The organism is Kitasatospora herbaricolor, from assembly GCF_030813695.1.
In the GTDB taxonomy this organism is placed as follows: Bacteria; Actinomycetota; Actinomycetes; order Streptomycetales; family Streptomycetaceae; genus Kitasatospora; species Kitasatospora herbaricolor.
The window spans coordinates 4,849,749-4,965,091 of sequence record NZ_JAUSVA010000002.1 but is presented as its reverse complement, the minus strand read 5'-3'; the positions used below and the strand labels follow the sequence as shown (position 1 = coordinate 4,965,091).

Below are 115,343 nucleotides of genomic sequence, written 5' to 3'. Positions count from 1 at the left end.
CGTTCGCGGTGCTGCTGCTGACCGCCTCCGCGGTGGCCGACCGGTTCGGCCGGCGCCGGCTGTTCGGCATCGGTATGGCGATCTTCACGCTGGCCTCGGCCGCCGCCGCCCTGGCACCCGGCATCGGCACCCTGATCGCGGCCCGGGCCGCCCAGGGGCTGGGCGCGGCGATCGTGATGCCGCTGACCCTGACCATGCTCTCGGCGGCCTTCCCGCCCGAGAAGCGCGGTGCGGCGCTCGGCATCTGGGGCACCATCGGCGGCCTCGCGGTCGCGCTCGGCCCGGTGGCCGGCGGCATCGTGATCGACTCGGTGTCCTGGCAGTGGATCTTCTGGATCAACGTGCCGATCGGCGTGCTGCTGCTGATCCTGCTGCCGGGCTGGCTGGCCGAGAGCAAGGGCGCCTCGACCCGGCTGGACATCACCGGCACGGTCCTGGCCAGCGCCGGCCTGTTCGGCCTGGTGCTCGGCCTGATCCGGGGCAACACGGTGGGCTGGACCAGCGCCGAGGTGGTGCTCAGCCTGATCGCCGGCGCCGGCCTGCTGGCGCTCTTCCTGGTCTGGGAGTCCCGGACGCCGACGCCGATGCTGCCGCTGCGGCTGTTCCGCTCGGTGAGCTTCTCGGCGGTCAACGCGGTCGCGATGCTGATGTACTTCGGGATGTTCGGCGCGATCTTCCTGCTGACCCAGTTCATCCAGAACGTCCAGGGCGTCTCGCCGCTGGGCGCCGGTGTCCGGCTGCTCGCCTGGACCGCGCTGACCCTGGTCGGCGCGCCGATCGGCGGCATCCTCTCCGACAAGATCGGCGGAAAGCCGATCGTCTTCGTCGGGATGGTGCTGCAGGCGCTCGGCCTGGCCTGGATCGCGATGGTGCTCTCCGAGACCACCACCTTCCCCGACCTGCTGCCGGCCTTCCTGGTCAGCGGCCTGGGCATGGGCCTCTACTTCGGCCCGGCGGCGAACCTGGCGCTCGGCTCGGTGAGCCGCTCCGAGGAGGGCATCGCCTCCGGTGCCAACAACGCGATCCGCGAGATCGGCGGGGTCTTCGGCGTCGCGGTGCTGAGCGCGATGTTCTCGGCGAGCGGCGGCTACTCCTCCAAGCACGACATGGTGACCGGCATGGAGCCGGCCATGTGGGTCGGCGCGGCGGTGGTCGGGCTCGGCGCGCTGGCGGCGCTGCTGATCCGTGGCGGGAACCCGCAGGAGGCGGCCGCCTCCGGGGCCGGGTCCCAGGCCCCCGCCCAGAAGGTCTCCCAGGCCGCGCCGCAGGCCGTCCTGGCCCGTGAGACGTCCGGCCCGGTGAAGTCGGCCGACCAGGCGGCGGCGGTGCTCTGAAGCCCGCTCCCACCCGGAGGCCGGCTCACGGCCGGACCGGTCCGCCCCCGCCAGGACGCCTGGCGGGGGCGGACCGCTGCCGTGCCGGGGTCAGCGCATCCAGTCGGTGCTGGTGTGCAGCAGGGCGCCGTCGGCGCCGTACAGCCGGATCGAGTCGGCGTCGGCGCCGGCCCGGCGGGGCACCGCGAACCAGTGCGGGGCGCTGCCGGCCACCGCCACCGGGACGACCTCGGTGGTGGTCCCGTCCGACCAGGCCACCCGTACCGAGGCGACGTCCGGGCCGACCGAGGCGATCAGTACCGGGGTGTGTCCCAGCTCGCCGCCCTTGAAGCCGAGCAGGGCGCCGTCCAGGCCGCGGGCCCGGTCGGTGGCGGGCAGGGGCCCGGCGGCGGGCGGCGGGACGTCGTGGAAGGTGTCGTCGACGGCCCGCCGGCCGTCCACGGTGAGGTAGAGGTTGGCCCGGTCCTTGCCCGACCGCAGCCGCTGCTGCGCGTAGCCGTCGTCCTCCCGGGGCAGCCCGGGGATGACGGCCTGCCGCTCCTCCCGGATCCGGTCCAGCTGCCCGCGGGCCTGCTCCTGGGTGGCCACGGCCGGCCAGATCGCCACCCAGGCCTGCCACTCCTGGCCGCTCGACGTCCGCCCCTGTCCGACCACCGCCCGGACGGGGGTCAGCGGATCGCGGCCGGCCGGGGCGGCCGTGGTCGGGGCCACCGCGGCGGGGGCCGCCGGCGGGGTGCCGCTACCGGCGGGCGCCGCGGCCACCGCCGGGGCGCCCGCCCCGGGCCCGGTGCCGGCCAGCACCGCGCCGGCGCCGATCACGACCGCCGTGGCGAGCGCCGTGGCCACCGCCGCGGCCAGGCCCCGGCGCCGGCGCCGCGCCCGGCCGCCGGCCAGCACCCGCTCGTACGGGACGGGGCCGATCTCCAGCCCCTCCGCGAGCCCGGCCAGCTCCCTGGCCACCAGCGGCTCCCCGCCGTCGGGGCCGTCCGGATCCTCGGAGCCCGCCGGACGCCGTCCGTCCGTACCCCTGCTGCCGTTCATACCGCTCCTCCGACCCTCGTCAGTCCGGCCTGCGCCGCGGCGGCCCGCAGTTTCGCGATGCCCTTGGACGCCTGGCTCTTCACGGTGCCCACCGAGCAGTTCATGGCGGCCGCGGCCTGGCTCTCGCTCAGGTCCTCCCAGTACCGCAGGACGACCGCCTGCCGCTGCCGGGGCGGCAGCGCGGCGAGCGCCCGCAGCAGCCCGGCCCGGTCGTCGGCGCGGTCGTAGGCGTCGCGGGCCGGCCGGTCCGGGACGGCCGGCACCAGGAACTCCGGCAGCCGCCGGCGGAACCGGCCGGCCTGCTCGTTCAGCAGGATCCGGCGCACGTACGCGTACGGGTCGTCGGTCCGCCGCACCCGCGCCCAGGCCGCGTAGGTCTTCTCCAGCGTCGTCTGGACCAGGTCCTCGGCCGTGTGCCGGTCGCCCGCCAGCAGGAACGCCGTCCTGGACAGACGTGGCCAGGCCGTGGTGACGAACAGCTGGAACTCGGCGTCCCGCTCGGCCTTCCGCTCTCCCATGAGCACCTCCTGCCGTACCTGAGTGCGTACGGGCACCGGACCGTTGCCCGGCCGCCCGGCCCCTGCCCGCCGGCCCGGAGCCCGAGCGTTGCCCGCCGGTGGCCCGCCCGCCCGGAGCGACCGCCCGGGGTTCGCGAGTCGCGCCCGGGGGCTGTGACACTGGAGGGGCTCGAAAACCGAGGTGCGCGCAGCCGCACCTCCTTGCGAACCTAGAGGGATGCCCGCAGTGAGTTCTCCCGTAGCCCAGCCCGCCGACGCCCCCGCCGACGCCCCCGAGGGCGGTCTCAGCAAGGGGCCCGGCCGGGGTACCGGCATCGGCGAGCTGGCCGCCCGCCTGCCCGAGCTGACCCTGCGCGACCAGCAGCGGATCGGCCGCCGGTTGGAGGGCGCCCGCCGGATCCGGGGGCCCGAGGCCCGGCAGAAGGCCGCCGCCGAGATCGCCGCCGAGATCGACCGCGCCGAGCTGCGGGTCGAGCAGCGCCGGGCCGCCGTCCCCGGCATCACGTACCCCGCCGAGCTGCCGGTCAGCCAGAAGAAGGACGACATCCTCGCCGCGATCCGCGACCACCAGGTAGTGATCGTGGCCGGTGAGACGGGCTCGGGGAAGACCACCCAGATCCCGAAGATCTGCCTGGAGCTGGGCCGCGGCGTCAAGGGCCTGATCGCCCACACCCAGCCACGCCGGATCGCCGCCCGCACGGTCGCCGAGCGGGTCGCCGAGGAGCTGCGCACCCCGCTCGGCGAGGCGGTCGGCTGGAAGGTCCGCTTCACCGACCAGGTCGGCCCGGACACCCTGGTCAAGCTGATGACGGACGGCATCCTGCTCGCCGAGATCCAGACCGACCGCGAGCTGCGCCAGTACGACACCCTGATCATCGACGAGGCGCACGAGCGCAGCCTCAACATCGACTTCATCCTCGGGTACGTCAAACAGCTGCTCCCCCGCCGCCCCGACCTCAAGGTCGTCATCACCTCGGCGACCATCGACCCGGAGCGCTTCGCCAACCACTTCGGCGACGCCCCGATCATCGAGGTCTCCGGCCGCACCTACCCCGTCGAGGTCCGCTACCGCCCGATCCTGGACGAGGCCGACGAGGACGGCGAGGACGAGCGCGGCGACGTGGACCGCGACCGCGACCAGATCCAGGCGATCTGCGAGGCCGCCCAGGAGCTGCAGGCCGAGGGGCCGGGCGACATCCTGGTCTTCCTCTCCGGCGAACGGGAGATCCGCGACACCGCGGACGCCCTCAACAAGCTCGACCTGAAGTTCACCGAGGTCCTGCCGCTCTACGCCCGGCTCTCCTCGGCCGAGCAGCACCGGGTGTTCCAGCGCTCCGGCAGCCGCCGGATCGTGCTGGCCACCAACGTCGCCGAGACCTCGCTGACCGTCCCCGGCATCAAGTACGTGATCGACCCGGGCACCGCGAGGATCTCCCGCTACAGCCACCGCACCAAGGTCCAGCGGCTGCCGATCGAGGCGGTCAGCCAGGCCAGTGCCAACCAGCGCAAGGGCCGCTGCGGCCGTACCTCCGACGGCATCTGCATCCGCCTGTACTCGGAGGAGGACTTCCTCTCCCGACCCGAGTTCACCGACGCCGAGATCCTGCGCACCAACCTGGCCTCGGTCATCCTGCAGATGACGGCGGCCGGCCTCGGCGACATCGCGGCCTTCCCGTTCCTGGACCCGCCGGACTCGCGCAACATCAAGGACGGCGTCAACCTGCTCCACGAGCTGGGCGCCCTCGACCCCGCCGAGAAGGACCCGCGCAAGCGCCTCACCCCGCTCGGCCGCCGGCTCGCGCAGCTGCCGGTCGACCCGCGGATGGCCCGGATGGTGCTGGAGGCGGACAAGAACGGCTGCGTCCGCGACGTGATGGTGATCGCCGCCGCGCTCTCCATCCAGGACCCGCGCGAGCGCCCCACCGAGAAGCGCCAGGCCGCCGACGAACGGCACCGCCGCTTCAACTCCGAGACGTCCGACTTCCTGGCGTTCCTGGCGATGTGGCGCTACGTCAGGGAGCAGCAGAAGGAGCTCTCCTCCTCGGCCTTCCGCCGGATGTGCAAGGCCGAGTTCCTGAACTACCTCCGGATACGGGAGTGGCAGGACATCTACTCCCAGCTGCGCACGGTCGCCAAGCAGCTCGGGGTGACCATCGAGGAGCCCCATCCGGACGCCGAGCCGGACGCGGACCGGATCCACCAGTCGCTGCTGGCCGGCCTGCTTTCGCACATCGGCCTGTACGACGTGGAGAAGCGCGAGTACGGCGGCGCCCGCGGTGCCCGGTTCGCGGTCTTCCCCGGGTCCGGCCTGTTCAAGAAGCCGCCGCGCTGGGTGATGTCGGCCGAGCTGGTGGAGACCTCCCGGCTGTGGGCCCGGATCAACGCCAAGATCGAACCGGAGTGGGTGGAGCCGCTGGCGGGCCACCTGATCAAGCGCAGCTACAGCGAACCGCACTGGGAGAAGAAGGCCGGCGCGGTGCTGGCCTTCGAGAAGGTGACCCTCTACGGGATGCCTGTGGTGGCCCAGCGCAAGGTCAACTACGGCCGGATCGACCCGGAGCTCTGCCGCGAGCTGTTCATCCGCAACGCGCTGGTCGAGGGCGACTGGGAGACCCACCACGGCTTCTTCGCGGCCAACCGCAAGATGCTCGGCGAGGTCGAGGAGCTGGAGAACCGGGCCCGCCGCCGCGACATCATGGTCGACGACCAGACCCTGTTCGACTTCTACGACGCCCGGCTGCCCGAGGACGTCGTCTCCACCCGGCACTTCGACTCCTGGTGGAAGAAGACCCGGCACGACCAGCCCGACCTGCTCAACTTCGAGAAGTCGATGCTGATCAACGACTCGGCGGGCGGGATCACCGAGGAGGACTACCCGGACTACTGGCAGCAGGGCAAGCTGCGCTTCAAGCTGACCTACCAGTTCGAGCCGGGCAGCGACGCCGACGGCGTGACGGTGCACATTCCGCTGCCGGTGCTCAACCAGGTCACCTCCGAGGGCTTCGACTGGCAGATCCCCGGCCTGCGCGAGGAGTTGGTCACCGCCTACATCCGGGCGCTGCCCAAGGCGCTGCGCCGCAACTTCGTGCCGGCCCCGGACTTCGCCCGGGCCGCGCTGCGCCAGGTGAGGGAGCGCCAGGCGGCCGGGACCTTCGGGTCCGCCGAGCCGCTGCTGCCCTCGCTGGAGCACATCCTGCGCCGTCTGACGGCCGTCACCATCCCGCCTGAGGCCTGGGACGACGAGCGGGTGCCCGAGCACCTCAAGGTCACCTTCCGGGTGGTGGACGGCAAGCGGAAGCTGGCGGAGTCCAAGGACCTGGAGGAGCTGCGGCTGAAGCTGAAGCCCAAGCTGAAGGAGACGCTCTCCTCGGCCGCCTCCGGGCAGGGCATCGAGCAGAGCGGGCTGACCGCCTGGCCGGCCTCGCTCCCGGTGCTGCAGCGGACCTTCGAGCAGCGCTCGCGCGGCCATTCGCTGCGGGCCTACCCGGCGCTGGTGGACGAGGGCGCCTCGGCCGGGGTGAAGCTCTTCGACACCGCCGAGGCACAGGAGACGGCCATGTGGGCCGGTACCCGGCGGCTGCTGATGCTCACCACCAACTCCCCCGCCAAGTCGATCCAGGGCCGCCTCGGCAACCAGGCCAAGCTGGCGCTCTCGCACAACCCGCACGGGTCGGTCCCGGCGCTGTTCGAGGACATCGTGGCCTGCGCCACCGACCGCCTGATGGAGGCGGCCGGCGGCCCGGCCTGGGACGAGGCGGCCTTCGGCAAGCTCTTCGACAAGGTGCGGGCCGACCTCTACGAGGTCTCGGCGGACACCACGCTGAAGACCGCGACGGCGCTGATCGCCTTCCACAAGGCCTCGACCCGGCTGAAGACGGTGAGCAGCCCGGTGCTGCTGACGGCGGTGAACGACATCAGGCTGCACCTGGCCTCGCTGGTGCACCCCGGCTTCGTCACCGACACCGGCTGGCGCCGGCTGGGCGACCTGAAGCGCTACCTGCTGGCGGTGGACCGCCGGCTGGAGGCGCTGCCCAACCACCCGCAGCGGGACGCCCAGCAGCTGCTGAAGGTGCAGCAGGTGCAGCGGGCCTACGGCGAGCTGCTGGCGGCGGTGCCGGCCGGGCGCCGGCCCACCCCGGAGGTCCGGCAGATCCGCTGGATGATCGAGGAGCTGCGGGTCAGTTTCTTCGCCCAGTCGCTGGGCACGCCGACGCCGGTGTCGGAGAAGCGGATCATGAAGGCGATGGAGGCGGCGCACGCGGCGCTGTGAGCTGGGAGGGGCCCCCGGGAGCCGGTTCGACCTGGGGGCCCACCATGCAGTACGATCTGTCTTGTTCGCAGCGCAAGCGGGCGGACGACAGAGTGAAAATCTGGTCCTGTGGAGCAGTTGGTTAGCTCGCCACCCTGTCAAGGTGGAGGTCGCGGGTTCAAGTCCCGTCAGGATCGCAGCAGGCAAGAGGCCCGGAACCGCGAGGTTCCGGGCCTCTTGCGTTTGACGTGCGGTCAGCGCGGGTCGCCGTCGGGCCGCCCGGGCGACTGCCGGACCGGCCCTTGGCCCCCGGGGCGCGGTCGGCCGGCCGCGGGTGCGGGCGGGCCCACGGGAGCCGTTCCGGCCCGCCGGACGGGCCCGGCCGCCCGGGAAGCGGTCTACCCCAGTCCAGGTCTAGACCACAAGCCGGGCAAGTGTGACGGTCGTCACTCGGGTTTTCCTGAGACCGGACACCGATGACCCCCCTCGGGACGCCACTAATTTAATATGTAAAATTGCACACCCATTGACCGGGAATCCCCCCCGTCCCACGGATATCCGATCGTTACCCGGAAGAAAGCATTCCGGGTGGCCGATTCCATCTTCGGCCAACGCCGAAGGGACCGTCTCCCAGACCCGGCGGAGTCTGGTGAACGGTCCCTTCGGACTAAAAGTGCGTCTGGCGCTGTCAGGCCTCGGTGCGCTGAGCCGGAATACCGGCCAGCAGGGCGCGCACCTCCGCCTCACGGTACCGGCGGTGACCGCCGAGCGTGCGAATGGACGTGAGCTTGCCTGCCTTGGCCCAACGCGTCACCGTCTTCGGGTCCACGCGGAACATGGTGGCTACCTCTGCCGGCGTCAGCAGAGGCTCAGCATCAGGGGTACGAGCGGTCATGAGCGGCCTCCTCGGAGAACCGAACCAGGGCGGTTCTATCCTTCAAATTCTGCACCTTGGCCCGCGATGCCCGAAATGACATACACAGGCCGAGTCGGTTATAGGACGAACGGCTTGTCCTGGTGTCTACAACTACACCATCCGTCCAGCCCCATCGGCCATACCGGCAAAATTGACCCCTACAGGGGCCAAGAGCGACGGATGGCGATGGACTATCCCATAACGGACAGTCACAATTTCGTGACAATCGGTGATGATGGGGCCAGACCCGCTTATTCCCTACAAAGCACGCATCAACTCCAGAACCACCCAAAAGTGGGCATGCTCGTGTGGAGGTGGGCTGGTTGTCCCATTTTTACACATAGGGGTAAGTTCACGTCAACGGTGAGTAGTGTCACGTTCGACAGGTATTGACCCGAACCGGGACCTAGGTCACGACCGCCGGGCCCAAGGCCCCCACCAGGTCCGACCGCCGCCACCGGCACTCGCCCCCACCTGCCCTGACGTCGGCTCAACCGCCCCCGGGCCTGCCATGCCGCCCCCTTCCCCGCCCCTCGGTCCGGCCCCCTGGGTCCGGCTCCATCGGTCCGCCCTGCGCCGCCGTGCCCCCGCCCGGCGCCCGCCCGCCCTCCGCCAGGCCCCTCAGTTGGACTGGCGCAGCGCCAGCACCCGCCGCCACCGCAGCGTCACCGTCTCGTAGGCCCGCACCGCCGCCGCCGTGTCACCGGCCCGCAGCGCCGTGAGGCCCTCCTCCAGCTCCCCCGCCGAGCGGTCCTCGGCCAGCCGCTCCGGGCCGAGCAGGTGCACCAGGCCGCCGTAGTCCAGCTCCACCAGCGAGCGCGGATGGAACTCCTCCAGCCACCGCCCGATCTGCTCCGCCCCCAGGGCGGGCTCCCCCTCCGCCACCCCCGTCCGCAGCGCCCGGTAGGCCCTGGCCACCCTACGGCGGGCCTGTGCCATCGGCGTCAGGTAGAACAGCGCGGCCGGCACCGGTTCTTCCCCCTCGCCCGGCCCGGCCGGGGCCGGCGGCACGAAGCAGCGGTCCTCCTCCCCGAACGGCAGGAACCAGCGCACCGGCACCTCCCACCGGCTGGTCATGATCCACGGCCGGGCGTCCGGATGCCCGGCCCGCCAGCGCTCCCGGTCCGCCTCCGCCGCGGCCCGGGTGGCCGGCGGCAGCGCGGTGTCCAGCAGCGCCACCGGGGCGCTCTCCCGGAGCTCGTCCAGGGCCTGCCAGCTGCGCAGCCGGGTGGCCCACGGGCAGACGTAGGTGACGCCGTCCACGGCCCGCACGAAGGCCCGCCCGCTCTCCCGCTCGGGCAGCGCGCGCGGCGTACGCCCCACCAGGTCGGCGAGCGCCGTCCGCTGCTCCTCCAGCGCCGCCCGCGCGACCGGTTGCTCCACCGCGCCGGCGTCCGGGCCGTGCGCCGAGGCGTACGCCTGCCAGTGCGCCCGGTCGGGCTCGGGGAAGGCGGCCAGCGGCTCGTAGACCCGCAGGTGGGCGGCGTAGGGCGGGAGCACGGAGGTGCGCACGGCGGTCACGCTCTGCATCGTCGCACGCACCACCCACAGGCCGGGAGGGTGCGCACGGGGACGGCGTGGCCCGGCCCGCCCCGCGCCGCCCGCCGCCGGCGGCCCCACCCGCTCTGGACAACCCGGGCCGGGTCCCGCCGAGGGGGAGATCGGCGGGCCCCCTCGGACTACGCTTCGCCCTAGGCGCCCGCACCACAGCAGCGGGCCTCGGATACTGGAGTCACCACAGTGACCGACGTACAGACCGCATCCGCGACGCACCCCGCACCCGGCGTGCTCAGCAGGATCTTCCGCACCGAGCAGGACGGCGCCCCCGGCGACGGCCACGAGCAGGTCGTGCTCTGCCACGACCGCAGCTCCGGACTCAAGGCGATCATCGCCATCCACTCCACCGCCCTGGGCCCGGCCCTCGGCGGCACCCGCTTCTTCCCGTACCCGACGGAGGAGGAGGCGCTGGAGGACGCGCTGCGCCTCTCCCGCGGCATGAGCTACAAGAACGCCCTGGCCGGGCTCGACCTGGGCGGCGGCAAGGCCGTCATCATCGGCGACCCGGGCAAGGACAAGAACGAGGCGATGCTCCGCGCCTACGGCCGGTTCGTGGAGTCCCTGCGCGGGCGCTACGTCACCGCGTGCGACGTGGGCACCTACGTCCAGGACATGGACGTGATCGCCCGCGAGACCACCTTCGTGACGGGCCGCTCGCCCGAGCAGGGCGGCGCCGGCGACTCCTCCATCCTGACCGCCTTCGGCGTCTTCCAGGGCATGCGCGCCTCCGCCCAGGCCCGCTGGGGCCAGCCGACGCTGCGCGGCCGCCGGGTCGGCGTCTCCGGCGTCGGCAAGGTCGGCCACTACCTGGTCGGCCACCTGGTCGCGGACGGCGCCCACGTGGTCGTCACCGACGTCTCCGAGGCGGCCGTGAACCGCGTCCGGGCCGCCCACCCGGACGTCGAGGTGGTCGCCGACACCGCGGCGCTGCTGGCGGCCGCGCTGGACGTCTACGCCCCCTGCGCGCTGGGCGGCGCCCTGGACGACCACACGGTGGGCGCGCTCGGCGCCGCCGGCACCTCGCTGGTCTGCGGCGCGGCCAACAACCAGCTGGCCCACCCGGGCGTCGAGAAGGACCTCGCCGACCGCGGCATCCTCTACGCGCCCGACTACCTGGTGAACTCCGGCGGCGTGATCCAGGTCGCCGACGAGATCCAGGGCTTCAACTTCGAGCGGGCCAAGAACAAGGCCACGAAGATCTTCGACACCACCCTGGAGATCTTCACCCGGGCCACCGCCGACGGCGTCCCGCCGGCCGTCGCCGCGGACCGCCTCGCGGAGAAGCGGATGCGGGAGATCAGCTCGCTGCGCACGATCCTGCTGCCGGGCGCGCGGGACAACTGACCGGGGCGTGGGGGGCGCGGCCGCCCCGCGGGGTCATCACCCGCCCCCCACGCATCACGATGTGGAACCGGATTCTCACTTCCGCACCCGATCGGGCGATCCCGGACCCCCCTTGGGGGGATAATCGAGCCTGGAACGACGGACCTGAATCACCTCCGGACAGCTTGCTGAACCCCGGAAAACCGCCTGTGACCTGGAAAGACCGGGTCTTGGGTGCGAGCGGTGCGCGCCACGTCACACTGACGACGTACCGCCCGGCGGCAGAAACAGGTACCGTTAATGCTCCAAGGGACGGTTCTCCCCATTCGGGCAGGCCGCTCCTGATCATGAACACGTGTCAGACTCGGGGCCGTGAGCCCCATCGTTGAGGGGGTCGACCCATGGGGCGCGGCCGGGCCAAGGCCAAGCAGACGAAGGTCGCCCGCGAGCTGAAGTACAACAGCGGCGGGTTCGACGCCAACCGTCTGTCCAGCGAGCTGGGCGTTTCGCCCTCCATCCCGATCAGCCCTGAGCCGGTCGAGGAAGAGGACGAGGACGACCCCTACGCGGCGTATGCGAATCTCTACGCCGACGAGGACGACGAGGATGACACCGAGGCGGAAAGCGGCCACACCCAGGCCCGCCGCCGCGCGTAGTCACAGCCTGGCCTGACCGGCCCTGGCGCCCAGTGCGCCGGGCCGGTTTTCGCCGTTCCCGGCCACCGGCCGCCCGTCGGCGGATCCACCACGGAGGCCAGGGCCCCGGCGGCGCCGGCCGGGCCCCGTTCGCCGGCCCGTCCCTCGGCCGGGGCAACCCCCGCCGGGCAACCCCGGGCCGCGGGCAGCCGAAAGCCCTCCACCGGTCACCGGCGGAGGGCTCCCGTCCGAACGGTCAGCCCGCGGTGAAGCCCTCGTACGCGTTGTAGAGGGCCGCGCCGTCGGCGTGCTCCGCGGTGCGGTCGACGACGTCGCCGAGCAGCCAGGCCTCCACGCCGCGGTCCTCCAGGATCGCGAGCACGGTGTCCACCGACTCCGGCGGGACGACGGCGACCATGCCGACGCCCATGTTCAGGGTCTTCTCGATCTCCAGGGTGGCCACCTTGCCGACCTGGGCGACGGTCTGGAAGACCGGCAGCGGCGTCCAGGTGCCGCGGTCCAGACGGGCGTGCAGGCCCGCCGGGATGACCCGGGCCAGGTTGGCGGCCAGGCCGCCGCCGGTGACGTGCGAGAAGGCGTGGATCTCGGTGGCGCGGGTGAGCGCCAGGCAGTCCAGGGAGTAGATCCTGGTCGGCTCCAGCAGCTCCTCGCCCAGCGTCCGGCCGAACTCCTCGACCTTGCGGTCGAGCTTCCAGCCGGCCTCGTTCAGCAGCACGTGGCGCACCAGCGAGTAGCCGTTGGAGTGCAGGCCGGAGGCGGCCATCGCGATCACCACGTCGCCCGCGCGGACCCGCTCCGCGCCCAGCAGCGCGTCGGCCTCCACCACGCCGGTGCCGGCGCCCGCGACGTCGTAGTCGTCCGGCCCGAGCAGGCCGGGGTGCTCGGCGGTCTCGCCGCCGACCAGCGCGCAGCCGGCCAGCGCGCAGCCCTCGGCGATGCCCTTGACGATCTGGGCGACCCGCTCGGGGACGACCTTGCCGACGCAGATGTAGTCGGTCATGAAGAGCGGCTCGGCCCCGCAGACCACCAGGTCGTCGACGACCATGCCGACCAGGTCGTGGCCGATGGTGTCGTGCTTGTCCATCGCCCGGGAGATGGCGACCTTCGTCCCCACGCCGTCGGTGGCCGAGGCCAGCAGCGGCCGCTCGTAGCGCTTGAAGGCGGAGGCGTCGAACAGCCCGGCGAAGCCGCCGAGACCGCCGACCACCTCGGGGCGGTTGGCCTTGCGGACCCACTGCTTCATGAGTTCGACGGCGCGGTCGCCCGCCTCGATGTCGACACCTGCGGCGGCGTAGGTGGCACCGCTCTCGTTGCTGGTCACTGCGTGCGGCCCTCTCGGGTCAGGGGGGTGAACGACCGCGGGGCCCGGTGACGGGCCCCGCAGCGGGAAAACTACGGGCGTCGCAGCGCGTCGGCCGCGCCGCCACCGCCGAGCAGCGACTGGACACCGTCCAGGTCCGCTCCGGAGTGCGGCTTGCCACGGACGGCGGGCGGCTGCTGGCTGCCCTTGATCTCGGCCTCCAGGAGCAGCTTGCCCAGCAGGGCCGGGTCCGGCAGCTCCATCGGGTAGACCCCGTCGAAGCAGGCCCGGCAGAGCTTGTCCTTGGGCTGCGTGGTCGCCTCGATCATGCCGTCGATCGAGATGTAGGCCAGGGAGTCCGCGCCGAGCGTGCGGCCGATCTCCTCGACGGTCATCCCGTTGGCGATCAGCTCCGCGCGGGTCGCGAAGTCGATGCCGAAGAAGCAGGGCCACTTCACCGGCGGCGAGGAGATCCGGATGTGCACCTCGGCGGCGCCCGCCTCGCGCAGCATCCGCACCAGCGCGCGCTGGGTGTTGCCGCGCACGATGGAGTCGTCGACGACGACCAGGCGCTTGCCCGCGATGACTTCCTTGAGCGGGTTCAGCTTGAGCCGGATGCCGAGCTGGCGGATGGTCTGGCTGGGCTGGATGAAGGTGCGGCCGACGTAGGCGTTCTTCACCAGGCCGGAGCCGTACGGGATCCCGCTGGCCTCGGCGTAGCCGATGGCGGCCGGGGTGCCGGACTCCGGGGTCGCTATCACCAGGTCGGCCTCGACGGGCGCCTCCTTGGCCAGCTTGCGCCCCATCTCCACGCGGGAGAGGTGCACGTTGCGGCCGGCGATGGAGGTGTCGGGGCGGGCCAGGTAGACGTACTCGAAGACGCAGCCCTTGGGCTTGGCCTCGGCGAAGCGGCTGCTGCGCATGCCGTTCTCGTCGATGGCGATCAGCTCGCCGGGCTCCACCTCACGGATGTAGGAGGCGCCGCAGATGTCGAGCGCCGCCGTCTCGGAGGCGACCACCCAGCCGCGCTCCAGCCGGCCGAGGACCAGCGGGCGGATGCCCTGCGGGTCACGGGCGGCGTAGAGCGTGTGCTCGTCCATGAAGACCAGCGAGAAGGCGCCCTTGACCTTGGGCAGCACCTGCCGGGCGGTCTCCTCGATGGTGAGCTCGGGGTGGCCCGCGAGCAGGGCCGTCACCAGATCGGTGTCGTTGGTCGCGGCGCTGCGGCCGGACCGGGAGACGTGCTCCTCACCGGGCAGTCGGGCGACCATCTCCGCCAGTTCGGCGGTGTTCACCAGGTTTCCGTTGTGCCCGAGGGCCAGCGAACCGTTGACGGTCGCGCGGAAGGTCGGCTGGGCGTTCTCCCAGACCGAGGAACCGGTGGTCGAGTAGCGGGCGTGTCCGACGGCGATATGCCCGTGCAAGGACCCCAGGGAGGCCTCGTCGAAGACCTGGGAGACAAGTCCCATGTCCTTGAAGACGAGAATCTGGGAGCCGTTGCTCACTGCGATGCCCGCGGATTCCTGTCCACGGTGCTGCAGGGCATAAAGGCCGAAGAACGTGAGCTTGGCGACCTCCTCGCCGGGAGCCCAGACACCGAAGACGCCGCAAGCGTCCTGGGGGCCTTTCTCGCCGGGAAGAAGATCGTGGTTGAGTCTTCCGTCACCACGTGGCACGTCTTCGAGTCTAGGGCAGTTGGCACAGCCTTCCCGAACGGGGGAGGGGGCCGCGGTCGGACGATCAACCGGCGACGCGCGTAGACAAAACCCCTTACCGTCAGCGCGTTTCGAATCCGGGAATCGGCCCGACCACCCCCCCTGCCTTGCGACGCGCGCCCGTTGGCCCCGGCCGGGCCGGTCCGCCCGGGCCGCCGCGGGGGGCCGAAACGTGACCCTGCTCACCCAGGCCGCCCGGCGGGGGCGGCCCGGCGGCCCGGCGGCCCGGCTCAGCCCGGCAGCAGCAGCCGCCAGGAGGCCGGGTGCACCGTCCAGGTCCGGGAGCGCACCGGGCCGACCGGGTGCCCGTCCGCCTCGTAGCCGAAGCCGCGGCCGGCCACCGTGACCGAGGACGCCCGGGCCCGGACCAGCGCGCCCGGGGCGCGCACCACGATCTCCATCACGCCCTCGCCCAGCGGCAGGCTCACCTGGACCACCCGCACCGGCCGGTGGACGTCAGCCAGCAGCCGGCCGTCCGCCTCCACCCGCAGCCGCGCCTCGGGGTGCTCGCCTGCGCCCTCCGGGGGCTTGCCGGTCGCCTGCTCGGCCGCAGCCAGTTTCGCCCATAGCGAACGCCAACCGCCCGTTCGGCCCAGTCCGCGCCGGACCCCGGTCCCCGCGATCCGGACCGCGCCCAGCACCACCCCGCCGCCGTCGTCCACCAGCAGGTCCAGCGCGCGCGGCACCCCCGTGAGGATCGCCCGGGCCGCCCGGACCGGCTCCGCCGGCACCCCCAGCGCCCGGGCCGCGTTCAGCTCCGCGGGCCGGCCCACCGGGATCAGCCCGACCGGGTCGCTGCCCAGTTCACGCTGCCGGTACAGGGCCTGGAGCACCCGCTGCAGCGCCAGATCGGATCCGATCACCACCGGTCGCCGGCGGCCCCGGTGCGAAAGCACCCGGTCCAGTTCGGACGGACTCTCCGGGTGCGCCACCTTGACGTCCGCGCCTCCGCAGAGCACATCCTTCGCGATCCGGACCGACTCTCCGTCGGTCTGCTTGGCGGCCGGGTCGAGCAGGACGAGCAGTGGCTCGCCGTTGCCGGGGGTGGCAGCGTGGGATGCGGGCGTGGACAGGGACGACACGACCGGTCCTTCCTCAGGTAATCTCTCGGTGCAAGAGCCCCTTGCGCTATTGCGCCAGGGGCTTCGTCTATCTCGGGGCAGACTGCGGCCTACGCAGGATGCCCCAACCGGAAGGGGTGTACGCCTGTGCCGGCACTCGTGCTCGTTGGCGCTCAGTGGGGGGACGAGGGCAAGGGGAAGGCGACCGACCTCCTCGGTGGCTCCGTCGACTATGTCGTCCGCTACCAGGGCGGCAACAACGCCGGTCACACGGTGGTCATCGGCGACCAGAAGTATGCCCTGCACCTGCTCCCTTCCGGCATCCTCAGCCCGAATGTGGTGCCGGTCATCGGCAACGGCGTCGTGATCGACCCGGGCGTGCTGCTCTCCGAGCTGAACGGCCTGAACGAGCGCGGCATCGACACCTCCAAGCTGCTGATCTCGGGCAACGCCCACCTGATCACGCCGTACCACCGCACCCTGGACAAGGTCACCGAGCGCTTCCTCGGCAAGCGCCGGATCGGTACCACCGGCCGCGGCATCGGCCCGACCTACGCCGACAAGATCAACCGCGTCGGCATCCGGGTCCAGGACCTCTTCGACGAGTCGATCCTGCAGCAGAAGGTCGAAGCGGCCCTGCACGACAAGAACCAGCTGCTGGTCAAGCTCTACAACCGCCGCGCCATCCCGGCCGACCTGGTCGTCCAGGAGTACCTCGGCTACGCCGACAAGCTGCGCCCCTTCCTCGCCGACACCACCCTCGTCCTGGACGAGGCCCTGAAGGCGAACAAGGTCGTCCTGCTGGAGGGCGGCCAGGGCACCCTGCTGGACGTCGACCACGGCACGTACCCCTTCGTGACCTCGTCGAACCCGACCGCCGGCGGCGCCTGCACCGGCGCCGGCATCGGCCCCACCAAGATCGACCGGGTCATCGGCATCCTGAAGGCCTACACCACCCGGGTCGGCTCGGGCCCGTTCCCGACCGAGCTGCTGGACGCCGACGGCGACGCGCTGCGCCGGATCGGCGGCGAGCGCGGTGTCACCACCGGCCGTGACCGCCGCTGCGGCTGGTTCGACGCGGTGATCGCCCGCTACGCCACCCGGGTCAACGGCCTGACCGACTTCTTCCTCACCAAGCTGGACGTGCTCACCGGCTGGGAGCAGATCCCGGTCTGCGTCGCGTACGAGATCGACGGCAAGCGCGTCGAGGAGCTCCCGTACAACCAGTCGGACTTCCACCACGCGAAGCCGATCTACGAGAACCTCCCCGGCTGGACCGAGGACATCAGCAAGGCGCAGACCTTCGGCGACCTGCCGAAGAACGCCCAGGCGTACGTGAAGGCGCTGGAGGAGATGTCGGGCGCCCCGATCTCCGCCATCGGCGTCGGCCCGGGCCGGACCGAGACGATCCAGATCAACTCGTTCGTCTAGCCCGCCCGCTCCACCCCGAAGGGCCCCGCGGTTCGCCGCGGGGCCCTTTCGCCTGCCCGGCGCCACCGCGGGACACCCATCGAGGGCAATTGAACTAGTGCAAAAAGCTGTTGCATCTAGTGCAAACTCCGGCTACTTTGCCGGGCATGACCGCCAAGCTGCCCGCACCCGTCACCCTGACCGGCCGCACCATCCGCCTGGAGCCCCTCGGCCGGCACCACCTGCCCGACCTGTTCGCCGCCGGCGGCGGGGACGAGGAGGTCTGGCGCTGGATCCCGTCCGGCACCCCGCACACCGCGGAGGAGCTCGGCGACGTCATCGACGGACGGCTGGCCGAGATCGAGGCCGGCACCGCCGTGGTCTTCGCCGTCGTCGACGCGCCGAGCGGCCGGGCCATCGGCATGACCGGCTACTACGACTTCGACGCCGGGAACGAACTCGTCGAGATCGGCGGCACATGGTACGCCCGCTCCGCCTGGCGGACGGCCGTGAACACCGAGGCCAAGCTGCTGCTGCTCACCCACGCCTACGAGGACCTGGGCATGGGGCGGGTGTTCTGGAAGACCGACCACCTGAACGAGCGCTCGCGCAACGCCATCCTCCGCCTGGGCGCCACCTTCGAGGGCGTCCACCGGCGGGAGCGCCGCCGCGCGGACGGCAGCTGGCGCGACAGCGTGTACTTCTCGATGCTCGCGGACGAGTGGCCCGCCGCCAAGCAGCGGCTGACGGAGCGACTGGCCCGCGGCTGACGGCACCGGACAGGGGCGGGCCCGCTCACGGACGGCGGGCCGGGCCGCGGGCGGGCGCAGGTGCGCTGGTGCGCGGGTCGGGCCGCGGCGGACCGGACCCGAGCGGGCCGGACGGGGCCGGCGGTGAGCGGCCGACCCTGAGGAATCCGGCGGCGAGGATTGCGGCGGCGAGGGATCCGGCGGCGAGCGATCCGGGTTATGCGATCGCGGCGGCGACGATCGCGGCCACCGCCAGGTTGCAACTGGCCGACACCCACACCGCGGGGTGCGGCTCGGGATCCACCAGGATCGCGCCGAGCTTGCCGGGGGTCAGCAGGTCCACCGCCCAGAACGCCACGGCCATCAGGACCAGGCCGAGCAGCCCGAACAGCGCGGTGGAGGCCAGCCCCTTGCCGAACTCCTCGTAGGTGTACAGGATCGCCGTGAAGACGATCCCGCCGATCCCGAGCAGCGCGGAACTGAGCAGCACCGCCGCGTTCCGGTTGCGCTCGACCCAGATCTGCCGGCCCAGCTTGCCGGGGGTCAGCAGGTCGACCAGCCCGACCCCGAGCAGCAGCAGCACCACGCCCACCCCGCCGAAGGCCGCGGCGGCGCCCAGACCGTGCACGATGTCGTTCATGGGCGCTCCCCCAGGTCCGCCGGTGCCCGCGCCGGGGCTCCCGGGCACGGGTCAAGGATCGGCAAAACATATCCCATGACCCCGGGGCCCCGGCAGGCCCGGGCGCCACCCGCCCCGGGCCGTCCGCCCGCGCCCGTACCCGGGCCGCCGGCCGCCGGCTCAGTCCTCCTCGTCGACCAGGTGGTCCACGCAGGCCGCGACGGCGAGCAGCAGACCGGCGTCGGCGCCGTCGACGATGTCCACGCCGTAGGTGTCCCGGATCCGGAACCACTTCCGGGAGATCCGGGCGACCTCGTCGCCGTTGTCGTCCTCGATCCGGTAGTCCTTGTCGATCAGGTTCCCGTGGATCGTCAGCTCGCCCCCGGCCGCCAGCTCGACCCGGTACTTGTCGCGGAACGGCGTGAAGAGCTTCTCCCGGACGGTCGCGACCACGTCGCCCTCGGTGTTCTCGATCTTCATCGCGTCGCGGACGGTGAACGCCTTCTCCTTGATCACGGCGACCACCCGGCCCTGCGCGTCCTTCAGCTCGAAGGTGTCCCGCAGCCGGAGCACCTTGCCGTCCACCAGGTACGCCTTGCGGCCGTCCTCGTCCTCGATCCAGTAGTCGTCGCCGATCGCGAACAGCCGCTCCCTGATCAGGTACTTCATGCCGTCTCCTGAGTGCTCCGTGTCGGGCCTCCATTCGACCCGATGCCGGGCCGCATGCCCAGCACCCGCGCGGGCCGGGTTGAATCCCGGTATGCGAACCCCCCAAGCCGCCGCCCTCCGCACCGACCGCCTCGACCTGCTCCCGCTGCGGCCCGCGGACGCCGAGGAGATGGCCCTGGTGCTGGGCGACCCGGCCCTGCACGCCTTCACCGGCGGCGAGCCCGACACCCTCGACGCCCTGCGGGCCCGCTACCGCCGGCTGAGCGCGGGCTCCCCCGACCCCGGCGTCACCTGGTGCAACTGGGTCCTGCGGCTGCGCGCCGACGGCCGCGCCACCGGCTACGTCCAGGCCACCGTCACCGCGGACACCGCCGAGATCGCCTGGGTGGTCGGCGTCCCCTGGCAGGGCCGCGGCCTGGCCGGCGAGGCCGCCCGCGCCCTGGTCGCCTGGCTCCGCACCCAGGACGTCCGCACCGTCGTGGCCCACATCCACCCCGGGCACCAGGCCTCCGCCGCCGTCGCCCGCGCCGCCGGCCTCAGCCCCACCGGGGAGCTCCAGGACGGGGAGCTCCGCTGGGAGGCCCCGGCAGCGGATTCCTGATCGCCGGCCCCTGCCCCCGAGGGCACCCTCCACGTCGGGGTGAACCCGCGCGGGATCGGCACTTAGGGGCCTTCGGGGTTGCTAGGTTCCATCGGCTGGATTTCCGGCACGACATAGGGATCTCCACAGGAGACGTACATGCACCGCCACGCACTCTGTGACCTGTACCTACGGCTGTCCTTGGACCGGGACGGCAAGACGGCGATCGAGCGGCAGGAAGCCGACTGCCGGGCATGGGCCGAAGGCAACGGCCTGACGGTCCGCAAGGTCCACATCGACCGGGGGCGCTCCGGTTTCAAGGACGTCGAGCGCAAGGGCTTCGACTCCGCTCTTGCCGCTGTGACAGCCGGCGTCGTCGGAAGCCTCATCGTCTGGAAGCTGGACCGGCTCTCCCGGAAGGGCATCGGGCAGGTCGGCAAGGTCCTCGACGACATCGAGAAGGCAGGCGGCCGTCTGGTCTCGGTGCTCGACGGTCTCGACACCTCGGACGACTCTGCCCGGCTGGCTGTCACCATGCTGGCGGAACTGGCCCGCTCGGAGTCGAAGAACCTGGGCACCCGGGTCGCCAGCGCGAAACGACACCTCCGGCGCCAGGGGCGGTGGATCGGTGGACAGCCCCCGTACGGACTGCTGGTGGACCCGACGTCGAGGAAGCTGATCCACGATCCGGAGACTGCCGTCTACGCCCGGCTGATCGCTGACGACGCGCTGGCCGGCCAGTCGCTGGTGAGGATCGCACGGTTGCTGAACGAGTACGACATACCCGCCGCCCGAGGTGGGCAGTGGAACGCCGCAAGCATCATGTGCCTGCTCAAGTCCCCGGCCTTCGCCGGCCTGACGCCGGAGACCCGGTCTGTCGAGACCGACGACGGCGGACGGAGGTTCATCGGCCGTGTTTTCCCCTACCGAGACCCCGAAACGCTGCAAACCGTGAGCATCGGCGAAGGCATCATCACGGTCGGCGAGCGCGAGCGCATCATCCAGCAGCTCAAATCCCGCACCCATGCCCATGCGGGCAAACGGCGTCCGAAGCCGGACGGCAGCGCGCTGCTGACGGGTCTGGTGTTCTGCGACGTCCCGGGCTGCGGCCGCCGGATGCACCGTGTGGGCGGCAGCTACCAGTGCATGGCTCGCCGCGCAGGGAACCAGTGCCCCGGCGCGAACGCGATGGCCGATCTGGTGGACGAATACGTCGCCGAGCGCTTTCTTCACCTGCTTCCGACGCTTGAGCCGGGGGCTCCTCTCCTGCTGGCCGTCACCGACCGGTGGGCGAAGCGCAGCGACCCCGAGACCTTCGCCAAACGCGCTGCCGTCAGCGACGAAATCGCGGACCAGGAAGCCCGACGGGCTGACTTGGAAGACGCACGGTACGTCCGGGGCGAGTTCGACGGGCCTGACGCCGTCGAACGCTACGACCGGCTCGCCAACCGCCTGCAGAGCCGCATCGACGGACTGCGCGCCGACTTGGCCGCGCTGCCGCTTCCCGCGGTGGACATCACGCCGCTGCTTGACTCCGCACTGCTGAGGTCCGCCTGGGCAGCGTCCACGCAGGGACAGAGGCGGGACCGACTGTCGCTCGCCATCGACGGGGTGTTCATCAACAAGGGAGAGCGCGGAAAGCGCTTCGTCCCGGGGCAGCGGGTGCGCATCGAGTGGGCTGCGATCAAGGAATAGCAGAATTGCGATCACAGCCCGGCCGCCGCCCGCGCGGCAGCAATCGGACCGCCGTCACAGCGAGGGGCCACTGGACATCTCGACGGCTCGCCCGGCCGAATCCCCGCACCGCTCCCGAAGGGGTCTCGTGCCCGCTCTCAGCCCTCGCGCTTCTCCGTGGCAGGCCCCGAACCACAGCATGTCCGACGACGCAGGAATGGGTCCACAGCTCTATAGGGTTGGATACAGACATGGCTTCTCGTGCACGCGTTCGCGCCCCTGAACTGGTCGGATCCGGTGGTTGGCTCAACACAGGCGGTAAGGATCTGACCCTTGCCGACCTGCGAGGTAAGTGTGTCGTACTAGATTTCTGGACCTTTTGCTGTGTGAACTGTCTGCACGTCCTGGACGAGCTCCGCGAGCTGGAGGAGAAGCACCGCGACACCGTGGTGATCGTCGGCGTGCACTCCCCCAAGTTCGTGCACGAGGCCGACCACCAGGCCGTGGTGGACGCGGTGTCGCGCTACGAGGTGCACCACCCGGTGCTGGACGATCCGGAGCTGGTCACCTGGAAGCAGTACGCGGTGCGGGCCTGGCCGACGCTGGTGGTGATCGACCCCGAGGGGTACGTGGTCGCGCAGCACGCCGGCGAGGGGCACGCGCACGCGATCGCCCGGCTGGTCGAGGAGCTGGAGGCCGAGCACGAGGCGAAGGGCACCCTGCGGCGCGGCGACAGCCCGTACGTGGCTCCCGAGCCGGTGGCGGGCGACCTGAAGTTCCCCGGCAAGGCCGTCCGGCTCCCGAACGGGAACTTCCTGGTCGCGGACTCGGGCCACCACTCGCTGGTGGAGCTGGCCGAGGACGGCGAGCGGGTGGTGCGGCGGATCGGCGACGGCGAGCGCGGGCTGGTGGACGGGACGTCCCCCCGCTTCAGCGAGCCGCAGGGGCTGGCGCTGGTCCCGGCGGGCCTGGACCTCGGGTACGACGTGGTGGTCGCCGACACGGTGAACCACGCGCTGCGCGCAGTGCGGCTCTCGGACGGCGAGGTCCGGACGCTGGCCGGCACCGGCCGGCAGTGGTGGCAGGGCTCGGCGACCGGGGGCCCGGCCCGCGAGGTGGACCTCTCCTCGCCCTGGGACGTCGCCTTCTTCGACGACCGGGTCTGGATCGCGATGGCCGGGGTGCACCAGCTCTGGGCGTTCGACCCGGCCGACGGCACCGTCGCGGTGGCGGCCGGCACGACCAACGAGGGCCTGGTGGACGGGCCGGTGGCCGAGGCGTGGTTCGCCCAGCCCTCGGGCCTGGCGGTCTCGGCGGACGGCGGGAAGCTCTGGGTCGCGGACTCGGAGACCTCCGCGGTCCGCTGGGTTTCACGTGAAACGAAGACGGTGCACACCGCCGTCGGCACCGGCCTGTTCGACTTCGGGCACCGCGACGGCGCCGCCGGTCAGGCCCTGCTCCAGCACCCGCTCGGGGTGACGGTGCTGCCGGACGGCTCGGTGGCGATCTCCGACACCTACAACCACGCGCTGCGCCGGTACGTCCCGGCGGCCGAGGAGGGCGGCGAGGGCGAGCTGACCACGCTCGCCACCGACCTGCGCGAGCCCTCCGGCGCCGTCCTGGTGGACGGGGACATTGTCGTGGTGGAGTCCGCCCGGCACCGGCTGACCCGGCTGCGGCTGCCCGAGGAGGCCGTCCAGGTCGAGTCGGTGGCGCACCGCACCCAGCGCGCGGCCACCGAGGTCGCGCCCGGCGTGTTCCAGCTGGACGTGGTCTTCTCCGCGCCGAGCGGCCAGAAGCTGGACGAGCGCTACGGCCCCTCCACCCGGCTGCTGGTCAGCTCCACCCCGCCGGAGCTGCTGCTCTCCGGCGCGGGCGCGGACTCCGCGCTCGACCGGGAGCTGGTGCTCTCCGAGGAGATCACCGAGGGCGTCCTGCACGTCTCGGCGATGGCCGCCTCCTGCGACGACGACCCGGAGATCGAGTACCCGGCCTGCCACGTGCACCAGCAGGACTGGGGCGTGCCGGTGAAGCTCACCCCGGGCGGGGTCCGCCGCCTGCCGCTGGTGCTGGCCGGCATGGAGTAGCCGCCGCCCCGCACACACCGAGGGCCCCCGGACACCGCCGTCAGCGGCTTTCCGGGGGCCCTTCGCACGCCGGTCAGCCCTCCAGGAAGGCCTTGATCGCGCCGGCCAGCAGGAACGGGTCGTCGGCGCCGCAGAGCTCGCGGGCCGAGTGCATGGACAGGGCGGCGATCCCGCAGTCCACCGTGGTGATGCCGAGCCGGGCCGCGGTGATCGGGCCGATCGTGGTGCCGCAGGGCATCGCGTTGTTGGAGACGAAGGTCTGCCACGGCACGCCGGCCCGCTCGCAGGCGGCGGCGAAGACCGCCCGGCCGACGGCGTCCGTCGCGTACCGGTTGTTGACGTTGACCTTGAGGATCGGCCCGCCGTTGGGCATCGGGTGGTGGCCCGGCTCGTGCCGCTCGCTGTAGTTGGGGTGCACGGCGTGGCCCATGTCGGAGGACAGGCAGACCGTGCCGGCCAGCGCGCGGGCGCGGTCCTCCGGGCTGCCGCCGCGCGCGTGCACGCTGCGCTCCAGCACGTTGCCGAGCAGCGGGCCCTGGGCGCCGGTGTCCGACTCGCTGCCGGTCTCCTCGTGGTCGAAGGCGGCCAGCACCGGGATGTACGGCAGCTCGGCGCCCTCGGCCGCGGCCGCGGCGGTGGCGGCCAGCGCGGCGGTGGCCGCGTGCACCGACAGCAGGTTGTCCAGCCGGGGGCCGGCCAGCAGCTCGCGGTCCCGGCCCAGGTAGGACGGCGGCTGGACGTCATGGGTCATCAGGTCCCAGCCGACGATGTCGTCCGCCGGAACGCCGGCCCGCTCGGCGACGTACTCGATCAGCGATCCCTCGTCGGTCGGGCCGAGGCCCCAGATCGGGGTCAGGTGGCGCTGCTTGTCCAGCTTGAGACCGTCGTTGACCTGGCGGTCGAGGTGGATCGCCAGCTGCGGCACCCGCAGCAGCGGCTCGTCGATCTGGACCAGCCGCACGCTGCCGTCCCGCAGGGCCAGCCGGCCGGAGAGGCCGAGGTCCCGGTCGAGCCAGGTGTTCAGCGGGACCCCGCCGTAGATCTCCACCGCCACCTGCCGCCACCCCGCCGAGCCGGTGTCGGGCACCGGCTTGACCCGCAGGTTGGGCGAGTCGGTGTGGGTGCCGACCACCCGGAACGGGGTCTGCGGGCCGGCCCCCTGCGGCACGTACCAGGCGATCAGCGCACCGCCTCTGACGACGTACCGGCCGCCGGTCGTCCCGTCCCAGGCGTCGGTCTCGGAGACCTGGCGGAAGCCGACCTTCTCCAGTCGCTGCGCCGCACTCGCCACCGCGTGGTAGGGCGACGGTGAGGAACCGAGGAAGGCGATCAGGTCATCGGTGTGCGTCCGGTCGAAGAAGGCCTGGCGGGCGGCGGTCGACATGCTGCTCCTGGGTCGAGGGAGGGCCGAAACCGGATGGGGGGTCGGCTTGGCATCATTGAGCATATGCCCGTACACGGACATGACAGCCGGAACCCGTGAACGGGTACAGAACACGGACAGCACGGTGAAAGTAACGGGGCGAACGCGCTCCGTCAGACCTGTCAGCGGCCGCCGGCAAGTGCCCTGGCACCGGGGGCGGCTGACCTTCCGTCGGGACCGGCGGGGCGGCTCGTCCGGGCGGCCGGCCCGGCGATTCGGGACGTTTGCGGCGACCGGCCCGGGGTCTTCGCGATTTCCCGCCCGAACTTCCTCCTCTTGTTGCAGAGTTGCCCGGGGCGACCGGCGGTTGGGGACCTGGCCCGGCCGGCCGCAGCGAGAACGTGAACCGGGGATCAGGGGTCTTGGGGGAGAGCGGATTGTTCGGGCGCGCGCAGCAGAGCACCGGCGGCACCGTGGACGGAGTGCCGGACCGGCGGCCCGTTGCGGACCCCCTCGCGGCACCCGACGCGGACCCCCTCGCGGAGGCCGACGCGGAACCCGACGCCGTGGACGCCGGCCCGACGGGCGCCGACCGGGCTGGCTCCGAGCCGGCCGGCGGGCTGTCCCGGTCGGCCCGCCGGCGGCGGATCCTGCTGGCGGTGGCCGCCGCCGCGGCACTCGTCTCGGTCGGCGGGCTGGCGGCCTCCTCGCTGATCAAGTCCCCCGCCGAGCGGGCCGCCCGCACGGCCCCGCCGCCCGCCACGGTGCTGACGGCGGCCGCGACCATGCAGGTGCTCAACCCCTCGGTGGTGCTCCGCGGCACGGTGTACCCGCCGACCCAGTACGACGTCACCCCGGTCTCGGCCTCCGCCGAGATCACCCGGCTGTACGTGTCCGGGCTGGACGTGAAGGCCGGCGACCAGGTGGTGGCCGGCCGGCTGCTGGCCGAGGTGTCGGGGCAGCCGCTGTTCGCCCTGGCCGGGGCGGTGCCTGCGTACCGCGACCTCAAGCCGGGCGGCACCGGCCCCGACATCGCGGAGCTGCAGGACGCGCTGGCGGCGCTCGGCCTGCCCGCGCGCGGCGACGACAGGGGTGAGTTCGGCGCGGGCACCGCGCGGGCGGTGACCGACTTCTACGCCCGGCTGGGCCACCCGGTACCGACCACCGGGGCGGTCACCCAGCAGGCGGTGGACACGGCGCGGAAGGCGGCGGACACCGCCCAGCAGAGCGTGGACACGCTGGCCGCCGGGCGGAAGGCGGCCGCCGGCGCCACCGCCGACCCGTCCGCCGCACCCGCCGGGCCGGGGGCCGGCGCCACCGGGCCCGGCCTCGACCAGCAGCTGGCCACCGCGAAGAAGGAGCTGACCGCCGCCAGGGCAGCCCTGGCCAAGGCGGAGTCCCTGAACGGCCCGATGGTGCCGGCGGCCCACGTGGTCTTCCTGCCGGCCTTCCCCGCGACCGTCACGGCCGTCAACGGCTCGGTCGGCTCGCCGGTCTCGGGCCCGCTGCTCTCCCTCACCAGCGGCGGCCTGTCGCTGACCGGGCAGCTCACCCAGGCGCAGGCCGCGGCGGTACGGCCCGGCATGCCGGTGGAGGTGCTCTCGGAGGCCGGCAACACCACGGTCACCGGCACGGTCGGGGGGCTGGGCGCGCCGACCACGGTGGCGCCGGCGGGCAAGGTGATCCCGATCGGGGGCGCGGGCGGCGGGGCGGGCGACCCGGGCAGCACCGCCGGCGGCGCGGCGGCCGGCCAGGGTGCCGGCGGGGGCGGCGGGAAGGCCGGCCCGGCGGGCGGCCCCCTGTACGTGCCGCTGACCGTCACGCCGAACGCCCCGCTGCCGGCCGGGCTGAACGGCCAGAACGTCCGGATCACCGTCCTCAAGGGCACCTCCGAGGTGCCGGTGCTGACCGTGCCGGTGGCCGCGGTCTTCACCACCTCGGCGGGCCGGACGTCGGTGACCCGGGTCGACACGGCGGGCCTGCGCAGCACGCTGGCCGTCACCCTGGGCGCCACCGACAAGGGTTTCGTGGGGGTGACCCCGGCCGACGGCGGCGAGCTCAAGGCCGGTGACCTGGTGGTGGTCGGGCAGTGACCGCCGCCGGCCCCGTCCCCTGCGCCGGCACGACCGGCACCAACGCCGGCCCCGGCAGCAGCACCACCGCCGACCCCGGCAGCAGCACCGGCAGCGGCCCCGGCACCCCGGTGATCAGGCTGGCCGGCGTCGGCCGGAGCTTCCCCGGACCGCCGCCGGTCACCGCGCTGCACCCGTCCGACCTGGAGATCCGCCGGGGGGAGTACGTGGCGGTGACCGGCCCGTCCGGCTCCGGCAAGTCCACCCTGCTGCACCTGCTGGGCCTGCTCGACACCCCCAGCACCGGCCGCTACGAACTCGACGGGATCGACACCGCCCGGCTCGGCGACCGGGACCGTTCGACCCTGCGCGGGCAACGGATCGGCTTCGTCTTCCAGTCCTTCCACCTGCTGGCCCACCGCACGGCGGAGGAGAACGTCCTGCTCGCCCAGCTCTACAACCGCACCCCGCGCGCCCGCCGCCGGACCGCCGCCCGCGAGGCCCTGGCCCGGGTCGGCCTGGCGCACCGCACCCAGGCACTGCCGAGCACGCTCTCCGGCGGCGAGCGGCAGCGGGTGGCGATCGCCCGCGCGCTGGTGAACCGTCCGAGCCTGCTGCTCTGCGACGAGCCGACCGGCAATCTGGACTCGGCCAACGCGCAGGCCGTGCTGACCCGGTTCGACGACCTGCACGCGCAGGGCTACACCCTCGTGGTGATCACCCACGACCCCGTCGTGGCGGCCCGCGCGCAGCGTTCGGTGCGGATCGGCGACGGCCGGCTCAGCGAGCCGACCGCGCCGGCCGTGGAGGGCTGATGGCCAGGAGCCTCCTGCCGGGGCCCGGCTCCCGGCTCGGCCTGCGCGACCTGTTCGCCGAGGCCCTGTCGGGCACCCTGCAACGACCCGGACGGACGGCGCTGACCATGCTCGGCACGGTGCTCGGCATCGGCGCCTTCGTGGCGGTGCTCGGGCTGACGGCCACCGCCTCGGGGCAGATCGGCGAGCAGTTCAACCTGACCAGGGCGACCACGGTGACGGCCGGCGACCACCCCTCGGGGGAGGGCCTGCCGGCCGGCGTCAACCCGCCGACCAGCTTTCCGGCGGACACCGATGCCCGGCTGGCCCGGATCGACGGGGTGCGGGCGGGCGGGGTCTGGTGGCCCGTCCCCGCCGTCCCGCCGATGGCCGCCACCCCCACCGGGCCGGACGCCGGGCAGGGGCTGGCCCTGCTGGCCGCCACCCCGGGGGCGGTGGCGGCGATGGAGCCGACGATGGTCGCCGGGGTCCCCTTCGACCCGTACGTGCAGGACTCCCGTCAGCCGGTGGTGCTGCTCAGTTCGGCCGCCGCCCAGCGGCTCGGGGTGAGCCGGCTGGACGCCCAGCCGGCGGTCTTCATCGGCGGGATCCCGTACACCGTGATCGGGGTCTACTCGGACGTGCGGCGCCGGCCTGAGGCGCTGCTCGGGGTGATCGTCCCGGCGTCCACCGCGCTGGAGCGCTTCGGCAGTCCCCCGTCCGGGGGCGATCAGGGCACCCGGGCGCTGGTGTCGACCCGGGTGGGGGCGGCCGGGGTGGTGGCCGGGCAGCTGCCGCTCGCGCTGCGCCCGGACGCGCCGGAGGCGTTCACGGTGGTGCCGCCGCCGGACCCGCACAGCCTGCAGGACCGGGTGACCTCGGACCTGACCGGCCTCTTCCTGGCGCTGGCGGCGATCTGCCTGCTGGTCGGCGCGGTCGGGATCGCCAACACCACGCTGGTGGCGGTGCTGGAGCGCACCGAGGAGATCGGGCTGCGCCGCTCGCTGGGGGCCAGGACCCGGCACATCGCCGGGCAGTTCCTGACCGAGTCGACGGCGCTGGGCACGCTCGGCGGGCTGGTCGGCACGGGATTGGGAGTGGTGACGGTGCTCGCGGTGGCCGCGGCGCGGGAGTGGACGGCGGTGCTGCAGCCGGCGGCCACCCTGCCGGCCCCGCTGATCGGCAGCGTGGTCGGGCTGCTGGCCGGCCTGTACCCGGCCCTGCGGGCTGCCCGGACGGATCCGCTGAAGGCGCTGCGCAGCGGCTGAGCGCCCCGGCCAGGTGCCGTCCGGGCAGTGGCCGGGTGGCGGCCGGGCAGCACGAAGGGGGCCCGCCGGGTGGCGGGCCCCCTTCGTGCTGAGGGTGGGTCAGGCGGTCGTTCGGGAGGTGTCAGGCGCGGCGCGCCCCGGTCCGGGGCGGTCGCGGTGACCGGTGGGCGTCCTTAGAACGCCTCCTCCGCGAGGTCCATGATCTCGTTGTCGACGCCCTCGGCGATCACCCGCTGCGGGGTGATGGTCGGCAGGATGTTGCGGGCGAAGAAGCGGGCGGCGGCGACCTTGCCCTGGTAGAAGGCGACGTCCTTCTCCGAGGCGCCGGCCTCCAGCTTGGCGAGCGCGACGGCGGCCTGGCGCAGCAGCAGCCAGCCGATGACGACGTCGCCCGAGACCATGAGCAGGCGGGTGCTGTTGAGGCCCACCTTGTACATGTTCTTGACGTCCTGCTCGACCGAGGACAGGTCGGCGAGCATCTTGCCGACGATCGCCTCCAGGTCGCCGGCGGCCTTGGCGAGCAGCTCGCGCTCGGTGGCGAGGGCGTCGCCGCCCTCGGCCGCGCCGAGGAACTTCTGGATCTGCTCGGAGACGGCGGTGAGGGCCTGGCCGCCGTCCTTGACGATCTTGCGGAAGAAGAAGTCCAGGCCCTGGATCGCGGTGGTGCCCTCGTAGAGGGTGTCGATCTTGGCGTCCCGGATGTACTGCTCGATCGGGTACTCCTGCAGGTAGCCGGAGCCGCCGAAGGTCTGCAGGGACTGGGCGAGCTGCTCGTACGACTTCTCCGAGCCGTAGCCCTTGACGATCGGCAGCAGCAGGTCGTTGAGGCGCTCGGCGGCCTCGTCGTGCTCGCCGCGCAGGCGGGCGGCGAGGACGTCGTCCTGGGTGGAGGCGGTGAGCAGGACGAGCGCGCGCATGCCCTCGGCGTAGGCCTTCTGGGTCATCAGCGAGCGGCGGACGTCCGGGTGGTTGGTGATGGTGACCCGGGGGGCGGCCTTGTCCAGGAAGTTGGAGATGTCGGCGCCCTGCACGCGCTCCTTGGCGTACTCCAGCGCGTTCAGGTAGCCGGTGGAGAGGGTGGCGATGGCCTTCGTGCCGACCATCATCCGGGCGAACTCGATGATCTTGAACATCTGGCGGATGCCGTCGACGGTCTCGCCGAGCAGCCAGCCCTTGGCCGGGTGCTTGGCGCCGAAGGTCATCTCGCACGTGTTGGAGGCCTTCAGGCCCATCTTGTGCTCGACGTTGGTGGCGTAGACGCCGTTGCGCTCGCCGAGCTCGCCGGTCTCCCAGTCGAAGTCGTACTTGGGCACGATGTAGAGGCCCAGGCCCTTGGTGCCGAGCTTGCCGCCCTCGGGGCGGGCCAGCACCAGGTGGATGATGTTCTCGGACATGTCGTGCTCGCCCGAGGTGATGAAGCGCTTGACGCCCTCGATGTGCCAGGAGCCGTCCTCCTGCTTGATCGCCTTGGTGCGGCCGGCGCCGACGTCGGAGCCCGCGTCGGGCTCGGTCAGCACCATGGTGGCGCCCCACTGGCGGTCGACCATGCGCTGGGCGACCTTGGCCTGCTCCTCGGTGCCCTCCTCGTGGACGACGCCGGCGAAGGCCGGGCCGGAGGAGTACATCCAGATGGCCGGGTTCGAGCCGAGGATCTGCTCGGCGAAGGCCCAGATCAGCGAGGACGGGGTGACCTGGCCGCCGATGGCCTCCGGGATGCCCAGGCGCCACCACTCGGCGTCCATGAAGGTCTGGTAGCTCTTCTTGAAGGAGGCCGGAACCGGCGCGGTGTTGGTCTCCGGGTCGAAGACCGGCGGGTTGCGGTCGGCGTCGACGAAGGACGCGGCGAGGTCGTTCTCGGCGAGGCGTGCGATCTCGCTGAGGATGTTCTTCGCGGTCTCGACGTCCATGTCGGCGAACGGACCGGTGCCGTACACCTGGTCGCGGCCGAACACCTCGAAGAGGTTGAACTCCACATCCCGCAGGTTGGACTTGTAGTGACCCATGGCCGTTTTCTCCGGTTCGTCGCTTCCGGGGGTTCGCCGCGCCGGGCACCCCACTTACCCACCAGTAGACATCATGATGCTACCCGGCGGTAACTTGTTCAAGCCCCTCGCGGCGAATCAGTGGCGAATCAGCTATGAACGTTGTCACGTCGACGGGCCGCCGGCCCGTGGCAACCTTCCACAACGCCGGACGGGTAGTCCTTGTCAGGATCGACCGCCCCACAGGGGAGCGCGCTCCCGATAGCCTGTCCGTGTGTACGGCTATGACCAGACCGCATACCCGAGCGACCCCTACCAGCAGGCGGGGCCGCAGCCGGGGATGAACGGCATGCCCGGCGCCGGCCCGTACGGCGAGCAGCCGCAGGCCGCGCCGCAGCAGTCCCTGTACCCGGAGCCCTCCCCGCCCTCGCTGGCGGACGCGGTCCGGGCCTTCACCACCGGCTCGATGGCGGTGGAGGACTTCCAGGCCATCTTCATCACCTCCAAGGTGCACTGCCCGCGCGGCGACCGGCCGGGCTTCCTCGCCCTGCACAACACCCCCACGCCGGTGATCCCGATGTTCAGCTCGCTGAAGGAGCTGCGCCGCTACGCCGGCAAGGAGTCCAAGCACTTCAGCGTCTCCGGCGCCGAGGTGCTGGACCTGCTGCCGACCGGGTACGGCTTCGCCCTGGACATGGAGGGCGAGCACCGGATGGTGTTCGACGCCAAGGCCGTGGAGCAGATGGTGGACTTCACCATGCGGCGGATGTACGGCTGATCCGGCGGGCGGTGCCCGGCGGGCATCGGTTCACCCATTTAGTTCAATCTTCAACTTGCCTGTGGTTGAGAATTGAACTAATCTGTTGGGCGTAGGCCAGACACCCCGAAGGAGGCCGACATGCCCGCCGTGACCGTCGACAACCCGCTGACCCTCCCGCGCGTCGCCACCCCCGACCCCGCAGCCAACACGCCGCGGCCGGTCCTCACGGTGGTCACCGCCCCCGAGGGCTTCGAAGGCGAGGGCTTCCCCGTCCGCCGCGCCTTCGCGAAGATCAACACCAAGTACCTCGACCCGTTCATCATGATGGACCAGATGGGCGAGGTGGAGTACGGCGTCGGGGAGCCCAAGGGCACGCCCTGGCACCCGCACCGCGGCTTCGAGACGGTCACCTACCTGATCGACGGCGAGTTCATCCACAAGGACTCGCACGGCGGCGGCGGCCACCTCGGCGGCGGCGACACCCAGTGGATGACGGCCGGCTCCGGCATCCTGCACATCGAGACCCCGCCGGAGTCGCTGGTCGCCACCGGCGGCCTCTTCCACGGCATCCAGCTCTGGGTCAACCTGCCGGCCTCCGACAAGATGACCGCCCCGCGCTACCAGGACATCCACGGCGGGCACGTCAAGCTGCTCTCCACCCCCGACGGCGGCGCGATCCTGCGCCTGATCGCCGGCGAGCTGGACGGCCACCAGGGCCCCGGGGCCACCCACACCCCGATCACCCTGCTGCACGCCTCGATCACCCCCGGCGCGCAGGTCACCATCCCCTGGCGGCGGGACTTCAACGCCCTCGCGTACGTCCTGAACGGCGACGGCAAGGTGGGCGCCGAGGGCCGCCCGGTGCACACCGGACAGGCGACGGTCTTCGGCGAGGGCGACACCCTCACCATCTCCGCCGACCTCAAGCAGGACTCCCGGCACCCCAACCTGGACGTGATCGTCCTGGGCGGGCAGCCGATCCGGGAGCCGGTGGCCTGGTACGGGCCGTTCGTGATGAACAGCCACCGCGAGCTGGAGCAGGCCATGAAGGACTTCCAGTCCGGCTCCTTCGGCCACCCGATCGACTGAGCGCCCCCGGTCCACGCCCGACGATGCCCGGCCCCCGGCCGGGCATCGGCCGTGACCGGCCGGGAAGCGCCCGGGCGGTGGCCGCGCTCAGATCCTGGCGTACAGGGCCGAGGCGTCGTCGTGCGCCTTGCCGCGCGGCCAGCGCTCGCACCCGGCATCGGCCCGCTCCACCGCCCTGACCTGCGCGATCAGCTCGGCCGGGCCCGACTCGGCGAGCAGTTGCAGGGCGTCCGACCAGCTGCCGAGGCCGAACCGCTCGGTGAACCGGGAGGCGCCGTCCGAGACGGCGGCGACCGCCCGCAGGTCCTCCAGCGGGACGAAGCCGGTCTCCGCGTGGCCGGCCGCCTTCGGCGAGGCCGCCGCGATCCACGGCCCGTTCCCGCTGTTGCGGGCCGCCCGGACGGCCAGCGCGTACCGCAGGTGCAGCTCCTCGCGCTCCTCGGAGCCGGGCACCGTCGTCCAGATCCGCCGGCGCAGTTCCTCCCCGTCCGGGAAGCGCTGGTTGTCGCCGATCACCCTCGGCGGGCCGTCCTTGTACTGGAGGACCAGCAGCGAGTCGCCGAGCACCAGGTACTCCAGCGAGGCTCCGTGCCGGCGGGCGGCCACCACCATGGCGGCCGGCGTGTTGTGGTGCCCCAGGTCGCAGCGCCCGCCGTGCAGTGCGGCCGTCTCCGCGATGGCGTCGGCCAGGCACTCCGCGATCGAGCGGTCGGCGCGGTCGGTCAGCCGGGCCAGCAGGTGCACCCCGAGTCTGCGCACGAACCACGGGGTGCCGTGCCGGCACCCCGACTCCATCGCCTCCGGCGAGCTCGACCCGTCGAGCAGCACCAGCGCCTCCGAGGAGGCCACGGCGAAGTCCTCGCTCTCCCGGCCCGGCTCCTGCGGTTCCCCTGCGAGCTGTACGTGCATCCCGTCAGTGTGGCCGCCGGGTGGGCGCGGTGCCCAGACCCCTGCACGCGATCCCTCGGACGTGTCCGGTGGCCACCGGACGGATGCCGACATACCGTCGTATATCACCGCCGTCCGGCCGGTCCGGGCCGACGGTGACCGCACCGCCCCCCGTCGCACCGAGCCGTCCGAGGAGCTCCGATGGTCTGGCAGTTCATCGTCCTGGTGGTCGCCTCCATCGGCTTCCCCACCGCCGCGCTGCTGTACCTGATCGGCGGGCCGCGCTTCCCCGACGAGGCCGAGCACTCGCGCTGACCCCGGCGCGTGACCCGGTCCGTGAGCCCGGCGCCCGCCCCGGACGGCGGGCCGCCGGCCCGGCCGGTGCGCCGCACGGGCGGCAATCGGGCCGCCGCCCCCTGCTGGACGTGGCATCGTGTCCGTGAACGCATGATCCGGCGCCACCCCCGTCCAGGAGGTCCTGAATGACCAGCGACACGAGCGAAGCAGCGGAGACCGAACAGGCCGCGACGGCGCAGACGCCCGAGACCGAGGCGCCCGCCCAGGACGACGTCAAGGCGAAGTTCCTCGCCGCGCTTGAGCGCAAGCACGGCAACCGGTCGGACGCGGCCGGCGGCGGCCCGGGCGCCGACGGGAAGATCCACGGCACCCACGGCGCGGCCGGCGGCAAGCGCAACTTCCGTCGCAAGAGCGGCGGCTGAGCCTCCCCCGGGTGGCTGACGGAGCGGGCGGTCCCCCCGGGGGCCGCCCGCTCCGTCGTGCGGCGGGGCGGGCGCGGCGGGCCCGCCGGCCGTGCTCAGCCGGTGGCGGCCCCCGCGGCGGCCTCGGCGCCGTCCCTGGCTCCCGCGCCGGCTCCCGCACGGCCGTCGGCCGGGCCCCCGGTACGGGCCTCGGTACGGGCCTCGTCCAGGAAGCCGACGATGTTGTCGATCACCGCCGGGGCGGTGAGGATCCGGCTGTGGCCGAGTCCGGTGGTGGTCAGCAGCTGCAGGCGGTCCCCGTACGCCGCCTTGAGCCGGTGCGCCTGGCCGATCCGGGCGACGGCGTCCCCCTCGTCGTGCACGGCGAGGATCGGCAGCGGGACGGCGCCCGGGTCGTGGGCGGCGTCGAAGTGCTCCCAGACGTCGTCCGTCCCGGCGAACAGCACCTGCTCGATCCGGCGCCGCAGCTCCCGCTCGACCCTGGCGTGCAGGCCGAGCCCGGCGGCGAAGCGGGCCGGGAGGTAACCGAACTCGCCGACGCCGGCCACCGCGACCAGCCGCCCGGCCCGGACGCCCCCGCGCAGCGCCAGGAAGGCGCAGGTGACCCCGAAGGAGTGCGCGACGACGGCGTCGAAGTCCCCGTGGCGGTCCTGCAGCTGCCGGATCGCCTCGCGGTACTCCAGGATCGTGGTGGTCCGGCCGCCGGAGTCGCCGTGGCCGGGCGCGTCGAAGGAGACCGGGGTGAGGCCGAGCGTGCGCAGCCGGGGTATCAGGGCCGCGTAGCGGGAGGCCCGGGACTGCCAGCCGTGCAGCAGCAGGACGGGCCGGGCGCCGTCGCCCCAGCGGTAGGTCACCACCCGCTTGCCGTGGACGATCAGCTCCTCGGTGACCGCACGTTCGTGCACCTCGCGTTCGGCGGGACGCACCCGGCCCCGCCGGCCGGGGCGCAGGAAGATCTCGAAGGCGCCGCGCCCCGCCGCGCGGGGCGAGAGCAGCGACGTGGCGTTGAGGGTGCTGCCGATGAGTGCGACGGCCGGATCCATCTGTTCTCCCTGTCGGGGTTGGCTGAGGGGGCCGAACTGTGTGGAGATATTAGCACGATCGTTCGTGCAGTTTTTGGGTCGGACATCGCCGCCGCCAAGGGGCCCAGCCCCGGACCGCTCCCGCCCGGACCGCTCCCGCCCGGACCGCTCCCGCCCGGACCGCTCCCGCCCGGACCGCTCTCAGCCGGGCAGCAGCGCCGGATCGGTCGCCTCGGCCCGCAGCAGGCTCCGCACCGCCTTCTCGGCCCGGTCGTACGGCAGCGGCCCGCCGTACAGCAGCCCGTGCGAGTTGGCCGTCTCCATCACGCCGATCAGGACGAACGCCAGCTGTTCGAGGTCCGCGTCCGGGCGCAGCTCGCCGGCCGCGCGGGCGTTCGCCAGCGCCCCGAGGACGAACGCGTCCCAGTCCCGGGCCGCCTCGGCCAGCAGGTCGCGGACCGGCCCCGGCTGGGCGTCGAACTCCGCGCCCACCCCGTAGAAGAAGCACCCGCCGGGGAAGACCCTGGAGCGGGAGTACGCGAGCCACCCCGCGCACAGCGCCCGGACGTGCGCGAGCCCGGGGGGAGCCGACCGGGCCGGCTCGACCACCGCGTCGAAGAAGATCCGCCGGGCCGCCCGGACGGTCGCCAGCTGCAGCTCCTCCTTGGACCCGAAGGTGGCGAAGACCCCGCTCTTGCTCAGCCCCAGGTCGGTGGCCAGCCGGCCGATCGACAGCGCGCCGAGGCCCTCCACCGAGGCGATCTCGACCGCGCGCCGCAGGACCGCCCGGCGGGTCTCCTCGCCGCGCAGGACACGTCCGTCCGTGGAAGAGCCGGCCACTGCCCACCTCACCTGTCGCGACGGGAACGGCGCCGGCCGCCGTCCGCACCCGCGAACCGCCCCTACGCCTTGGTCCGGCCAGCGTATAACCCGGTGACCCGGCGGCGGCCCGGTCGGCCGGTGCGGCCCGGGGGCGGCGGCCCGCTACCGGGCGGCGGCCGCCAGCAGCCGCTCCAGCATCGCCGCCCGGGCCAGCAGCCGCTCGTCGGCGCCGGCCGCCCCCACGCACTGCAGCCCGAGCGGCAGCCCCTCGGTGCTCCGGCCGGCCGGCAGCGTCACGGCCGGCAGTCCCGCGTAGCTCCACGGCACCGACATCACCGCGTCGCCGGTGCTGTCCAGCCCGAGCGGCGCCGGCCCGGTCGCGGCCGGCGCCAGCCAGAGCCCGACGCCCTCCCGGGCGGCGACCTCGGCGACCCGCGCGGCGAAGTGGGCCCGGGCGCGCAGCGCCGCCAGGTAGTCGTCCGGGTCGATCTCCTGGCCGTGCCGGACAGCGGCCGCCGTCTCGTGCCGGTAGAGGCCCCCGAAGCGGGCGAACCAGTCGATGTGCGTCTGCGCCGCCTCGTACCGGCTGACGGTCCGCAGATGCCGGGCGACCTCGTCGAAGTCGGGGATCAGGTCGACCCGGCGGAGCGTCAGCCCGGCCGCCGCCAGGGTCTCCAGCTGGGCCGCGAAGGCCGCGGCGGCGACCGGGCCCGCCTGGTCGAGGTAGGGGCCCGCCGGGACGCCCAGCACGCACGGCGCGTCGTCGCCGCCGTCCGGCCGCCAGCCGTCGCAGAGCACGGCGGCGGCCAGCGCGGCACCCTCGACGTCGGCGGTGAAGAACCCCGCCGTGTCCAGGCTCGGCGCGTTCGGGATCACGCCGTCGAACGGGATCCGTCCGAACGTGGGCCGGAACCCGACCACTCCGCAGTAGGCCGCCGGGCGGATCACCGAGCCGACGGTCTGGGTGCCGATCGCCAGCGGCACCAGTCCGGCCGCGACGGCGGCGGCCGATCCGCTGCTGGAGCCGCCCGGGGTGTGTGCCGGGCGGTGCGGGTTGCGGGTGGCGCCGGGCGCGTTCATCGCGAACTCGGCGGTCACGGTCTTGCCCGCGACCAGGGCGCCGGCCGCCCGCAGCCGGTCCACCAGCTCCGCCTGCCGCCCGCCCAGCACCCCGGGCGGCAGGGCCGAGCCGGCGTGGGTGGCCAGGCCGTCCACCCGGACGACGTCCTTGACCCCGACCGCCACGCCGTACAGGACGGGCCGGTCCTCCGGCCGGGGGTACCGGGCGGCCAGCGCGCGGGCCTCGCCGGCCAGCCGGTGATGGCGCCCCGGCTCGGGGACGAAGGCGTGCAGCAGCGGGTCGACCCGCTCGATGCGGGCGCAGAGCCGGTCGGCGTGTTCGGCGAGCGGCGGCCGGCCGGCCCGCAGCGCGGCGGCCTCGCGGGCCAGCGAAAGCGGGGCGGCCGGCGGCTGCACGGCGGCGCCGTCCCTCTGCGCCCGCCGGCTACTCGTGCTCGGCGGGCAGGTAGGGCGCCTCGCGCAGGAAGACCGCCCCGCAGGTGTGGCAGCACAGCTCGGCCGTGCTGCCCCAGTCCGCCGGCTCCTTGGCCGCCGCCCCGGGGTCGATCTCCCGGCCGCACATCGCCGCCTGCTCGCCCTCCCGGACCATGTGCCAGATCTTCACCCCGGCGGAGGGGCCGCCGGACCCGTACTCGGCACGCATCTGATGCAACATGTCCCCATCGTCCGGCGGCCGTTCGGGCCCGGCAACCCGGGCCGGACCGACCGCCGCCGGCGGGCCGGGCCGGCCCTGCGACAGGCGGCGGCGCGACGCGGGCGGCGCCGGAACGCGGGCGGCGGGGACGGGCGCCGGCGGCGGGCTCAGTCGCCCAGCAGGCTGCCGTGCAGGCGCAGCCGGGCGATCCCGCCGTCCGGGAAGACGTCCAGCCGGACGTGGGTGACCGGCCGGGCGCCGGGGAGCAGCAGGCGGTGGACGGCGTCCGGCTGGAGCCGGGTGCGCGGCACCAGCTCGAACCAGTCGTCCGGGGCGCTGTGCTCGTCCCGGCCGTGCAGGGCGGCCCAGCCGGCCGCGTTGCCGACGTAGTAGCCGGTGTCGATCTCGACCGCCCGGATCACGCCGCGGCCGGCGAGCCGCAGCCGGACCCAGTCGTGGCCCTCGTCGCGGCGGCGGCGGTTCTCCCAGCCGTCGCCCATCGACCGCGACCGGCCGGGCATGATCATGTTGGCGGGTGGCGAGAAGAACCGGTCGGAGGCGTCCTCGACGGCGCCGCCGTACTCCAGGGCCGCCAGGTCGAAGGTGCCCAGCGCGGCCAGCCAGGCCGGGTCGGGCCGGGCCTCGCCGTGCACCCGCAGCCGGGCGATGCCGCCGTCGGGGTACTGGCTGAGGCGCAGATGGGTGACGCGGCGGCGGCTCGCCACGGCGAAGCCGTTGGCGGCGTGGCCGCGCACCGGCGAGCGGGGCACCAGCGGCTCCCAGTCGGCGGCCAGCAGTTCCTCGGGGCCGGGGGTGCCGGGCAGTTCGGTGGCCTCGACGGCGATCTGCCGCGGGTAGTTGCCGCGGAAGTGCGCGGTGTCGACGACCACGCCGTGCACGACCCCGGGCACGCCCAGCCTGATCAGCGCCCAGTCGTGGTCCTCGGCGGTGGGATGCGGGCGGGCGGTGCCGGCGCCGCGCCGGCGGCGGGTCTCCCAGCCGTCCATGATCTGGCCCTTGTTGCCGAAGGTGTGCGGGCGGAACTCGGCCGGCTCCGGCCGCAGGAGGTTCTCCCGCTCGGCGAAGAGTTCGTCGTTGGCGGCCAGGACGGCGCCGCCGAGCCGGCGGTCGGCCAGGTCGGTCAGCGCGGTGAAGGCGAACTCGCCGTGCCGGTAGTCGGCGTAGGGGTTGCCCCCGGCGTAAGGGAGCGCGTCGGTGCCGGTGCTGTCGTCGGCGGCGGCATCGGCCGCGATCGTGGCGGCGGCGATCGCGGCGGCGGTACCGGCGGTGCTGTCGGCACCGGTGGGGCTGACGGGATCGGTGGGGCTGACGGGCATGCGGGTCACCTCTCGGACGGAGCGGACGGTGCGGTCGGCCGGTCCCTCCACTCTGGCGCCGGGCGAACCATCAGGTCCATCGCAAAGATCTGACCGGAACGTTCAGTCCGGCTTCACGGTGCCGGCCGCCGCCTCCAGCGCCGCCAGCACCCGCCGAAGCGGCGGGGCCTGGTCGGTGCCGGTCCGCACGGCGGCGACCACCCGGCGGGCCGGCAGGTCGGCGGGCAGCGGGCGGATCACCGCCGCCCCGCCACGCCCCGCCGAGGCCAGCCGGGGCACGAGCGCCACGCCGATCCCGGCCGCCACCATGGCCAGGATCGCCGACCAGTCGGAGGCCGTGTGCGCCCGCTCCGGCACGAAGCCGGCGTCCGCGCAGGCCCCCAAGGTGATGTCCCGCCAGGGCCCGGCCGCCCCGTAGATCCACGGCTCGGCCGCGAGGTCGGCCAGCCGCAGCCCCGCCGTCCCGGCGAGCGGATGGCCCGGCGGCAGCGCCACGTCCAGCGGGTCGCTGAGCAGCGGGTACCGCACGAAGCGCGGGTCACCGGCCGCGGGCGAAGGGACGGCCAGCGAGAGCGCCAGGTCGGCCTCCCCCGCCGCGAGCAGCCCGTACGCCTCGGCGGCCTCGGCCTCCACCACCCGGACGCAAAGGCCCGGGGCCCGCGTCCGCAGCCGGGCGACGGCCGGGACCAGCAGGCCGCCGATCGCGGTCGCGAAGGCAGCCACCCGCACCTCGCCCGCCTCGCCGTGCAGGTACCCGGCCAGCTCCGCCTCGGCCCGCTCCAACTGCCCGAACACCCGCTCGGCGTGGCCCAGCACCAGCCGCGCGGCACTCGTCAGCCGCACCCGCCGGCCGTACGGCTCCAGCATCGGCGCGCCCAGCTGCTTCGCCAGTGCCGACAGCTGCTGGGACACGGCCGAGGGCGACATCCGCAGCCGCTCCGCGGCGGCGGTGACCGTCCCGCACTCGTCCAGCGCCTGCAGCACGCGCAGTTTCCTGAGGTCCCAGTCGGTCATCGGCCCAGGGTAGGCGGCGCGCGACGGGCCGCCCGGCAGGCGGCCGCACAGCGCTCAGGGGGACCGGGGCCCGGGACGCAGGGGCACCGGAGCACCGGAGCACCGGAGCACCGGGGCCTCAGGACGCCACCCGCAGCCGGGCGCCGTCCCGCCAGGTGAGGATCTTGTCGAAGCTGACGATCGCACCGCGCAGCGGGTGGTTGCGCAGCTGGACGTGATCGGTGAGGGCGTGGATGAGGAAGAGCCCGCGGCCGCTCTCCGCCCCGAGGTCGGGGAGGGTGTCCGGGTCGACCGTCCGCAGCACCGGGGCGGGGCGGCCGGACGGGAAGGCCCCGGACGGGAGGACGTGCGTGTCGTACGGGGCCGGGGCGCCGGCCGGCCGGGTGCGGTGGGCGGTCAGGGCCGCGGCCGGCAGCGAGGCACGGCCCCGGCGGGTGCGGCAGCGGACGGCGGGCCTGGTGGTGGCGCCGGCCGGCCGGCCGGGCCGCCGGGGCGGGGCGGGCGGCGGCGCCGCGGGCAGCCCGGGCCCCGAGTCGGTGACCTCGATCCGCAGGCGGTCGCCGCTGATCGAGGCGGTGACCTGGAACTTCTCGTCCGGGCAGCCGGCCGCCGCGTGTTCGACGGCGTTGGCGCAGGCCTCGGTGAGGGCGACGCCGAGGTCGTAGGAGACCTGCGGGTCCACCCCGGCGCTGTCCATGGCGCCGAGCAGGAGGCGCCGGGCCAGCGGAACGCTGGCCGGGTCGCGCTTGAGGTGCAGAGTCCACCAGATGTCCACGGGAGGTCCCTCCTGGCTGCGGCTCCACATGGTGCAGTTATCTCCTGGCCGTCCGGCGGCGAACCGTCCCGACGGCAAGCCATCACTCTTTCGGGGGATGGACGGGGGCCCGGGTGTATGCCGAGCGGCGCACGGAAGCGCCCGCGCGCCGGGGCCGAACGGGCTATTCGTCAGCCAATCCCTCCGCGCCGACCGCCCCGCCGACCGGCGGGATCCGGCCGCCACCCCACGGATTTCCGGCCGCCGGAAGGCCGAATTCCCACCCTCCCCCTTGGCGCCGGGGGCTCGGTGAGATGATGTCCCGGCCATGACTGACCACCCCGCCACCGCGCACCCGGGTGCCGCCGTACCGGATGCCCCGGTCCGGGCGGCCGCCTGGGATCTGCGGTTGGCACGGGCCCTGCCGTTCGCCCTGGTCTGCACGCTGGCGGCGGCCGTCGGGCACGCCGCGTCCGGTGGTGGGAACGTCGCCCTGCCCGCCCTGGCGGGGGGCTTCGCGGCGGTGCTCGCCCTCGCCGCCCTGCTCGGCGGGCGGGAACGCTCGCTGGCCGGCATCGCCGGCGCCCTCGGGGCGGGCCAGCTCGGCCTGCACGTCCTCTTCCACGGCACCGCCGCCCACGCCACGTCGATGGCCGGCATGACGCACGGCGGCACCGGCCCGATGACGGCGCCGCAGCTCGCCGTCCGGCTGCTCTGCAACGAGGCCCACCCGGGCACCCTCGCCGGCCTGCCCGGCGGCACCACGGCGGAGCAGGTGATCAGCAACGCCGGTCTCGACCCGGCGGCGTACGCGGCCGCGCCCTGGTGGCAGGACGGCCTGTTCGGCCTGACCCCGGGCATGTTCGCGGGCCACCTCGCCGCCGCCCTGGTGGCCGGCTGGTGGCTGCGGCGCGGCGAGGCGGCGCTCTGGCGGCTGCTGCGGATCACCGCCGCCGCCGCGAAGGAGCTGGCGACCCCGCTGCGGACGGTGCTGGCGCTGGTCGCGGTGCTGCTGACCGGCCTGCTCGGCACGCCCGGCGGCACGGTGCGCCGGACCGGCGCCGGTACGGGGAACCTGCGGCTGCCGGTGGCGGCCGCACTGCGGCACAGCGTGGTCAGGCGCGGTCCGCCGACGGTGGCCTTCGCGCACTGACGGGCCCGCCGCGAGGACGGCCGCCCGGGTGCGCACACGGAGCCGTACCCATGGAGCGGTACGGCTGTCCGGCCAACCCCACGGCGCGGTCCGCCCGTGGTGCGGGAGCCCCCCGTGCCCGTTCGCGGCCCGCCCTCCTCCGATCGGAGACCCACAGCCATGCGTTCCACTCCTGCCCGCCGTATCGCCGGTATCGCCCTCGCCACCGCCGCCGGCGTCGTCGCCCTGGCCGGCCCCGCCTTCGCCCACGTCACCGTGCAGCCCGGCAACGCCCAGCAGGGCGGGTACACCGCCGTCGACTTCCGGGTGCCGAACGAGAGCGACACCGCGAGCACGGTGAAGCTGGAGGTCAGCCTCCCGATGGACCACCCGCTGGCCTCGGTCCGCACGCTGCCGCTGCCGGGCTGGACCGCCACCCTGGAGAAGTCCAAGCTCGACAAGCCGATCAAGGTGCACGGCAGCGACGTCAACGAGGCCGTCTCGAAGATCACCTGGACCGCCGACCCCGGCACGAAGATCGCCGCCGGGCAGTTCCAGGAGTTCCGGGTCTCGCTCGGCCCGCTGCCCACCGACACCGAGAGCCTGACCTTCAAGGCCCTGCAGAGCTACGACAACGGCGAGGTCGTCCGCTGGATCGACGAGGCCAAGGAGGGTCAGCCCGAGCCCGCCAAGCCCGCGCCCGTGCTGACCCTCACCAAGGCCCCCGCGGCCGCCGGCGCTTCCCCGGCCGCCGACGGGCACCACGCCGAGGCCACCGCCTCGCAGGACTCCGCCGCCAAGACGAGCAGCTCCACCGGCGACTCCACCGCCCGGGTGCTCGGCGTGGTCGGCATCGTCGTCGGCGTGATCGGCGCCGGCGTCGGCTTCCTCGGCCTGCGCCGCAAGGGCGACAGCGCCGCCTCCTGACCCTCCCCCCGGCCCCGGCCGGGAGGTCCCCGCGTCGGCCGGGCCGTACCCACCTCGTACGGCCCGGCCGGTGAGACCAGCGCGCACGATCGGAACCAGCAATGTCTCGTACCACCACGCGTACCCGCGCCGCCCGCCACGGCGCACCCCGGCTGCTCGGCGCGGCCGCCGTCGCCCTGACCGCCGCCCTCGCGCTCACCGCCTGCGGCTCCGGCGGCCAGGCACCGGCCGGCCCGGCGAAGGTCTCCAAGGAGGCCAAGGACTCCCCGTACGAGGGGACGGTGCTCAGCAAGCACTTCGACAAGCCCGACCTGGTGCTGAACGACACCGACGGCCGGCCGTACGACCTGCGCAAGCAGACCGCGGGCCGCAGCACCCTGCTGTTCTTCGGCTACACCAGCTGCCCGGACGTCTGCCCCACCACCATGGGCGACATCGGCGTGGCCATGCAGAAACTCACCCCCGAGCAGCAGCAGAAGGTCGACGTGGTCTTCGTCTCCACCGACCCCCAGCGGGACACCCCCCGGGTGCTGCGCACCTGGCTCGACTCGATGGGCAAGAACTTCACTGGCCTCACCGGGGACCTCGACAAGGTCAAGGCCGCCGCGAAGACCCTCGGCATCCTGGTCGAGGACCCGGTGGTCAACAAGGACGGCAGCGTCACCTCCACCCACGGCGCGCAGGTGCTGGCCTTCCTGCCCGACGACAAGGCGCACCTGCTCTACCTGAGCGCCACCTCGGTGCAGACCTACCAGCACGACCTGCCGCTGCTCGCCCAGGGGGTCCCGGCGTGAGCAGCCGCTCCTTCCGGACCACCGCCATCACCGGCGCCGTGGTGGCGACCGTGCTCGGCGCGGGGACCATCCTGGTCGCCTGGGGGCCGGGGCACGGCGGAGCGGGCGGCGCCGCCCGGCTGAGCATCGCCGACCCGTACATCCCGCTGCCGGCCGGCGGCGCGATGGCCGCCGGCTATCTGACCGTGCGCAACGCGGGCGGCAAGGACGAGCTGGTCAAGGTGAGCAGTCCCGGGGCATCCTCGGTCACCATGCACCGCTCGACGGAGACCTCGATGGAGAGCGCCGGACCGCTGGCCGTCCCGGCCGGCGGCGCCCTGGAGCTCGCGCGGGGCGGGACCCACCTGATGATCATGGGGTGGTCGAAGCAGCCCGCCCTGGGTGACGTCATCGAACTCGACCTGACCTTCGCCAAGTCCGGCACCATCGCCGTCCGGGTGCCGGTCAAGCCGCTCACCTACCGGCCCGGTCAGCAGGACTCAGGAAACTAGGGGATTCGCCAGATGCTGAAGGCCAGCCACCGCAGGCTCACCGGACTGCTCGGGGTTCTCGGCGCGCTGCTCGCGCTGATGGTCGCCGGGGCCGGGCCCGCCTCCGCCCACGCCGCGCTGCAGTCCACCGACCCGGCGCAGAACTCGGTGCTCGCCACCGCGCCCGGCTTCGTCACCCTGACCTTCAGCGAGAGCGTCTCGCTCTCCGGCGACTCGGTCCGCGTCCTCGACCCGGCCGGCCGGCCCGTCGACACCGGCAACCCCGGGCACGCCGACGGCCGGGAGAACACCGCCCGGGTCGGCCTGAACAGCGGGCTCGCGGACGGCACCTACACCGTCGCCTGGCGCGCCGTCTCGGACGACTCGCACCCGGTCGGCGGCGCCTTCACCTTCTCCGTCGGCGCCCCCTCGGACACCTCGGTGTCCGCCGGCGCGCTGCAGGAGGCCAAGGCCGACAGCCTGGTCGCCGCCCTCTACGGCACCGGCCGCACCGTCGCGTACGGCGCCTTCGCGCTGCTGATGGGCGCGGCCGGGTTCGTCCTGCTCTGCTGGCCGGCCGGCGCGGCGGTGCGCACGGTGCAGCGGCTGCTGATGACCGGCTGGGTCGCGCTGCTGCTGTCCACCATCGCGGTCCTGCTGCTGCGCGGGCCTTACGAGCGCGGCTCGGGCCTCGGGCAGGCCTTCGACCTCTCGCTGGTGCGCGCCACCCTGGACGAGCGGATCGGTACCGCGCTGGCCGCCCGGCTGCTGCTGCTGGCCACCGCCGGCGTGTTCCTCTCCCTGCTGGTCGGCCAGCTCGGCGGCCCGGTGCCGGCGAAGGCCGGCGGCGACCCGGAGCCGGGCCCTCGCCAGCCGGCCGACGCCGGCCGCGACAGCGGCAGCGGCAGCGGCAGCGGCAGCGGCAGCGGCAGCGGCAGCGGCAGCGAAACCCACGAGGACGCCGACGAGGACGAGCTGCGCCGGCTGGAGGAGCGGGCCGCCGAGCGGCCGCAGCGGGAGGCCCGGATCGGCCTCGGGGTCGCCGGGGTGCTGCTGGCGATCGCGCTCTCCGCCACCTGGGTCGGCGCCGACCACGCCTCGGTGGGCATCCAGGTCTGGCTGGCCCTGCCGTTCGGCATCCTGCACCTGATCGCGATGGCCCTGTGGCTGGGCGGCCTGGCCACCCTGCTGGTCGGGCTGCGGCACGGCCTCGGCGCGGCGACCGCCGACCGCTTCTCGAAGATCGCCTTCGGTTCGGTGGCGGCGCTCACGGTGACCGGCGTCTACCAGTCCTGGCGCGGGCTGGGCAGCTGGAACGCACTGGTCGACACCGAGTACGGCCGGCTGCTGCTGATCAAGGTCGGCTGCGTGGGCGCGATGCTCGGGGTGGCCTGGATCTCGCGTTCCTGGGTGGCCCGGCTGCGGACCGCCGGCGCCGAGCAGGCCGCGGCGGCGGAGCCGGCGACGGCCGGGGAGCCGGCTGCCGTCGCGGCGCGGGACGACGCCGAGGAGCGGGACGACGCCGAGGAGCTGGTGGCGGCCGGCGCCGCGGCGAGCGGCGCGACCGCACCCGTGGACCCCGTCCGGCGGGCCCAGCTGGAGCGCCAGCGGGCCGCCCGCAGCAACGCCGGCCGGGAGCGGGACTTCACCCCGGCCAAGGCCGGCCTGCGGCGCTCCGTCCTGGTCGAGGCCGGGGTGGCGGTCGCCGTCCTGGTGGTCACCACGCTGCTCACCAACTCCCCGCCCGGCCGGGTCGCCCGGGCCGTCGGGGCGGGCGCCGACCGGCCCGCCGCATCCGCCCCGGCGGGCGGCGCCGCCGGTGGGGCGCAGGCACCGCAGACCGTGCCCGGGCAGACCATGGAACTGAAGCTGCCCTACGACACCGGCGGCCGGACCGCCAACGCCAAGGGCACCGCCACGGTCACCCTCAACCCGGCCCGGGCCGGGGCCAACGAGGTGCACCTCAAGCTGGACGGCCCGGACGGCCGGCCGGTCGAGGTGCCCGAGGTGCAGCTCGCCTTCACCCTGCCGGACCGCGACCTCGGACCGCTGCCGGTCGCCCTCACCGCCGAGGGCACCGGACGCTGGGCGGGCACCGCGCAGCTGCCGCTGGCCGGCAACTGGGTGGTGTCGGTGGTGGTCCGCTCCTCCGACATCGACCAGGCCACCGAGACCAAGTCCCTGAAGATCGGCTGAGCATCATGAACAGCACCACCGGCCCGGGGGCGGGCACCGCCGCGGGCTTCTCCCGGCGCGCGCTGCTGGGCGGCGCCGGGGCCGGGCTGGTGGCCGGCGCGGCGGGCGGCGCGGTGCTCGGCCGGGCCACCGCGGCCGCGTCCGCCCCCGCCGGACCGGCGGGCAGCGGGGCGCTCGGCGCCGGACAGGTGCCGTTCCACGGGGCCCGGCAGGCCGGCATCGTCGAGCCGCAGCAGGCCAGGGTCCACCTCGCCGCCTTCGACCTGCTGCCCGGCGCCGGCCGGGCGGAGCTGCGGACGCTGCTCCGGCGCTGGTCCGGGACGTCCGCCCGGCTCGGCCGGGGCGAGCCCGCCGACGAGTACGAGAGCCGGATCGCCGCCGACGCCGGCCCGTGCTCGCTGACCGTCACCTTCGGCTTCGGCTCCACGCTCTTCGACAAGGCCGGGCTGGCCGAGCACCGCCCCCGGGCGCTCGACCCGCTGCCGGACTTCCCCGAGGACGCCCTGGACCGGGCCCGCAGCGACGGCGACCTCTGGGTGCAGATCGGCGCCGACGACGCCCTGGTGGCCTTCAACGCGCTGCGGGTGCTCCAGCGGCAGGCCGCCGGCACCGCCGCCCAGCGCTGGCAGATGACCGGCTTCGGCCGCACCCCCGGCGCCACCGCCCGCCCGACGACCGGCCGCAACCTGATGGGCCAGGTCGACGGCACCAACAACCCGCGCCCGCAGGACCCGGACTTCGCCGCGAAGGTGTTCTGCGGCGCCGACGAGCCCGGCTGGCTGGCCGGCGGCTCGTACGTGGTGCTGCGCCGGATCCGGATGCTGCTGGACAACTGGGACAACCTCCCCGAGGACCGGCAGGAGCGCGTGATCGGCCGGCGCAAGTCGGACGGCGCCCCACTCTCCGGCGGCGGCGAGCACACCCCCGTCGACCTGGCCGCGCAGAACGCCGACGGCACCCTCGCCGTGCCGGCCGACGCCCACGTCCGGGTGGCCGCGCCGGCGTCCAACGGCGGGGCGGCGATGCTGCGCCGGGGCTTCTCGTACCACGACGGGATGCTGCCGGACGGCTCCCCCGACGCCGGGCTGCTCTTCCTGGCGTTCCAGGCCGACCCCCGGCGCGGGTTCGTCCCGGTGCAGCGCAAGCTGGCCCGCGGGGACGGCCTCTCCCGCTTCCTGCGGCACGAGGCCAGCGGCCTGTACGCGGTGCCGCCGGGCGCGCCGGAGGGCGGCTACGTGGGCCAGGCCCTGCTGGAGGGCTGACCGGCCGGCTCCGGACGCCGGACGCCCGGGCACGGCCCGGGCCGGAGGTTCGCGTTCCCACCATGCGGATGCTTCGTTGCCCGGTCCGGGGAGTGACTAAGGTGGCAAGCCTGGTACCGCTCTGCAACACCCTGCGCAAAGACCCTGCGCGGCACCCTTTCTCGCACGGAGGCGGCAATGTCGGCCACCCGCTACACCTACCTCGGGCCCGAGGGCACCTTCACCGAGGCGGCCCTGCGGACCCTGCCCGAGGCGGGGACCCGGGAGCTGGTGCCGCTGACCTCGGTGCCCGCCGTGCTGGACGCGGTGCGCGAGGGGCAGGCCTCCGGGGCGTTCGTGCCGATCGAGAACTCCGTCGAGGGCGCCGTCACCGCGACCAGCGACGAACTGGCCTCCGGCACGCCGCTGATGATCTACCGCGAGGTGCTGCTGCCGATCTCCTTCGCACTGCTGGTGCGGCCCGGGACGACGCTGGACGACATCAAGACCGTCACCAGCCACCCGGTGGCCCAGCCGCAGGTGCGCAAGTGGATCGCCGCCCACCTGCCGGACGCCCGCTGGGAGTCGGCCGCCTCCAACGCCGACGGCGCCCGGCTGGTCCAGGAGGGCCGTTTCGACGGTGCCTTCGCGGGCGAGTTCGCGGCGGCGCTGTACGGCCTGGAGCCGCTGGTCAAGGAGATCCACGACGCCGAGAACGCGACCACCCGGTTCGTCCTGGTGGGCCCGCCCGGCCGGGTCTCCTCGCCGACCGGCCTGGACAAGACCTCGATGGTGGCCTGGCTGCCGGACGACCACCCGGGCGCGCTGCTGGAGCTGCTGCAGGAGTTCGCGGTGCGGGGTGTCAACCTGATGCGGATCGAGTCCCGCCCCACCGGCGAGGGACTCGGCAACTACTGCTTCCTGATCGACTGCGAGGGGCACCTGGCCGAGCGCCGGGTGAGCGAGGCCCTGATGGGGCTGAAGCGGATCTGCCCGCAGGTGCGCTTCCTGGGCTCGTACCCGCGCGCGGACCGGCAGCCCTCCACGTACCAGCGGCCGGGCACCACGGACAGCGACTTCACGCGGGCGGCGGACTGGCTGTCGCGCTGCCTGGACGGGCGCGGCGAGGCCTGAGGGCGTCCGGCCGGGCCCCGGGCGCGGCGGGCTGCCACCGGCGGGCTGTCACCGGCGGGCTGCCACCCGCCGGTCGTCGGACGGCGACCGGACAGCCACGTCCCGACGCCGGCCGGTCGCAGTGCCAGTGCTGGATCATTTGTGATCGACAGTGACCGAATTTCGTCGCTTTTCGACACGCGGGGAGTTCACCCGTCCGGTCGCCACACCCTCCGGACGGCCCGGACGGTCGGGTCGACCGCCGCTCGCGGGGTGCCGTCGCGCACGTCCGGGGCGCGTCGTCCACAGGCCCGCCGGGCGGCGCCGGCTGTCCACAGCTATCCACAGGCGGCCTGTGGTATCCACAGCCCGGAGTTATCCACAGGCCCGGGGGTTAGTCGACATAACGGTATAGCCACTGGCAGTCCTGGTCAGATCATCGGTTAGCGCCGCAGAGTTGACTAATCGGACCGGAGTCACCCTTGTGCCATCAAATCACCCGTCCGAGCGGACCAATTCCCTCGCCCGAGAAGGTTGAATGAGGTTTGAAACCTCAATTCCTCAGTGGATCTCCAGAAGACCCTTGAGTTCTCCACGATCCACAGGCGCTCACCGCCACCTGTGGACAACCGCCCTCCGAGAGGTTCTCCACCGGAGTTATCCACAGGATCGGGGCGGTTATCCCCAGCCGGAACCACCGGGCGCCGAGGGCCCCGGACCGCGCCCCGCGACCACCCTGCGGCCCCGCGACCTGCGGCCCCGCCGACGGCCCGGCGCATGGTGCCAGAGAAACGGACGGAAAGCGACATATCCGGATGACCGCTCGCAGGACCTCCCCGATCCGGCGAAAGGCGTGAATCCCCCGGCCCGGACGCCCCGGCGCCGGAAGGAACCGGACCCGGAGGATTCAGGTCCGGCCGCGCCGCCCCGGGCGTGATCCGGCCGGCCGCGCCCGGGCCGGCCGGGCACCCGCCACCCCCGGCGGGTAAACCGGTACCGATGCCCAGGCCCCGTCCCGGTAGGCTTGGCCCCGTGATTGACCTTCGCCTGCTCCGTGAGGACCCAGACCGAGTGCGCGCCTCGCAGCGCGCCCGTGGCGAGGACGTCGACCTGGTCGACGCCCTCCTCTCCGCCGACGAGCGGCGGCGGTCCTCCGGCACCCGCTTCGACGAGCTGCGCAACGAGCAGAAGACGCTCGGCAAGCAGGTCGCCAAGGCCCAGGGCGAGGAGAAGACCGCCCTGCTCCAGCGCACCAAGGCGCTCGCCGAAGAGGTCAAGGCCGCCGACGCCGAGCAGAGCGCCGCCAAGGAGGAGGCCGACGGCCTCGTCCGCCGGCTGGCGAACCTGATCGACCCGGCCGCGCCGATCGGCGGCGAGGAGGACTTCGTCACCCTGGAGGAGATCGGCACCCCGCGCGACTTCGCGGCCGAGGGCTTCGAGCCCAAGGACCACGTCGAGCTGGGCCAGATCCTCGGCGCCATCGACACCGAGCGCGGCGCCAAGGTCGCCGGCTCGCGCTCCTACTACCTGACCGGCGTCGGCGCGCTGCTGGAGCTCGCCCTGGTCAACATGGCGATCGCGCAGGCCGTCGCGGCCGGTTTCACCCCGATGATCACCCCGGCCCTGGTCCGCCCGGCCGCCATGGACGGCACCGGCTTCCTCGGCCAGGCCGCCGAGAACGTGTACTACCTGGAGGACGACGAGCGCTACCTCGTCGGCACCAGCGAGGTCCCGCTCGCGGCGTACCACATGGACGAGATCATCGACGCGGACAAGCTCCCGCTGCGCTACGCCGGCTACTCCTCCTGCTTCCGCCGCGAGGCCGGGACGTACGGCAAGGACACCCGCGGCATCATCCGGGTGCACCAGTTCGAGAAGGTGGAGATGTTCGTCTTCACCACGCCGGAGGAGGCGCAGGCCGAGCACCGCCGCCTGCTCCAGTGGGAGAAGGACTTCCTCAACGCGCTGGACCTGCCGTACCGGGTGATCGACCTCGCCTCCGGCGACCTCGGCTCCTCGGCCGCGCGCAAGTTCGACATCGAGGCCTGGGTCCCGACCCAGGGCAAGTACCGCGAGGTCACCTCCACCTCGAACTGCACCGAGTACCAGGCCCGCCGGCTCTCCATCCGGGTGCGCGAGGAAGGCAACAAGGTCCGCCCGCTGGCCACCCTGAACGGCACCCTGGTCGCCGTCCCGCGCGTGATCGTGGCGATCCTGGAGAACCACCAGCAGGCCGACGGCTCGGTGGTGGTCCCGGAGGCGCTGCGGCCGTACCTCGGCGGGCGCACGGTGCTGGAACCCGTCAAGTAGCCGGTCCGCCGCGCGGACCTGCCGCGCGGCCCCCGCACGCAAGCAACTCCCGGGAGACGCAAGGCCCATGAGCACCGTCAACGCCGCCTCCGTCTCCCCCGGTGGCGACCTGCCCTTCCGGCTGGTCGCCACCGACCTCGACGGCACCCTGCTGAACACCGCCGAGACCGTCTCAGCCCGCAACCGCGCCGCGCTGGCCGCCGTGACCGCCGCCGGGGCCGCGCACATCATCGTCACCGGCCGCTCGGCCGGCTGGGCCCGCCCGGTCTTCGACGAGATCGGCTACACCGGCATAGCGGTCTGCGGGCAGGGCGCCCAGGTCTACGACGCGGGCGCGCACAAGCTGCTCACCTCGCTGACCCTGGACCGCCGGCTCGCCGCCGTCGCGATCGCCAAGATCGAGGCCGAGACCGGCACGCTGGCCGTCGCCGCCAACCAGGACGGCCTGGACGGCCAGGTGCTGGCCGGCCCCGGGTACGCGCTGCAGATCGGCGCCGACCTGCCGATGGTCGACGTGACCGCCGACGAGCTGCTGAGCACCCCGGTCAGCAAGCTCTACATCCAGCACCCCTCGCTGACCGACGACGGCCTCGCCGACATCGCCCGCCAGGTGGCCGGCGACCTGGTCGGCGTCGTGATGGCCGGCCCCGGCATCGTGGAGCTGCTCCCGCTGGGCCTGAGCAAGGCCACCGGCCTCGCCGTGGCGGCGCGCCGCCTCGGCCTGCGCGCGGCCGACACCGTCGCCTTCGGCGACATGCCCAACGACGTCCCGATGTTCGGCTGGGCCGCGCACGGCGTCGCGATGGCCAACGCCCACGAGCAGTTGCTGGCCGTCGCCGACGAGGTCACCGTGAGCAACGACGAGGACGGCGTGGCCGTCGTCCTGGAGCGGCTCTTCCCGGGAGCCTGACGCCGCGGCCCCGGGCGCCCGGGGCCCCTCGGCACCCGGCCGGCGCGGCCGCGGCGGGCCCCGCGAACGTGATCGTCACCACCCGGATGCCGTTCTCCCAGGAAGAGTTTGTATGCTCCGCTGAAGCTCCATGCCCAGGCCGGAGCTCTGTAGGAGGTATCACCGAGAGCACCGCCGGTGCGCTCGGCGGCTCCTGCGGATTCTCGTCCGTGCAACCTGGGGGCGTTCTCGATCGTCTCTTTGGGTGCGGTGCTCCTTTGCACACGGCGCTCTTCGGGTGCGGTGCTCCCAGGGGCAGTGCGAGGTGCTGCTTCCGCCGGTGAAAGGTACGCGCATGTCAGGCCAGTGGGACGAGAGCCCCTACGGGGGCGACGGGCAGTGGCGCGACGACACGACGACGGACGGTGCCGTGCGCACCACCCAGGCCGGCGCGGGCGTACCCGCCCCGAGGACCGGGGGCCGGGCCGAGGCGCGGCGGGCGGCGCAGGGGCGCGGCGGGCGCGGCGGCTCCGGCGGGGGCAGGACGGCGGGCGGCGGGCGCGGCAGGAAGCCCCAGCGCAACAAGAAGAAGTACATCGCCTGGACGGCGGCCGGCGCGATGGTCCTGATAGTCGCCGCGGGCGGCGCGCTGTACCTGAAGATCAACGGCAACATCAAGACCTTCGACTCCGACGCGATCAGCGCCGACCGCCCGCCCGAGACGCAGGCCGACGCCAACGGGAACAAGCCGGTCAACGTGCTGCTGATCGGGTCCGACAGCCGCAGCGGCAACAACAGCGACCTCGGTGGCGGCGACGAGGGCGGGGCCCGCTCGGACACCACGATCCTGTTGCACGTCTACGCCGACCACAAGCACGCCGTCGGCATCTCGATCCCCCGCGACGCCCTGGTCACCGTTCCGTCCTGCAAGCTCCCGAACGGGAAGTGGACCAAGGAACTGACCAACCAGATGTTCAACTCGGCCTTCTCGGTGGGCAACTCCGAGGAGGGCAACCCGGCCTGCACGCAGAACACCGTGGAGAAGCTGACCGGCATCCGGGTGGACCACACCATCGAGGTCAACTTCGAGGGCTTCGCGGCGATGACCGCCGCGGTGAACGGCGTCGACGTCTGCCTGCCGAACGCCATCTACGAGAACGACCTGAACGAGAAGCTGCCCAAGAAGGGCGCCGAGGTCTTCAAGAAGGGCCCGCAGACCGTGCAGGGCAAGCAGGCGCTGGACTACGTGCGGCTGCGGCACGGCATCGGCGACGGCTCCGACGTCGGCCGGATGAAACGCCAGCAGGCTTTCATGGGCTCGCTCATCTCCAAGGTGAAGAAGCAGGGGCTGAGCCCCACCACGCTGCTGCCGCTGGCCGACGCGGCCACCAAGTCGATGACCGTCGACCCCGAGCTCAGTACCGCGGACAAGCTGCTCTCCTTCGCCCTGTCGATGAAGAACATCGACATGCACGACCTGAAGTTCATCACCACGCCCTGGGCCTTCAGCACCGCCCACGAGGGCCGGATCGACCTGGTCCACCCCGCGGTGGACAACCTGTGGGCCACGCTCAAGGCGGACCGCACCATCGACGGCCAGGACGCCACCGGCCAGCAGCCGGACGCGGCCGCCCCGGCCGCCCCTGCCACCACGGCGGCGCCCGCTCCGGCCGCGCCCGCCCCGGCCGCCGACACCGACGGCACCGGCATCAAGGTCGCCGTCTACAACGGCACGACGGCGGCCGGCATGGCCGGCAAGGCGAGCGAGACCCTCAAGGGCGCGAAGTTCACCGTCACCAAGGTCGCCACCGCCTCCTCCACCAACCACACCAGCACCGTGGTGGAGTACGGCCCCGGCATGAAGGCCAAGGCGGACAAGGTGGCCGCGCTCTTCCCGGGGGCCACCACCGTGACGACCAGCGCCCCGGGCATCAGCCTCGTCCTCGGCAAGGACTACGCGGCCGCCAACGCCACCACCGTCACGCCGGGCAGCGCCGCGACCCCGACCGAGCCGCCGCCGCTGCCCACCAGTGTCACCGCGGAGGCCCGCTCGGCCGACGACGACATCTGCGCCAACACCACGTACGGCGCCGGCGGCTGAGCCCGGCCACCGCACGGGAACGGGTGTGCCCGCCGGGTGACGACCGGCGGGCACACCCGTTCCCGTGGAAGGCGGCCCGGGTCAGAGGGCCGAGCGGACCCAGCCGTCGACCAGCGCGGTGAGGTCCTGGTCCGCGGCGGAGTGCTCCACCACGTGCGTCCGGATCACGTCGCCGCCGCCGTGGCCGAAGACGCCGCCGCGCTTGTCGGCCTCCAGCACGACCTCGACCCGGTGCGGGCCGGCGATGAACGTCACCTCGACCGAGTTGCAGGCGTGCGCGTACTGCGGCGCGGCCGAGAACTCGATCTCCTGGTAGAACGGCAGGCTCTGGCCGGTGCCGCGGATGTGGCCGGCCTCCAGGTCGGCGGAGCGGAAGCGGAAGCCGAGCGCGAGGAAGGCGTCCAGCAGCCGGCGCTGGACGGGCAGCGGCTCGACGTCCAGCGGGTCGGAGTCGCCCTTGTCGAGGGCTCCGCTGACGTCCACCTCGGTGCGGACGCCGAGCGCCATGCCGGACAGCCGCTGCCCCGCGACGGCGGTCACCGGGGTCTCGTACGGCACCGGGAAGGCGAACGGGATGCTGCGGTTCTCGCCGGGGGCGAGGTGCAGCGGCGGGGTGACGGAGAAGCGGGCGAACGGGTACAGCCCGGTGCTCTCGCCCTCCTCGTGCTCGATCTCCACCCGGGCGACCAGGGTCAGCGTGATGCCGGCGATGTCGGCCGGGACGGTGCCGCCGGTCAGGTTGACCTGCCCCTGGAGCAGTCCGCCGGGCAGCACCACGGGGGTGGACAGGACGGTGTCGACGCCGGGGCCGCCGACGCCGAGGGCGCCGAGGAGCTTCTTGAACACCATGCGGGTGCTCTCCTTGGGTGTGGGATCCGCACGGGTGCGGGCTCGGGGCGGATACAGGTACGGGTAAGGCTTCGGTGGTCGCGGGCCCGCCGGTGGGGCGGACCCGCGCGGGCGGGGCCGCGGTCGCGGGGCCGTGGTCGCGGGGCCGATCGGAGGAACGCCGCACGGTAGCGGGCGGTTCCCCGCCCCGCCGGAAACGGGTTGTAGGATGACCGGACAAGTAGTTGTAGGATGACTGCTGGACCGGGCGCCTCCCCACCGGAGCGGGCCCGCGACACCGCCGCGACCGACCCGAGGGACCCATCGTGACCAGCGCGAACGACAGTCTGCAGGCCGCCGGCAAGCGTTCTCTCGTGGACGCCACCATCGAGCAGCTGCGCGAGCAGCTCGCCGCCGGCAGCTGGCCGGTCGGCACCCGGATCCCCACCGAGCACGAGCTGGCCGAGCGGCTCAAGGTCGGCCGCAACACCGTCCGGGAGGCCGTCCGGGTGCTGGTGCACGCGGGGATGCTGGTCACCCGCCAGGGCGAGGGCACCTTCGTGCGCAGCAGCAGCGACCCGGCCTCCGTCCTGCGCGGCGTCCAGCGCTCCGGCGTCCGCGACGTGCTGGAGGTCCGCGCCGCGCTGGAGACCGAGGCGGCCCGGCTGGCCGCGCTGCGGCACACCCCCGAGGACATCGTCCGGATGCGGGCCGTCCTGGCCCGCGAGGCCGAGGTGATCGCCTCGCACCCCGAGCGGGCCGGCCGCGAGGCCACCGTCGAGCACGACCTGGAGTTCCACACCGCCGTGGTCGAGGCCGCCAACAACCCGGCACTGACCGAGGTGTACCGCTACTTCGGCGCCTCGGTCCGCGAGTCGATGCGGACGGCCTTCGGCGACCACGAGATGCCCGAGGTGGTGGTCGCCACCCACGAGGCGCTGGTGGACGCCATCGAGAGCGGCGACCCGGACCGGGCCGAGGCCGCCTGCCGGGCGCTGCTGGACGAGCCGATCGCCGCCGTCGAGCAGCTCCTCGCCAGCATCGCCGCACGGAAGTGACCCGAGGGGCGCCGCCCCCGACCGCTTCCCCGCACCCGCACCTCAGAAAGAGCCCCGTTCCATGGCAGTCACCCGTGCCCGGCAGCCGCTGGTCACCCCCGCGCTCCCCGTCCGCAGCCGGCTCGCCCACCCGGCGCTGCTGCTCACCGGCATCCTGCTGGTCGCCCTCAACATGCGGGCCTGCCTGGCCGCGATCTCCCCGATGGTCGGCGAGATCCAGCAGACCTTCGGCCTCTCCTCCACCGCGAGCGGGCTGATCACCACCGTGCCGGTGCTGTTCCAGGGCCTCGGCGCGCCCCTCACCCCCCGGCTGACCCGGCGCTTCGGCACCGAGCGGGTGGTGCTCGGCGCGGTGCTGGTGCTCGGCGCCGGCGTGCTGCTGCGGGTGCTGCCGTCGATCGCCGCGCTCTACGGGGGCTGCGTGGTGATCGGGGTGGCGATCGCCGTCCTGAACGTCTCGCTGCCGGGCCTGGTCAAGCGGGAGTTCCCCGCGAAGGCGGCCACCATGACCGGCGTCTACTCCACCACCATGCTGGTCGGCGCGACCCTGGCGGCCGGCGTCTCGGTGCCGCTGGAGAAGGCGCTCGGCGGCGGCTGGCAGGCCTCGCTCGGCGCCTGGTCGGTGCTGGCGCTGGTCGCCGCGGTGGCCTGGCTCCCGCAGGTCCTGCGCTCGCGCCAGGAGCGGGCCGTGGTGGCGGCGGCCCCGGCCGGCCGGCCGATCGACGGGATCTGGCGCTCCCCGCTGGCCTGGCGGATCAGCCTGTTCATGGGCATCTCCTCGCTGCTGGTCTACACCCTGGTCGCCTGGCTGCCGACGATCCTGGCCGACCACGGCATGGACCGCGGCGAGGCCGGCCTGGTCTTCGCGTTCAGCAACCTGGTCCAGGTGGCGGGCGCGTTCCTGGTGCCGCTCGCAGCCGGCCGGATGACCCGTCAGCGCGGCCTGGCGGTGGCGATGGCCGGCCTGAACGCGATGGGCATCGCCGTCCTGCTGCTCGCCCCGGTGTCCGGCGCCTGGGTGTCGGCCGCCGTGCTCGGGATCGCCCAGGGCGGCTCGCTGGGCCTGGCGCTCGCCTTCATCGTGCTGCGGACCGGCAGCGCGGCGGGCGCCGCCCAGCTCGGCGGCATGACCCAGGCGGTCGGCTACCTGGTGGCGGCGGCCGGCCCGGTCGGCGCCGGCGCCCTGCACCAGCTGACCGGCAGCTGGACGACCCCGCTGGTGCTGCTGCTGGTGCTGGCGGGCGTGGCCGCGGTGGCCGGCTGGGGCGCGGGCCGCAACCGCACGCTCTGAGCGGTCGGCGTACCACCTCGCCGGCCGGACGCGGATCGGGCCCGGGCAGGACTGCCCGGGCCCGATCCGCGTCCGTGGGCCGATGCGGCCGATGCGGCCGATGCCGGCGCTCTCAGTCCTCCGCGGCCAGCGTCAGCCCGGCCAGCTTCACCGAGGCGAGCACGGTGGCCGCCACCGTGACCAGGACCAGCAGCGGGACCGCCACGCCCAGCGCCACGTCCGCCGTGATCGCGCCCTCGCCGGCCACCGCCTCGGCCACCGACAGGCCCCACTGCTGGATGCTCAGCGTCCGGGCGCCCTTCACGAAGTTGCCGATCAGGCTCTCCCAGACCAGCGCGTACGCCAGGCCCGCCACCACGGCGTGCCGGGTGACCACGCCGAGCAGCAGGAACAGCGCGCTGTACGCGGCGCCGGAGACCAGGGTGGCGACGGTGAAGGCGAGCGCCAGGTCGTCCTTCGTCCCGTACAGGATCAGCCCCGCGACGAAGGTCGGCACGGCCGTGACGGCCCAGGTGATGCCGACCGCCACCGCCAGCTTGGTGGTGATGATCACCCGGCGCGGCAGCGGCTTGGACAGCAGGTAGACGATCGAGCCGTCGTCGATCTCGGTGGCGATCGCGCCGGTGCCGACCACCAGGCCGAGGATCGGCAGCAGGGTGCCGAGCGACAGCTGACCGAGGATCTTGACGGTCAGGTCGTGCTTGTCCCCGTCGCTGTTCGCCGCGATCACCGAGATGATCAGCAGCAGGGCGGGGACGACCAGCAGCAGGAGGCCGCGGCGGCGGCCCAGCAGGCCGCGTACGGTCAGCCTGGCGACGGTCGTGTTCACGGTGATCGGCCTTCTTTCGGTGACCGGGTCGGTGCCGGGTCGGGGCGGGCGGGCGGCGCCGGGTCCGGCCCGCTTCGGGGCGGACCGGCCAGGGAGCGGACCGGCTGACGGGCGGACCGGTTCAGGAGGAGACGAGGTAGGAGAAGACGCTCTCCAGCGACTCGTCCGCCGGGGAGACGGTGTACAGCCGGATGCCGGCCTCCTGGGCGACCTTCGGCAGCAGGGTGGTGAAGCCCTGGAAGTTGATCGCCTGGATGCGCAGCGCCTTCTCCTGCCGGTCCAGCTCGATGCCGGCCGTCGAGCCGTCGGCGATCAGCGCGGCGGCGAGCCTGCGGTCGTCGCTGGAGCGGACCAGGTAGCGGTGCGGGCGGTCGGTCATCAGCCGGCGGATCCGGCGGAAGTCGCCGGAGGCGGCGTGCCGGCCGGCCACCACGACCTCGATGTGCCGGGCCAGCTGCTCGACCTCCTCCAGGATGTGCGAGGAGAACAGCACCGTACGGCCGTCGGCGCCGAACCGGCGCAGCAGCTCCATCAGCTGCAGGCGCTGGCGCGGGTCCATGCCGTTGAACGGCTCGTCGAGCAGCAGCACGGCCGGCTCGTGGACCAGCGCCGAGGCCATCTTGACCCGCTGCTTCATGCCCTTGGAGTAGGTGCCGGTCCGCCGGTCCTGGGCGTACGCCATCTCCACCAGGCCGAGCGCCCGGTCGGTGGCGGCGCCCGGGTCGGCCAGGCCGTGCAGCTCGGCGTTGGCGAGGACGAACTCCCGGCCGGTCAGGACGTCGTACATGGACTCCCGCTCCGGCACGAGCCCGATCTGCCGGTAGACCTCCTGGTTGCGCCAGATCCGGGTGCCGTCCAGGGTGACCGCGCCGGCGGAGGGGGCGAGGAAGCCGCTCATCATGTGGATGAGGGTGGACTTCCCCGCGCCGTTGGGGCCGAGCAGACCGGTGACGCCGGGGCCGATCGTCATGCTGACGTCGTTGACGGCGACCACGTTGCCGAACCAGCGGGAGACCTTGTCGATGGTGATGGTGGCCATGGCGCCCTCTCGAATAGTCGGGTCGGTCAGATGCCGCGGTAGCGGCGCCGGAGCAGCCCGTACGAGCCGGCCACGATGACGGCCGCCTCCAGGGCGAACACGGTGACGCCGAGGGCGCCCGGGGCGTGCAGCTCGCCGGCCGAGCCCAGCCCGAAGAGCCGGTTGACCAGGCCCTCCACCAGCCAGCCCGGCGACAGCAGGCCGACCCAGTTCGCGGACTCCGGCGGCACCGGGCCGTCCAGGCCGCCGGCGATGCCGAGGATCACGATCGCGATGCCCTGGCTGACCACCAGGAACCCCATGATCGCCGCGACCCCGAAACCGCGCCGGGGCGTGCTCGCCGCGATCAGCAGGCCGACCGCCGAGTACACCAGGGCGTACAGCACGGCCGCCGCCAGCCCGTACAGGAAGTGCGCGGTGTTGTGGCCGAAGGGCATCCCGCCGAGCACCGCACCGAGGTAGAGCACCACCATCGGGGCGGTCATCAGCAGCATCATCGCGACGGCCATCGCGCCGAACTTGGCGCGGACGTAGTCGCCGCGGGTGATCGGCCGGGAGAAGTAGAGCGGGACGGTGTTGTAGCGCAGGTCCCGGGACATCAGCACCGGTGCCTGGGCCGCGACGAAGAGTTCGACGACCAGCCCGAGGGCGCTCGGGTAGCTCGGGTAGTCCAGCGGCAGCTCGCTCCGGTCCTGCACGATCGCGAGGGCCACGATGACCACGGCCGGCAGCGTGAGCACCGCCAGCACGAGCATCGGCAGCACCTTGGAGCGGCCGGAGCGGCCGAGCCCGTAGGCGGCGCGCAGGCCCTGGGTGAACAGCGAGCGGGTGGCGTAGCCGCGCCCCAGGCGCGGACCGGTGTAGCCGCGGTAGCCGATGTCGTGGATGACGCCGGTCTCGGCCGTCCTCGTCTCAGGAGGCAGCGACATCTGCGGTACCTCCCTCGGGTGCGTCCGCCGGCCCGGCGGCCGGGGCCTCGTCCGTGAAGATCTCGGCGACCCGGTGGCGGCGCTGTTCCAGCCGCACCAGGCCGAGGCCGAGGCCGGCCACGGTGTCGCGGATCGTGTCGTAGGTGTCGTCGTTCCCGATGCCGACCAGCAGCACCCGGGGACCGTCCGCGCCGACCGTCAGCCCGGCGGCGGCGAGCCGCTCCCGGACGGCCTCGGCGGCGTCGTACGAGGCGTCGTCCGGGTGGTCCGTGACCTCGACCGCGAGCACCTGGGTGGCCTCGGTGAAGGACGCGGTGGAGGAGGAGCGCAGCAGCCGGCCGCCGTCGATCACCACCAGGTGGTCGCAGGTCCGCTCCAGCTCGCCCAGCAGGTGGGTGGTGACCAGGACGGAGATGCCGAAGTCGGAGTGCACCCGGCGGATCAGGGCGAGCATGTCGTCCCGGCCGACCGGGTCGAGGCCGTTGGTCGGCTCGTCCAGCAGCACCAGCTGCGGGTCGTGGACCAGGGCCTGGGCCAGCTTCACCCGCTGCTTCATGCCCGTCGAGTAACCGCCCATCGGGCGGTAGCGCTCCTCGTACAGGCCGACGTGGCGCAGCGTGTCGGCGGTCCGTTCGCGGGCCGCGGCGGCCGGCAGGCCGGCCATCCGGGCCATGTGCACCACGAACTCGGTCGCCGACACGTCGGGCGGCAGGCAGTCGTGCTCGGGCATGTAGCCGACCCGCTCGCGGATCGCCGATCCCTCGGTGGCGATGTCCAGGCCGAGGACCTGTCCGGTGCCCGAGGTGGCCGGAGCCAGTCCGAGCAGGATCTTGATGAGTGTGGACTTGCCCGCGCCGTTCGCCCCGACCAGGCCGACCACCCCGGGCTGCACCTCTACGGTGAGCTGATCGAGGGCGGTGACCCGGGGGAACCTCTTGGTGAGGCCGTCCGTCTTGATGACAGTGGACACGCTCACAAGGTAGTGGCCGGGGGCCGCGCTGGACATGGGCTGGAATGACGACCCTTTGCGGTACTCCGGGATGACGACGGCCCGCCCGTCCCCTAGGGGGCCGGACCGGGCCGGCCCCCGGGGAGTTCGGCACTCCCCGGGGCGGGCCCGGGGACCGGACCGGACGGACCTGCCCGGCCTCAGGCCAGCAGGTCGGACTGCAGCAGGACGACCTGGTGGAAGGCCGGCAGCGGCACGCCCGCCGGGTTGGTCATCACGATCAGGCCCAGCACGTCGCCCGCGAGCAGGTAGCCGGCCCGGGTGGTGTCGGGCTTGCCGGTCTTCTCGTCACCGTTGTGCCGGAGCTGGGCGCCGACACCGATCGTGGTGGGCAGCCCCTTGGCGTCCTTCTCCAGCTCCAGTTTGCCCACGCCCTTGAGCTCGCTCGTCAGCCACAGCGAGTTGGAGACGTTGGAGGCCTCCGCGCGGGAGCCGAAGCGCAGCAGCCGGATCCGGGTCTTCGTCCCGTCCTTGGCCGTCCACTCCCGGACGACGCCGGCCCGGCAGGCGTTCGCCATCAGGTCCGACTTCAACGTCTCCGCCTCGGCCAGCTCGGCCGCCAGGTCCTCGCAGACGGCCCACTGGGCCGGAGCCGTCCCGGCCGGGACGGCGGCGGGCGAAGCGGCCGGCGTGGCCGGGGAGGCGGTGGCCGAAGGCGGGGCCGTGGGCGAGGCGCTGACTGCGGCGGCGCCGATCGCCTCCTCGGGTGCGGGGAGCACCAGGCGGCGGAGGTCCGCCTCGTGACGCAGCTCGGCGCCCGGGGCGCCCGGGGCGGGCTTCCCGGAGGGCAGCGGCGGCAGCGCCAGCACCGGGAAGGTGTAGCGGCCGTCCTTGGGCGTGGCCAGGCCGGGGATGTCCGTGCGGTCCGGAGCGGTGACCGCGTACGCGCTCGCCGTGCCCGCGATCAGCAGGACGAGTCCTGCCGCACCGCGGCGCACCAGGGTGCGGCGCCGGCGGCGGATGCGCTGCAGGCGCTGCTCGTCGGTCTCGGTCGGCCCGAACGGCCCGTGGGCGAGGCCGGGGGCGGCCCAGACGTCCGCCGGGGCGGCCGGCGCCGGGCCGTCCTCCAGGACGATGCCCGTCGCGGGGGCGGTGCTCCCCCGGCCCGGTGGGGGGACGGCCGGGGCGGGGTTCTCCGTCGGGCCGGGCGGGTTCTCCGCCGGGGCGATGCGGTCGGTCATGCTGACGCTCCAGGGCTGGCGAGCCGGTCCAGCTGCGCGGTGAAGAGGCTGACGATCTTGTCCTTGGGCAGCTGCGCCACACCTTCGACGTCCATGACGACGAGCAGGTCGCCCTCGGCGGCGGAGCACTCCAGGTAGTCGATCTGGGCGCCGGGCGCGACGGGCATCAGGTAGCAGTGCGCCTCGGGGTGGCCCGGGATCTCCGGGCCGGTCCGGAACAGGCCGGTGTCGCCGGTGAAGATGGCGGTGTACTCGTTCTCCTTCTGCACCTCCTGCTGGTTGAACTGGCGCAGCTTCAGGCTGACCACCAGATCACCCGCCGAGGACTTGAAGGTCCGCACCCCGGTGCCCTTGACGTGCAGTCCGTTCCAGTACTGCTTCACCCGCTCCCGCTTGTCGGCGGGCACGTCCTTGACGCCCTCGTCGACCTCGGCCGCCAGCTGTTCGGCGGTCAGCTCGGTGTCGTTGCCGTAGCTGCCGTAGTCCGGGCCGAGGGCGAACCCGGCCGGGACGGGCAGCAGCAGGTCGCGCAGCCCGCCGAAGTGGTTGCCGTTGGACTTGGCGCCGAAGGCGGTCGGGCTCGGCGCCGGGGCCGGGGCCGCACCGGGGCCCGGACCGGCCGCGGCCGCCGGGGCCGGGTCGTCGTAGCGGACCTCGATGATGCCGACGCCGATGACCACGCCGACCAGCGCGGCGGCCACGGTCGCGGCGGCGCCGCGCAGGATGCGGCTGCCGGTGCCGCGCGGGGCGGCCGGCGGGGCCGGTTCGACGGCTGCCTGCCCCGGCGCGGGGTACGGGAGTCCGGGGGCGTCCGGGGTCCCGGGGTCGCCCGCCGGGGGCTGCTCGGGGGTCGGGTCCGGCGTCCGAGCCTGCTCGGGGGTCGGGGTCGGGGTCGGGTCGGGCGTCGGGGTCGGGGTGTCGGCCGCGTCGGACGGGACCGGGCCCACGGTGGTGTCGCTCATGCCAGCCGCTCCCACTGCTTCTTGGCGAGATCCTTGAGTGCGGCGGCGTCCACCGGCTGCGGCGCGAAGACCTCGATCTCCATCACCACGGTGCCGCGCCGCGCGACGGCCGAGCCGTAGTAGTACTTCTCGGTGCTCTCGGCCCAGTTCTCCGGCTCCGACTCGACCTGGTAGCCGCCGTTGACCCCGTCGGCGAACTTGGTGGCGGCGGCGCCGTGCATGCCCCGCGCCTCGGCCAGGGCCCGGTCCGCGTCGTCCGGGCCGTACTGGAGCAGCGTCACCCGGTACCGGGTCTCGCCCTGCTTCCAGTCGACGCCCGCCGCGCGGCGGAAACCGTCCCGGTTGAAGTCGGCGAACGTCCGCTTCGCGTTGCCGGTGCGCTCGGCCAGCTCACCGACGGTGATCCAGCTGGGCACGTCCGGGTTGTCGCCCCAGGCGTCGGTGCCCCCCGGGCGCTCCAGCACCAGCTTGCGCAGGTCGCCGTCGATCGCCAGCGGCTTGGGCGCCGCCTCGGCCGCGGCCGCCGCGTCGAGCACGGCCGCCGGGTAACCGGGCAGCGCCACCTGCAGGGGCGGCAGCGGCGTCGGCGGACGGCCGGCCTGGATCGCGTAGCCGACGCCACCGCCCAGCAGCAGACCGAGCACCAGCGCGGACGTCAGCAGCAGGACGGGACGCGGCCTGCGCTCGCGGGCCGGCACCCCCGTCCCGTCCTCGCCGGCCACCAGGACGTCGAAGGCCGGCGGCCCGCCGACCGGCCCGCCGTCGAAGGACGCGGCCGGCTCCTCGGCGGTGTCGGGGTGGGCGTACGGGGCGGCGGCGGGCGATCCCGGCGCGGCCCAGGGGCTGACCGCGACCGGCGGCGCGGGGACGACGGGGGCGGCGGCTTCGGCAGGTGCGGCGGCGTCGGGCCGGTCGCCCGGCGGTACGGCGGTGGGAGGAGGCGCGTCGTCCGGCGACGGCTCCACGGGTTCGGTGCTCACGGGGTGGCTCCAGAAGGTGGAAGAAGAGGGAAGCGGGGCTCAGCCGCCGGAGGACAGGCGGTCGAGTTGACGCTTCATCACGTCGCCGAGCGAGGCCTTGTCGGGATCGCCCTTCACCTCGACGGTGATCTCGAACTCCACATCGCCCTTGCTGGCAATGCCGACCATCGCGCCGGTGTAGGCCTTCTGCTCCGGCTTGAACAGGAATCCGCGCGCCCCGGGAACGCCGCTGACGTCGATGCTCTCGCTCTCCGAGAAGCTGGCACCCTTGGCGAACTCCGAGGCGTTGCCCGCACTGGAGAACCGCATCAGCCGGATCCGGACATTCGCCTTTCCGTCGGCCGTCCGGTACGAGCGTTCCGCCGATTCCTTGTACCCGTACGACGCGAGGACGGACATGATGTTCTTCTGGCCGTCGTACTCCGCGACGAGTTCCTCGTCGCTCATCTTGAAGCCGTCGGCGGGGCCGAAGGATTCGGCGCCGTCCGGAACGGGCGCGAAGAAGTACCTCAGGTCGCCGCCGTGCGTGCCGCCGTTGACCGTGCCGTGCAGGGTGCTGCTCGGCCTGGGCGCGGGTGCGGGCGGCGCGGTGAGCGTCACCACGGGGGACGGGGACGGCGACGGCGAGGCGGACGGGGTGGCCGAGGCCGGGGCCGCCGCCGGGGCCGGGGCGCCCTGCGCCACCGCCGTCCGGGCGTCCGGCCGGCCGACCACCACCGTGACGGCGGCGCTGGTCGCGGTCACCGCGAGCAGCGCGAACGCGGTCAGCGCGACGCCGGCGGCGCGCGGCAGCCGGCGGCCGGCGGCAGCCGCCGCCTCGGGGAGGTCGGGTACGTCGGTGGGCGCGGTGGCCGACCGGGCGGCGGCCGCGTCGGCGGGGCCGGGCTGCGGTCCTGCCCCGTCGGCCGCCGAGGAGGACGCGTCGGGTACGGGTGTCCCCTCGGGTGCGCAGGCCCCTGCGGGTACGGGTGGCGGGTCGGCCGGAGCGGCCGGCGGCGCGTTTTCGGGCGCGGACAAGGGGTTCCCCCAGAGCATGTGGAATGGGCCGCGTGCGGGCCCACCACAGGCCACCCCCGAGGCCTCTCCAGACCGACCGCCACGCGCGTCAGCTGGAATTATGAGAGCCGCCGCTCCCCCCCGCCAACAGAGTTAACCCACACACTCCACACAATGATCAATCAATCGGACATGCCGTGATCGAACCGCAATGAGAATGCGCCGCCGTTCGTCCCGGGAGTACCCGCGGCCCTGACCACGGCACCTGCCCGCGGCGTCCGACCAGGGGTGCCTGCCCGCCGCCGGGCCGGGCGGGCAGGCGCCCCGGCCGGACGTCAGCTCAGCTGCGCGAGACCCTCGGTGGCGATCCGTTCGAAGACCGCGGGGTCGACGGCGAAGATCGAGTCCGCGACCGGCCAGTGGATGACCAGTTCCGTGATGCCCAACTCCTGGTAGCGGCCGGCCCAGTCGACGAAGGCGTCCAGCGAGGCGAGCGGCTGCTCGGCGGTCGAGCCCTGCAGCAGCACCTTCTCCAGCGTCGCCAGGTCCCGCCCGCGCGCCTCGCAGGCGGCCGCGAGCTTGGCCAGCTGAGCCTCGATCACGGCCGGTGCCTGCTCGACCGGCACCTCCGCCGGACCGCGCGGGTCGCCGTACGTCACCCAGCCCTGCCCGTGCTCGGCGGCCAGCTTCAGCCCGCGCGGGCCGGTGGCGGCCACGTAGAACGGCACCCGGGGCCGCTGCACGCATCCGGGGATGTTCCTGGCCTCGACGGCCGAGTAGTAGCGGCCGTGCTCGGTGGTGGCGTCCTGGGTGAGCAGCTTGTCGAGCAGCGGCAGGAACTCGTCGAACCGGTCCGCCCGCTCCTTCGGCGTCCACGCCTCCTGGCCCATCGCCGTCGCGTCGAAGCCGGCCCCGCCGACCCCGATCCCGACCGTCACCCGGCCGCCCGAGACGTCGTCGAGCGAGATCAGCTCCTTGGCCAGCGTCACCGGGTGCCGGAAGTTCGGCGAGGTCACCAGGGTGCCGAGGCGGATCCGCTCGGTCGCGGTGGCGGCGGCCGTCAGGGTCGGGACGGCCCCGAACCAGGGCTCGTCCCGGAACGACCGCCAGGAGAGGTGGTCGTAGGTGTAGGCGGCGTGGAAGCCGAGGTCCTCGGCCCGCCGCCAGATCTTCTGTCCCTCGCTCCACCGGTGGATGGGGAGGATCACCGTGCTCAGTCGCATGGGAACGACCCTACGTCCCGAATATCCCGCCACTCGGGCGCATACCGCAGTATGTGCTCTGCCCATGGCGGCAACCACGCGAGGTGGACGAGCTGAGAAAGCTCACGGACAACGTCTCCGGGTATGTCGCGGAGGCGGTCGCCCGCCAGATTCGGCACCAGCTGCTCGCGGACGACCTTCGCCGCCACCAGGACGAGCAGGGCCCGTTCGGCGATGAAGAGTTGTCCGAGGCGCACGCCAGGATCTTCGGTTCCGCCGGGTCGGCGGGCTCGGTGAGCGCCGCGTGACCGAGCGCTTCGAGACGGTCGTGCTGGACTCGCAGGGACTCTCCTCGTGGATCACCCAGGACCGCGGCGTGCTGGCGATGCTTCAGGTGTTCCACGCGATGGGGGCCGACTTCGTCGTCGGCGCGAACACCATCGTGGAGGTCACGCACACGCGCGTGAACGAGGCCCGGCTGAACCGGACGCTCTCCCGGGTCAAGGTGGAGCCGGTCACCGATCAGGCCGCCAGAGCCTCGGCCAGGCTGCTGAAGCAGGTCGGCCTGCACGGCCACAAGTACGCGGTGGACGCGACCGTGGCAGAGATGGCGCTGCGGCAGCCGGGGCCGGTGGCCATGCTCACCACGGACATCGACGACATGGCCAAGCTCTGCGGCACCCGCGTCCGGCTCATCGCCATCTGAGCCCGAGCGGGACCCGGACACTCTCGGCAAGCGTTCCCGCAGGCCAGCATGTGACAGGTGAAAAAGGATTGACCGAGGTCACCAGGGTGCCGAGGCGGATCCGCCCGGTAGCCGTGGCAGCCCCCGTCAACGTCGGTACCGCCCCGAACCACGGCTCGTCCCGGAACGACCGCCGGGAGAAGTCGCGTTCACCGATGAGGACCTCTCCGAGCGCACGCCAGGATCCTCGGATCCACCAGGTCGGCGAGTTCGGCGTGCGCCCGCGCCGACGAAGCCCGGTCGAACCGGACGCTCTCCCGGGTCGAGGCCGAGGCGGTCACCGGTCGGGCCGCAAGGGCCGGATCCCTCCCCGGGACACCAACGCGGGTGCGGACCGGCTCCCTGTCGGGTTCAACGCCGCAGCCAGCTCAGCAGGGTCGTCGCCGTGAACACCGTGCCCGCCGCCAGACAGACCGCGCGCGGGGTCAGCCGCCCGGGGCCTTCCCGGACAGGTGCTGGGCCCGCACCTTCGGGCCGGGACTGCGGGACCGGGGCCAGCAGCGCGTCCGCGAAGGCCCGGGCGGTCGGCGGTCGGTCCGCCGGCTCGACGGACATCGCGGTCCGTAGCAGCAGGGCGATGTTCGGTGGCAGCTCCGCTCCGGCGGGGAGCGCCGGCAGCGTCGAGGCGGTCGACCGGTCGGTCATCAGCGCGGTGGCGCGTCCGCCCGGGCCGAACGGCTTCTGCCCGGTCAGCAGCTCGTAGGCCACGACGGCCAGCGCGTACACGTCGGCCCTCCCGTCGATCCCGCCGGTCTGGAAGGCCTGTTCCGGTGCCATGTACGCGGGCGTGCCCGTGGTCACCGTCAGCCCGGACGCGTCGGCCAGGTGCTTCGCGCTGCCCAGGTCCGCCACCAGCACCGCGGCGGGCGCAGGACCGGTGGCGAGCAGCAGGTTGGACGGCTTGACGTCGCGGTGCACCACGCCCGCCTCGTGCAGGACCTGGACCGCGTAGCCCGCCTCCGCGGCCAGCCGCAGCGCCTCCTGCGGGTCGCACTGCCCGACCCGGTCCGCCAGGGTGCCGCCGCGTACGTGGTCCATCACGAAGTAGGGCCGGTCCTCCTGCACCCCGACGTCGTGCACCCGGACCACCCGCGGGCTGGCGATCCGGCGCAGCAGCCTCGCCTCTGTGAGGAACCGCTCGCGCACATCGGCGTTGGCGGCCCAGTTCTCGGCCAGCACCTTCACCGCGACCTCGGTGTCGAGCTCCGGATCGTAGGCCTTCCAGACCGTCGCGAAGGAGCCGGCTCCGAGCCGCTCCAGGAGGAGATAACGGCCGAGCTTGTGCATGTGGCAGCATTTTGCCGGAGTCGGGGGGCGTGCGGAACTCCCGTTCGACGACCGGCAGGCCAGGCGGGACGAGACGGGGGATCCGGGTGTTCGAGGAAGGTGAGCTGGAACGGCTCGTGGCGGCGGCCCAGGCGGGGGACCCGGGGTCGACGGAGTACCTGCTGGCCAAGCTGCGGCCGGTGGTGCTGCGTCGCTGCTCGCGCTTCCTGCCCCACCACGCCGATGCGGAGGAGGCCGCGCAGGACGCGCTCCTGTCCATCAGCACGCACCTGGGCGAGTACGGGGGCCACGGCTCATTCCTGGGCTGGGTGACGGTGATCGCCTCGAACGCCGCCCGGTCCACCTACCGCTCGATGCGCCGACGCGCCGAGGACAGCCACGCCGACCTCCCCGAGTCCGTCGACCCGCGCACCACCAGCGTCATCGCCGGGACCCGGCTCGACCTGATGGAGGCGCTGGCCGCGCTGGAGCAGCAGCACCCCGCCCTGGTGGAGTCCTTCGTGCTGCGCGACCTGGGTGACCTGACCTACGTCCAGGTGGCCGCGGAGCTGGACGCCCCGTTGGGCACGGTCAAGGACCGTATCCACCAGGCCCGCCGCTTCATGCGCGAGCGCCTGGTCAAGGGTCTGTGAACGGCGGCCCCGCCGTCGTCCGGCGCCGGTCCGCCGTCGCCGCCCTGGTGGCGGCCGCCGCGCTCGGGCTGGCGACCGGCCGGTTCGTCCTGCCACCGCCCCCCGGCGCCACCGCGCACCCGGTGACGAGGGCGGGTGCCGCGGTCGGCGGGCCACCCCCGGGCGCGTCCGTCCTCCCGACGCCCGGCGCGTCCGGTCCGACGTCCGCGCCCACGTCCTCGGCCTCCGGCTCCGCCTCGCCCACCGGAGCGACCGGGCCGGTGACCACCGCGAACCTGCTCGGTCCCGCGGCGTTCGGCCCGGACGTCGGCACCGGCCGGATCCACGTCACCGACCGGTACGGCGACGGGGCCTACGCCAACTCGGCCTGCTCCGGCGAGAAGACCCTCGGTCAGACCCTGGGCGGTCCCGGTGCCCACTTCCGCGGACTGATGACCAGCCCCCGCACCGACCCGAGCGACCCCACGCTGGCCGCCGACATCGTCACCCAGGTCGCCCGCGAGGTCGCCGCCGAGGCCACGAGCCCTTCCCTGGCGCAGAACTACGCCGAGCGCCTGCTGCTGGAGGAGGTGCCCTGCCAGGAGATGCCGCCGGGGCACTGGGTCTACGGAAGGACCACGAGGCTGCAGCTCGCCCCGGACGTCACCGCGAGCTGGATGGGCGCCTACGAGGGAACCCTCAACACCACCGGTACGGCGCCCGAGGGCAGGGAGCCCTGCGGGGGCATCGCCGTGCTGCGCAGCGGCAAGCACTACGGGGTGCTGGAGGTCCATGCCTGCCTGGGGACGGCCGCGATGGACCGCGTCGTCAGGACCGCTCTGTCACAGCTGTGAAACAGCCGGTCGGGGCTCCAACTTTCCCTCCTCCGGCGGCATCTCCCCGGTTGTACGAGGACGCAGCAGGCGTCCCGACCAGCAGGGGGACCAGATGACCGAGAACCAGGCCGTCCAGCAGAAGTCCGTTCGCCGCAACCGGGTCGCCGTCGCGGCCTGCTTCGCCGCCGCACTGGTCACGGCCAGCGTCGTCGGCACCCAGTCGGCCACCGCCGACGGGGACGCGCACACCGCGGCGCACCGCACCGCGGTCGCCGCGCCCGGACTCGGCTCCGCCGCCCTCGTCCAGAGCGAGGACTACTTCCAGCAGGGCCCGAACCCGGTCGGCGCGACCGTCGCGCTGACCGGACGCCAGGGGCTTTCCGCGTGCTCGGGCGAGGAGACGATGCGCGACCTGACCAAGGGCAGGGCCACCGCGTACGCGTCCGTGACCTGGACCTTCGACACCGGCGGTCTACTGACCGAGTCCGCCGCGAGCGCCACCACCGGGGCCGAGGCCGCCGGCTGGGAGAAGCAGCTGGTCGCGCTCGTCGAGGACTGCCAGGACGAGCCCGTCGGCCACTGGCACTACGGCGCGGCCCACACCCTGAACGTCAACGGCGGCAGCGCCCGCTGGTACCCGTCCTACAGCGGCGACGGCACCGTCGGCGGCGGGGTCGCGGTCCTGCGCCGCGGCACCAGGGTCGCCGTCGTCGAGCTCACCGGCCGGGCCGCCGACGCCCCGGCCTCCGTCGAAGGCATCGCCACCGCGGCGCTGAACCGCCTCGCCTCCTGAACGGCAGCCCCGCTCCGCCCGCGGCGGCGGGCGGAGCGGGCCCCGGACCTCGAAGAGGCCCGCACGCCCAGGGGCCGGGCCACCAGCTCGACCGAGGGTCATGGCCGGAGCGGGCCTTTCACCGCCCGAGCGCGCTCCGGCGACCCCCGGGCGGGCCTCCTGGTGCATGCGGCACGCCTCCTCCCGTCCTTTGCAGCCGTTCCCGTGCCGGGCCCGGCACTCCTCGCGGGCGCAACGGCAACACCCCCTGAAGAAGCCGAGGCTGACGGGATCGAAGGCAGGAAACCCGTTGCCGGTGCTGGAGCGGCCTCTTGTAGCCTGACCCCCGCCACAGGGGCGATTGTCAGACTTTCAATCTGGGGGACCGGTGCACAACCGCCGTCTCGTTGCGACCACTGCGGCTCTCGCCGCCGGGTTCGCCTTCCTGCCGGGTCAGGCGCACGCCGCCGACCCGGCCCCGAACGCCGTACCGAACGCCGTACCGGCTCCCGCCGCGAGCGGGTGGGAGCTGCCCGACGCCAAGACCTTCACCAGCCCGGCGAGCAACTCGTACCGGGTGCAGGGCCAGGGCGCCGCGGTTGCCGCCCGGGCCGCCGCCGCGCCCTCCACCGGCCGGACCGTCTACGTCCTCACCCGCAGCACCTGTGCCACGGACACCGGGACGGGCACCCAGGCGGCGCCGTTCTGCAGCCTGCAGCACGGCGTGGACGCGGCCGTCCCCGGCGACACCGTCCGGGTCGACGGGAAGGACGAGGGGACCAGCCCGCCGCGCACCGCGGAGAACGTGGTCGTCCGCACCTCCGGGCTGACCATCACCGGCGGGACCAACGCCCCGCAGATCGACGGGGACAACACGGGCTCCACCAAGCCCGGGCTGACCCTGGACGGCGTCAGCGACGTGACGATCAATCACCTCACGATCTCGACCGGTGGCGTGCCGGCCGCGCTGGCCGTCAAGGGCTCCACCCGGATCACCCTCGACTCCGTCAACGTCGGCGCGTACGGGACCGCCGTGGCCGTCGACGGCACGTCCGACACGGTGGCCGTCACCCGGTCGCACGTCGCACTGTTCAGCGCCGGTGCCACGGCGATCTCGGTGGCCGCCGGGGCGAAGGGCGTCACGCTGGCCGGCAACCTGATCGGCGCCTCGGGCATCACCAACTCCGGAACGTACGAGCAGCAGATCAGTGGCATCACCGCGACCGGGGTGCAGGGCCTGAACATCACCGGCAACACCGTCCAGCGCGGCTGCCTCCCCGGGATCGTGGTCGACGGCGCCTCGACGGCCGTGTCGATTCAGAACAACCTGCTGGTCGAGACCGAGAACGCAGCCGCCTGCGACTCCGGCCGCAGCGCGGTGACGGTCTCCGCCGAGTCCGCACCGGCGACCACCGCCGACTACAACGACTTCTACTCCGCGGTCGCCACCGGCGCCGGACCCTACCGCTGGGCCGGCACCGCGTACCCGACCGTGGCCGCCTTCCGGGCCGCACAGACGCAGGGCGCGCACGACACCGTCGAACCCGTCGCACCGCAGCCGGTCAACAACGGTTCGCAGTGGGGCGTCGCCTACGCCCTGCAGACCGGCTCCGCCGCGATCGGCACCGCCAACCAGTCCGCGCCCGGCGCCCTGACCACCGACTACTTCGGCCACGGCCCGATGTCCGACCGTGGCGCGGTCAGGTTCCAGAGCAACAACCCCGGCTTCGCGATGGCCCTGACCGCGAAGAACTCCAGCGCGTTCGGCATCTCGCTGGACCTGGACGTGACCACCCTGCCGGTCGCCCAGGACATCTACATCGAGTGGGGGGACGGCAGCACCGGCATCAGCAACTTCTACGGCGACAAGCCGGTGAGGACGACGGCGGGCCACATCTACGAGAAGCTCGGCGACTACACGATCACCGTCACCGACTACGAGAAGACCGGCAACACCATCCGCAACACGGTGAAGGTCTCCACCCTCGGCTCGCAGTACACCGCGTACGGCCCCAAGCGGCTGCTGGACAGCCGGGACGGCACGGGGCTCGCGGCCGCCGGCCGGATCCCGGCGTACGGAACGGTCAAGCTCAAGGTCGGCGGCGCCGACGGCATCCCGGCGAACGCGACCGCCGCGGTGCTGAACCTGACCGTGACCGGCCCGGCCGCCGACGGCCACATCACGGCGTACCCGGACGGCGGCCGGCGGCCGACCACCTCGAACGTCAACTACCGGGCCAAGCAGACCGTGCCGAACCTGGTGATGGTGCCGATCGGCGACAACGGCTACGTCGACCTGTACAACGGCGGCTGGGACACCACCGACCTGATCGCCGACATCACCGGCTACTTCACCCCGACGGCCGCGGCCGGCTTCGCCCCCGTGGGCCCCAGCCGACTGGTCGACACCCGCGACGGCACCGGTGCCCCGCGCAACCAGATCCCCGGACGCGGTTCGATCCCGGTGCAGATCGCCGACGCCGCCCCCGGTCTGCCGAACGGGGCCATCACCGCGGTCGCGCTGAACGTCACCGTCACCAACCCGCGCCAGGACGGCCACCTGATCGTCTACCCGAGCGGGCAGGCCCTGCCCACGGCGTCCAACGTGAACTTCACCGCCGGGCAGACCGTCGCCAACTCGGTCGTCGTGCCGGTCGGCGCGGACGGCAGGATCCAGGTGTTCAACGGCGCCTGGGCCGGTACCGACGTGATCGTCGACGTGGTCGGCTACTACAGCGCCTACGAGAAGGGCGCGTTCATCCCGGTCGACCCGGAGCGGCTGCTGGACACCCGCGACCCGGCGACCTGGGGCGGCGGCCCGCTGAAGGGCCGCTACTACGCCTACCTGCCGATGACCACGCGCACCGACATCCCGGCGTTCGTCTTCAACGCCACCGTCACCAACACCGGCGACGACGGCCACCTGACCGTCGCCTCCGACCCGAACACCCTGGCCGACTACCGGGGCGGGTACCCGTATCCGGTGTACGCACCGAACACCTCCTCGCTGAACTGGCGGCGCGCCACCACCGTGCCGAACCTGGTGCAGGTCGCGCCGGGCCGCGGCCTGATCGACTTCTTCAACGAGAGCGACGGCAACATCGACCTGATCGTCGACATCTTCGGCTACTACCAGAACGACTGACACCCGCGCGGCCACCGTCCGACGGTCGGTGGCCGAGCAGGGCGGGGACGACGCGGAGAGGTGCCTGCGGAGCCCGAAGGACGGACGCACTCGGTGCTCCCGTCCGGACGGCGCGCACGGCACCTCTCCCGTTCCGGCTGCCGCGCACCGGCTCCGCCCGAAAAACCGCTTGCCCGCTGATGATATGAATCAGCAGCTGGTGACTTCGGCCGGCCGGGGGGTCATGTCGACGTGGCTGCGCGCCGCGCACCGTCGACGGCGGGGCCTGCCCCGGGCCGGCATGCCGGCACTACGTCAACCCCTTCCGCAGGAGTCCCAGTTGGAACGGTTTCGCACTCCGGCACGCCTGGCGGGGCCGGTACGCCGGCTCGCCCTGGCCGTGGCCGCCACCAGTACGCTCGCCCTGACCGTGGCAACGCCCGCGGCAGCGGCCGCACCCGCGGCCGCCGGGGCGCCGGCCGCCCAGCAGTCGGCTTCCGTGCCGCCCGCCGCGCAGACCGGCAAGTTCGTCCCGACGGACCCGCACCGGATCCTCGACACCAGGTCCGCGATCGGCGTGCCGACGGCGGGCAAGGTCCCCGGCGGCACCCACATCCGGGTGCCGGTGGGCCTGCCCGCGGGCGACGTGAAGGCCGTCGTCATGAACGTGACGGTGACCGGGCCCAGCGAGGAGAGCCACCTCACGGTCTTCCCCGACGGCACCCCGCTGCCGACGGCCTCGAACCTCAACTTCACGGCCGGCCAGACCGTCCCCAACGCCGTCACGGTGCCGGTCTCCAACGGCTTCGTGGACTTCTTCAACAACTCCGGCAGTACCGACGTCGTCGCCGACCTGGCCGGCTACTACACGGACAGCGTGGGCATCGCCGGGTCCAGTTACGTCCCGGTCAGCCCGGCCCGGCTGCTCGACACCCGCTCCGGCGGGGCCGGCCCGGTGGGTGCGGACGGGACGGTCAACCTCAAGGTCACCGGGAAAGGCGGGGTGCCGGCCGTCGGCGCGAGCGCCGTCGTCCTGAACGTGACCGCCACCGGGACCACCTCGGACAGCTTCCTGACCGTGTATCCGCACGGCACCGCGCGGCCCGGCACCTCCAACCTCAACTGGACGGCCGGACAGACCACCCCCAACCTGGTGACCGTCCCGCTGGGCGCGGACGGCTCGGTGGACCTCTACAACCACATCGGGGCAACCCAGGTGGTGGCGGACGTCTTCGGCTACTACCAGCACAGCCCCGCCGGCTCGGCCTACTCGGCCACCGGGCCCAAGCGCATGGTCGACACCCGGACGAGCGGCAGCTTCCACACCCTCGGCGCGGACGGCGTGATGAACCTGCCGGTGGCGACCGGCGGCCTGGGCACCACCAAGGTGTCCGCCGTCGTCCTCAACGTCACGGCGACCAACGCCACCGACGACAGCTTCCTCACCGTCTTCCCGGGCAACGGCACCGGCCGGCCGAGCACCTCGAACCTCAACTTCCACGCCGGGCAGACCGTGCCTAACCTGGTGATCGTGCCGGTCGACGACTCGGGCCTGGTCAACGTCTACAACCACCTCGGCCGGGTGGACGTGGTCGTGGACATCTTCGGCTGGTTCAGCCTCCCCGAGGGCGGGCCGACGGACCCGAACCTCACCTTCGCCACCTCCGGCCCGGCCTGCCCCGAGGCGGGGCCCGGGCAGTGGTTCCGGCTCTCCGACTCCAGCAGCACCACCCTGTACGCCACCACGCCCGTCCTCGGCGGCGCTCCCGGCCCGGCCTCGCCGTGGCTCCAGGTGGTCCTCACCGGACCGGACGGCAGCACCAGCTCCTGGTCCGGCTCACCGACCTCCGACCACGCCCGCACCGGTGTCCCGGTCGGCGTCCTGGGCTCCGGCCGGTACAGCTTCTACGCCTACGAGACGGACGGCACCCGGGTCTCTGCGCCCAGCCGGCCCTGCTACTTCGGCGTGGACGCGGATTCGCAGATCACCGGCGTGACCGTCACCTCCGACGGCGTGCCCGGCGAGATCTTCCCGGGCATGCCGCTGACCTTCACCTTCGGCGCGACCTCCACCGGCACCACGGAGGGCCGGACGATCAGCGGCTTCTGCTACTCGATGCTCTACGCGCCCGGAGTCGGCTGCTCGCAGATGCCGGCGACGGACGGCAAGGCCGTCGTCCGGCTGAACGCCGGCTCCTGGGGCACCAACATCCTGTACGTCCAGGCGTTCACCGTCTCCGGGCAGGCCTCCCAGCCGCAGTCGTACAGCTTCTACGTCCGCTCGATGTAGGCCGCTCTCCCGGACCGTTCCGGCCGAGGCCGGCCGCGCCCCGTACACCGCCTCCGGGCGACGGGCGCGGCCGGCCTCCGGCGTTCGGTGCCACGGCCGGCCCTGCTGGCCGTGCACGGCCCGGCCCCGCCCGCCACGGCCGGTTCCGGCCCGAGCGGTCCGTGCGCCGCAGGGCCCGGCGCGGACGGCACGTCCACGGGTGTGCCCGTGCCCGCGCCCCCGCCCGTGCGCACCCATGGGTCTGCCCCTCGGCCCGGCCCCCGCACGCACCGGCACGCCTGCCCCCGCCGTCCGCCGCGCCCGCTGGCGTGCTGACGCCAGGCGAGCTCGCGCCAGCCGAATCCCTTGGTCCGGGACCTGGCGCCGGGTCAGGATGTCTGCAGAGAAAGCACCGCGGAAACGGAGCGGCGATTCACCGCCCGCTCACCGCGCACCGGAATTCACGATCGCCTGCCACCGGGCACAGCCATGTGTCCGGCCGGTCCGGCGGCACCACCATCACCGAGCGCCGATTGCAGATCATCCCGGAAAGGCCGACATGTCCGTCTCCATTCTCGAAAAGCAGCGGAACGCCGTACTCGACACCTTCGGGCAGAAGATCGAGGAGCTGAAGGCCAGCGAGCTCTACCGGGAGTTCCTCCCGGTCGGGCACCTGGCCGCCGACCGCGGCCACACCGGGTACCGCGGCCGGAAGGTCCAGGTCTGGTGCAGCAACGACTACCTGGGCATGAGCCAGCACCCCGAGGTCATCCAGGCCCAGATCGACTCCACGGGCAGGCACGGCACCGGCACCGGCGGGTCGCGGAACATCGCCGGCACCAGCACCGCGCACGTCGAGCTGGAGGACCGGCTGGCGGCCTGGCACGGAAAGGAGCGGGCGCTGGTCTTCTCCAGCGGATATGTCGCGAATTTCGAGACGCTGAGCACCCTGATCTCGGCGATCGAGGGTCTGGTGGTCTTCTCCGATTCGCTGAACCACCGTTCGCTGATCGAGGGAATCGTCCGGTCCGGTGCGAAGAAGCACGTTTTCGCGCACAACGACATGGCGGACCTCGAATCCAAGCTCGCCCTCTACGAGGCCGACCGCCCGAAGCTGATCGTCTTCGAGTCGGTGTACTCGATGGACGGTGACACCTCCCCGGTGTCCGCCGTCTTCGACCTGGCGGAGAAGTACGACGCGCTGACCTTCCTCGACGAGACCCACTCGATCGGGGTCCGCGGGCCGCTGGGCGCGGGCCTGAGCGCGGAGATCGACGACCACCGGGCGACCTTCGTCCAGGGGGTGTTCGGCAAGGCCATCGGCACGGTCGGCGGCTACGTGGCGGGCCCCGACGCGGCGCTGGACTACGTCCGCTCGTTCGCACCGGGCTTCATCTTCACCACCGCGCTGCCGCAGGCCGCCATGGACGCCACCCTGCGGAGCCTGCAGCTCGTCCAGGAGGGTGACGCGCTGCGTGCCGGGCTGGCCGCCAGGACCGAGCTGATGAAGGCCGAACTGCGTTCCAGGGGTATCGACTTCATCGACGCGGACAGCCACCTGGTGCCGGTGATGGTGCCCGGCGGCGAGCGGGTCCGGCGGGTGTCGCGCCAGCTGCTGGAGGAGCACGACATCTACGTCCAGCCGATCAACTTCCCGTCGGTGGCGCGCGGTGGCGAGCGGTTCCGGGTCACCGTCGCACCCTTCCGCACCCCCGAGCAGATCGCGAACTTCGCCGACGCCATGCAGAAGTGCCTGCAGGAGAACTGAGACCGAGCACCCGGGCCGACGCGGCCTCGGGGCAGACAACCGGAGGAACCATGAACATCACCGAGATCACCCCCTTCATCGGTCTGGAGCTGACCGGCGTCGGCTACGACGACCTGGTGCGGCCGGAGGTCTGGGAGAAGCTGGTCGAGGGCGTCCGCGAGCGCGAGCTGTTGGTCGTGCGCGGCATCGAGCTGACCCCGCTGCAGCAGATCGACCTGGCCTCCCGGCTGGGCCGGCCGGTGCCCTTCGTGATCAGCAAGTACCGCCACCCGGAGTTCGAGGAGATCATGATCTCCTCGAACGAGAAGAAGGGCGACAAGCCGATCGGCGTCGCCCGGGTCGGCAACTTCTGGCACCAGGACTCGTCCTTCGTGGCCGAGCCGGCGCCGTTCACCATGCTGCACGGCGTCAACGTGCCGTCCACCAGCGGCCACACCAAGTTCGCCAGCGCCGTCGACGTGTACGACCGCCTGCCGCAGGAGTGGAAGGCCCGGCTCGCCGACCGGATCGGCGTGCACACCGTCGGCAAGCGGCTGCGCATCCGTCCGGAGCACGTCGGCCTGTCGGTCGCGGAGTTCAAGGCGCTGATCGACGTCGAGCACCCGAAGGTCGAGCACCCGCTGATCTGCAAGGACGAGTACACCGGCCGGGAGTACGTCTACGGCTCCCGCGAGTACATGGACTCGGTGGCGGGCTTCGACCCCAACGAGAACGAGGCCTTCTTCACCCTGCTCGACGGGCTGATCCAGGACGAGGAGCGGGTCTACACCCACCGCTGGACCCAGAACGACCTGGTGATCTGGAAGACCCGGACCACCTACCACATCGCCACCGAGGTGGAGCCGGGCGTCGGCCGCACCGTGCACCGGGTCAGCATCGAGGCCGTCGACGCCGAGGTGCAGCTGGTCGAAGAAGAGGTTCAGTGAGCGGCGTCGCCGACTTCGCCGTGAGCTTTCCCCGGGGGCGGGCCGACGTGCGGGAGATGCACGCCGCCTCCGGGGTCCCGGTGGCCGACATCCTGGCGATCACCCACACCGAGGGCTTCCCGGCGCTGGCCGACGGGGAGCAGGCCTGGGAGCTGGCACTGGCCGCGGCCCGGGAGCTGCTGGGCCGCCACCCGGTGGACGTGGACGAGATCCGGTACGTCGTCGTGGCCGGCTCCGGCCAGTGGGACCGCCCGTTCTGGTCGCCCGCCGCCAAGGTGGCGCACGAGCTGGGGATCCGGCGGGCGCACTGCTTCGAGGTGGCGAACTTCTGCAACGCCGGCATGGCCGCGCTGAAGATCGTCGCGGACCGGATCGCACTGGACGGCGGCGGCTACGGGCTGGTGCTGGTCGGCGACCGGCTGAGCCGGATGGTCGACCACACCGACCCGGCGTCCAAGGCGCTGTTCAACTTCGGCGACGCGGCGGGGGCGATGCTGGTCGAGCCGGGGCGCGGCGCCTTCACGGTGCTGCACAGCGAGATGCGCACCGACCCCAGCTGGTCCGACTACTACGTCGGCGAGCAGCGGGGCGACCGGGTGGCCATCCGCCGCGCGGCGCACCGCGGCGGCCTGGCCGCGGCGTACGTGGAGAACTTCACCGCGCTGATCGACCGGACGCTGGACGCGGTGGGGGCGAAACTCCCGGACGTCGCCCACCTGTTGATCAACCAGGGCGACCGGGACATGCACGAACGGCTGCTGCGCGAGCTGGACCTCCCGGCGGAGAAGAGCGTCTTCAACTACCACCGGTTCGGGCACATGGGCGGGACGGACACCCTGATCGCCCTCCAGGACCTGCGGGAGCAGCGGAAGCTGCGGCCCGGCGACCTGATCATTCTGGCCACCAGCGCGATGGGCTTCAGCTGGGGCATCACGGCTTTGGAGTATCACGAATGAAGATCCTGGTGATGAATCAGGTCCCCTACCGCAAGATCCAGTACCACCTGGGGATCGACCACGAGCAGCACGACGTGACCTACGTCTGCGGCCCGATCGGCGACGCGCAGCTGCCCGCCGGCCTGCGCTGCGAGCGGCTGCTGATCGACCCGGCGCTGGACCTCACCGAGCAGGTGATCGCCCGGACCTCGCGGGCGGACGGCTTCGAGCGGGTGCTGGCCCTGTCGGAGTCGGGGATCCTCGGCGCCCATCGGATCCGCGAGCACCTGGGCGTTCCCGGGCCGTCGCTGGCGCAGCTGGAGAAGGTCCGCGACAAGGTCGCGATGAAGCAGGCCCTGGTGGACGCCGGTGTGCGCCACCCGCGGTTCGTCGCCGCGCCCCCCGCCTGCGGGCCGCTTCCGTGGACCGGGAAGACGGTGGTCAAGCCCCGCCGGGGGGCCTCCAGCGAGGGGGTCAGCATCCACCCGACGGCGCGGGAGGCACTCGCCTTCTACCGCACGCTGCCGGACCCCGGCGAGTACCAGCTGGAGGAGTACGTCGAGGGCGAGCTGTTCCACGCCGACGGTCTGGTGAGCGACGGCGCGGTGCTGGACCTGGTGGTGAGCCGCTACATCGGCAAGCCGGTCGACTTCGCGCACGGCGCGCCGGTCGGGTCCAGCCAGCTGCCGGCCGACGAGCGCCGGCACGCCTTCGTGGCGCGGGCGGTGGCGGCGCTCGGGATCGAGGAGGGCTGCCTGCACCTGGAGTTCTTCGAGACCGCCGAGGGTGAGCTGGTCTTCCTGGAGGTGGCCAACCGGCTCGGCGGCGGCGGCATCGTCGACTCGCACCTGCGGCACACCGGCGTCCACCTGCCCTCGCACGAGATCGCCGTCCGGCTGGGCTTCGAACGGCCCGAGCCGGCCGAGCCCAGCGGGCGCCACCACGGGTTCCTGATCTTCCCCGGGCACCAGCTGGCGCCGGGCGCCCGCACGGTGGTGTCGATCCCGGAGCACCTGCGCGAGCACCCGTGCGTGGACCGGCTGCACCTGCTGGAGCAGTCCGAGGGGGCGGCGCCGGTGCCGGGCGCCATCTCCTACCAGGAGTGGGAGGTCCCGGTGTTCATCGAGGCCTCGCACCCGGACCCGGCCGTGGTGGCCGGCTTCCTGACGGAGTGCGCCCGCGCCGTCACGGTCACCGAGCTGCCCGTCGACGCACCGGCCGGAGCCGGCGAGCCGCGCGTGCTCGAAGGGGCCGCGGCATGAGCGCCACCCGCTGGTACCCGACCGACCTGCTGCTCACGGTCGAGCACGCCGAACGGGTGCTCGCCGAGGGCCCGGACTCCGAGCTCGCCCGGCTGCTGGCCGGCGCCGGACTGTCCTCCCTCGGCGGCCTGTTCGCCTCGGCCGAGTTCGCCGAGGGCCTGGACGAGCTGTTCGACGGCCTCGGTCAGTACCCGTGGCAGCCCCTGGTGGACACCGACGACGTGGTGGAGTTCTCGCCGCTCGGCACGGTGGTGCTGGACGACCGCCGCCCGGGCAACACCCTGCGCGGCCTGCTGCTCGGCTGGGCGACCGGCAACGAGGTGGTCGTCCGCGGTGACCGGCAGGAGTTCTGGGCGGCGCTGACCGGGCTGCTGCGGGAGTCGGGGTTCCCGCTGCCGCCGAGCCGGACGGTCGCGCCGGGCACCGACGTCCCCGGCGCGCACCCGGTGCTGGTGCCCGACCTGCTGCCCAGCGAGGACTGGGCGGACGAGGCGCTGTACGTCGCCGGGACCGAGGGTGTGCCGGTGCTGCGGATCCGGGTGGACGCCGCCGGGCGCGCGGGCACCGGCGGCCCGTTCGCCGCCGAGGTCCTACGGCTGGACTGCCGCTCCGGCTGGGCCGGCGCCCTCCAGCACCGCACCTACCTGCGCGGCACCCGGCTCTCCGACGCCCGCGGCGCGGACACCGCGCAGGAGGACGGCCGGATCGCCGCCCGCCTGCGCTACCTGGTCGAGCGGGCCCGCCGCACCCCGTACTACCGCGACCTGCCCCGGATCGAGAAGCGGGCCGACCTGCAACGGCTGCCGGTGCTGGAGAAGTCCGCGCTGGAGCAGCACTCGCTGCCGGCCGCCCGGGGCCTGTGCAGCGGCGACCGGCCGAGCGGCGAGGTGCTGCGCAGCGGGGCCACCACCGGCCCGCCGCGCTACATCGTGTACTCGCGCACGGACTGGGACAACATGGTGCGCGAGGCCGTCCCGCTGTTCTACGCGCTGGGGGTGCGGCCGGGCGACCGGCTGATCAACTCGCTGTTCGGTGGCGGTCTCTACGGCGGCCTGATCACCAGCAGCAGCGAGCTGTCCCGGATGCCGGTGGAGGCGTACAGCACCGCGCAGATGATCACCGCGGACGATGTGCTGATGCTGACCCGCAGCTTCTCGGCGAACGTCATCCTGGGCCAGCCGGCGCTGCTGCTGCCGGTGCTGCGCGACGCCAAGGCGCGCGAGCCCGGGCTGCGGATCGAGAAGGTGCTGTACGGGGGCACCCCGATGACGGAGTCCGACAAGCGGTGGCTGCGCGAGGAGCTGGGCACCGAGGTCGTCTCCAGCGTGCTGGCGGCCAACGACGGCGCGCAGCTGGGCTACCAGTGCGGCGACCTGGCGGGCACCCTGCACCACCTCTGCGACGACTACAACCTGATCGAGGTGGTGGACGCGCAGGGCCGCCCGGTGCCCGAGGGCGAGCCGGGCGAGCTGCTGGTCACCAGCATGCAGAAGTTCGAGGGCCCGCTGATCCGCTACCGGATCGGCGACCTGGGCCGGATCTTCCCGCATGCCTGCGGCTGCGGGGTGAGCGGCCGGGTGCTGGAGTACCTCGGGCGCTCGGACGGCCAGATCAAGGTGAAGGGCCGGACCGTCCTGTACGGCGAGATCATGGCCGAGCTGGCCCGGTTCGAGGTGTCGCAGCTACAGGTGGAGATCGACTCGCTGGGCGGCCGGGAGAGGGTGACCGTCCGCACCGAGTCGCCCGGGACGCTGGACCCGGACGAGCTGCGCGACCACCTGAAGGGCCGCTTCGAGGTGCTCGGCGACCACCACTCCTTCGACGAGTCGCTCGACGTCTTCGAGTTCGCCGTGGAGTGCCACCCCGAGGGCGGCCTGCCCCGGAACGCCGTCAGCGGCAAGATCAAGACCGTGATCGACCGCCGGCTGCGGTAGCCCGACCGCCCACCCCGCCGTACGCTCCCCGCCCGCGGGCCGGACGCAGAAATGGAAAACCCGTGACTGACCGCATGACTCGCCTGTTCAACCGGGAACTGGCCCGGCCGGGGAGCCCGCTGCTCGGCATCGACCTCGGCTCCGACCGGTTCCCCGCACTGACCGGCCTCGGCTACCGGTACCTCTCGCGGCCGATGTTCTTCGGCGAGGAGGAGATCCGCCGCTTCGAGGCCGACCTGCTCGGCGTGGTGGACCTGCTGACCTCGCTGCCCGAGCGGCTCTTCGACGGCGACGCCGAGCGGGTCTGCCGGGCGCTCGGCGTCGACCCGGCCAAGGCCGCGCTGGTCGGCGGTTTCGGCAAGGAGCGGCCGGCCCGGTTCGGGCGGGTCGACGCCTACCACGACGGCGAGTCGCTGAAGATCCTGGAGTTCAACGCCTCCAGCCAGACCGGCGGTCAGGAGTGGGTCGGCCCGGCGGCGGCCGCGCTGCTGGAGTTCGAGGGCTTCCGCTCGTTCGCGGGGCGGCACGGGCTGCACCACCTGGACACCACCGCGCTGCTCGCCGGGGCGCTGCGCGCGGCCGGCGCCGCCGTCTCCGCGCCCGAACCGGTGGTGGCGCTGATCGAGGGCCCCGGCGGGATGGCCGCCTACGGGCACGCCTGGCGTCCGCTGCAACGGCTGCTGCGCGCCGAGGGCCTGGAGTGCCACCTCGGGGAGATCGGCGACCTGCGGGTGCGCGGCGGCAGGGTGCTGCTCGGCGAGGTGACGGTCGACGTGGTCTACCGCCTCTTCGACCTCGACCAGGTGGTCGGCCATCCGCAGGGCCGGGAGCTGGCCGGGCAGTTGCGCGACGCCCACCAGGACGGCCGGGTGGCGCTCTGGAGCCCGCTGGAGACCGACCTGAACGCCAACAAGCGCTGGATGGCCTACCTCTCCGACCCCCGGCTGCGTTCCCATCTCTCCACCGAGGAGCGGCGGTTGGTCGACCGGGTGCTGCCCTGGACCAGGGCGCTGACGCCGGGGGCGACGGCCCACGGCCGCGAGTTGCTGGAGCTGTGCCGGGAGCGCCGGGAGCACCTGATCCTGAAGCTGGACGAGAGCTTCGCCAGCCAGGGCATCACCTGCGGCTGGCTGGTGGACGACCGGCAGTGGGAGCAGGCGCTGCGTCAGGCCGCCTCGGTGGGGGCGGTCGTGCAGGAGCGGGTGGTGCCCCGGCAGGAGCCGGTGTTCGACCCGGTCACCGGCCGGACCGAGCCGTGGGACTCCTGCCTCGGCCTGTACTGGATGCCCAGCGGCTTCGCCGGCGGCGGCGCCCGGCTGGTGCCCTCGGGCCGGCCGTTCACGCTGGAGGCCGAGCACAAGCGGCTGGCGGGCATCTACCTGTACCCCGACGCCGTCACCTCCGACGCCGTCACCTCCGGCACCATGACCGCCGACACCGACGACCGGACCGAGGAGAGCTGACCGTGTCACCGACCGTGGACCGCGCGGCGCCCCCGACCGGGCGCCCGGCCCTGGGGCGGGAGTACCAGCACCTGCTGTCCGCCTACTCGATCCAGACCCTCGGCGAGGGCATGCTGCTCGCCACCCTGCCGCTGCTGGCGGGCGCGATCACCAGCGACCCGAAGCTGATCTCCGGCGTCGCGCTGGCCGAGGGCCTGCCCTGGCTGCTGCTGGCGCTGCCCGGCGGCATGATCGTCGACCGGTACGACCGGCGCCGGCTGATGATCGTCACCCAGGCCGTGCAGGCCGTCCTGCTGGTCGCGGTCGCCCTGCTGGCGACCTTCGGCCTGACCCGGATCTGGATGCTCTACCTTCTCGCCTTCGGGCTGGGCGCCGGCGACGTGCTGTTCACCGGCGCCAACCGGGCGGTGATCCCCAACGTCGTCCCGAGCGCCGCGCTGGAGACCGCGAACGGTCGCAACGTGACGGCCGAGACGCTGGGCCGGCAGTTCGTCGGGCCCCCGCTGGGCGCCGCGCTGTTCGCCTTCCTGCTGCCGCTGCCGTTCTGGGCGAACGCCCTGACCTACGTCGGCTCGCTGGTGCTGATCTCGCGGATCCGCGGCGGCGGGGGACGCTTCCGGGCCGACCGGGGGGCCGCCGGCCAGGCGGCCGGACCGGGACTGCGCGGGATGCTCGCCGAGGCCACCGGAGGGCTGCGGCTGCTGGCCCGGCACCCGGTCCTGCGGGCCATCGTGGTGCTGGCCGCCGTCAGCAACTTCTGCGTCACGATGGCGCAGTCGGTGCTGGTGCTGTTCGCCACGGACGTCCTGCACGTCGGCCGCAGCGGCTACGGGGTCCTGGTGGCGACGATGGCGATCGGCGGTGTCGTCGGCGCGCTGGCCAGCCGGCGGATCGTCGAGCGCTGCGGCGCCCGGGTGGTGGCGATCACCGTGTCGACCGCCGGCGCGGTGAGCCTGCTGGCGATCGGCCTGTTCGGGCGGCGGACCGCCGTCGTGGTGGCCCTGTTCTGCGTCTGGTCGGCCGGCCTGTCGCTGTGGAACGTGATGGCGCAGTCGGTCAGCCAGCGGCTGGTGCCCGACGAGCTGCGGGGGCGGGTGAGCACCAGCACCCGGATGGTCTGCTTCGGCGCGATCCCGCTGGGGGCGCTGGCCGGCGGCTTCGTGGCCGCGGAGCACGGCCTGCGGGCGCCGTGGGTGGTGGGCGGGCTGCTCAACCTGGTGGTGGCGCTGCTGTTCGTGCCCACCATGCTGCGCTGGCCCTCCGCGGGCGGCGCCGGGGCCACGGAGGGTGCCGTTCCCGCCGGCGGTCCCGTTCCCACCGACGGCCCGGACCCCACCGGCGGTCCCGTCCCGGCCGGCCGTGCCGCGTCCGTTCCGAGTGCCCAGGAGAGTGTGTGATGACGAGGACCGTGACGAGGTCGGTCCGGCTGGCGGCCCGGCCGAAGGGGTTCCCGACGGCGGAGCACTTCCGCTTCGTCGAGGAGGAGCTGCCCGCCCTCGCGCCCGGCACCGCGCTGGTGGAGAACGTCCACCTGTCGGTGGACCCGTACATGCGGGAGCTGATGGACGCGGGATGGGAGATCGGCGAGCCGCTCCGGTACGGCCGGGCCGTCGGGCGGGTGCTGGAGTCCCGCAGCCCGGAGTTCGCCCCGGGCGACCTGGTCGCCCACAGCGAGGGGTGGAGCACCCACGCCGTGGTCGCCCCCGGACAGGCGGGGGTGCGGATCGTCCGGCCGCCGGCGGGCATCCCGCTCTCGGCGTACCTGTCGGTGCTCGGCGGTACCGGACTGACCGCCTACGTGGGCGTGCGGGAGATCCTGAAGCTTCAGGCCGGCGAGTCGATCTACATCTCGGCGGCGGCCGGCGCGGTGGGCAGCGTGGCCGGGCAGATCGCCCGGGTGCTGGGCGCCGGCCGGGTGATCGGCAGCGCGGGCTCGGCGGCCAAGGTCGCGTACCTGGCCGGGGAGCTCGGCTTCGACGCCGCCTTCGACCACCATGACGGCCCGGTGCCGGAGCTGCTCGCGGCCGCCGCGCCGGACGGGATCGACGCCGCCCTGGAGGGGGTCGGCGGGGACCACCTCGAAGCGGCCATCGGGGTGACCCGCGAGTTCGGGCGGATCGCCTGGGTCGGCGCGATCTCGCAGTACAACAACCCGGACGAGCCGCCGGCCGCGCCGCGCAACCTCTACGCCGTCTCGGACCGGAGCATCCAGCTGCGCGGCTACCAGGTCCGCCACCACCTGCACCTGCGGCCGGAGGCGGAGGAGTGGCTGGTCCCGCACCTGCTGGCCGGGCGGATCACCGGCCGCGAGACCGTGGTGGACGGCTTCGACCGGGTGGTGGACGCCTTCCTGGGCGTGCTGCGGGGGGAGAACACCGGCAAGATGCTCGTCCGGGTCGCCGGGGAGTGAGCGGGCCCGGCCGGGCCGGACAGCCGGGGCCGGACGGGCCGGCGGGCCGGCGGGCGGTTCAGGCCAGCCACCCGTTGGCGGCCGCCCGCACCCCCGCCTGGAAGCGGCTGGCCGCCTGCAGACGCTCCATCAGGGTGGCCACGATCCGGCTGATCGACCGCGGCGACACCCCGATCTGCCGGGCTATCACCTCGTCCTTCTTGCCCGCGGCCATCAGCCGCAGGACGGCCCGCTCCAGGTCGGAGGGGCCCTCCCCGCCGTGCTGCTCCACCGCCCCGAAGTCGCTGGCGCGCTCCCAGTGCTGGTCGAAGAGCTGCATCAGGACCTGCAGCACCGCCGGGTCGCGGACCACCACCGCGTCCGCGCCGGACGGCCCCGGCCCGAGCGGCAGGACGGCCACCGTGCCGTCGTACACCAGCATGTGGGCGGGGAGCAGGGTCACGCTCTTCACCAGCGCGCCGGCGGTGGAGATCGCCCGGGCGTAGCTGGCGGTGGCCCGGTGGCCCTGCCCGGCCTGCTGGAAGAGCGTGCGGACGGTCACCCCGCGGGCCAGCACCGCGAGGTCCAGCGGCATCTCCGGCAGCGGTGCGCGGTCGCCGGCGCCGACCGGCACCATGGCGTCCACCGTGGAGCGGCAGGACTGGCTGAGCTCGTGGACGACGGCCCGCAGCGCCTCCTCGCCCTCGACGGTCTCCACCCCGCCCGGGCCGGTGCGCCGGCTGCGGGCGTCCAGGTACTCCCCGGTGAGCGCGCTCAGCCCGGCCCGGGCGGCGGCCACCGCGGTGCGCTGTTCGAGCAGGGCCCGCTCCGCCTCGGCGAGCAGCAGGTCGGACGCGGTCTCGGGGCTGACCGCGGCCCACCCGTCGGCGGACGCCGGGCGCAGCAGTCTGAGTTCGGCCAGCCGGCCGTCCGCCAGGTGCACCTGCGACAGCGGGATGTCCAGTTCGTCGGACACCTGCCGGGAGGTGGCGGCGGGGTGGGCGACGCGAGTCCGGTACACGGCGATGGACGTCGCATCCAGGTTCGTGAGGTTCAGCACTGCTCGTCTCCGGAGGCCGGGGTGGCGGGCGGGTCTCGCCCGGCCGGCTGCTTGCGGTCGCCCTGGAGTCCCGGGGACCTGCCGACCCTCGCAGCATCGGCGGCGGCGTTCCCCGTCCGGTCCCGATCCGGTCCCGGACGGCGGCGGGGCCTGGTCCGGACCTGTTCTGTATGATCGCGCGCTGTGGCCCGGACCTGGGCCGATGGGCCCGGACCAGGGCCGACGCAGACGCGCGAGGTGATCCACGCATGCGGGTCGACGCCCCACCGGGCCGGGTCGGCTTCAAGATCCTCGGCTCGCTCGAGTGCTGGGCGGGGGACGAGCGGCTGAAGCTCGGCGGGCTGCTGCAGGAGCGCGTCCTGGTCACCCTGCTGCTGGAGCACGGCCGGGTCGTCCCGGTCGCCAGGCTGGTGGAGGCCGCCTGGGACCACCTGCCCCCCGCCACCGCCTCGCACCAGGTCCGCAAGATCGTCGCCGACCTGCGGCGGCGGATCCCCGGCGGCGCCGGCCTGATCCTCACCGACGGCCCCGGCTACCGGATCGCGGTCGAGGAGGACCAGCTCGACCTGGTGCTGTTCGGCATCCGGCTGCAGCGCGCCCGGGAGGCCGCCGCCGCCGGCCTGCGCGAGAACGCCGTCGGCCAGCTCCGCGCGGCGCTCGAACTCTGGCGGGGCGCCGTGCTGGCCGGCGACGGCAGCCCGGTGATCCAGGCGGCCGCCACCGCCCTGGAGGAACGCCGGCTGACCGCCACCGAGCAGCTCTTCGAGCTGCGGCTCGGGCTGGGCGAGGCCGCCGAGCTGGTGGTGGACCTCACCCAGGTCGCGCAGGCCCACCCGCTGCGCGAGACCCTGCGCGGGCAGCTGATGCTCGCGCTGTACCGGGCCGGCCGGCAGGCCGAGGCGCTGGAGGAGTACGGCCGGGTCCGCGATCTGCTGGCGGAGGAGCTGGGGATCGACCCGGGGGCCGAACTGACCGCCCTGCACCAGGCCATCCTGCGCAACAGCCCCGAACTCGCCGCCCCGCAGCGGCCGGCCGCCGAGGCCCCGGGGCCGCCGGAGGTCCGCCGGCTCGGCCCGGCGCCCAACTCGGTGCCCTACGACCTGCCGGACTTCACCGGCCGGGCGGCCGAGCTGGGCCGGCTCGTGGGCGCGGCCGCCGCACCGGCCGGCCGGGGCACCCGGATCATCGCCGTCGACGGCATGGGCGGCAGCGGGAAGACCGCGCTGGCCGTGCACGCCGCGCACCGGCTGGCCGAGGACTATCCGGACGGCCGGCTCTACATCGACCTGCACGGGTTCACCCCGCAGCAGCGTCCGCTGGCACCGGCCGAGGTGCTGGACATCCTGCTGCGCACGCTGGGCCTGGCCGGCGACCAGATCCCGGACGACCTGCTCAGCCGGATCGCGCTCTGGCGGGTCGTCACGGCCGGGCGCCGGCTGCTGATCCTGCTCGACAACGCCGTCGGCGCGGACCAGGTGCGCCCGTTGCTGCCGGCCTCACCCGGCTGCCTGGTGCTGATCACCAGCCGGGTCAGGCTGGTCAACCTGGACGGCGCGCAGGGGGTTTCGGTCGGGCTGCTGCCGATGGCCGACGCCATGGAGCTGGTGGAGCGTACGCTCGGCGGCGGCCGGGCGGCGGCCGAGCCCGCCGCCACCGAGGAGCTGGTGCGGCTGTGCGGCCGGCTGCCGCTGGCCCTGCGGATCTCCACCGCGCGCCTGCGCAACCGGCCGCGCTGGACGGTGCAGTACCTGGTCGACCGGTTGCTGGACGAGAGCCGCACGCTGGCCGAACTGAGCTCCGGGGACCGGAGCGTGGCGGCGAGCCTGCGGCTGTCGTACCTGGTGATGGAGCCCGAGCTGCAGGTGGCGTTCCGGCTGCTGGGGCTGCACCCGGCGGGGGACCTGGACCTGCACTCGGCGGCGGCGCTGCTGGGCCTGCCGGTGGTCGAGGCCGAGGACCTGCTGGAGCAGCTGCTCGACGCCCACCTGCTCGAACAGTACGAACTGGGGCGGTACGCCTTCCACGACCTGGTCCGCAGCTTCGCGCAGAGCCTGCGCGGGCCCGAGTCGGCCGGCGAGGACGCGGCGGCCGTCGAGCGGCTGATGGACTACTACGTGCTGGCCGTGGAGGCCGCCTGCGACCTGCTGTTCCCGGGCCGGGTCGACCTCGGCGTCGACCTGCCGGCTCCGGGCGTCGCGCTGCCGCCGATGGCGGACACCGCCGCCGCGATGGCCTGGTTCGAGCGCGAGCACCGCAGCCTGCTCGCGGCCGTCCGCCGGGCGGCCGCCGACGGGCTGCACCGGCAGGCCGCGTACCTGCCGCGCGGCTTCGGCATGTACCTCAACATGTGGGGCTTCTCCGCCGAGCTGTACGAGACCGGGCGGATCGCGGTGGAGGCGGCCCGCAGATCGGCCGACCCGCTGCTGCTGCGGGTGAGCCTGACCAACCTGGCGGTCGCGCTCTGGCCGCTCGGGCGGTTCCAGGAAGGCATCGACTGCCTGAACCAGGCGCTCGACATCGCCGTGGAGATCGGCGACCGGCAGGGCGAGGCCGCCTGCCTCAGCCGGCTCGGCGCGTTCCACAACGGCCTCGGCCACTACGGCGAGGGCCTGGCCAGGCTCGAACAGGCGCTGCCGCTGCACCGGGAGCTGGCCAGTGCGCGCGAGGAGGCGGTGACGCTGATCAGCATCAGCTCGGTCAGCACCCTGCTCGGCCGCCACCGGGAGGCCGCCGAGGCGGCGCTGGCCGCCGACGAGCTGAGCCGGCGGCTCGGCGAACTGGACAACGGGGTGCTGGCGCTGGTCAACCTGGCCAACGCCTACCTCGGGCTCGGCGAGCACGAGGCGGCGCTGGCCGCGCTGACCTCCGCCCAGGAGCGGCACCAGCGGCTCAACCGCCCCGCCACCGCCGGTCTGGTGCTGGCCCGCTTCGCGGACGCCTACCACCGGGCCGGGCGGCTCGCCGAGGCGTACGACTTCGGGCTGCGCGCGCTGGATCTCGTCTGGACCAGCGGGTCGGCCGGCTGGAAGGCCACCGTCGAGAACATCCTGGGCCGGATCCACCGCGGCCGCTCCGAGTACCAGCAGGCCCAGGAGCGGCACGCGCACGCGCTGCGGCTGGCGGAGGAGATCGGTTCGGGCATCGAGGCGGCCCACGCCCTGGAGGGGCTGGCGGCGACCGCCGCCTCGCTCGGCGAGACGGCGCAGGCCCGGACCTACCGGGCCCGGGCCGACCGGCTCTTCGACGGGATGGGCATCCCCGAGCACGTCCGCCGGCCGGGCTGAGCGCCGGCGGGCCGGGCCGGGCGCTGCCCGGAGGGGCCGCGCCCGGGAGGGCCGTCCGGGCGGTCCGTCCCCCGGCCGGTCAGAACGGGCCGATGGTGTTGGAGACCGGGCGGTCGTCCGCCACGACCACGACCGGTCCGCCCGGACGGTCGGTGGCCCGGCCGTCCTCGTGCACCAGTGCCCCCAGGCCGACCACCAGTGCCGCCGCGATGATTCCGACCGGACCGACGAGCTTGCCGCGCATGTTCCCACCCCGTTGTTTGTGGTGTCTTGTTCCGACACCGCAGATACTCGCCACGTCCGTTCCCGGACCGTTCCCCTGGCGATACCGCTCGGCCGAGTATCCAGGGAACCGGCCGCGGGCGTGGCGGGTCCGGGAGAGTTCACACGGCTGAAACGATCCGGGCCGGGTCGCCGCCCTCCGGGGCGGCGTCGGCGTCCGGGGCGTTACCGACCTCGGGGGTGGCGGCGCCGTCGCCGCAGGCGAACCGGTACGAGGCCAGTACCAGGGCCCGGACGGTCTCGGCCTCGGCCTCGTCGCGCGGCCCGTAGACGAGCACCGAGCCGGGCGGCTGCGCGGGCTCGGCCCAGCCGTCGGCGACCGCCCGGCCGGCCACCGGGCCGGGCAGCATCAGGTGCACGCTGCCGTCGTAGGGCGGGTGCAGGTGGCCGAACTCGGTGCCGGCCAGGAAGGCCTCCACCGGGCCGTGCGCCACGGTGGGCGCCAGATGCCCGGCCCGGGTGCCCGGTACGCAGACGAAGGAGGGCCCGAGCTGCACCCCGGGCAGCCCGGCGAACGTCAGCCGGAGTCGCTCCTGGAGCGGGACGGGCGCGGACTGGGTGAGCTGCTCGACGGGAAGGTCCGCCGACACCAGCGGAGGATGGCCGGAGCGCTTGGGCGAGGTCATGGGAGCCTCCTGTTCAGTCGGCGCGGCGCAGGGGCCCGCCAAGTACCGGCTGCCCACACTGGTGTCGGCCGTTCCCGTGCCGATCCCGCCCCGATACTCGTCCTGATGCACCGTCATGCTACAGATCCGGCACCCCCGGCGCGGGTGCTCCCCCCGGCCGGCCCGGCCCGTACGGTCGCCGCGCGGCAGGTTCGGCCGCCTCGACGGGACCGGCCCGCCCCGACCTAACTCCCCTGACCACCAGGGAGGTTGCGGTACCCGGGGTGGATTCCGGGGGCGAGGCCCTGCTGGGCGGCGACCAGCCCGAGCAGTTCGGTGAGCTCGGCCCGCTGGCCGTCGTCGAGCGCGCTCAGGATGTCGTCCTCGTGGGCGGCGGCGATCCCCCTCAGCTCCCCCAGCACCCGCCCGCCCTCCGCGGAGAGGTACAGCTCGTGGTTGCGGCGGTCCTCGGTGCTGCGCCGGCGCTCCACCAGGCCCTTGCCGTCGAGGCGGTCGATCAGGGCGACGACCCGGCTGGGCACCACCCCGAGGTCGGCGGCGAGGGCGCGCTGGCTGCGCCCGGGGCGGGTGGCGATGGTCCGCAGCAGTCCGATGTCGGGCGGGGTCAGGCCGAGTTCGGCGACCCGGACGGCGAAGCGGTCGGCGGCGTGGGTGCCGAGCTGGGTGAGCAGGAAGGCCGCACCCCGGGGTGTGGGGGCCGGTCCGCCGGACTCTTCGGCTGCTTGCCGCTCGCTGCTCACCCGACTATCGTACGCGACAAGGAATGATTCTCTGCGGTGAACGATTCTTCAAGGAGAACGGATTCTGCCATGCAGCCGAAGCACCCGAACGGCCCCCACGCACCAGGCACCCACGCACCAGGCACCCCCGCACCGGTCGCCCCCGCACCGGACCCCGAGCCGGCAGCCCGCCTGGTGCGGTTCCGGCAGCCGGCGCCCGTCCCGGTCGACGAGCCGGACGACGCCCGGGAGGCCGCCCGGTCCGGCCTCGACCCGGCGGTCCACCGCGAGCTGCGGCTGGGCTTCGAGGAACAGGTCCGCCGGGCCGCCGCCGGGCTGCTGGCCGACGACGGCTTCGCCGCGCTGGTCGCCCGGCTGCCGTTCCGCCCCGGTGAGCACGTCGTGGCGCTCGGCGAGAGCACCACCGCGGACCGGCTGTCCTGGTTCGAGATCCTGCGCCGGCTGCTTCCCCCCGGCGTCCGGCTCAGCAACCTGGCGGTCCCGGGCTGTACCACCACCCAGGCGCTGGCCCAGCTGCCGGCCCTCACCGGCCGGCGCCCCGACTGGGTGCTGTGCATGCTCGGCGCGAACGACGTCCAGCGGCTGGGCCCGGACGCCGTCCGCCTGGTCAGCGCGGACGAGACCCGGCGCAACCTGCTGCTGCTGCGCGAACTGGCGGGCCGCCGGACGTCCGCCCGGTGGATCTGGCTCACCCCGACCGGGGTGCACGCCGAGCGGGTGGCCGCCTACCCGCACTTCCGGCGGGCCGGCATCGGCTGGGCGAACGAGGACATCGAGGCCGTCGCCGCCTTCCTGCGGGGGCGGCCGGAGCCGACCGTGGACACCGGCTCCGCCGTTGCCGCCACGCCCGTGACGCCCGACGGCGACGGCGACGGCGACGACCCGCACCAGCCCGACGGGCTCCACCTCACCCTGGCGGGCCAGCGGTCGGTCGCCGCCGCGCTGGTCCGCCGGCTCGCGGGGCCGGCATGAGACTCGCGCTCTTCGGCGCCACCGGGGGCACCGGCGCCCAGCTCCTCGCGCAGGCCCTCGCGGCCGGCCACCAGGTCACCGCCGTCGTCCGCGATCCCGCCCGGGTCGCCCGCCCGGCGGCCACCGGGCCGGGCTGCGCCGGAGCCCCGGGCGGGCTCACCCTCGTCCGGGGCGACGTGCTCGGCCCGGGCACCTGGGCGCACGCGCTCGCCGGGCAGGACGCCGTGCTGTCCTGCCTGGGCAGCACCGACCGCCGGCGCCCCACCACGGTGTACTCGCAGGGCACCCGGAACATCCTCGCGGCGATGCGCGAGACCGGGGTGGGCCGCCTGCTCTGCCTCTCCTCCGCCGGGCTGGAGATCGCCCCGGGCACGCCGCTGCCCCAGCGGCTGGTCACCCGCCTGGTCGTCCAGCGGCTCTACCGGCACGGGTACGCGGACATGGCCAGGATGGAGGCCCTGCTCAGGGTGAGCGACACCGCCTGGACGGTGGTCCGGCCGCCGATGCTCACCGACGGGCGCCCGGCCGCCGGTACCGGACGGCCGTCAACGCCCCGCTCACGGACGCCAGGTCGCTCTCCCGCGCCGACCTGGCGGACTACCTGCTCACCCGGGTCGGCGACCGGAGCACCTGGCGGGCGGTGGTCGAGATCTCCGGCTGAGCACCGGCCGGGCCGGTCGGGGTGCTGTGCCGCGCCGGCCGGCTCAGCGCGCGTGCTGGTGCCAGAGCCCGAGCATCACCGAGGACTCGTAGGGGGCCGGCTCCTCGGCGCAGGTGTCGAAGTGGCTGATCCGGCAGGTGTCCGGCCGGCCGGAGGCACCGAGGTTGACGGCGATGCCGTCGGCGGTGATCCGCCACCGCTTGCCGACGGGGACGGCGCCGGTCGGCCACTCGCCGGGCTCCATCAGGATCCACCGGCCCCGGACGGTCAGGTGCCAGGCCGCCCGGGCGCCGCAACGGCGGCAGCTGGCCGCTGCCCCGGCGTCGGCCCCCGGGGCGGCATCGGCGCGGGCCACCGCGGCGGCCCCGGCGCCGGTGGTCGCACCGGTGCGCTGGGCGGGCAGCAGCGGCGGGGCCGGGACGCTCCGGGCGACCTCCGCGAAGGCTCCGGCCAACGCCTCACCCAGGGTGACGGGTTCACGGTCCGACGGATCGGCGGCGGGCGCGCAGCCGGTGCAGCGGGTGCCGCCGACGGCGGTGGTCCACCGGGTGAGCGGCCGACGGCAGGAATCGCAGACGGAGGGTCCAGGACGGTCGGTCCGGTGCGCTTTCGCGGCACCGGCCGGGTCACGCTCGTCATTGCGGTAGCGAGGCGGCATCGGACTTCCTGCCTACGGGGATTGCCGAGTCATTCCTGCCCACTTCCCTACCCGTGATTCACCGGTCGGGAACAAATCCGGGGCCGCGGCCGGGCACGGGGCGGAAAAGCGGCGCGAAAGGGACCCGGTCGGGGCTGGAAAAGACCTGACCGGGCCCGGAATTGGGCCGATCCGGCCCGGGAATGAGCGGTGGCCGCCCCGGCCCGGGGCGCGACCGGGCGCGGGAATCCGGCACCCCGTACGGACCCGGGTATTGTCGGCAGCCGAATGCCACCCACCGAGGACAGGGCCGGATGACGACCAGCGGTACCAGCAGGAGGCGCGAGCGGGCGACGGCTCAACTGCTGCTGCTCTGCGCCCTGCTGGCCGGCCTGTTCCTGATGCACGGCTCCCCGGCCGCGGCCGGCGACTGCCACCGCGCCCTCGGCGCGATGCCGGGGCCACCGGCCGCGGCGGCCTCCGCCGGCGCCGGACACCAGGCCGCGCACCGGCACCCGGACACGGCCGGGCGGGCCGGCGTCACGGCCGGGCGGGCCGGCGAGGTCTCGGCGCCGGCGCCGTCCGCACCCGGGCCGCATGCCCGCGACACCCTCTGCCTGGCCACCAAGGCCCGGGACGGCGCCGCGCTGCCCGCCCCCGGACCGGCGACGGGCGCCCCGGCCGCCGTCCTGCCGGCCGTGGTGGCCGCGGGGTCCGCCAGGTCGGCGGGCCCGCCCCGGGCCGGGCCCGGCGGCGGGCGGCACATCCTCCTCCAGGTCTGCGTCGCGCGGACGTGACGGGCACCGCCCGGCTCCGTCAGGAGTCCGGGTGCCGTGTCCTGCCCGTTCACCTGCCGCCTCGGCGGCGCACCCTCCCGGAGAGTCACCGAACCATGTCAGCCCACCTGCCCCCGCGTCCGTCCGCGCGCCGCCCGCTGCCCGCCCCGACGGCGTTCGCCACCCGCACGGCCCTGGCCGGCGCGGCGGCCGCGCTCGCCCTCACGCTGGCCGCCTGCGGCTCCCCCGCCGCCAAGTCCGGCGCGGGCGACGGCCACAGCGGTCACAGCCACGCCGGCGCGACCTCCACCACCGCCGGCGGCGCCCACGCCGGCCACGACATGCCCGGCATGACGGCCACGACCGGCGGACCGGCCGGCGGCGCCGGCCTGGCGTCCGAGCAGAACGGCTACCGCCTGACGTCGGGCTCCGACACCCTGCCGGCCGGCGTACCCGCCGAGTTCCGGTTCACCGTCACCGGGCCGGACGGCGCTCCGGTCACCGCGTTCGCCGTCGAGCAGACCAAGCGGCTGCACTTCTACGCCGTCCGGGCCGATCTGACGGGCTTCCAGCACCTGCACCCGGAGATGGCGGCCGACGGCGGCTGGACGGCCCCGCTGGACGCGCTGGCCCCGGGCGACTGGCGGCTGTACGCCTCCTTCACCCCGGACAGCGGGCCGGGCAAGGGCACCGCCCTGGTCCTCAGCCGCACGGTGAAGGTGCCCGGCACCGCCGGGCCCGCGCCGACCGCCGCCGCCACCGGCCCGGCGAGCGTCGACGGCTACACCGTGACGGTGGACGGCGCCCCGGCCGCCGGGGCGGCGGCCGAGCTGAGGGTCACCGTCACCAAGGACGGCGCGCCGGTCACCGACCTGCAGCCGTACCTGGAGTCCTACGCCCACCTGACCGCCTTCCACACCGGCGACCTGGCCTTCGCGCACCTGCACCCGGAGGGCCGGGCCGAGGGCGCCACCGGCGGCCCGACCCTGCCCTTCCACGCCGAACTCCCGGCGGCCGGGGACTGGCGGCTGTTCCTGCAGTTCCGGACCGCCGGCGTGCTGCACACCGCCGTCGTGACCCTGCGGGTGGCCGGCTGACGCCACCGGCCGGCCGGCGTCGGCGGTGCCCGCCCGGGTACCGCCGGCGCCGGCCCGCGGGGAAGCCGCGGGTCTCAAGGGCGCGTCGGCCGTCTCACCAGTACATCAGCGCCGCCTCGCCGGTGCCCCAGGAGGAGTAGAGGCGGGCGCGGACGACGTAGCTGCGGCCCTTGAAGAGCTTGACGTCGAGCCGCCCGTTGCGGTCCTGGCCGCTGTCGTCGTCGGCGGTGACGTACCGGAGTTCGCCGTTGACCCGCTCGAACAGGGCCATCACCACGTCGGCGTCACCGAAGGTGGCCACCGCGTACTTCCGGCTCTCGGCGGGTGTGATCTCGAAGTCCGTCTGCCCGCCGGAGTGCTTGGGGAGGGCGACGGACTCGCGCGGCTCCAGGTGACGCGGCCTGGCGACGAGCGTCGGGTACCACTGCTGCACCATGTCCTTGTCGAAGGCGGAGAGCGACAGCGGATCGGGGATGCCTTCGATCCGGTACTTCTTGGGCCGCTTGATCAGCCCCGGCGGGAAGGGGTATTCCATGATCGAGTCGGCGTCGAAGTCGGTGCCGGACACCGTGGCGGCGTCCAGCTTCCGGATGATGTTGAAGAACGTGGTCTCGCGGTCCCATTCGTTGGGCGGCAGGGCCAGCGCGGCGTAGACCTTCTCCTCCTCCCATTCGATCCCGGCGTTCGGATTCTGGTGTTCGTGGTCGAACCCCAGGACATGCCCGGTCTCGTGCAGGGCGGTGGCGTGGCCGACCGCGTCGGTGAGGTCCCAGCCGAAATTGGTGGTGGCCTCGTGCTGCCCGACCTGCAGCACATCGGTGCCCACCGCGGACTCGGAGAACCTGCCCTGGAAGTCGATCCGGACCTCGGACTCCGAGGAGTCGTCCACCTCCTTGAAGTCCAGTCCGATGCCGAGGTCCTTCCACTCGCGCAGGGCGGCCCGGACGGCGTCCAGTTGCCCGGGGCCCCGGCCGCCGCCGGTGGAGTCGAGGAAGCAGTAGCGCAGCACGGTGCCGTTCAGCCACTTGTTCCCGATGGTGATGATCGCGTGTGCCCGGTGCGGCGCGAGGCCGGGAGCCGGGGCGGGACGCAGGGACGACTTCTGGGAGCAGTACCGGGGTGGTCCGTAGTCGGCCACCGTGCTCCTGACGCCTGCCATGATGGTGCCTCCGATCTGCAACCGCCTGAGGGGCACAGGCGATCGGGTGCGGACTTGGCGGCTGTCGGACCATCCGGGAAAGGCTCCCACCATCGTCTCGCCACGACGGGCCCGTTACAACCCCCGTCGGCCCGCCGCCTGCGGCGGTGCCGGACGCCAGCACCCCCACCCGGGCGGGCCCGTCACTGGTCGTCACCGTAGTGACCGGACGTCACCAAAGTCACCGCCTGTCACCGGCGGCCGGGAAACTCGCGGGCCACCCGGCGCCCCGGCGGCTAGGGTGCCGCGATGAGCTCAGCACTTCGCCTCGTCGAGATCACCACCGAGAACGTGGAGGACGCCTGCCGGCTGTCCGTCCGCCCCGACCAGCAGCGGCTGGTGCAACCGGTCGCGCAGTCGCTCGCGCTGGCCTACGCCTTCGGGGAGCAGGCCTGGCCCCGGCTGGTGACGGACGGGGAGGAGATCGTCGGCTTCCTGATGGCCTTCTTCGACGTGCCCTTCGACGCCGATCCGCCCGGGGTGACCAGGGACGGCCTGTGGCGGCTCAACGTGGCCGCCGGGCAACAGGGCCGGGGGGTGGGCCGGTTCGCCGTGGAGCAGGTGGCGGCGGAGCTGCGGCGGCGCGGGCGGCGCACCCTGACGACCTCCTGGCACGTGGCCGACAACGGGCCCGAGCCGTTCTACCGCCGGCTCGGGTTCCGGCCGACCGGGGAGACCGTCGAGGGCGAGATCGTCGGGGAGCTGGACCTGGGGACGCCCGAGGCGGGCTGACCGGCCGCGCCCCGGGTGGCCCGGGTGGCCCGGCCGGGCACGGTGCCGCCTGGTCCTGTCAGGGCCAGGCTCCCCGGCGGCGGGCGGGCGAGAATCGGCGCATGAGCACTGCGACCGCCCTGCGGGACTTCCTCCGCTCCCGCCGCGCCCGGCTGCACCCCCGGGACGTCGGCCTCCCCGACGGCGGGCGGCCCCGCCGGGTGGCCGGCCTGCGCCGCGAGGAGATCGCCGAACTCGCCGACGTCAGCGTCGACTACTACACGCGGATGGAACAGGGCCGGGTCCGGAACGCCTCGCCGGCCGTCCTGGACGCGCTGGCCCGGGCGCTGCGGCTCGACCCGGAGGAGACCAGGCACCTGCACCGGATCGCCCGCCCGCCGGCGGGCCGCGCGACGGCCCGGCCGGGCGCGGCGCGCCCGCAGCAGGTCCGGCCGATGCTGCGGACCCTGCTGGCCTCCCTGGAGGGGCTGCCGTCCCTGGTGATGGGCCGGCGGATGGAGGTGCTGGCCTGGAACCGGGCGGCGAGCGCCCTGCTCGGCGACTTCGACGCGATGGCGCCGGCCGAGCGCAACATCGCCCGGATGACCTTCCTGCGCCCCGGCTCCCGCACCCTCTACGCCGACTGGGAGGCCTGCGCCCGGGGCAACGTCGCCTACCTGGGCATGGAGGCCGGGCGCCGCCCCGACGACCCCGAACTGGCCGCCCTGATCGGCGAACTCGCCATGAGGAGCCAGGAGTTCCGCACCTGGTGGGCCGAACATCCGGTGCAGGACAAGACCTCGGGGACGAAGGGCTTCCAGCACCCCGTGGTCGGCCGCCTGGAGCTGACCTACGAGACGCTGCGGGCCGCCGACGACCCGTCCCAGGCGCTGATCACGTACGCGCCCGAGCCCGGCAGCCCGTCCGCCGACGCCCTGCGGCTGCTGCTCTCCTGGACGGCGCCCGAACGCGCGCCCGCCCCCGCCGCGGCTCCGGCGGCCCGCCCGCGCTGACGACTTGCCCGTGATCGGGCCGGGGTGCCGCGCGGACGCCCGCCGCCCTGGCAGGATGGCGGCATGGAACGTGTGCTGGGGATCGGCGGATACTTCCTGCGGGCCGAGGACCCGGCGGCCCTGGCCGCCTGGTACCGCGACTGCCTGGGCCTGGACGCGGACGAGCACGGCATCTGGCGCCAGGAGGCCGGGCCGACGGTGTTCGCGACCTTCGAGTCCGGGACGGAGTACTTCGGCTCCCGCAGCCAGCAGACGATGCTCAACTTCCGGGTCCGCGACCTCGACGCGATGCTCGCGCAGTTGCGCGCCAAGGGGGCGGACGTGGCCGAGGAGACCCAGGACATGGAGGGGGTCGGCCGGTTCGGCTGGGTCACCGACCCGGGCGGCAACCGGATCGAACTGTGGCAGGCCGCCTGACCGGCCCCCACCTTCCTCCGCGCTGCCGCCGGTGCCGGTCACGGCGCCTGCGCGACATCCGGTCCGGGGCGGGAGTCCGTCGACCGCACGGTGATCCTGGGGATCGGCGGCCGGTCCAGCCAGTGCGGATCGGCCTCCCATTCCACCCCGCCGCTCTCGGGCCGCAGGTACACCGCGCGTCCCATCCGGCCCATGAAGACGCCGGTCCGGCCGCTCAGCACGTCGACCACCAACTCGCCCCGGCTGGAAGGCTGGTACGGCTCCGGCGGCGGCGTGCCGTGCACCCCTGGAGCCACCGCAGGGTACGGGCTCTCCAAGGTGAGATGCGCCTCGGGCAGCCCACCGCAGTTGGCCGGACACCGGCAGAACGGCATGCTCCGGTCGCTGACCACCGCCGGGACGGCGTCGTGGTGGCCGGACTGAGGACTCGTCATGATCACGTCTCCGTAGGTGCGTGGGCGCTCGCGCGCTCCTCACTCTTTGTACTCCTATGGTTACTGTGGGCGCCTGCGATCGGGGCGGTTTTGACGTGACAGTCTCCGATCGGTGGACGCGGTTGTGGACCCGGTCGCCGGTGAACTTCGCGGCCCACGTCGCGGGTGTCGGGGCCGGGGAGTTCGGCACGGTCCCGGCCGGCTGGGGGCGGGCCGCGCCGCCGGGGGCGCGGGGGCGTGCTCTGCCAGACTGGCCGGATGATCGTCAGAGTCGCCCGGAGCATGGATCGTGCCGGCTTCCTGGAGCTGGCCGGGCAGGTCGAGCAGTGGTTCGGGCCGATGGTGGAGGACCCCGGGTTCCGGCGGGCCGTCGAGGACCACATCGGCCGGGGTGCCGCGCTGGTGGTCGACGCCCCGGCGGGTGACCGACTGCTCGGCGGGCTGCTGTTCGGGTCGGAGCCGCCGCTGCACCACGTGCACTGGCTGGTGGTCTCCGAGGAGGCGCGCGGGCTGGGGATCGGGCGGGCGCTGATGGCGGAGGCCCTGGGCCGGTTCGCGGCCCGCGGCGGGACGGTCGAGGTGGTGACCTTCGGCGCCGACCATCCGGGCGCCGGGGCCGGCGGGGCCCGGGTGTTCTACGAGGGCCTCGGGTTCACGCCCGGGGAGCCGGCCCCGGCGGGGCCGGAGGGCGGCTCGCGGCAGCTCTACCGGCGGGCCGTCGGCTGACGGCCCGCCGGACGGTGCCTCAGCCGCCCGTCCCGTAGGTGGTGTTGGCGCAGATGTCGTCGTCGGCGGAGCGGGCGTCGGCGGTGTCGGCGGGCGCCAGGGTGGGCGGCGGCGCCGGGGTGCCGGGGGAGGCGCCCGTGCCACCGCCGTTGGCGTCGGCGTAGTCCTTGCCGAGCACCAGGCTGATGCCGGCCGCGCTGCTCGGGGTGAGGGTGGCGCCGGGGAAGAGCGCGGCCACCTTCTCGGCGTTGGCCTTCTGGCCGGTGCCGTACTCGACCAGGGTGGTGGCGTGGCTGGTGGAGGGGGCGCCGGTGGTCTTGGTGACGGTGAACTTCGCTGCCTTGAGCGTCTCGCCCGCCTTGCCGGCCAGTCCGTTGGCGGTGGTGCCGTTGTAGACGGCGACCTTGATGCCCGTGCCGTTGGTGTCGGGGGCGGCGGGCGGCGCGGCCGGGGCGCTGACCGGTGCGGCCGGTGCCGCCGGGCTCGCGGCGGGTGCCTCGGCCTGGCCGGTGGCGTCCTGGCCGTCGATGGTGCGGTCGGCCTTGAGGGTGGCCCAGAGGTTGTCGACGTTCGGGTGCACGAGGTCGATGTTCTCGCCGTGGTACTGCCAGCGGGGGGTGAGGAACTTCAGGTCGTGCATGTCGATGTTCTTCATCGACAGGCCGAAGGAGAGCAGCTTGTCCACGCTGTCGAGGCCGGGGTCGACGGTCATCGACTTGGTGGCGGCGTTGGCCAGCGGGAGCAGGGTGGTGGGGCTGAGGCCCTGCTTCTTCACCTTGGAGATGAGCGAACCCATGAAGGCCTGCTGGCGCTTCATCCGGCCGATGTCGGAGCCGTCGCCGATGCCGTGCCGCAGCCGGACGTAGTCCAGCGCGAGCTGGCCGTCGACCTTCTGCTTGCCCATCGGCAGGACGACCTTGCCCTTCTTGCCGAGGTTGGGGTTGATGTCCCCCTCGTAGATGGCCTCGGGGAGGCAGACGTCGACGCCGTCGACGGCCTTGGTCATCGTGGAGAAGCCCTGGAAGTCGACCACGATGGTGTGGTCGACCCGGATGCCGGTCAGCTTCTCGACGGTGTTCTGGGCGCAGGCCGGGTTGCCCTCGCTGGTACCGCCCAGTGCGAAGGCCTCGTTGAACAGGGCGCCGGTCTTCTCCTTGGTCCACTTGCCGCTGGGCAGCTTGCAGGAGGGCAGGGTGACCAGGGCGTTGCGCGGTATGGATATCCCCACGGCGTGCTTGTGGTCGGCGTAGACGTGCAACAGGATCGTGGTGTCCGAGCGGGCGCCCTCGGAGTCGCCGCCGCCGAGGTCGCTGTTGCTGCCGCTGCGGCTGTCGGAGCCGAGCAGCAGGACGTTGACGGGCTTGTTGCCGTTGGCGTCGGCCTGCGCCTCGGGCGGGCGGTCGGTGGAGATGGCGTCCGGGTCGAAGCTCTTGATGTTGCCGTTGAACAGCAGGTAGAGCGCGCCGCCGCCCGCGACGAGCAGCACCATCGCGCTGGCCGCCGTCCAGGCGACGAACTTCTTCCGGTTCCGCTGCGGCTTGCGGCCACGGCCGGCGGCGGCCGCGCCACGGCCGTCGGCCGGCGGGGTCGCGCCCCGGCCACCGCGTCCCTGCGCGGCCTTGCGGGCCTCCGCGCGGCCGCCCGGTCTGGGGGCGGGTACGCCTTCCTCGGGTCGGGTCGCGGCGCCCGTGCGCGCGGCACGGCCCGGCGCGGCGTCGGACTGCTCGCCGCCACCCCCGTACGGGCCTTCGTTCCACTGCCCCGACACAAGCGCACCTTTCACCGACGGAATCCGGTACGGACCTGAGCACCGTATCCATACAGACGCTCGAAAGATGGTCGGATGTTACACACAGGTAGGTTACCGAACGTCAACAGTTGGCCCGCAGAAGGGTGCTCACATGACGACGGGGGCCGCGGGAGCCCGGTGCCCGGGCGGCAGGAGCGGGTCGCCACGGATCTGCCGGCAGTCCCCGCAGAGGCCCGTCCGGAGCGGGTCCGGAGGTGACCGGCGGCCGGTCACGGCCCTGGCACTCGGGATGCTCCGCGAGGGCGGGCGACCGGGCGGGACCGGCCGGGGTTCGGGCTGCAGCTTGCCCTTGAGCCGGTAGGCCAGCAGGGCGGCGGGGTTGCGCAGCGTGGCGGGCAGGCCCTGGGTGGCGCCCGCGACGATCCGGCCGTCGGCGGCGCCCCGGGCGAGCCACTCCTCGATCAGCGGGGCCGGGGCGGCCCGGTCGCGGCCACCGAGGGCCGGCCGGTGGTCGGCGGTGGTGAGGCCGTGCGGGACGACCGTGACGGCGGCGCCGGCGGGCCCGGGCGGGAGGTCAGGGACGGCGGGGGCCTCAGGGGCCCCGGAGGCCTCCGGGGCGGCCCGGTCGCGGCCACCGAGGGCCGGCCGGTGGTCGGCGGTGGTGAGGCCGTGCGGGACGACCGTGACGGCGGCGCCGGCGGGCCCGGGCGGGAGGTCAGGGACGGCGGGGGCCTCAGGGGCCCCGGAGGCCTCCGGGGCGGCCCGGGCGACCGCCGCCGGCGGGAGGGTCGGCGGTCGATCGCCCCGGCCCGGAGCCGGCCGGGGACGACCGGATCGGTGACCTCTCCCGACCGGTGAGCGAAGATGGATCGGTGACCACCACCCCGGGCCGGCCGAAGCCCCGCACCCGCCTGATCGCCACCGACCTGGACGGCACCCTGCTCTGCGCCGGCGGCACCGTCTCCGCGCGCACCGCCGCCGCCCTGGCCGCCGCCGAGGCGGCCGGGATCCAGGTGGTCTTCGTCACCGGGCGCCCGCCGCGCTGGATGCAGCAGGTCAGCTCGCACGTCGGCGGTCACGGCGTGGCGATCTGCTCCAACGGCGGCGCGATCGTCGACGTCCGGCGCGGCGAGCTGCTGGAGACCTTCCCGCTGACCGCCGAGAACGCGCTCGCGGTGATCACGGCGCTGCGCGCCAAGCTGCCCGGCACCGCCTTCGCCTTCGAGTACCCGGGCGGCTTCGCCCGCGAGCCCGGCTACGAGGTGCGGATGTGGGGCTCCGACGAGAGCCACCCGGTCGGCCCGGCCGAGGAGCTGCTCAGCCCGGGCGGCGAGGTCCGGGACCTCTTCAAGCTGCTCGCCAAGCACCCCGACCTCGACCCGGACAAGCTGCTGGGCGAGGCCCGCAAGGCCGCCGGGCACCTCGCCGAGATCACCCGGTCCAGCCCGATCCCGCTGCTGGAGATCAGCGCGCCGGGCGTCACCAAGGCCAGCACCCTGGCCCACTGGTGCGCCGGGCACGACATCGACAGCAGCGAGGTGGTGGCCTTCGGCGACATGCCGAACGACCTGGAGATGCTGGCCTGGGCCGGCCGCGCGTACGCCGTCGCCAACGCCCACCCCGAGGTGCTCGCCGCCGTCGCCACGCACACCGTGAGCAACGAGCAGGACGGCGTGGCGACCGTGCTGGAGACCCTGCTGGGCAGCACCGGGGACGCGCCGGCCTGACCCCGGACGGCCCGGGCTCAGCCCGCCCGCTCCAGGCGCACCGGCAGTCGCCGCAGCCGCCAGCCCTCCGGCAGCGGGACGCGCTCCAACTGCTCGGGCGCCACCGCCAGGGTCAGCCCGGGGTGGCGCCGCAGCAGTGCGGCCAGGGCCACCTCGGCCTCCTGGCGGGCCAGCCCGGCGCCCGGGCAGGAGTGGATGCCGTGGCCGAAGCCGACCTGCTGCTCGCCCGGGCCGGCCGGCTCGCGGGTCAGGTCCAGCCGCTCCGGGTGGGGGTGGCGGCGGGGGTCGAAGTTCGCCGCCACCAGGACGAGCTGCACCGCCTCGCCGCGCCGGATCCGGGTGTCCCGGAAGGTCAGGTCCTCGGTGGCCCAGCGCGGCCCGGTCAGCTGCACCGGGCCGCACCAGCGCACCAGCTCCTCGACGGCGCGCGGCCAGAGCGCCGGGTCGGCGTCGAGCCGGGCCCGCTCCCCGGGGTGGGTGAGCAGCGCCGCCGCGCCGTTGCCGATCAGGTCGGCGGTGGGGGCATGGCCGGCCGCGACGAGCGCCAGCACCAGGCCGGCCACCTCCTCGTCGGTGATCCGCCCGTCGCCCGACACCCCGCCGCACGGCCCGTCGACCACCGCGCCGCCGACCCCGCCGCACGGCCCGTCGACCACCGCGCCGCCGACCCCGCCGCACGGCCCGCCCACAGCCCCGCGCACGGCGGCCTCGTCGGGGCGCAGGAGGGCGCCGACCAGGTCGTCGGCGGGCTCCGCCCGACGCCGGGCGGCCAGCTCCCGGAGGCGGCCGGCCAGGGCCTCGGTGGCGGCGTCCGCGCGCCCGGCGGCGTGCTCGGCGCTCCACCCGCGCCACAGCCCGCGGTCGGCCTCGGGCAGCCCCACCAGCGCGCCGAGCACGCCGATGGACAGCGGGTACGCGTAGTGCTCGACCAGGTCGACCGCGCCGTCGACGGCGTACCCGGGCAGGGCGTCCAGCAGCTGGTCGGCGATCCGCTCCACCCGGGGGCGCAGGGCCTGCAGCCGGTGGGCGGAGAAGGCCCGCGCGGCGGGCCGGCGCAACCTGGTGCGGGCCGGCGGGTCGGTGTCCGGCAGCGATCCCGGCAGCCGCGGGCGGCCGGGCTCCGCCGGGGTCCGCTCCGGCGCCCCGGCGCACCCGCTGCTCCCCGCCGGCCGGCCGGGCACCGAGGCGGGGGAGGTGACGAACCTCTGGTCGCGCAGCAGCTCCCGGACGTCGTCGTGCCGGGTGACCAGCCAGACCGGGGCGCCGTCCGGCCGGCGGCCCCGGACGATCGGGCCCTGCTCGCGCAGCCTCCCGTACCCGCCGAACGGGTCCGCGAGCAGCTCCGGATCCATCAGGTCCGGCTCGCCGGGATGCTTGCCCGCATGCTCACCGAGCCCGGCCGGGGCCGCCTCCCTGGCGGGGGGTACGGCGGTGGTGGCGGCAGTGGCGGGGGTGGGCATCGTCCGGTCCTCTCATCGGCGAACTGGTCCTACCGGCCCAACGACACCTGTTCGGGCCGGTAACGGCGCGCCCCGGCGGGCGGGCGGCGCCGCCCGTACGGTTCCCCCCTTCGGCCCAGTGGTCACACCGGATCCGGCCGTCACAGCGGGCCGGCCGGCGCCGTGGCGGCTTGGCCGGCGCCCCGGCTACCCGAAGCGACCGTTGACGTAGTCGGCGGTGCGCTGGTCGCGCGGGTTGCCGAAGAGCTGCTCGGTCGGGCCCGCCTCGACGATCCGGCCCGGGGTGTCGTGGGTCGCCAGGAAGAACGCGCAGGACTGCGAAACCCGCTGCGCCTGCTGCATGTTGTGGGTGACGATCACGATGGTGAGCCGGCCGCGCAGCTCCGCGATGGTTTCCTCGACCCGGCGGGTGGAGGTCGGGTCGAGCGCCGAACAGGGCTCGTCCATCAGCAGGATGTCCGGCGAGACCGCCAACGAGCGGGCGATGCACAGGCGTTGCTGCTGGCCGCCGGAGAGCGAACCGCCCGGCGTGTGCAGCCGGGTGGCCACCTCGTCCCAGAGTCCGGCCCGGCGCAGGCTGGACTCCACCAGGTGCTCGCGCTCCTCCTTGCCGACCTTGATCCCGGCCAGCTTCAGCCCGCTCGCCACGTTGTCCTGGATCGACATCGCCGGGAAGGGATTGGGGCGTTGGAACACCATGCCGATCCGCCGCCGCACCTCCGCCGGCCGGCGGCCCGGCCGGTAGACGTCGTCGCCGTCCAGCAGCACCTCGCCGGCCAGCGCCGCGCCGCGGACCATCTCGTGCATCCGGTTGAGGATCCGCAGGTAGGTCGACTTACCGCAGCCGGACGGGCCGATCAGCGCCGTCACCTCACCGGCGGCCATGCCGAGCGAGACCCGCTCCAGCACCTTGTGGGAGCCGAACCAGGCCGACACGTCCCGGGTTTCCAGGCCGGCCAGGCCCTCGGGGGGCGCGTCGGCGAAGGCCCCGGACGGGACGGGCGGCAGGGTCAGGGTGGTCTCGCCGGCGCCGGGCGGCGGCGGGTCGGCGGGCCGGGTCGTCGGCAGGTCGGCGGTCAGGTTCGGTGCGTCGGTCATCGGTGCGGTCCTCCGGAGCGCGCGGCAGGCGCGCGTCAGTAGAGATTGGGCAGCAGGGCGGCGGCGTTCTCGTACACGCTCCAGAGCAGCGCGCCGAGCACCGGCGCGAGGCTCAGGTAGGCGGCCGAGCGGCGCCACCAGCGGGCCGCGGCGGTGGCGGCCAGCACGGCCCCCAGCAGCCCGAGCGTCCAGAGCTGCAGTGCGGCGAGCGCGCCCTTGTCGGCCGCGAGGGCCTTGTCGTGGGCGATGGTGGCGGGCCGGCCGCCGGGGTTCGGCCGGGCCTCGTCGTCGAGCCGGGCGCCGATCAGCACCGTCCCGGACGGGATCCAGCCGGAGTCGCCGGTGACCAGCACCAGCCGGTTCCGCGCCGGGTCGGTGATCGGCTGGTCGGCGTCCCCGTAGACGTTCACGGTGTACGTGAACCTGCCCTGACCGGTGGTGGCGGTGATCTTGTCGCCGACCCGCAGCTCGGACAGCCTGGCGAAGGGCGCGCCGAAGCTCGCCCCGCGTCCGAACAGCACGCTCACGCCCTGCTGGCCGGGCAGCGCGGTGTCCCGCCGGTGGCCCGGACCGCGCATCAGGTCCCGGCCGGTGGTGCCCTCGACCACCACGGCCCGGTGCAGGCCGATGGCGGGGATGTCGATCAGCGCCACGGGCGCGCCGTCGGCGGCCGCGCCGGTCGGGGCGACGGCCTTGGCGAGCTGGTCCCGGAAGGTCTTGTAGGAGGTCGACTGGGAGTGCCGCTCCTGCAGGTGGGACAGGGTGAAGAGGTAGCCGACGAAGCCGGTCAGCAGGGCGGCCGCCAGGCTGGCCGCCCAGGCCGCCTGAAGGAACCGCCGCCGGGCGGTGGACCGGCCGGCCGCCGGCGCGGCCGCGGGGGCCGGCGCGGAGGCCTTGGACAGCCTCGCCGCCGGCGCGGCCGCCCCGGGCCCGGCGGGGGCCGGCACGGTGACGGACGCCGGGTCGATCGTGGGTGCGCTCACCGTCTCCTCCTCTGCGTGGTTCCGGCGGTGCGGCGGGCCGTCATGCCGGACCGCCCGGGGTCTGCCGGCGCCGCCGGAGCAGGTAGCCGCCCAGCAGCGGCGGCACGGCGACCACCGCCAGCAGCTCCAGCGCCGTCAGCGTGGTGAGCAGCCAGTCCTCGGGCCGCCCGTCGACCGCGACCACGGTGGCCGGGATCTCGCCGGCCTGGCCGCCGCGTCCGGCGGCGACCACCTGGCCGGTCTGCGGGTCCACCACCTGCTCGGCGGCCGCCTCGCCGTTCGCGCCCGGATCGGCCGCGCCGCCCCCGGCGCCGGCCGCCGGGTCACCGCCCCCGGCGCCGCCCGCCGTGCCACCGGTACCGGCACCGGCCCCCGCGCCGCCGGTGGAGCCGCCGGACGAACCGCCCGCCCGGGCACCGGGGCCGGTCGACGTACCGCCGGTGCCGCCCGCCGCGCCGCCGCTGCCGCCCTTGGGCACGGCCTGGCCGCCCTGGACGGTGCAGTCGATCGGGGTGCCGGCCTTGTCGCAGGGGCTGGGCTGCGGTGCGTTGGTGAGGACGGTGAGCTGCCCGGCCGAGTTGAAGGTCGGGTTGGCGCAGTTGCTCAGCGAGTTCGGGTCCACCGGGCTGGCGTTCCCCGGGATGTGCTGGACCTGCAGCATCCCGCCCTTCACCAGGCCGCGCGGGATCGGCGAGTAGCCGAGGCCGTCCGCCTCGCCCTGGCCCTCGCAGAGCACGTACGCGATGAACCGGCTCAGCGCGCTGCCCTTGTCGTTGTTGAAGCGCGGCGGCACCGGCAGGCTGGCCCCCGCGCGCGGCACGATCAGGTAGCTGTAGCTGGAGATCGGGTACGAGCGCGGGTCGTTCATGGTGTAGACGCCGTCGAGGTTCTGCTGCAGGAAGTTGGGGTCGTCCGGCGGAGTGTTGTCGTCGACGCCGCGGATCTTGGCGGCGGTCAGCGCGATCGCCACGTTGGAGGCGGTCGGCAGCGAGTAGTACCCGGCCGCGTTGAGCACCTTCACCACCGGCCAGTTGCTGCGCTTGGCGAAGGCGTACTCGTCGTAGCCGATGGTGCCGAGCCCGGCCTGCGACTTGATGTACCCGGCCACCACGTCGGAGCCGTTCTGCGCGACCATCCGGCCCGAGGGCGGGAAGAACTCGGTGTAGTCGCCGCAGCTGTAGCCGTTGATCCGGGTGCAGTACGCCTCCCACTGGTCCTTGTGGGTGTGCGACATCCAGCGGGTGAACTGGGCGGTGGCGCCGGAGCCGTCGGAGCGGACGATCGGGGTGATCGGCAGCTTGGGCAGCGCGCGGCCGTAGTCCGCGGTGATCCGGGGGTCGTCCCAGGAGGTGATCTTGTTGGTGAAGATGTCCACCACCGTCTGCGGGGACAGCCGCAGGTCACGCACCTGCTTGCCGGCCACCACCAGGTTGTACATGAACGTGGTGCCGCCGGCCGTGATCGGCACGTAGGAGTACCCGTACACCTGCGGCTCGCTGTTGCCGGCGCCGTTGCTGTGCGCGGCGGAGCCCAGACCGGTGTCGGCCTGGGTGCGGAACGGGACGTCCGAGGCGGTGAAGTCGTCCTGGCCGATGGTCCACTGGGTCCGGCCGGCGGCCGAGCCGACCGCGTTGAAGTTGATCTGGATGCCCTGCGGCGCGACGTCCTGGCGCCACTGGTCGATCGCCGGGCCCGCCCAGCTGGAGCCGTCCGCGTTGAGCGAGGTGGCGGCGTACGCGGGCGTGCTACGCCCCAGCAGCAGGGTCAGGGCGACCAGCAGCAGGGACAGCAGCAGGGCCGGCGGTCGCGGCACGGGGCGGCTTGCGGCCTCCCAGGACATGGGGACTCCTCCGGAGCGCGGGGTGCGGGGCAGGGACATCAGGACTCCCGGACGGGTCGGGCGGGTCCGGCGGACCGGGCGGCCGTCGCGGGGCGGGCGTGCCGGGCGGGGCGGGTGGCCTGGGCGGGCCCGGCGGGCCGGATGGCCCGGTCGATCCGCCGCCGCTGGCGGCGGGTCAGCTGCCCCGGGGCGCGGCCGCCGACGACCCGGGCCGTCACGAACAGGACCAGCACCACGATCATCAGCGTGAGCGCGGCGGCGAAGGCCCGCGAGACCATCTCGGGGTAGGGCTGCTTCACGTAGTTCCAGATGTAGAGCGGCAGCGACACCTGGTGCTCGGCGAACGGGTTGCCGTTGAACTGCGAGGTGAACCCCGAGGTCAGCAGCACCGGCGAGGTCTCGCCGACACCGCGCGCCATCCCCAGCACCACCGCCGTCACCAGGCCGGGCCGGGCGGTCGGCAGGACGACGTTCCAGACCGTCCGCCACTGGCTGCCGCCGAGCGCGTACGAGGCCTCCCGCAGGGTGCCGGGCACCAGCCGGATGACCACCTCGGCGGCCCGGGTGACGATCGGCATCATCATCACGGTGAGCGCCAGCGAGGCCGCGAACCCGCTCTTCTCCGCACCCATCGTGACGATCACGATGCCGAGGATGAACAGGCCGGCGACGATCGACGGCAGCGCCGTCATCGCCTCGACCAGGGTCCGCACCGGCCGGGCCGTCCGGCCGCCGACCTCGGACATGAAGACGGCCGCGGCGATCCCCAGCGGGACGGCGAACAGCGTGGCCAGGCCCAGCTGTTCGAGCGATCCGACCACCGCGTTGAGGGCGCCGCCGGAGGTGATGGGGGAGAGCGCCGCGGTCGTCTCCATCGACTCGGTGAAGAAGTTCAGGTGGCGGGCCGCGTGCAGGCCCTTCAGCAGGACGTAGCCGACCTGGTCGGCGATCAGCCCGACCACCAGCAGGCCCGAACTCCAGGTCACCACCGCGACCAGCCGCTCGCGCACCAGCTGCGCCTCCCACTGGAGCCGCCCGAGCGCGAAGTACCCCGCCAGGAAGAGCAGGTACCAGCAGAGCAGGAACCCGAGCGCTCCGCTGAACGGCAGCACCCGCTCGTACAGCAGCCAGTCGAGCGCGAGCGAGCCGCCGACGGCGCCCAGCAGGGTCAGCACGTCCTCGCGGGTGACCCCGCCCAGCCGAACCCGGCGTTCGGGCCCGGCGGCGGACGGCGCCCCGGTCGGGCCGGCCGGCCCGGGGGCGGCCGTGGACGGAGCCGGCGCGGGGGGAAGGTCGAGGGTGGTCATCCGGTGGTCCCTTCGAAGCGGCGGGGCGGCAGTGGGGCGCGGTCGGCCGGAGCCTGCGGGGCCGGGCGGCCGGGCACGGTCAGTCCGCCGTGGTCGCGCCGGAGCGGGACCGGTTGATGACGACACCAGCCGCCAGGTTGACCAGCAGGGTGAGGGCGAACAGCACCAGACCGGCCGCCATCAGCGCGGACAGCGACAGCGCGTCCGACTCCCCGAAGCGCAGGGCGATCAGCGCCGAGATCGAGTTGGCGCCGTTCTCCAGCACATGGGTGATCGCCTGGAAGTTCGGCGAGATGATCAGCGCGACCGCGATGGTCTCGCCCATCGCCCGGCCGAAGCCGAGCATCACCGCGCCGATCACGCCGCCCCGGCCGAACGGCAGCACCACCGTGCGCACCATCCCCCACCGGGTGCTGCCCAGCGCGTACGCGCCCTCCCGCTCGCCCTGCGGCGCCTGGGAGAACACCTCCCGGCTGAGCGAGGTCACGATCGGGATGATCATCAGCGACACCACCACCCCCGCGATGAAGGTGGAGGAGGTGTACGAGGTGCCGATGTCGCCGGTGCGCACCTCGAGGAACGGGATCGTGTCCCCCAGGTGCATCGCCGTCCAGCGGACGAAGCCGATGATCCGGGGCTGCAGGAAGAACAGGCCCCACAGGCCGTAGACGATGCTGGGGATCGCCGCCATCAGGTCGACCAGCGAGATCAGCGTCGCCCGCAGCCGGACGGGGGCGTACTCCGAGATGAAGACGGCGGTGGTCAGCGCCACCGGCACCGCGATGACCAGCGCGATCACCGCGATCAGCAGGCCGTTGGGCAGCACCGCCGCGATGCCGAAGGAGTGCGCCTGGGTGCGCCACTTCTGCTCGGTCAGGAACGACCAGCCGACCGCCCGGAGCGCGTCCGAGCCGCGCAGCAGGAGGAAGAACGCGATCAGCCCCATGATCACGAAGACCGAGAGGCCGGCCGCCCGCAGCACGCCGCGGAACAGCCGGTCACCGGGCGTCGCGGGAGCGCTGATCGTGCGGGGGACGTCGGGGTCGGACGTGGCCCGGGCGAGGGGTGCCGCGGGCTCGATGGCGGCTGTCATGGTCTGCTCTCCGGCGCGCTCGGTACGGGGCTGGGCCCGGGACTCGGTTCAGGACTCGGGGCGGGACTCGGTGCGGGACTCGGTGCGGACGTCGGGTCAGGACCGGGTGCGGACGGGGGATTCGGGCGGACCCGTCCGGCGGGGCGGTCCGGCGGGGCCTGGACGGGGCCCCGCCGGACGTCCTCACCCGCCGGACGGACCGCCGGTCAGGGCCGGGTCCCGCGCAGTCGCGCCCAGCCGGAGCGCACGCCCGCCACGATCCGGCCACCGGCCGGGGTGCCGCCCAGGACGAGGGCGGCCGGGCCGCCGACCAGCAGCACCAGGCCGGCGATCAACGCGACCGGCAGCAGCAGCCGGGCCGTACCCGCGCGGTCCGGGGCCGGACGCCCGGCCGCGACCGGTGCCGCGTCCAGCGCGCCGCCGCTCGCGGAGGCCGACGGCGAGGCGCCGGGCTTCGCGGCGGCCGACGCGGTACCGGACGCGCCCGCCGCCGCAGCCGAGCCGCCGGCCGTCCCGCCGCCGAAGGTGTCACCGCTCGTCCCGCCGGTGCCGCCGCTCGAACCGCTGCCGCCGGCCGGTCCGCCGGCGCCCTGGTCACCGCCGGCGCTGCCGCCGCCAGCTCCGCCGCCCCCGCCGGAGGCGGCGCCGCCGGACGAGGGCCCGCCCGTGTCACCGCCCTCGGCCGGCGGGGCCGTCTGGTTGCCCGGCAGCGCCCCGTCCTGGGTCGCGACATGGGCCGTGGCCGCCTTGGCCTGGGCCAGCTGGTTCGGCGTCAGCCCGAGGAACCCGGGGGCGAGCTGGCCGGGGTTGAGGCCGTAGATCTGGCCCTCGCCCTGGTCGGTGACCCGCTTGAGGAAGGTCGAGACCGCCCTGGCCTTGGCCGCGGACAGGCCCGCGGTCGGCGTCATGGCGTACTGCACCGTGGTCAGCGGGTACGCGCCCTGGTCCTTGGCGAAGGCCGTTCCCTCCACGCCGTAGGGCAGGTGCTGGGTGCCGTTGACCGGGTCGACGGGCATGTCGGCGACGGCCGCCCGGTAGGAGTCCAGGCCCGGCGCCACGAAGGCGCCGGCCGGGTTCCGCAGCGCGGCCTCCGGCAGGGCGAAGGCCTTGGCCTGCCCGGCGTCCAGGATCGCGAACATGGTGCGCTGGCCGATGGTCTGCGCGGCGACCCGGACGTGGTTGCCGTTGCCGTCCGCGTCCGTCCGCAGGGCCGTGCCCTGGAACTGCAGCACGCTGCGGCCGACCTGGCCCAGCCCGCCGAGCATCGGGTTCCACTCCCACTGCTTCCAGACGGCCTTGTCCCCGGTCTCCCCCGGGATGCCGGAGAAGTCCTGCGGCTGCAGCGCCTCCACCGGGTAGCCGGCGAACTTGGGCCGCAGGTAGAAGGTGTCCACGTGCATGCCCCACGGGTCGGGCGAGCCCTGGAGGAACTGGGACGCCTCCGGGTCCGAGGCGATCCACGAGGTCAGCTGGTGGACGAGGTCCGTGGTCCCGCCGAGGACGACGGGCAGCATGTCCGGGCCCGCGAAGGTCGGCCAGGCGGCGCCGCCGTTCAGCGAGGCCGGGTTGAGCTGCTGGAACTCCGGGTCGCCGAAGATGTTCGACGGGTTGCCCGCCACCGAGACGATGTCCGAGGCGCCGAAGGTGTACGACTGGGTGAGCAGCTTGGCCAGCAGCCGGGCGTTCAGCCGCATGTTCCGGATCTGACGGCCGGTGTTCGGGTCGTCCACCACGAAGACCACCGAGATCCCGGTGGTGGCCAGCGGCGCGTAGACGTACGGCCGCGGCGCGGCCCCGGCGTCGGCCCGGGCCGTGAGGGCGATGTCGGGGCCCGACCCGGCGAGGAAGTCCCCGCGCGCCTGCGGCTCGCCGCCGGCGAAGCTGTACTGCAGGTTCAGCGGCGCGTCGCCCTTGCACAGGCCCGAACGCCACTGCTGCAGGGCCCGGTTGGCCATCTCCAGGCCGGCGGCGTTGAAGTCCGCGACGGCCGCCTTGCAGTCGGCCGCGGTCGGCGCGAACTCCAGCGGCACGACGGCGCGGTGGGTCCAGGCGCACTGCTCGCCGGTGCGGTTGTGGGTCTTCGGGTTCTCCAGGCCGGTGAAGACCAGATCGGTGGCGGTGTTGCTCTCGAAGTCCATGTCCAACGAGTGGTCGGAGCAGTCGGCGGCGCCCCGGTGGCCGAAGTTGTCGAGCGGGTCCCCGCCGTAGTTGGGCTCGACCACGATCGAGCAGGGGTGGGTCGCGTCGCAGCCGAGCGAGGGGCTCTGCGTCGACGTCCAGACCTCGATGCTGGCCGTGCCGGAGCCGTCCGGGCCGGTCACCGCGATCCGGTGGTTGGACGGGAAGTCCGGGGTGGTGGTGCCGTCCGGGCGGCTCGGCTGCTCGAAGCCGAGTGCCGGATCACCGCCGTACATCGTGTTGCCGTAGCAGTCGGTCGGCTTCGGGTCGGTGCCCCGGCACTGGTAGATCCGCACCGGGTACATCACGTCGGCGCTGAACTCCCGGACCAGGCTGGCCGGCGTGCCGTCCCAGTTCACCGTCGGCGTGAAACCGCTCCAGGAGACCTGGACGACCTCGTTGGTGAGGTTCTTGCCGTG

Annotated in this window: 96 protein-coding genes, 1 tRNA gene and 2 pseudogenes (2 of these 99 cut by a window edge); 53 read left to right on the top strand and 46 right to left on the bottom strand. The window is 73.9% G+C overall.

Annotated elements, in window-relative coordinates:
* Positions 1-1,334: the 3' portion of a DHA2 family efflux MFS transporter permease subunit gene (locus J2S46_RS22085; protein WP_191288350.1), read on the top strand. 196 nt of this gene lie to the left of the window's left edge; the window shows 1,334 of its 1,530 coding nt (coding positions 197-1,530); its start codon lies beyond the left edge, outside the window; its stop codon occupies positions 1,332-1,334.
* 90 nt (positions 1,335-1,424) lie between these two features.
* Here J2S46_RS22085 and J2S46_RS22080 read toward each other — a convergent pair whose 3' ends face one another.
* Together J2S46_RS22080 and J2S46_RS22075 are read right to left on the bottom strand one after the other, a co-directional pair.
* A complete protein-coding gene (locus J2S46_RS22080) occupies positions 1,425-2,375 on the bottom strand; it encodes a hypothetical protein (RefSeq protein WP_191288351.1) in 951 nt (316 codons plus the stop codon).
* Positions 2,372-2,893 carry a SigE family RNA polymerase sigma factor gene (locus J2S46_RS22075; protein ID WP_191288352.1) on the bottom strand — a complete coding sequence of 174 codons (522 nt, stop codon included), beginning with the start codon at positions 2,891-2,893 and terminating at the stop codon, positions 2,372-2,374. Before J2S46_RS22075 ends, J2S46_RS22080 begins: the two co-directional genes overlap by 4 nt.
* Positions 2,894-3,119: 226 nt before the next feature.
* Here J2S46_RS22075 and hrpA point away from each other — a divergent pair, with 226 nt between their 5' ends.
* Together hrpA and J2S46_RS22065 are read left to right on the top strand one after the other, a co-directional pair.
* The gene (hrpA, locus tag J2S46_RS22070) at positions 3,120-7,163 is read left to right on the top strand and encodes an ATP-dependent RNA helicase HrpA (protein WP_370882222.1); all 4,044 of its coding nucleotides are present in this window, start codon (positions 3,120-3,122) and stop codon (positions 7,161-7,163) included.
* A gap of 102 nt (positions 7,164-7,265) precedes the next feature.
* Positions 7,266-7,339 (top strand) — tRNA-Asp (locus tag J2S46_RS22065).
* A 491-nt stretch (positions 7,340-7,830) separates the two neighbouring features.
* On the opposite strand, the gene bldC is transcribed toward J2S46_RS22065, so the two are convergent.
* Both bldC and J2S46_RS22055 read right to left on the bottom strand, forming a co-directional pair.
* Positions 7,831-8,037 carry a developmental transcriptional regulator BldC gene (gene bldC, locus J2S46_RS22060; RefSeq protein ID WP_014137253.1) on the bottom strand — a complete coding sequence of 69 codons (207 nt, stop codon included), beginning with the start codon at positions 8,035-8,037 and terminating at the stop codon, positions 7,831-7,833.
* A 642-nt stretch (positions 8,038-8,679) separates the two neighbouring features.
* Positions 8,680-9,579 (bottom strand): DUF8083 family protein, encoded by a 900-nt coding sequence (locus J2S46_RS22055; protein ID WP_229912178.1) that lies wholly within the window; start codon positions 9,577-9,579, stop codon positions 8,680-8,682.
* Positions 9,580-9,798: 219 nt separating this feature from the next.
* On the opposite strand from J2S46_RS22055, the gene J2S46_RS22050 reads away from it, so the two are divergent.
* Positions 9,799-10,959 carry a Glu/Leu/Phe/Val dehydrogenase dimerization domain-containing protein gene (locus J2S46_RS22050; protein WP_370882221.1) on the top strand — a complete coding sequence of 387 codons (1,161 nt, stop codon included), beginning with the start codon at positions 9,799-9,801 and terminating at the stop codon, positions 10,957-10,959.
* A 380-nt stretch (positions 10,960-11,339) separates the two neighbouring features.
* Positions 11,340-11,594 carry a DUF3073 domain-containing protein gene (locus tag J2S46_RS22045; RefSeq protein ID WP_190209048.1) on the top strand — a complete coding sequence of 85 codons (255 nt, stop codon included), beginning with the start codon at positions 11,340-11,342 and terminating at the stop codon, positions 11,592-11,594.
* A gap of 235 nt (positions 11,595-11,829) precedes the next feature.
* On the opposite strand, the gene purM is transcribed toward J2S46_RS22045, so the two are convergent.
* The 3 genes from purM to J2S46_RS22030 form a co-directional block, all read right to left on the bottom strand.
* On the bottom strand, positions 11,830-12,915 hold the full coding sequence (gene purM / locus J2S46_RS22040) for a phosphoribosylformylglycinamidine cyclo-ligase (RefSeq protein WP_191288355.1): 1,086 nt from the start codon (positions 12,913-12,915) through the stop codon (positions 11,830-11,832).
* A 71-nt stretch (positions 12,916-12,986) separates the two neighbouring features.
* Positions 12,987-14,570, bottom strand: coding sequence for an amidophosphoribosyltransferase (gene purF / locus J2S46_RS22035; RefSeq protein ID WP_190209050.1), 1,584 nt, complete (start codon positions 14,568-14,570; stop codon positions 12,987-12,989).
* 269 nt (positions 14,571-14,839) lie between these two features.
* Positions 14,840-15,691 (bottom strand): diacylglycerol kinase family protein, encoded by an 852-nt coding sequence (locus tag J2S46_RS22030; protein ID WP_307350882.1) that lies wholly within the window; start codon positions 15,689-15,691, stop codon positions 14,840-14,842.
* Positions 15,692-15,817: 126 nt separating this feature from the next.
* On the opposite strand from J2S46_RS22030, the gene J2S46_RS22025 reads away from it, so the two are divergent.
* Together J2S46_RS22025 and J2S46_RS22020 are read left to right on the top strand one after the other, a co-directional pair.
* Positions 15,818-17,101, top strand: a complete 1,284-nt coding sequence (locus J2S46_RS22025; protein WP_191288356.1) for an adenylosuccinate synthase — start codon at positions 15,818-15,820, stop codon at positions 17,099-17,101.
* Positions 17,102-17,247: 146 nt separating this feature from the next.
* Positions 17,248-17,850 (top strand): GNAT family N-acetyltransferase, encoded by a 603-nt coding sequence (locus J2S46_RS22020; protein ID WP_191288357.1) that lies wholly within the window; start codon positions 17,248-17,250, stop codon positions 17,848-17,850.
* A gap of 196 nt (positions 17,851-18,046) precedes the next feature.
* On the opposite strand, the gene J2S46_RS22015 is transcribed toward J2S46_RS22020, so the two are convergent.
* Complete coding sequence (locus tag J2S46_RS22015; protein ID WP_073925028.1) at positions 18,047-18,469, bottom strand: DUF350 domain-containing protein; 423 nt, start codon at positions 18,467-18,469, stop codon at positions 18,047-18,049.
* A gap of 159 nt (positions 18,470-18,628) precedes the next feature.
* Complete coding sequence (locus J2S46_RS22010) at positions 18,629-19,117, bottom strand: LURP-one-related/scramblase family protein (RefSeq protein WP_191288358.1); 489 nt, start codon at positions 19,115-19,117, stop codon at positions 18,629-18,631.
* Positions 19,118-19,208: 91 nt separating this feature from the next.
* Between J2S46_RS22010 and J2S46_RS22005 the strand changes: the two genes are divergently transcribed.
* The 3 genes from J2S46_RS22005 (at position 19,209) to J2S46_RS21995 (ending at position 23,458) form a co-directional block, all read left to right on the top strand.
* The gene (locus J2S46_RS22005; RefSeq protein WP_191288359.1) at positions 19,209-19,718 is read left to right on the top strand and encodes a GNAT family N-acetyltransferase; all 510 of its coding nucleotides are present in this window, start codon (positions 19,209-19,211) and stop codon (positions 19,716-19,718) included.
* 138 nt (positions 19,719-19,856) lie between these two features.
* On the top strand, positions 19,857-21,392 hold the full coding sequence (locus J2S46_RS22000) for a recombinase family protein (RefSeq protein WP_191288360.1): 1,536 nt from the start codon (positions 19,857-19,859) through the stop codon (positions 21,390-21,392).
* 230 nt (positions 21,393-21,622) lie between these two features.
* Complete coding sequence (locus J2S46_RS21995; RefSeq protein ID WP_191288361.1) at positions 21,623-23,458, top strand: NHL domain-containing thioredoxin family protein; 1,836 nt, start codon at positions 21,623-21,625, stop codon at positions 23,456-23,458.
* Positions 23,459-23,531: 73 nt separating this feature from the next.
* Here the strand turns inward: J2S46_RS21995 and J2S46_RS21990 are convergent, their stop codons facing one another.
* Positions 23,532-24,842, bottom strand: a complete 1,311-nt coding sequence (locus J2S46_RS21990) for a M18 family aminopeptidase (RefSeq protein ID WP_073925032.1) — start codon at positions 24,840-24,842, stop codon at positions 23,532-23,534.
* Between the two features lie 416 nt (positions 24,843-25,258).
* On the opposite strand from J2S46_RS21990, the gene J2S46_RS21985 reads away from it, so the two are divergent.
* The 3 genes from J2S46_RS21985 (at position 25,259) to J2S46_RS21975 (ending at position 28,955) form a co-directional block, all read left to right on the top strand.
* A complete protein-coding gene (locus tag J2S46_RS21985) occupies positions 25,259-26,914 on the top strand; it encodes a peptidoglycan-binding protein (protein ID WP_191288362.1) in 1,656 nt (551 codons plus the stop codon).
* 110 nt (positions 26,915-27,024) lie between these two features.
* Positions 27,025-27,708: an ABC transporter ATP-binding protein gene (locus J2S46_RS21980; protein WP_229912258.1), complete on the top strand. Its 684-nt coding sequence runs from the start codon at positions 27,025-27,027 to the stop codon at positions 27,706-27,708.
* Positions 27,708-28,955: an ABC transporter permease gene (locus tag J2S46_RS21975; protein ID WP_229912179.1), complete on the top strand. Its 1,248-nt coding sequence runs from the start codon at positions 27,708-27,710 to the stop codon at positions 28,953-28,955. Before J2S46_RS21980 ends, J2S46_RS21975 begins: the two co-directional genes overlap by 1 nt.
* Positions 28,956-29,128: 173 nt before the next feature.
* Here the strand turns inward: J2S46_RS21975 and J2S46_RS21970 are convergent, their stop codons facing one another.
* Positions 29,129-30,958 carry an acyl-CoA dehydrogenase gene (locus J2S46_RS21970; RefSeq protein WP_190209059.1) on the bottom strand — a complete coding sequence of 610 codons (1,830 nt, stop codon included), beginning with the start codon at positions 30,956-30,958 and terminating at the stop codon, positions 29,129-29,131.
* A gap of 253 nt (positions 30,959-31,211) precedes the next feature.
* On the opposite strand from J2S46_RS21970, the gene J2S46_RS21965 reads away from it, so the two are divergent.
* Complete coding sequence (locus J2S46_RS21965) at positions 31,212-31,715, top strand: SseB family protein (protein WP_370882220.1); 504 nt, start codon at positions 31,212-31,214, stop codon at positions 31,713-31,715.
* A gap of 120 nt (positions 31,716-31,835) precedes the next feature.
* Entirely contained in the window at positions 31,836-32,786 is a 951-nt protein-coding gene (locus J2S46_RS21960; protein ID WP_307350875.1) for a pirin family protein, read from the top strand.
* A gap of 87 nt (positions 32,787-32,873) precedes the next feature.
* Here the strand turns inward: J2S46_RS21960 and J2S46_RS21955 are convergent, their stop codons facing one another.
* The gene (locus tag J2S46_RS21955) at positions 32,874-33,695 is read right to left on the bottom strand and encodes a protein phosphatase 2C domain-containing protein (RefSeq protein ID WP_073925037.1); all 822 of its coding nucleotides are present in this window, start codon (positions 33,693-33,695) and stop codon (positions 32,874-32,876) included.
* A 461-nt stretch (positions 33,696-34,156) separates the two neighbouring features.
* Here J2S46_RS21955 and J2S46_RS21950 point away from each other — a divergent pair, with 461 nt between their 5' ends.
* Positions 34,157-34,393, top strand: a complete 237-nt coding sequence (locus J2S46_RS21950; protein WP_073925038.1) for a DUF5302 domain-containing protein — start codon at positions 34,157-34,159, stop codon at positions 34,391-34,393.
* 95 nt (positions 34,394-34,488) lie between these two features.
* On the opposite strand, the gene J2S46_RS21945 is transcribed toward J2S46_RS21950, so the two are convergent.
* From J2S46_RS21945 to J2S46_RS21915, 7 genes are all read right to left on the bottom strand, one after another.
* A complete protein-coding gene (locus tag J2S46_RS21945) occupies positions 34,489-35,436 on the bottom strand; it encodes an alpha/beta hydrolase (RefSeq protein ID WP_191288364.1) in 948 nt (315 codons plus the stop codon).
* A 180-nt stretch (positions 35,437-35,616) separates the two neighbouring features.
* Entirely contained in the window at positions 35,617-36,255 is a 639-nt protein-coding gene (locus tag J2S46_RS21940; protein ID WP_191288365.1) for a TetR/AcrR family transcriptional regulator, read from the bottom strand.
* Positions 36,256-36,399: 144 nt separating this feature from the next.
* Positions 36,400-37,713 carry an amidase gene (locus tag J2S46_RS21935; RefSeq protein WP_191288366.1) on the bottom strand — a complete coding sequence of 438 codons (1,314 nt, stop codon included), beginning with the start codon at positions 37,711-37,713 and terminating at the stop codon, positions 36,400-36,402.
* Positions 37,714-37,741: 28 nt separating this feature from the next.
* Positions 37,742-37,972, bottom strand: a complete 231-nt coding sequence (locus J2S46_RS21930; protein WP_073925041.1) for a hypothetical protein — start codon at positions 37,970-37,972, stop codon at positions 37,742-37,744.
* A 146-nt stretch (positions 37,973-38,118) separates the two neighbouring features.
* Entirely contained in the window at positions 38,119-39,288 is a 1,170-nt protein-coding gene (gene alc / locus J2S46_RS21925; protein WP_191288367.1) for an allantoicase, read from the bottom strand.
* A 102-nt stretch (positions 39,289-39,390) separates the two neighbouring features.
* Positions 39,391-40,302, bottom strand: coding sequence for a LysR family transcriptional regulator (locus J2S46_RS21920; protein ID WP_191288368.1), 912 nt, complete (start codon positions 40,300-40,302; stop codon positions 39,391-39,393).
* Positions 40,303-40,420: 118 nt separating this feature from the next.
* Positions 40,421-41,077, bottom strand: a complete 657-nt coding sequence (locus J2S46_RS21915; protein ID WP_191288369.1) for an ATP-binding protein — start codon at positions 41,075-41,077, stop codon at positions 40,421-40,423.
* Between the two features lie 307 nt (positions 41,078-41,384).
* On the opposite strand from J2S46_RS21915, the gene J2S46_RS21910 reads away from it, so the two are divergent.
* The 10 genes from J2S46_RS21910 to J2S46_RS21865 all read left to right on the top strand — a co-directional run bounded on the left by J2S46_RS21910 (position 41,385) and on the right by J2S46_RS21865 (position 54,229).
* On the top strand, positions 41,385-42,209 hold the full coding sequence (locus tag J2S46_RS21910; RefSeq protein ID WP_229912180.1) for a hypothetical protein: 825 nt from the start codon (positions 41,385-41,387) through the stop codon (positions 42,207-42,209).
* A gap of 159 nt (positions 42,210-42,368) precedes the next feature.
* Positions 42,369-43,115, top strand: a complete 747-nt coding sequence (locus J2S46_RS21905) for a YcnI family copper-binding membrane protein (protein WP_191288370.1) — start codon at positions 42,369-42,371, stop codon at positions 43,113-43,115.
* Between the two features lie 101 nt (positions 43,116-43,216).
* Positions 43,217-43,909: an SCO family protein gene (locus J2S46_RS21900; protein WP_191288371.1), complete on the top strand. Its 693-nt coding sequence runs from the start codon at positions 43,217-43,219 to the stop codon at positions 43,907-43,909.
* Positions 43,906-44,400 (top strand): copper chaperone PCu(A)C, encoded by a 495-nt coding sequence (locus J2S46_RS21895; RefSeq protein ID WP_191288372.1) that lies wholly within the window; start codon positions 43,906-43,908, stop codon positions 44,398-44,400. The genes J2S46_RS21900 and J2S46_RS21895 overlap by 4 nt, the downstream gene beginning before the upstream one ends.
* A 12-nt stretch (positions 44,401-44,412) precedes the next feature.
* A complete protein-coding gene (locus tag J2S46_RS21890) occupies positions 44,413-46,575 on the top strand; it encodes a copper resistance CopC/CopD family protein (protein ID WP_191288373.1) in 2,163 nt (720 codons plus the stop codon).
* Positions 46,576-46,580: 5 nt separating this feature from the next.
* Positions 46,581-47,837, top strand: a complete 1,257-nt coding sequence (gene efeB, locus J2S46_RS21885) for an iron uptake transporter deferrochelatase/peroxidase subunit (RefSeq protein WP_191288374.1) — start codon at positions 46,581-46,583, stop codon at positions 47,835-47,837.
* Between the two features lie 177 nt (positions 47,838-48,014).
* Entirely contained in the window at positions 48,015-48,950 is a 936-nt protein-coding gene (pheA, locus tag J2S46_RS21880; RefSeq protein ID WP_190209072.1) for a prephenate dehydratase, read from the top strand.
* Positions 48,951-49,961: 1,011 nt separating this feature from the next.
* Positions 49,962-51,239, top strand: a complete 1,278-nt coding sequence (gene serS, locus J2S46_RS21875; protein WP_191288375.1) for a serine--tRNA ligase — start codon at positions 49,962-49,964, stop codon at positions 51,237-51,239.
* Between the two features lie 67 nt (positions 51,240-51,306).
* Positions 51,307-52,149, top strand: coding sequence for an HAD family hydrolase (locus J2S46_RS21870; RefSeq protein WP_191288376.1), 843 nt, complete (start codon positions 51,307-51,309; stop codon positions 52,147-52,149).
* A 334-nt stretch (positions 52,150-52,483) separates the two neighbouring features.
* A complete protein-coding gene (locus tag J2S46_RS21865; protein WP_191288377.1) occupies positions 52,484-54,229 on the top strand; it encodes an LCP family protein in 1,746 nt (581 codons plus the stop codon).
* A gap of 81 nt (positions 54,230-54,310) precedes the next feature.
* Here the strand turns inward: J2S46_RS21865 and J2S46_RS21860 are convergent, their stop codons facing one another.
* Positions 54,311-55,078, bottom strand: a complete 768-nt coding sequence (locus tag J2S46_RS21860; protein WP_191288378.1) for a sporulation protein — start codon at positions 55,076-55,078, stop codon at positions 54,311-54,313.
* A 305-nt stretch (positions 55,079-55,383) separates the two neighbouring features.
* Between J2S46_RS21860 and J2S46_RS21855 the strand changes: the two genes are divergently transcribed.
* Both J2S46_RS21855 and J2S46_RS21850 read left to right on the top strand, forming a co-directional pair.
* Positions 55,384-56,115: a FadR/GntR family transcriptional regulator gene (locus tag J2S46_RS21855; protein WP_229912181.1), complete on the top strand. Its 732-nt coding sequence runs from the start codon at positions 55,384-55,386 to the stop codon at positions 56,113-56,115.
* 61 nt (positions 56,116-56,176) lie between these two features.
* Positions 56,177-57,406 carry a CynX/NimT family MFS transporter gene (locus J2S46_RS21850; protein WP_191288379.1) on the top strand — a complete coding sequence of 410 codons (1,230 nt, stop codon included), beginning with the start codon at positions 56,177-56,179 and terminating at the stop codon, positions 57,404-57,406.
* Positions 57,407-57,518: 112 nt separating this feature from the next.
* Here J2S46_RS21850 and J2S46_RS21845 read toward each other — a convergent pair whose 3' ends face one another.
* From J2S46_RS21845 to J2S46_RS21805, 9 genes are all read right to left on the bottom strand, one after another.
* Entirely contained in the window at positions 57,519-58,235 is a 717-nt protein-coding gene (locus tag J2S46_RS21845; protein ID WP_191288380.1) for an ABC transporter permease, read from the bottom strand.
* Between the two features lie 121 nt (positions 58,236-58,356).
* Positions 58,357-59,274 carry an ABC transporter ATP-binding protein gene (locus tag J2S46_RS21840; protein ID WP_191288381.1) on the bottom strand — a complete coding sequence of 306 codons (918 nt, stop codon included), beginning with the start codon at positions 59,272-59,274 and terminating at the stop codon, positions 58,357-58,359.
* A 26-nt stretch (positions 59,275-59,300) separates the two neighbouring features.
* Complete coding sequence (locus J2S46_RS21835) at positions 59,301-60,203, bottom strand: ABC transporter permease (RefSeq protein WP_191288382.1); 903 nt, start codon at positions 60,201-60,203, stop codon at positions 59,301-59,303.
* Complete coding sequence (locus J2S46_RS21830; protein ID WP_191288383.1) at positions 60,187-61,209, bottom strand: ABC transporter ATP-binding protein; 1,023 nt, start codon at positions 61,207-61,209, stop codon at positions 60,187-60,189. The genes J2S46_RS21835 and J2S46_RS21830 overlap by 17 nt, the downstream gene beginning before the upstream one ends.
* A gap of 143 nt (positions 61,210-61,352) precedes the next feature.
* The gene (locus J2S46_RS21825) at positions 61,353-62,393 is read right to left on the bottom strand and encodes a hypothetical protein (RefSeq protein WP_191288384.1); all 1,041 of its coding nucleotides are present in this window, start codon (positions 62,391-62,393) and stop codon (positions 61,353-61,355) included.
* Positions 62,390-63,355, bottom strand: coding sequence for a hypothetical protein (locus tag J2S46_RS21820; protein ID WP_191288385.1), 966 nt, complete (start codon positions 63,353-63,355; stop codon positions 62,390-62,392). The genes J2S46_RS21825 and J2S46_RS21820 overlap by 4 nt, the downstream gene beginning before the upstream one ends.
* Positions 63,352-64,335: a hypothetical protein gene (locus J2S46_RS21815; protein ID WP_191288386.1), complete on the bottom strand. Its 984-nt coding sequence runs from the start codon at positions 64,333-64,335 to the stop codon at positions 63,352-63,354. Before J2S46_RS21815 ends, J2S46_RS21820 begins: the two co-directional genes overlap by 4 nt.
* A gap of 39 nt (positions 64,336-64,374) precedes the next feature.
* Positions 64,375-65,352 carry a hypothetical protein gene (locus tag J2S46_RS21810; protein WP_191288387.1) on the bottom strand — a complete coding sequence of 326 codons (978 nt, stop codon included), beginning with the start codon at positions 65,350-65,352 and terminating at the stop codon, positions 64,375-64,377.
* Positions 65,353-65,666: 314 nt separating this feature from the next.
* The gene (locus J2S46_RS21805; RefSeq protein ID WP_191288388.1) at positions 65,667-66,554 is read right to left on the bottom strand and encodes an LLM class flavin-dependent oxidoreductase; all 888 of its coding nucleotides are present in this window, start codon (positions 66,552-66,554) and stop codon (positions 65,667-65,669) included.
* Positions 66,555-66,637: 83 nt separating this feature from the next.
* Here J2S46_RS21805 and J2S46_RS21800 point away from each other — a divergent pair, with 83 nt between their 5' ends.
* The gene (locus J2S46_RS21800) at positions 66,638-66,841 is read left to right on the top strand and encodes a hypothetical protein (RefSeq protein WP_191288389.1); all 204 of its coding nucleotides are present in this window, start codon (positions 66,638-66,640) and stop codon (positions 66,839-66,841) included.
* On the top strand, positions 66,838-67,239 hold the full coding sequence (locus J2S46_RS21795; protein WP_191288390.1) for a DNA-binding protein: 402 nt from the start codon (positions 66,838-66,840) through the stop codon (positions 67,237-67,239). Before J2S46_RS21800 ends, J2S46_RS21795 begins: the two co-directional genes overlap by 4 nt.
* 49 nt (positions 67,240-67,288) lie before the next feature.
* Here J2S46_RS21795 and J2S46_RS21790 read toward each other — a convergent pair.
* Both J2S46_RS21790 and J2S46_RS21785 read right to left on the bottom strand, forming a co-directional pair.
* Positions 67,289-67,417: pseudogene (locus J2S46_RS21790) on the bottom strand (LLM class flavin-dependent oxidoreductase); the annotation flags it as partial.
* A gap of 212 nt (positions 67,418-67,629) precedes the next feature.
* Positions 67,630-68,565: a serine/threonine-protein kinase gene (locus tag J2S46_RS21785; protein WP_191288391.1), complete on the bottom strand. Its 936-nt coding sequence runs from the start codon at positions 68,563-68,565 to the stop codon at positions 67,630-67,632.
* A gap of 86 nt (positions 68,566-68,651) precedes the next feature.
* Between J2S46_RS21785 and J2S46_RS21780 the strand changes: the two genes are divergently transcribed.
* From J2S46_RS21780 to J2S46_RS21720, 13 genes are all read left to right on the top strand, one after another.
* Positions 68,652-69,197, top strand: coding sequence for an RNA polymerase sigma factor (locus tag J2S46_RS21780; protein WP_229912182.1), 546 nt, complete (start codon positions 68,652-68,654; stop codon positions 69,195-69,197).
* On the top strand, positions 69,194-70,030 hold the full coding sequence (locus J2S46_RS21775) for a hypothetical protein (RefSeq protein WP_191288392.1): 837 nt from the start codon (positions 69,194-69,196) through the stop codon (positions 70,028-70,030). Before J2S46_RS21780 ends, J2S46_RS21775 begins: the two co-directional genes overlap by 4 nt.
* A 94-nt stretch (positions 70,031-70,124) precedes the next feature.
* Positions 70,125-70,805, top strand: a complete 681-nt coding sequence (locus tag J2S46_RS21770; protein WP_191288393.1) for a hypothetical protein — start codon at positions 70,125-70,127, stop codon at positions 70,803-70,805.
* Positions 70,806-71,172: 367 nt separating this feature from the next.
* Positions 71,173-73,929: a right-handed parallel beta-helix repeat-containing protein gene (locus J2S46_RS21765; protein ID WP_191288394.1), complete on the top strand. Its 2,757-nt coding sequence runs from the start codon at positions 71,173-71,175 to the stop codon at positions 73,927-73,929.
* A 319-nt stretch (positions 73,930-74,248) separates the two neighbouring features.
* Positions 74,249-76,198 (top strand): hypothetical protein, encoded by a 1,950-nt coding sequence (locus tag J2S46_RS21760; protein ID WP_191288395.1) that lies wholly within the window; start codon positions 74,249-74,251, stop codon positions 76,196-76,198.
* 538 nt (positions 76,199-76,736) lie between these two features.
* Positions 76,737-77,945 (top strand): 5-aminolevulinate synthase, encoded by a 1,209-nt coding sequence (gene hemA, locus J2S46_RS21755; protein ID WP_191288396.1) that lies wholly within the window; start codon positions 76,737-76,739, stop codon positions 77,943-77,945.
* Positions 77,946-77,995: 50 nt separating this feature from the next.
* Entirely contained in the window at positions 77,996-78,871 is an 876-nt protein-coding gene (locus J2S46_RS21750) for a TauD/TfdA dioxygenase family protein (protein ID WP_191288397.1), read from the top strand.
* Entirely contained in the window at positions 78,868-79,827 is a 960-nt protein-coding gene (locus J2S46_RS21745) for a 3-oxoacyl-ACP synthase III family protein (RefSeq protein WP_191288398.1), read from the top strand. Before J2S46_RS21750 ends, J2S46_RS21745 begins: the two co-directional genes overlap by 4 nt.
* Positions 79,824-81,068: an ATP-grasp domain-containing protein gene (locus tag J2S46_RS21740; RefSeq protein ID WP_191288399.1), complete on the top strand. Its 1,245-nt coding sequence runs from the start codon at positions 79,824-79,826 to the stop codon at positions 81,066-81,068. Before J2S46_RS21745 ends, J2S46_RS21740 begins: the two co-directional genes overlap by 4 nt.
* Positions 81,065-83,002: a phenylacetate--CoA ligase family protein gene (locus J2S46_RS21735; protein WP_191288400.1), complete on the top strand. Its 1,938-nt coding sequence runs from the start codon at positions 81,065-81,067 to the stop codon at positions 83,000-83,002. Before J2S46_RS21740 ends, J2S46_RS21735 begins: the two co-directional genes overlap by 4 nt.
* A gap of 62 nt (positions 83,003-83,064) precedes the next feature.
* Positions 83,065-84,465, top strand: a complete 1,401-nt coding sequence (locus J2S46_RS21730; protein WP_191288401.1) for a hypothetical protein — start codon at positions 83,065-83,067, stop codon at positions 84,463-84,465.
* Between the two features lie 2 nt (positions 84,466-84,467).
* Positions 84,468-85,862 (top strand): MFS transporter, encoded by a 1,395-nt coding sequence (locus J2S46_RS21725; RefSeq protein WP_191288402.1) that lies wholly within the window; start codon positions 84,468-84,470, stop codon positions 85,860-85,862.
* A complete protein-coding gene (locus J2S46_RS21720; protein WP_191288403.1) occupies positions 85,862-86,875 on the top strand; it encodes an NADP-dependent oxidoreductase in 1,014 nt (337 codons plus the stop codon). Before J2S46_RS21725 ends, J2S46_RS21720 begins: the two co-directional genes overlap by 1 nt.
* Positions 86,876-86,933: 58 nt before the next feature.
* On the opposite strand, the gene J2S46_RS21715 is transcribed toward J2S46_RS21720, so the two are convergent.
* Positions 86,934-87,914: a helix-turn-helix transcriptional regulator gene (locus J2S46_RS21715; protein WP_191288404.1), complete on the bottom strand. Its 981-nt coding sequence runs from the start codon at positions 87,912-87,914 to the stop codon at positions 86,934-86,936.
* A gap of 248 nt (positions 87,915-88,162) precedes the next feature.
* Here J2S46_RS21715 and J2S46_RS21710 point away from each other — a divergent pair, with 248 nt between their 5' ends.
* On the top strand, positions 88,163-91,198 hold the full coding sequence (locus J2S46_RS21710; RefSeq protein WP_191288405.1) for an AfsR/SARP family transcriptional regulator: 3,036 nt from the start codon (positions 88,163-88,165) through the stop codon (positions 91,196-91,198).
* A 79-nt stretch (positions 91,199-91,277) separates the two neighbouring features.
* Here J2S46_RS21710 and J2S46_RS21705 read toward each other — a convergent pair whose 3' ends face one another.
* From J2S46_RS21705 to J2S46_RS21695, 3 genes are all read right to left on the bottom strand, one after another.
* Positions 91,278-91,442, bottom strand: a complete 165-nt coding sequence (locus J2S46_RS21705; protein WP_191288406.1) for a hypothetical protein — start codon at positions 91,440-91,442, stop codon at positions 91,278-91,280.
* A gap of 139 nt (positions 91,443-91,581) precedes the next feature.
* Entirely contained in the window at positions 91,582-92,106 is a 525-nt protein-coding gene (locus tag J2S46_RS21700) for a luciferase domain-containing protein (RefSeq protein WP_191288407.1), read from the bottom strand.
* A gap of 224 nt (positions 92,107-92,330) precedes the next feature.
* A complete protein-coding gene (locus J2S46_RS21695) occupies positions 92,331-92,846 on the bottom strand; it encodes a MarR family winged helix-turn-helix transcriptional regulator (RefSeq protein ID WP_191288408.1) in 516 nt (171 codons plus the stop codon).
* Between the two features lie 69 nt (positions 92,847-92,915).
* Between J2S46_RS21695 and J2S46_RS21690 the strand changes: the two genes are divergently transcribed.
* The gene (locus J2S46_RS21690; RefSeq protein ID WP_191288409.1) at positions 92,916-93,818 is read left to right on the top strand and encodes an SGNH/GDSL hydrolase family protein; all 903 of its coding nucleotides are present in this window, start codon (positions 92,916-92,918) and stop codon (positions 93,816-93,818) included.
* Positions 93,815-94,333 (top strand): annotated as a pseudogene (locus J2S46_RS21685) (NAD(P)-dependent oxidoreductase); the annotation flags it as partial. The gene J2S46_RS21690 and the pseudogene J2S46_RS21685, both read left to right, overlap by 4 nt.
* 189 nt (positions 94,334-94,522) lie before the next feature.
* Here the strand turns inward: J2S46_RS21685 and J2S46_RS21680 are convergent.
* Entirely contained in the window at positions 94,523-95,137 is a 615-nt protein-coding gene (locus J2S46_RS21680; protein ID WP_191288410.1) for a DUF6083 domain-containing protein, read from the bottom strand.
* 293 nt (positions 95,138-95,430) lie between these two features.
* Here J2S46_RS21680 and J2S46_RS21675 point away from each other — a divergent pair, with 293 nt between their 5' ends.
* Together J2S46_RS21675 and J2S46_RS21670 are read left to right on the top strand one after the other, a co-directional pair.
* Positions 95,431-95,913 (top strand): hypothetical protein, encoded by a 483-nt coding sequence (locus J2S46_RS21675; RefSeq protein WP_191288411.1) that lies wholly within the window; start codon positions 95,431-95,433, stop codon positions 95,911-95,913.
* Between the two features lie 95 nt (positions 95,914-96,008).
* Entirely contained in the window at positions 96,009-96,989 is a 981-nt protein-coding gene (locus J2S46_RS21670) for a DUF8832 domain-containing protein (RefSeq protein ID WP_229912184.1), read from the top strand.
* 94 nt (positions 96,990-97,083) lie between these two features.
* Here the strand turns inward: J2S46_RS21670 and J2S46_RS21665 are convergent, their stop codons facing one another.
* Complete coding sequence (locus J2S46_RS21665) at positions 97,084-98,148, bottom strand: M12 family metallopeptidase (RefSeq protein ID WP_191288412.1); 1,065 nt, start codon at positions 98,146-98,148, stop codon at positions 97,084-97,086.
* A 288-nt stretch (positions 98,149-98,436) separates the two neighbouring features.
* Here J2S46_RS21665 and J2S46_RS21660 point away from each other — a divergent pair, with 288 nt between their 5' ends.
* From J2S46_RS21660 to J2S46_RS21650, 3 genes are all read left to right on the top strand, one after another.
* Complete coding sequence (locus tag J2S46_RS21660) at positions 98,437-98,919, top strand: GNAT family N-acetyltransferase (protein ID WP_191288413.1); 483 nt, start codon at positions 98,437-98,439, stop codon at positions 98,917-98,919.
* 101 nt (positions 98,920-99,020) lie between these two features.
* Positions 99,021-99,911: a helix-turn-helix transcriptional regulator gene (locus J2S46_RS21655; protein WP_191288414.1), complete on the top strand. Its 891-nt coding sequence runs from the start codon at positions 99,021-99,023 to the stop codon at positions 99,909-99,911.
* 63 nt (positions 99,912-99,974) lie between these two features.
* Entirely contained in the window at positions 99,975-100,328 is a 354-nt protein-coding gene (locus J2S46_RS21650) for a VOC family protein (RefSeq protein ID WP_191288415.1), read from the top strand.
* A 38-nt stretch (positions 100,329-100,366) separates the two neighbouring features.
* Here J2S46_RS21650 and J2S46_RS21645 read toward each other — a convergent pair whose 3' ends face one another.
* Complete coding sequence (locus tag J2S46_RS21645; RefSeq protein ID WP_229912185.1) at positions 100,367-100,762, bottom strand: hypothetical protein; 396 nt, start codon at positions 100,760-100,762, stop codon at positions 100,367-100,369.
* A 258-nt stretch (positions 100,763-101,020) separates the two neighbouring features.
* On the opposite strand from J2S46_RS21645, the gene J2S46_RS21640 reads away from it, so the two are divergent.
* Positions 101,021-101,488 (top strand): GNAT family N-acetyltransferase, encoded by a 468-nt coding sequence (locus J2S46_RS21640; RefSeq protein WP_191288416.1) that lies wholly within the window; start codon positions 101,021-101,023, stop codon positions 101,486-101,488.
* A gap of 19 nt (positions 101,489-101,507) precedes the next feature.
* Here the strand turns inward: J2S46_RS21640 and J2S46_RS21635 are convergent, their stop codons facing one another.
* A complete protein-coding gene (locus J2S46_RS21635) occupies positions 101,508-103,256 on the bottom strand; it encodes an LCP family protein (RefSeq protein WP_191288417.1) in 1,749 nt (582 codons plus the stop codon).
* Between the two features lie 854 nt (positions 103,257-104,110).
* Here J2S46_RS21635 and J2S46_RS21630 point away from each other — a divergent pair.
* Complete coding sequence (locus tag J2S46_RS21630) at positions 104,111-104,965, top strand: HAD family hydrolase (RefSeq protein WP_191288418.1); 855 nt, start codon at positions 104,111-104,113, stop codon at positions 104,963-104,965.
* 17 nt (positions 104,966-104,982) lie between these two features.
* Here the strand turns inward: J2S46_RS21630 and J2S46_RS21625 are convergent, their stop codons facing one another.
* From J2S46_RS21625 to J2S46_RS21595, 7 genes are all read right to left on the bottom strand, one after another.
* Positions 104,983-106,425, bottom strand: coding sequence for a cytochrome P450 (locus tag J2S46_RS21625; protein WP_229912186.1), 1,443 nt, complete (start codon positions 106,423-106,425; stop codon positions 104,983-104,985).
* Positions 106,426-106,611: 186 nt separating this feature from the next.
* Positions 106,612-107,523, bottom strand: a complete 912-nt coding sequence (locus J2S46_RS21620) for a phosphate ABC transporter ATP-binding protein (RefSeq protein WP_191288419.1) — start codon at positions 107,521-107,523, stop codon at positions 106,612-106,614.
* A gap of 35 nt (positions 107,524-107,558) precedes the next feature.
* Positions 107,559-108,506 carry a sortase gene (locus J2S46_RS21615; RefSeq protein ID WP_229912190.1) on the bottom strand — a complete coding sequence of 316 codons (948 nt, stop codon included), beginning with the start codon at positions 108,504-108,506 and terminating at the stop codon, positions 107,559-107,561.
* Positions 108,507-108,546: 40 nt separating this feature from the next.
* Positions 108,547-110,346, bottom strand: coding sequence for a substrate-binding domain-containing protein (locus tag J2S46_RS21610; protein ID WP_191288420.1), 1,800 nt, complete (start codon positions 110,344-110,346; stop codon positions 108,547-108,549).
* Positions 110,347-110,384: 38 nt separating this feature from the next.
* Entirely contained in the window at positions 110,385-111,653 is a 1,269-nt protein-coding gene (gene pstA, locus J2S46_RS21605) for a phosphate ABC transporter permease PstA (protein WP_191288421.1), read from the bottom strand.
* A 79-nt stretch (positions 111,654-111,732) separates the two neighbouring features.
* A complete protein-coding gene (gene pstC, locus J2S46_RS21600) occupies positions 111,733-112,746 on the bottom strand; it encodes a phosphate ABC transporter permease subunit PstC (RefSeq protein WP_191288422.1) in 1,014 nt (337 codons plus the stop codon).
* A 206-nt stretch (positions 112,747-112,952) separates the two neighbouring features.
* Positions 112,953-115,343, bottom strand: the 3' portion of a protein-coding gene (locus J2S46_RS21595) for a hypothetical protein (protein WP_191288423.1). Its footprint extends 222 nt past the window's final position; only the last 2,391 of its 2,613 coding nucleotides appear in the window; the start codon falls outside the window, past its right edge; its stop codon occupies positions 112,953-112,955.

What these genes read in the sequence shown, in the direction of transcription:
- J2S46_RS22080 (WP_191288351.1), bottom strand. Translation starts at nt 2,375, where the DNA reads ATGAACGGCAGCAGGGGTACGGACGGACGGCGTCCGGCGGGCTCCGAG.
- J2S46_RS22075 (WP_191288352.1), bottom strand. Translation starts at nt 2,893, where the DNA reads ATGGGAGAGCGGAAGGCCGAGCGGGACGCCGAGTTCCAGCTGTTCGTC.
- bldC (WP_014137253.1), bottom strand. Translation starts at nt 8,037, where the DNA reads ATGACCGCTCGTACCCCTGATGCTGAGCCTCTGCTGACGCCGGCAGAG.
- J2S46_RS22045 (WP_190209048.1), top strand. Translation starts at nt 11,340, where the DNA reads ATGGGGCGCGGCCGGGCCAAGGCCAAGCAGACGAAGGTCGCCCGCGAG.
- J2S46_RS22020 (WP_191288357.1), top strand. Translation starts at nt 17,248, where the DNA reads ATGACCGCCAAGCTGCCCGCACCCGTCACCCTGACCGGCCGCACCATC.
- J2S46_RS22015 (WP_073925028.1), bottom strand. Translation starts at nt 18,469, where the DNA reads ATGAACGACATCGTGCACGGTCTGGGCGCCGCCGCGGCCTTCGGCGGG.
- J2S46_RS22010 (WP_191288358.1), bottom strand. Translation starts at nt 19,117, where the DNA reads ATGAAGTACCTGATCAGGGAGCGGCTGTTCGCGATCGGCGACGACTAC.
- J2S46_RS22005 (WP_191288359.1), top strand. Translation starts at nt 19,209, where the DNA reads ATGCGAACCCCCCAAGCCGCCGCCCTCCGCACCGACCGCCTCGACCTG.
- J2S46_RS22000 (WP_191288360.1), top strand. Translation starts at nt 19,857, where the DNA reads ATGCACCGCCACGCACTCTGTGACCTGTACCTACGGCTGTCCTTGGAC.
- J2S46_RS21995 (WP_191288361.1), top strand. Translation starts at nt 21,623, where the DNA reads ATGGCTTCTCGTGCACGCGTTCGCGCCCCTGAACTGGTCGGATCCGGT.
- J2S46_RS21990 (WP_073925032.1), bottom strand. Translation starts at nt 24,842, where the DNA reads ATGTCGACCGCCGCCCGCCAGGCCTTCTTCGACCGGACGCACACCGAT.
- J2S46_RS21975 (WP_229912179.1), top strand. Translation starts at nt 27,708, where the DNA reads ATGGCCAGGAGCCTCCTGCCGGGGCCCGGCTCCCGGCTCGGCCTGCGC.
- J2S46_RS21970 (WP_190209059.1), bottom strand. Translation starts at nt 30,958, where the DNA reads ATGGGTCACTACAAGTCCAACCTGCGGGATGTGGAGTTCAACCTCTTC.
- J2S46_RS21960 (WP_307350875.1), top strand. Translation starts at nt 31,836, where the DNA reads ATGCCCGCCGTGACCGTCGACAACCCGCTGACCCTCCCGCGCGTCGCC.
- J2S46_RS21955 (WP_073925037.1), bottom strand. Translation starts at nt 33,695, where the DNA reads ATGCACGTACAGCTCGCAGGGGAACCGCAGGAGCCGGGCCGGGAGAGC.
- J2S46_RS21950 (WP_073925038.1), top strand. Translation starts at nt 34,157, where the DNA reads ATGACCAGCGACACGAGCGAAGCAGCGGAGACCGAACAGGCCGCGACG.
- J2S46_RS21945 (WP_191288364.1), bottom strand. Translation starts at nt 35,436, where the DNA reads ATGGATCCGGCCGTCGCACTCATCGGCAGCACCCTCAACGCCACGTCG.
- J2S46_RS21930 (WP_073925041.1), bottom strand. Translation starts at nt 37,972, where the DNA reads ATGTTGCATCAGATGCGTGCCGAGTACGGGTCCGGCGGCCCCTCCGCC.
- alc (WP_191288367.1), bottom strand. Translation starts at nt 39,288, where the DNA reads ATGCCCGTCAGCCCCACCGATCCCGTCAGCCCCACCGGTGCCGACAGC.
- J2S46_RS21920 (WP_191288368.1), bottom strand. Translation starts at nt 40,302, where the DNA reads ATGACCGACTGGGACCTCAGGAAACTGCGCGTGCTGCAGGCGCTGGAC.
- J2S46_RS21910 (WP_229912180.1), top strand. Translation starts at nt 41,385, where the DNA reads ATGACTGACCACCCCGCCACCGCGCACCCGGGTGCCGCCGTACCGGAT.
- J2S46_RS21905 (WP_191288370.1), top strand. Translation starts at nt 42,369, where the DNA reads ATGCGTTCCACTCCTGCCCGCCGTATCGCCGGTATCGCCCTCGCCACC.
- J2S46_RS21900 (WP_191288371.1), top strand. Translation starts at nt 43,217, where the DNA reads ATGTCTCGTACCACCACGCGTACCCGCGCCGCCCGCCACGGCGCACCC.
- J2S46_RS21890 (WP_191288373.1), top strand. Translation starts at nt 44,413, where the DNA reads ATGCTGAAGGCCAGCCACCGCAGGCTCACCGGACTGCTCGGGGTTCTC.
- efeB (WP_191288374.1), top strand. Translation starts at nt 46,581, where the DNA reads ATGAACAGCACCACCGGCCCGGGGGCGGGCACCGCCGCGGGCTTCTCC.
- pheA (WP_190209072.1), top strand. Translation starts at nt 48,015, where the DNA reads ATGTCGGCCACCCGCTACACCTACCTCGGGCCCGAGGGCACCTTCACC.
- J2S46_RS21870 (WP_191288376.1), top strand. Translation starts at nt 51,307, where the DNA reads ATGAGCACCGTCAACGCCGCCTCCGTCTCCCCCGGTGGCGACCTGCCC.
- J2S46_RS21865 (WP_191288377.1), top strand. Translation starts at nt 52,484, where the DNA reads ATGTCAGGCCAGTGGGACGAGAGCCCCTACGGGGGCGACGGGCAGTGG.
- J2S46_RS21860 (WP_191288378.1), bottom strand. Translation starts at nt 55,078, where the DNA reads ATGGTGTTCAAGAAGCTCCTCGGCGCCCTCGGCGTCGGCGGCCCCGGC.
- J2S46_RS21850 (WP_191288379.1), top strand. Translation starts at nt 56,177, where the DNA reads ATGGCAGTCACCCGTGCCCGGCAGCCGCTGGTCACCCCCGCGCTCCCC.
- J2S46_RS21840 (WP_191288381.1), bottom strand. Translation starts at nt 59,274, where the DNA reads ATGGCCACCATCACCATCGACAAGGTCTCCCGCTGGTTCGGCAACGTG.
- J2S46_RS21835 (WP_191288382.1), bottom strand. Translation starts at nt 60,203, where the DNA reads ATGTCGCTGCCTCCTGAGACGAGGACGGCCGAGACCGGCGTCATCCAC.
- J2S46_RS21830 (WP_191288383.1), bottom strand. Translation starts at nt 61,209, where the DNA reads ATGTCCAGCGCGGCCCCCGGCCACTACCTTGTGAGCGTGTCCACTGTC.
- J2S46_RS21825 (WP_191288384.1), bottom strand. Translation starts at nt 62,393, where the DNA reads ATGACCGACCGCATCGCCCCGGCGGAGAACCCGCCCGGCCCGACGGAG.
- J2S46_RS21820 (WP_191288385.1), bottom strand. Translation starts at nt 63,355, where the DNA reads ATGAGCGACACCACCGTGGGCCCGGTCCCGTCCGACGCGGCCGACACC.
- J2S46_RS21805 (WP_191288388.1), bottom strand. Translation starts at nt 66,554, where the DNA reads ATGCGACTGAGCACGGTGATCCTCCCCATCCACCGGTGGAGCGAGGGA.
- J2S46_RS21785 (WP_191288391.1), bottom strand. Translation starts at nt 68,565, where the DNA reads ATGCACAAGCTCGGCCGTTATCTCCTCCTGGAGCGGCTCGGAGCCGGC.
- J2S46_RS21770 (WP_191288393.1), top strand. Translation starts at nt 70,125, where the DNA reads ATGACCGAGAACCAGGCCGTCCAGCAGAAGTCCGTTCGCCGCAACCGG.
- hemA (WP_191288396.1), top strand. Translation starts at nt 76,737, where the DNA reads ATGTCCGTCTCCATTCTCGAAAAGCAGCGGAACGCCGTACTCGACACC.
- J2S46_RS21750 (WP_191288397.1), top strand. Translation starts at nt 77,996, where the DNA reads ATGAACATCACCGAGATCACCCCCTTCATCGGTCTGGAGCTGACCGGC.
- J2S46_RS21740 (WP_191288399.1), top strand. Translation starts at nt 79,824, where the DNA reads ATGAAGATCCTGGTGATGAATCAGGTCCCCTACCGCAAGATCCAGTAC.
- J2S46_RS21735 (WP_191288400.1), top strand. Translation starts at nt 81,065, where the DNA reads ATGAGCGCCACCCGCTGGTACCCGACCGACCTGCTGCTCACGGTCGAG.
- J2S46_RS21720 (WP_191288403.1), top strand. Translation starts at nt 85,862, where the DNA reads ATGACGAGGACCGTGACGAGGTCGGTCCGGCTGGCGGCCCGGCCGAAG.
- J2S46_RS21710 (WP_191288405.1), top strand. Translation starts at nt 88,163, where the DNA reads ATGCGGGTCGACGCCCCACCGGGCCGGGTCGGCTTCAAGATCCTCGGC.
- J2S46_RS21705 (WP_191288406.1), bottom strand. Translation starts at nt 91,442, where the DNA reads ATGCGCGGCAAGCTCGTCGGTCCGGTCGGAATCATCGCGGCGGCACTG.
- J2S46_RS21700 (WP_191288407.1), bottom strand. Translation starts at nt 92,106, where the DNA reads ATGACCTCGCCCAAGCGCTCCGGCCATCCTCCGCTGGTGTCGGCGGAC.
- J2S46_RS21690 (WP_191288409.1), top strand. Translation starts at nt 92,916, where the DNA reads ATGCAGCCGAAGCACCCGAACGGCCCCCACGCACCAGGCACCCACGCA.
- J2S46_RS21680 (WP_191288410.1), bottom strand. Translation starts at nt 95,137, where the DNA reads ATGCCGCCTCGCTACCGCAATGACGAGCGTGACCCGGCCGGTGCCGCG.
- J2S46_RS21675 (WP_191288411.1), top strand. Translation starts at nt 95,431, where the DNA reads ATGACGACCAGCGGTACCAGCAGGAGGCGCGAGCGGGCGACGGCTCAA.
- J2S46_RS21670 (WP_229912184.1), top strand. Translation starts at nt 96,009, where the DNA reads ATGTCAGCCCACCTGCCCCCGCGTCCGTCCGCGCGCCGCCCGCTGCCC.
- J2S46_RS21665 (WP_191288412.1), bottom strand. Translation starts at nt 98,148, where the DNA reads ATGGCAGGCGTCAGGAGCACGGTGGCCGACTACGGACCACCCCGGTAC.
- J2S46_RS21660 (WP_191288413.1), top strand. Translation starts at nt 98,437, where the DNA reads ATGAGCTCAGCACTTCGCCTCGTCGAGATCACCACCGAGAACGTGGAG.
- J2S46_RS21655 (WP_191288414.1), top strand. Translation starts at nt 99,021, where the DNA reads ATGAGCACTGCGACCGCCCTGCGGGACTTCCTCCGCTCCCGCCGCGCC.
- J2S46_RS21650 (WP_191288415.1), top strand. Translation starts at nt 99,975, where the DNA reads ATGGAACGTGTGCTGGGGATCGGCGGATACTTCCTGCGGGCCGAGGAC.
- J2S46_RS21645 (WP_229912185.1), bottom strand. Translation starts at nt 100,762, where the DNA reads ATGACGAGTCCTCAGTCCGGCCACCACGACGCCGTCCCGGCGGTGGTC.
- J2S46_RS21640 (WP_191288416.1), top strand. Translation starts at nt 101,021, where the DNA reads ATGATCGTCAGAGTCGCCCGGAGCATGGATCGTGCCGGCTTCCTGGAG.
- J2S46_RS21625 (WP_229912186.1), bottom strand. Translation starts at nt 106,425, where the DNA reads ATGCCCACCCCCGCCACTGCCGCCACCACCGCCGTACCCCCCGCCAGG.
- J2S46_RS21620 (WP_191288419.1), bottom strand. Translation starts at nt 107,523, where the DNA reads ATGACCGACGCACCGAACCTGACCGCCGACCTGCCGACGACCCGGCCC.
- J2S46_RS21610 (WP_191288420.1), bottom strand. Translation starts at nt 110,346, where the DNA reads ATGTCCTGGGAGGCCGCAAGCCGCCCCGTGCCGCGACCGCCGGCCCTG.
- pstA (WP_191288421.1), bottom strand. Translation starts at nt 111,653, where the DNA reads ATGACCACCCTCGACCTTCCCCCCGCGCCGGCTCCGTCCACGGCCGCC.
- pstC (WP_191288422.1), bottom strand. Translation starts at nt 112,746, where the DNA reads ATGACAGCCGCCATCGAGCCCGCGGCACCCCTCGCCCGGGCCACGTCC.